The following is a 115,343-nucleotide window of genomic DNA, read 5'->3' on the forward strand; positions in this document are numbered from 1 at the left end:
TTTCCCGTTCTGTTTCCCGTTCTCCTCCTCGTCCCCCTCTCCTTGGGGAATATGAATCCCCTCTATTTGCAACCGATCTTTGGAGACGGATCACAGAGATTTTTTGAGGGAGGGATTACGGTTGCAGGTTTTTTCCAGGAATTTTTCATTCTCAGCATCCTGACCAGATCGGTGCAAAAGATCGAAAGGATTCCCATCACCGCCTTCTGGGGGATGCTGGTGGTAGGCGGGGCATACTTCATGGTTGGAACCGTTTCCCTTGCCGTCTTTGGCCCGGAAGCGTTGAAGGAACTCCTCTGGCCCACCCTGGAATTGGCCAAGCTTACCCTCCTTCCCGGACAAATCCTGGAACGCTTTGATGCGGCATTCCTCGCCGTTTGGGTGGTGGCCACTTTTACCTCCCTTCTCTCTTCATATTATCTTGCCGTCCATGGGACGACAGAGATCTTCCGATTGCGGGACCATAAAGCGGTTGGGCTTTTTTATCTCCCTTATGTCTATCTCTTTGCGATCATTCCTAAGAATGTTTTTTCTTTATACGATTTTATGAACATCGTCTTCAGGTTAGGTTTTATCTTAACAATCCTTTATCCCTTGGGCCTATTAGGGATCGTGCTTCTTCGTAAGAAAGGGGGGAGGAAGGGTGGAAAAGGGAAGGAGAAAGAGGAAGCTCCTAAACCTGCCCCTTTTTCTTAAAGGGGGAATCCTCCTCCTTTTTTCCCCCCTTCTCGGCGGTTGCTGGGATGCCGTCGATCTGGAGGAGCGGGCTACCATTTTGGCGCTCGCGGTTGATGAGGCCTCTCGGGATGACACAGATTTGGAAGAACGGGCCACTTATTTTTCGCCTGCGGAGATTCCTACGACGAAGAATCGGCTTCTTAAGGTTACCGTTCAGATCTCCATTCCTGGCCGTATCCCTTTGGGCCCCCCGGGGGGGGAAGGCGGAGGAGGGGGAGGGACATCCCAAAAGCCCGTCTGGGTCCTTCACATTGTCGCCCACAGCCTTGCCGACGCCATGAACAGCCTGCAACAGCAACTTTCCCAACGAATTTTCCTGGGGCATCTGCGTGTGATCGTCATCTCCGAGAAGTTCGCTCGAACAGGGGTGGAGGATATTCGAGATTTCCTGATGCGAACGCCTCAAATCCGGAAAAACGCCTGGCTTGTGGTTGCGAAAGGGCCAGCCTCTCTTTTTCTGGAAACTACGCCTGAGCTGGCGCGGGTGCCGGCCCTCTACATTTTGGATACCCTTGATAAAGCGGTGGAGATTGGGAAACTCCCTCCGATCTATAACGGATTTTTTTTCAGCACGGTGCTTAGCAAAGGAAAAGAAGGAGTTCTCCCTTATTTAGAAATCAATAAGAAAAAAGGGAATGTAATCATCGAGGGATTGGCCCTCTTCCGCAAGGAGAAGATGGTTGGGAAGACGAAACCCTTGGAGATCGGAGCCTTTATGGAAGTAGAAAGCATCAATCCGGCAGGTTATGATGTCCTTATCCCTTTAGAAGAGGGAGAGGCGGTCTCCGTCGTAGTCCTATCCAGGCAATCAAAGATCGAGGTCCGCCGGCAGGGAGGGAAGCCAAAATTTAGGGTTAAAATCTATGTGGAGGCGGACCTGAATGAAAAACTAAATCCCCATTTCATCATAAAAGACGCCTCGATTTTGGAGAAAATCGAGAAAGCAGCTGAGAAGGAGTTTGAGAAGGTGCACAAACAGATGATCAAGAAGACACAGCGGTTGAAGAGCGATATTTTCGGGTTTGGGGAGTATGTGAGGGCTAAACTCCCCGATTACTGGAGGAAAGAGGTTAAGACCAAGGAACGGTGGGAGGAAATCTATCCTGAGGTTCCCATCGAAGTATCGGTCAACTTAACCCTTCGACGCATCGGCATGCAGGCCCGCTAGGAGGGAAAAGGAATGGAGTTGGTCTTTCACTTTGGGTATGTTCTTCCCCTATTTCTCCTCTCCAGTCTATATATTCTTCGCATCGATAAGAAGGGGTACGAGATGGCCGGCATGAAGCGGGAGAGAAGCGTCGCTGCCTTCTTGGGCTGGACCAACCTTCTCCTCTTCTTCCTTAGTTTGCTTCTGCTCTTCATCTACCATCGTTTCCTTTGGTAGAGGGAGTTTAAATCATTGACTTTTCCTTTCTCGGATGATATTATACTCTAGTAAATCATAGGTAAGGCGATGTGACTAAGCAGAAGCGGCCCCGCTTCTCACCTTCCGACGGAAGTTGTAAGGTAGATTGGAAACAATTATGTTCATTCGGCGTGGGCGCAAAAGCTGCACGCCTTTTCTTATGGACGTAAGGCTCATCTTATTGGAGGTGGTATGCTATTAGCAAGACAACAAAGCAGGAAGTTCAGGTGAATGAGGAGATTCGGGCAAGGGAAGTCCGCCTGATCGGACCGGATGGGGAACAGATCGGGATCGTCCCTCTGCGGGAAGCGCTGCAGAAAGCTCAGGATTTAAACCTGGATTTGGTGAACATCGCCCCCCAGGCAACCCCCCCTGTATGCCGCATCATGGATTTCGGCAAGTACAGATTCGAACAGAGCAAAAAGGAAAAAGAGGCGCGGAAGAAGCAAAAAGTGATTAACATGAAAGAGGTCCGATTCAGCGCCACGATCGAAGAGCATGATTTTAGTACGAAGCTGCGCCACGTCATCAATTTTTTGGAAAAAGGGGACAAGGTAAAGTGCACCCTGCGTTTCAAGGGGAGGCAGATTACCCACTCCCAGATCGGAGTAAACGTGATGAACCGGATCATGGAAGAGACGAAGGAGATCGCCTCTGTTGAGAAGAAGCCTGGCATCGAAGGACGCAGCATGATCATGATCCTGGCCCCGAAATGATCCATAAATTCTCCACATGCCGCAAGAAGCGGCGCCGATAGATCGAACCGGACGGAGGGGATGGGACCTGTAATGGGACAATCCTCGGAACGACGGGATTTGTAGAGTTGCGCAAAAGAAACGATGGAGGGATTCCCAAATGCCGAAGATGAAGACTCATAAAGGCGCGGCCAAGCGTTTCAAAAAAACCGGTAATGGCAAATTGTCCCGGGGTCATGCGTACACCAGCCACATCCTGACCAAAAAATCGCCGAAACGGAAACGGAATCTCCGCAAGGCAACACTGGTTAGCCGTGGCGACCAGAAGCGCATCGCAAGCCTTTTAGCTTATGTGAAATAACAGCAAGAGGATGAAGGAGGGATTAAGATGGCACGTGTAAAGGGAGGTTTTGTTGCCCGCCGCCGCCGCAAAAAAGTATTGAAGCTGGCGAAGGGATATTTTGGGTCAAAGCATCGACTTTTTAAAACTGCACAAGCGCAAGTAATGAAATCCTTGCTTTATGCATATCGGGATCGTCGGAGACGGAAACGGGATTTCCGCAAACTATGGATTGCCCGTATTAATGCCGCTGCACGCTTAAATGGCCTTTCCTACAGCAAACTGATGCATGGACTGAAGCTGGCCGGAGTACAGGTGAACCGGAAGATGCTGGCTGATCTTGCCGTCCGGGATGAGAAAGGTTTCACCCAATTGGTCAATCTGGCCAAAGAGAAAATGAATGCATAGAGACTCTTCCATCTCCCCGTCACCTTGACGGGGTTTTTCATACCTACTCTAAAAGGGCGTCAACCTTATGATACACATAAAATTATACACATAAAAAAGTTATGAACGCGAACCGAAGGGGGAATCCCAAACGGATAGGGAAAGAAATGATGACGTATTGCCGAAGAGGTGGGTGCTCGCCCTCCTGTATAATTTTTTTCTACTCACTTCTCTGGGCTTGGCCGGGCTTCTTTTATGGAAGGGAAAGGAATTTTTCTCCGTTCTGTTCGCCCTTTTTTCACTCCAACATTTTCCTATGGATTTCCTTTTGGGCGTCGGCAGTGCTCTCCTCTTTCTCAGTCTCCTCTATTTTCTTCATAAACTTCATGCGGTAGACCTTCCGGAGAATCGTTACACCCGCCTTCTCCGCTACCTCGTCTCGAAACCGTTTGGCCCATTCCTCCTTTCCTTTACTTCCTCCATTTCCGAAGAGCTTCTTTTTCGGGGCTTTTTTCTCCCTTTCCTCGCGACGTTTATAGGATCATGGCTCTCTCTCCTCATCATCGCCCTTCTCTTTATGGCCCTTCATGTTCCTCAATATGGGAAGAAGGCAATCATTCATCTCTTCATCTTTTTTGTCGGGATCATGCTGGGGCTCCTTTTTTTCCGGCGGGAGACGCTGTGGGCTCCTATTTTCGCTCACTTTTTTTATAATCTCGCCAGTTCCTTCTGGATGAGGAAGCTTTTTATGAAAAATAATTGACATCGTTTGCACAAAGAACAAAACTCAAGAAAAACGCCTTGCATGAATTCACAAAGAGTTTTATAATAGATGTGCAGAGATGAAACCCCTTACACTCTTTTCCTTTTTATAAATAAATGCAAACGTTTGCTTCACACTACGCGACGGTGTTTGCTTCACGGTAAAGACTAAGGTTTGGTGCAAACGATTTCCTTTCAGGTGTAGGGGAAATGCTTCTTCTTTTACGCGGATGATGGAAAAGGAAGTGATAGAAGAGAGAAGAGAACTTGAAAAATCGAGAAACCGGGAAAAAGATTGCCCCCTTTCGGAGAAAAAGAAGGCAAGGCACAAAGGAGAGGTTTTTATATGTTTCTTGAAGCAATCTTGCATCAACCTTACGGCAGCTTCGCTTTTCCCGTCGACGGACATACCCTGAGGGTTCGGATCCGGACCAAACGGGATGATGTGGAAAAGGTTACTCTTCTTCATGGAGACCGTTATCAACTTCCGGAGTTTGATACTCCACTAGAGCTAAAAAAGGTGGCTAGCGATCTGCTCTATGACTATTATTCCGGTGACCTTTATTCCCCCACCCGCCGGATACGCTACACGTTTTTTATTGAAAAGGGAAATCTTGCGTTTTGGTATGGGGACCTTGGGTTCTCAACGGATCGGAAGATGGCCGGTGATTTTCAATACCCCTTCATCAACGAGCAAGATCTCTTTACGACCCCTGAGTGGGCAAAAAAGGGAATCGTCTATCAAATCTTCCCCGAACGTTTCTTTAATGGAAATCCTGCCAATGATCCAAAAGAGGTGGAAGAATGGGGGGAAAAGCCCACTCCGGACAATTTCTTCGGCGGTGATTTGGAGGGGATTACCCAAAAGCTTCCTTATCTAAAGGATCTAGGGGTTAATGTGCTCTACCTAACTCCCATCTTCCAATCTCCTTCGAACCATAAATATAATACGACAGATTATTACACGGTGGATCCCCACTTCGGCGATTTAGAAACGGTGAAGGAGTTGGTTCGCGAAGCCCACGAGCAGGGAATCCGGGTCATCTTTGATGCCGTCTTTAATCACTGTGGCGCTGATTTCTTCGCCTTTCGAGACGTGTTGGAAAAAGGGGAGAAATCTCCTTATAAGGATTGGTTCTATATTCACGATTTTCCCATCGTCACGAATCCGCACCCGAACTATGAAACCTTCGCCGTGGATGTGTGGACCATGCCAAAGCTTAAAACGAGCAATCCGGAGGTGCGGGATTACCTCTTGAAAGTGGCCCGTTACTGGATCGAAGAGGCGGGCATTGACGGTTGGAGGCTTGATGTGGCCAACGAGGTAGATCACGATTTTTGGAGGGAGTTCCGCAAAGCGGTGAAAGAGGCGAATCCGGAGGCGCTGATCATCGGGGAAATTTGGCATGATGCATCCCCATGGCTGGAAGGGGATCAGTATGACTCGGTGATGAATTATCTCTTCCGGGAAGCCCTATGCGATTTCTTTGCGAAGGGAACCATCGGTGTGAGAACCTTTGATGCCCGTTTAGCGAAGGCACGAATGAAATACCGGGATCAGGCGAACTTTTGCATGTTTAATCTCATCGACAGCCATGATACGGAACGCTTTCTCACGGCATCCAACGAGAAGGAAGAACGCCTTCGCCTAGCCGCCTTTTTCCAGATGACCTATCTCGGCATGCCGATGATCTATTATGGTACGGAGATCGGCATGACGGGGGAAAACGATCCCGATTGCCGAAGAACCTTTGAGTGGGATGAGGAGAAGCAAAACCTGGATCTTAGGGAGTATTATAAACGTTTGATTGCGATTCGTTTGCAGCATGCTCCTCTCACCCATGGCGATTTTCGAACGCTCCTCGCAGACGACTTGAGGAACCTCTATCTCTATTCTCGTTCTTATCAAGGGGAGACGATGATCATGGCCCTTCATGTCGGGGGAAAAGAGGAGAGAGTCGATGTGGCCGTTCCCCAAACTTGGAAGAGCGCAAACGATCTCTTATCCGGGGAAAGGATTCCCGTTGCGGATGGAAAAGTGAGGCTTACCTTGAAGGGATATCAAGGGGTCATTCTCCGGGGCCAATAAATCCACTCCAAAAACCTGGGCACCATTCACCGTGAAGTCCTCCAGGAGAAAGATTTCACCGGTTGAAAATCGATTCCCATTCCATGAGGTATTCACTTTGAAGAACCTTCCTTGCGCAAGCAGGAGTTCTTATAAAAATCTTTCAGAATAGGTGGGGGTATAGGATGAAGAAAGTAAGTATGTTGTTATTGGCATTTCTCCTGGTCTTCGCGTTATCCGCATGCGGATCAGGAAACCAAGGGGCGACGCCTCCTGCAGATCAAGGAACTGACGGGCAAGGGCAAGGTCAGGGTCAAGGACAGGATCCGTCTGCCACCGATGAGGTGAAGCCGGAGGAAGGGGCCCAGCTTACCATGTGGGAATCCGGCGGGGCTGTTGGGGAATGGGCGAAATATGTAGGGCAAGAATTTCAAAAAAAATATGGGATTCCGGTAAAATTTGAAGAAGTAGGACATACGGACGCTCCAGGGAAACTAAAGACGGATGGACCTGCAGGACTTGGTGCCGACGTATTTGCCGCTCCCCATGACCATTTGGGAGAAATGGTAACCGGCGGACTTGTCCTCGAGAATTACTGGCCGGACCAATATGCAAATGAATATATGGACGCTGCCATTAAAGGGACCACCTATGAAAATGTTCTCTACGGGTATCCCACCGGAATTGAGACCTACGCACTCTTCTATAATAAAGATTTGGTAAAAGAAGTTCCGAAGACTTGGGATGAACTGATCGCCCAATCGAAAGCCTTTACGGACACGAAGGCCAACAAATACGGTTTTATGATGGAAGTGAATAACTTCTACTTCGTCTATTCCCTCATGGGTGGATATGGGGGCTATGTTTTCGGAAAGGATAACACCGATCCGACAGACATCGGGTTAAACAATGAAGGATCCGTTAAGGCGGCCCAACTGTTGCAAAGGATTCACAATGAGATTCTTCCGCTAAAGAACGAAGATATCACCTATGACGTGAAACAATCCCTCTTTAATGAAGGAAAGCTCATGTTTAACATGGACGGTCCCTGGGCAGTGGATGGCCATCGCAAAGCCGGCGTAAACTTCGGCATTGCCCCGCTTCCCACTTTGGATAACGGACAACATCCCACCAGCTTCTCCGGTATTCGGGCCCTTTATGTAAACGCCTATACCAAATATCCTAATGCCGCGTCGCTCCTCGCCAAATTTGCCACCAGCGACGAAATGCTGTTGAAACTGTATGAAATGACGGGAATGCTTCCTCCGAAAAAAGCGTTGTTGGATAATGATGAGATTAAGAACAACGAGATTTCAAAGGGATTCCTGGAACAGGCCCAATATGCCGTCCCGATGCCCAATATTCCGCAGATGCCTTCCGTTTGGGATCCGATGAAAGCCGCCCTCTCTACGATTTGGAACGATAACACCGATGCGAAGAAGGCGCTCGACTCTGCGGTTCAACAGATTAAAGATGCCATTAAAACCCAAAACGCCGGAAAATAAGCTGCCATAGGAACGGATGGAACGAGTCAATGTCCCCCCATGGGCATTGACTCGTCCCTTAAAGATGATGAACGTAAAAAAGAAGGTGAGTAAAATGGAGAAGCGGGATCGCGGGCTTCACAGCCGACACAGAGTGGTCGCAAGCGTTTTGTCCACCATCGGAATGGGACTTGGACAGGTCTATAACGGGCAAATCGTCAAAGGGATTCTTTATCTCCTCCTCGAAATCTATGTCCTTATTTTTTGGACCCATCCTTTTCTCCAGGCCATGTGGGGGCTTATCACCCTAGGGGATACTCCTCAAAAAAGAGCCCGGGGGCGAATTGTTGTCGAAGGAGATCACTCCATCTTCCTGATGATTGGAGGACTCATTTTCCTTCTTCTCTTCCTCCTGTTCCTCTTTGTCTATTACCAGAATATCCGGGACGCCTATCTGAACGGAAAACTGAGGGATCAAGGTTTTGCCGTCCCCTCTTTTAAACAGACCCTCAAAAATGTTTGGGAAAAAGGGTATCCGTACATCTTATTAACACCTACGCTTCTTTTTACCCTCTTTTTAACGGTCTTACCCTTGCTTTTCGGCATTCTGATCGCGTTTACCAATTATTCGGCGCCTTACCACTTACCTCCGAAAACTCTCGTCGATTGGGTGGGTTTTAAATCCTTCATCGATCTTTTCCAATTAAAGACATGGAGCACCACCTTTTACGGCGTTATCACTTGGAATATCATTTGGGCGGTGGTTTCCACCTTCACCACCTATTTTGCAGGTCTGTTTTATGCCACGATCATTAACCATAAGCGGATCCGCCTGAAGAAGCTTTGGCGCTCAATCTTTATCCTTCCCTGGGCCATTCCCCAATTTATCGCCATTCTTATCTTCCGCAATATCTTTAACGGGCAATTTGGCCCCATCAACAAGATGTTAATGGATATGGGCTTTCAAGGAATTCCTTGGCTGTCCGATCCTTTTTGGGCCAAGGTAACCATCATTGTCGTAAATATCTGGTTCGGATTTCCCTACTGGATGGCCCTCATGTCGGGTGTTCTTACGGGGATCGATCGGGAGATGTATGAAGCGGCCGATGTGGATGGTGCCACGGGGATGCAGAAGTTCTGGAAGCTTACCGTACCCATGGTTCTCTATGCAACCATGCCCCTCCTCATCATGTCCTTTGCCTTTAACTTTAATAACTTCAACATGATCTACCTGCTCACTTCCGGAGGACCGGCCAACCCCAATTACAGTTTTGCCGGCTCTACCGATATTTTGATCAGTTGGATTTATAAGCTTACACTGGATCAGAGCCAATTTAATATGGCCTCCGTCGTTTCCATACTGATCTTTATTGTGGTGGCCACCTTCTCCATTTGGAACTTTAGCCGGACCAGGGCGTTCAAAGAGGAGGATATGATGTAACATGAGGAAAAATGTGAAAATCAGAGAAAATCTAACCGTGGCGCTCATCTACCTGATCCTGTTTGTAACGGCCATATTTGTCCTCTATCCCATCGTATGGATCATCGTGGGATCGATGAATCCGGGGGATACCCTCTTTAGCTCCACCTTTTTTCCGCAACGGTTAAGCTTGGATCATTATATTCAACTTTTTACCAATACCCAATATCCGCTTTGGTACGCCAATACCTTAAAGATTGCCACGGCGAACATGATTCTCTCCACCCTCCTGATCGTAACCGCTGCTTATGCATTCTCGCGATTCCGTTTTCCGGGAAGGCGCCAAACCCTGATGGCCATGTTAATTTTACAGATGTTTCCTGGTTTTATGGGAATGGTGGCCATCTATATCTTGCTTCTGCAAATGGGACTTTTAGATAATCACTGGGGGCTCATCCTCGTCTATGCGGGGGGTTCCATCCCCTATGGGACTTGGCTGGTAAAAGGATATTTTGATGGGCTGCCTCGGAGTTTAGAAGAGGCGGCCAAGATGGACGGTGCCACCCATACCCAGATCTTCTTCAAGGTGATGTTTCCCCTCTCCTATCCCATCTTAACCTTTATTGCCTTAAATAATTTTATCGGCCCATGGATGGACTTCATCTTTGCCCGCCTCGTCCTTCGCAGCAATGAAAACAAAACCTTGGCGGTGGGACTGTATGAGATGGTTACGGGCCGCGGTAATACGGAATTTACCAATTTCGCCGCAGGGGCGGTATTGGTTGCGGTCCCCATTACCCTCCTATTCCTCTTCCTGCAGAAATACTTGATTGAAGGGGTTACCGCAGGAGCCAATAAAGGATAAGGGAGATGGGGATCGAGATGAACTTGAGAAATAAGGCGGTTTGGGGCATATCCATTTTCTTTACCGTTCTTGTTATTGCATTTTCGGTTCGTATGCTTTGGCTGGGGACTGCAGGACCGATTAAACCCTTGGAAGAATTAAACCGGGATTGGCCCCAGGGGGTCAATTACGAAATCTTCGTCCGCTCTTTCTATGATTCAAATGGAGATGGGATCGGAGACCTGAATGGGGTTACGGAAAAGTTGGATTACTTGAAGGATTTAGGCGTCGAAGGGATATGGCTCATGCCGATTCAGCCTTCTCCCAGCTACCATGGATATGATGTGACCGATTATTACGGAATCAATCCGGATTATGGGACGGTGGAAGATTTTAAGCGGCTGATCACCGAAGCCCATAAGAGGAACATCCGAGTGATCATTGATTTAGTGTTAAACCACACGAGCAAGGAGCATCCTTGGTTTCAAAAAGCCTTGGCCGGCGATCCGAAATACCGAAATTGGTATATTTGGGCAAAGGAGGGGGATGAACCGATCGGATGGGATTCATTAGGTTCCTCCCCCTGGCATGGGAGCGGCAATAACCGCTATTATGGCCTCTTCTGGGAGGGAATGCCCGATCTCAATTACGACAACCCGGAGGTCCGGCAGGAAGCGATAAAGATCGGCCAATACTGGTTAAAGGAGATGGGAGTAGACGGGTTTCGCCTTGACGCGGCCAAATATATTTATCCCACAAAGGAAAAGGAGAAAAATTACACCTGGTGGCAGGAGTTTCGCCAAGCGATGGATCAGGTGAACCCCAATTTCTTCATGGTGGGAGAGGTATGGGATTCTCCTTCGGTCATAGGCCCATATCTGAAAGGAGGACTTCACTCCGCCTTCAATTTCGACCTCTCTGCGAAAATTCTCGCTTCCGCCAAGGGTGAAGAGGATGCAGGAATTGGAGCGTATTTAACAAGGGTTCGCGATTTTTACAAGAAAATGGATCAAAACGCGATCGACTCCATTTTCATCACCAATCATGATATGAATCGAACCATGAGCGAATTAAATGGGAACCTGAATCAAGCCAAGATGGCGGCCTCTTTGCTCCTCACGCTTCCCGGGGCTCCGTTTCTCTACTATGGGGAAGAGATCGGCATGGAGGGAAAAAAACCGGATGAGAGCATCCGGGAACCGATGCGCTGGTTTAAGGAGGCGGGGAAACCTGGAGAAACCACTTGGGAACGCCCCATCTATAATGGGCCCAATTCTCCATCGGTGGAGGAGGAGATGGAGGATCAAGCCTCCCTCTACCGGCATTATAAGACGTTTATTTATCTGCGCCGCTCCCTTGAACCTCTCGCCAAAGGGGAGATTGAGGAAAGCATGATCCGTCAGAAAGGAATCGTCGCCTTCAAGAGGGTGCTGGAGAATGAGTCGATCCTTGTTATTCACAATATGACAAGAAATCCGATCCAAGTTTCCATTCCGGAAAAAGAGGCGGATTTCGGGAAGGTTCTTTACGCCAACCATCCGGATAATCGTATAAAAAGAGAGAAGGGGGGGCTCACTCTTACGACAGCGCCCTACACTACGACCCTCCTGGCCAAATAATGGATATCTGCCGCTTGGTATGCTATACTATCGTAAGTATTCATAGGAAGTTCGAGGGATGAGCAATGACGGTTACGATCAAAGATGTGGCACGGGAAGCAGGAGTTTCTCCCTCCACCGTTTCCCGGGTGATCTCGGGAAATTCCCGAATCAGCGAGGAGACAAAGAGACGGGTTCGAAAAGTGATGGAGGAGATGGGATATCACCCCAATATGAACGCCAGGAGCCTGGTGGTAAAAAGCACGGAGACCATCGGGCTGATCATGCCCAGGTCGGCGGAGAATACTTTTCTAAACCCGTTTTTTCCGGAGGTGCTCAGGGGAATTGGGGCGGCCGCCCAGGAGAGGGGGTATTCCCTTCTTCTCTCTACCGGACGAGATGATGGGGAGAAGAAAGAGACGGTTGTCAAGATGGTGCAGGGAAAACAGGTGGATGGGGTGATTCTTCTAAATTCCAGAATTCGTGATCCCATCCTGGCTTATCTGAAGAAACAACGCTTTCCCTTTGTCATGGTGGGCCGTCCCCTTGAGAAGAACATCACTTATGTGGATAACGACAATGTCACCTCTGCCAAAGAAGCAACCCGTTATCTGATTGAAATGGGGCACCGTTCCATTGCTTTTGTGGGAGGAAATCCGGAGTATACCGTCACCCATGACCGATTAGAAGGGTATAAGGAAGCCTTGAAAGAGGCAGGTCTTCCTTACCACCCCTCCCAAGTTTTAAGCGGCGACTTTTTGGAGGAAGGGGCGTATGAGGCGGTGCGGGCCCTCCTCTCTCTGGGGCAGAGGCCAACCGCCTTCCTCGTTACCGATGATCTGATGGCACTCGGGGTGATCAGTGCATTGAAAGAGATGGGACTTAATGTGCCGGAGGATGTCTCCATTGTCTCCTTTAATAACGTCTTTCTTGCCCGTCTCTCTTCTCCTCCCCTGACGACGGTCGATATTGAGATCTTTCAACTAGGGTACCAGGCTGTACAAAAGTTATTCGAGCGGATCCATTATCCTGAGATTGCTTCCAGCCATACCCTGATCAAGACCTGCCTCGTGGAAAGGCAATCGGTCCGCAGGCTGGAGAAATAGCCATTTCACTTGCAAATGAATCACAAAGGTGAGGGAGAGTTCGTTCCGCTTTGACCCAATACTAGGGTAAGGCGGTTTATTTTTTCATCCCGGTCGATTTTACGCATCATGACTCGGAGAGCGGATGCATAAGGTTTGGTGTATGAGAATGAGAGATTTAGTCTCTATTTCCGGTAATGGCCGCAACGAAGCGGAGAATGTAGAGAAAGAGGTTGACGATATCCAGATAAAGATTTAGGACCACGAAGGGAACTTCCCTTTCATCGACGCCGTAGCGATATTGGGAGACATCATAAAGGATCCATCCGCTGAAGATGAGGATCCCGCCGACAGCCCAGACCAGGTTTAAGGTCCCTCCGATATCGATAAAAAGGGCAACGAGCCCCATAATGATGAGTCCGATGGTCCCAGCGAATAAGAAGCCGAGCAGATAGCTGAAATCTCTGGCCGAGCGGTAAGCATAGAAGGAGAGGGCGGCAAAGATCCCGGCGGTGGCTAAAAAGGAAGCAGAGACCAGGTTAGCACCGATTTGTGCTCCATAATACATGATGATGGGGTACAGGGTAATCCCTGAGATACCGGTAAACGCATAAAGGAAACCATATCCGATAAATTTCCCTCGGATTCGGATCACAACCGCGGCGATAATCATTATGAGTTCTACGATGCTTAACAGAGAGGCAAAGGCAGGGGGGATGAAGAAAGCGCCGATCAGGGTTCCTGCGAAGGAGACGAGTAAAGATAGGGCCAACACCTGAAGGATATTTCCAAAACTGCCTGTGTTTCTATTCACCAGTACATGTTCCATTGATCCAAACCTCCTTATTCCATATTTCCTTATTTGACATTTATTCTATCATAAGGAAGCATTCCATTTCCATCTTAATCGCCTATCCGTTAAAATATACATGTCGTTATTTTAAATCCGTTTTTTCACTTCTTTTACCCCATTTCATAGAGGCCCATTTTCCCTGGAGGGATGGATGATGAAGGTGGTTTTAGCTACATTAAATGCAAAATATATCCATATGTCGTTGGCGCTTAGGTACTTGAAAGCCTATAGCGGACGGGAATTCTCCATTGATTTGGTGGAATATACCATAAAAGATCCCCCATTGCAGGTGGTAGCCGATCTCTATGAACGGAATCCCGATGTCCTCGGGCTTTCTTGCTATATTTGGAATATCGAAGAGACGATTACGATCTTGCGCCTGTTGAAGAAGGTAAGGCCTGATCTCCCGATGATCTTGGGAGGGCCGGAAGTTTCGTATGATGTGAAGGAGTGGTTAACACGTCTTCCGGAAGTCGATTTTATCGTCATGGGGGAAGGGGAGGAAACATTCCATCATCTGCTTACGGTTCTTCGGGATGGAGGGGAGATCGGTGAGGTGACGGGAATTGCTTATCGGGACGGGGAGGGGAGGATTGTGATTCATTCCCCCCGGGGGAAGGTAAATCTCAAGGAGATTCCCTCTCCCTATCGCTTCCCCGAAGACATTCCTCACCTATCCAACCGCATCGTTTATATGGAAACGAGCCGGGGATGCCCTTTTACCTGCCAGTTTTGTCTTTCCTCCGTTGAAACGGGAGTCCGTTATTTCGATCTGAAAAAAATAAAAGAGGATATTCTTTATCTGATCGATCACGGGGCGAGGACGATTAAATTCGTCGATCGTACCTTTAATCTCAAGAAGGATATTGCGATCGATATGTTCCGTTTTCTCGCGGAAAACCATCGGGGTACCGTTTTTCAATTTGAGATTACGGCCGATATCCTTCATCCCGACGTGATCCGTTTTCTGCAGGAGAAGGCCCCTCCAGAAATCTTTCGCTTTGAGATTGGGGTTCAGTCTACCAATGAATGGACCAATCGGTTGGTGAAGCGTAGACAAAATTTCGAAAAACTCTCAAGAACCGTTCGGATGATCAAAGAGAGCGGAAAGATTACGCAACATCTGGATCTCATCGCCGGCCTTCCCGAAGAGGATTATGATTCTTTTCGAAAAACATTTAACGATGTTTTTACCTTGGAACCGGAGGAGTTGCAACTGGGTTTTCTCAAGATGCTCCGGGGGACGGGAATGCGGGCCATGGCTGAAGATTTTGGCTACATATACATGGATCAAGCCCCCTATGAGATTCTAGGAAACCGGGTCCTTCCTTTTGCCGATGTGATCCGCATAAAACGGGTAGAGGATATTTTGGAGAAGTATTGGAATCATCACCGCATGGACCACACGATTCGGTATCTTGTACGGGAGGTTTTCCCTACTCCCTTTGATTTTTTCCAGGATTTTGGAGATTATTGGGCGGATAAGGGTTGGAGCCGAATTGGCCATCAACTGGAAGATCTCTTTCTTCGCTTATCCCAATTTTTGCAAGATAAAGGGGTGAAGGATTGGACGGTGGTGGAAGGGTTGATGAAGATCGACTATTTCCTCGCCCATCGCCATAAACCGAGAAAGGTATGGTGGCAGGTCTCCCTTTCAAAGGGAGAACAGGCAGATTGGATCAAGAAGTTGGCGGAGAAGGGGAAGACGGAACAGGAACTTCATAAGCATGTGATGCTGGAAACGGTCCCTTTCGACGCAGAGATGTTTCTTAGCCAGGGAATGATCCGTAATTCACCCTCTCTTCTCGTTGCTTATTATCGTCCGGAGGAGGGAGAGGGACCGCTCCTTTTTTCCATTCCTTTGGCAGGATCGTGTTAAGATAAATTCTCCACCATGATATCCAACATCTCTTGCTGCTTTTGGTCTGAACTGTTTTGCCATAAGATTTCAAACAGGACACCAAGGCCGGGAAGCGTTTTTTCCTCTTTTGATTGGATGGCATCGGTGATGGTTTCCCGTAAGCTCTCCTGGTTGACTCCGTTCAGCTTGGCTATAATGGCTTGCCGCAGGTCCAAATCTTTGATCGAGATCGCCATCCTGACACACTCCTTTTGCGATGTGAAAATGATCCGTACTATGAAGTAGTTTGCTCAACCTCGGACGGTTCATCCAAAAAAAAGTAATAAGGATGAAATAGGGTGGGGCAAAAGAGAGAGAGGACAATGCTTGGAGAATCTTAAGCCAGGTATGGTATAATAATCGGAGCAAAAGAAGAGGATGAAATGGTGGAGAACCATGGGGAAATTCGATCGGTTTTCCGAAAAGATCGGCTCCATTTTTAATTCCGGGAGGATGCCTATGCAGAAGAAAAGTTTTGCCATTATCGGATTGGGTCGCTTCGGGTTAAGCGTAGCGAAAACCTTATACGATTCGGGCTATGAAGTGGTAGGAATCGATTCCGATCCCGAATTAATACAGGATTATGCAGAGCAGCTTACCCATACGGTCCAGGCGGATGCAACGGATGAATTGGCCTTAAAGGATTTGGGAATTCGCAATTTCGACGTGGTGGTCGTGGCCATCGGCCAGGATATCCAGGCTTCCATCTTGACGACGCTCATGCTAAAGGAACTGGGGGTACGCTACATCGTCGTAAAAGCGCAAAATGAACGGCATGGAAAGGTTCTTTACAAGATTGGGGCGGACAAGGTGGTGTTTCCTGAGCGGGATATGGGGGTTCGGGTGGCCCACAATCTCATCTCTCCGAATATCCTCGATTTCATTGAGCTTGCCCAGGATTACAGCATTATGGAGATTATGGCTCCTTCCTTTACGGAAGGGAAGACACTGATCGAACTTAATTTCCGGGCTCGTTTCGGGGTAAACGTAATGGCCATCAAATCGGGAAATAGGGTAAACGTGGCCCCAGGAGGAGAAGATCGCATTCAGAAGGGAGATATCTTGGTCGTGATCGGCCATAACGACGACATCAAGAAATTGGAGCAAGCCTCATGATCACTTCCGACCGAAATCCCAGGGTGAAAGAATGGGCAAAGCTTCTGCGTAAGAAAGGGAGAGAGGAGGAGAAACGCTTTCTCATCGAAGGTGTCCGTCTGGTTGAGGAAGCTCTCCGGAGCGGCGCACCGGTGGAGGTGCTTCTTTTTCAGTCAGGCCGAGATTATTTCCTACTCCGTGATCTTCCCCCCGGGATAGAGACTTGGGAGGTCAGCGAAGCGGTCATCCGGAAACTAGCCGCAACGGAGGAGACACAGGGCATCATGGCGGTGGTGAGGATGGAGGTGGAGGGTCCTTTTTCTTCTTTCCTCGCCGGCGAAAGGGAAAAGCACTCCTCCCTTCTCCTCTTCGTGGACGGGGTACAGGACCCTGGAAATCTGGGCACGATCATCCGCACGGCGGATGCGGCGGGAGCCGATGGGGTTCTTTTGGGAGAGGGGACGGTTGACCTTTATAATCCGAAGACGGTACGAAGCACGATGGGGTCGCTCTTCCATCTCCCGATCCGAAGGGTCAATGGGGCCTGGACCCTTACGAAGCTAAAAGAGGCAGGGTATCAAACGGTGGCGGCCAGCTTGAAGGGAAGTGCCGATTATCGGGAGGTGGATTATGGCGAGCGTGTCGTGGTGCTGGTGGGGAATGAAGCACACGGCCTTTCCCCTCAATTGGAGAAGATGGCCCAGATCAGGGTGCGGATCCCCATTTACGGGAAGGCGGAATCCCTCAATGTGGCTATTGCGACAGCGCTCATGTTATATGAAGTTCAAAGGGGGAGGTAAGAATGGAGAGAAGAGAGCATCGCAAGCATTCTTCGCTGAAAGCGGCATGGAGATTCTTGATGTTGACGATCGGCTCCTTCTTGGTGGCGATCGGATTGGAACAGTTTCTGATCCCCAATACGGTGATCGACGGGGGAGTGGTAGGCGTATCGATTATCGTAAGCCATCTGACCGGTTTTCCCCTGGGTCTATTTATCTCGTTATTGAATCTACCCTTTCTTATGATCGGGTATAAGCACATCGGAAAGACCTTTGTCCTCTCTACCCTTTTTTCCGTGCTGTTGCTTTCGCTCTTTACCACGCTGCTACAACCGGTCGGCGCCGTTACCTCCTCCCATTTTTTAGCGACGGTCTTCGGCGGGGTGATCTTGGGAATCGGCGTTGGGTTGATCATTCGAAACGGGGGTTCCTTGGATGGAACGGAGATCGTGGCGATTCTCCTTAACCGCCGCCTTGATTTTTCGGTGGGGGAGATCGTCATGTTCTTTAATCTCTTTATCCTGGGAAGCGCCGCTTTTTTCTTCAGTCCTGAGAGCGCGATGTACTCGTTGATTGCCTATTTTATCGCTTATAAGACGATCGATATCGTCATGCAGGGACTCGATGAATCGAAATCGGTCACCATCATTGCCAAAGATCCGGGTCCTTTGGCGGAAGCGATCATGGCCCGCTTAGGGAGAGGGGTGACGCATGTCTATGGGAAAGGCGGTTATACGGGGGAGGAGAAGGAGATCTTGTACTGCGTCATCAACCGGTTAGAGGTGGCGAAGTTAAAGAACATTATCGAGGAGTTTGATCCCGATGCCTTCGTCACCATTGAAAACGTGCACGATGTGATGGGCGGGAGATTTAATAAACGGTCGATTCATTAGTTTTGCAGTTTTCTCCTGTCCCATAGTGACATATTCTCTGAAGCGTTACGATATGACAATATCACGGACGTACAACACAATGGGGAAGGCGAGGGTTGTAAAAAGCGCCGGCGTTCGTTATAATGTATGATATCGTTTCGAATTGTAATCGTGAAAACGATGAGGGAGAAGAGTAGATCTTCCGCTCCCTGACAGGGATAAGGGGTCGGCGATTGAGAGCCCCTTACAGGTGATGAAGATGGAATTCACTCCTGAGTGAGCCCTTGAACGATTTAGAGTAGAGGGCTACGGTGAGAGCCGTTATCTGTTTGAGGTGGAGCAGAATATTCTGCTCAATAAGGGTGGTACCGCGAACCTTTCGTCCCTGACGGATGAAAGGTTTTTTTATTTTATACATTAAAGGAGGAGTGAGTTATGAGAGAGAAACTTTTAATACTGGAAGAGGAAGCCATAAAAAGAATTGAAAATACGAAGGATCTCAAGGAGCTTCAGGAAGTTCGGGTCCATTATTTGGGGAAAAAGGGCTCCTTGACGGAGGTATTAAGGGGAATGGGCCGTTTAAGCCCCGAAGAGCGGCCCGTCATTGGGCAGTTGGCCAACCAGATCCGGGATCGGTTGGAGGAAAAACTCGCTTTGAAGGAGAAAGAGTTGGAGGAGAAGGAATTAAATCAAAGGCTCGCTTTGGAGTCCATCGACATCTCTCTGCCCGGGAGACGACCTCCTCGAGGGGCTCTTCATCCTTTAACCCGCATCATACAAGAGATCGAAGAGATCTTCGTCGGCATGGGGTTTACCATCGCCGAAGGGCCGGAAGTGGAACTCGATTATTACAATTTCGAAGCCTTAAATCTTCCGAAGGATCATCCTGCCCGAGATATGCAGGATAGCTTCTACATTACCGAAGAGATGCTTCTGCGTACCCACACCTCCCCTGTGCAGGTGAGGACAATGCAGGCCATGGAAGGGAGGGTGCCTGTGAAGGTGATCTGCCCTGGTGTCGTCTATCGGCGGGACACGGATGATGCGACTCATTCCCATATGTTCACCCAGGTGGAAGGACTCGTGGTGGATGAGGGGATCCGTATGAGCGATTTAAAAGGCATCCTTCTGAACTTTGCGCGGCGTATGTTTGGAGAAGAGACTTCCATTCGTCTCCGCCCAAGCTTCTTCCCCTTTACTGAACCAAGCGCCGAGGTTGATGTGACTTGTTCCTCTTGTCACGGGACGGGGTGCAGGGTGTGTAAACAAACCGGCTGGTTGGAAATATTAGGATCCGGCATGGTGCATCCCAACGTGTTGGAGATGTCGGGATATGACCCGACCCGATATACCGGTTTTGCCTTTGGTATGGGAGTAGAACGGATTGCCATGTTGAAGTATGGTGTAGACGACATACGCCATTTCTACACCAATGATCTCCGGTTCATTGGACAATTTGCAAGGCTGTAAAGGAAGAATTTCTTTAAAGGGAAAAGAAGAGTGGGGAAAATTTACCCAATGAAATGTTTCAATAGAACAAAGATCACAAAGGTTTTATCAGAAAGGAGCAGGCTTGATGAGGGTCTCTTTTGCATGGTTATCTCAGTATGTGGACTTAACAGGGATTACTCCCCGGGAGCTGGCGGAGAAACTTACCCGTAGCGGGATAGAGGTAGATGCGGTAGAAGAACGAAATAAAGGGGTAGAGGGCGTCGTGATCGGCTATGTGGAGGAAGTTCTTCCCCATCCGAATGCAGATCGTCTTAAGGTATGTAAGGTGAAAGTTGGCGAGGGAAAGGTGAATACCATCGTAACCGGTGCCCCCAATATTGCAGCAGGACAATACGTGCCGGTAGCGGTCGTGGGGGCGAAGCTTCCCGGGGGAGTGAAGATTGGTATGAGCAGCTTTCGGGGGATTGAATCGGAAGGGATGATCTGTTCCGCCCAGGAATTAGGGATAGAAGGGAAATATTTTCCCAAGGAGATTCAAGAGGGAATTCTTACTCTTCCTTACCACGCAGAAGTAGGGGAAGATGCCGTGAAGGTGTTCGGATTAGATGATGTTGTTTTAGACCTTGACCTGACCCCGAACCGGAGCGACTGCCTGAGCATCTATGGTGTTGCCTATGAGGTGGGCGCGATACTCGGCAGAGAGGTAAAAGAATTCGGAGGGAAAACATTTTCCCATGCACCCCTTCCGGAATGGAAGATTGAGATTGAGGCGACAGAGGATTGTCTGGAGTATCAAGCCGCTCTCATTGAGGGAGTAAAAATCGCCCCTTCACCCCAATGGATGCAAAACCGTCTCATTGCCGCAGGAATCCGCCCGATCAATAACGTTGTAGATATCACCAACTACGTCATGTTGGAGGTAGGGCAACCTCTCCATGCGTTCGATGCCGATAAGGTGGGTACAGGAAAGATCCTGGTCCGCCGGGCAAAACGGGGAGAGCATCTGATCACCTTGGACGGGGTAGATCGGGAATTGGATGAAGAGATGCTTCTGATTACCGATGGAGAGCGAGCCATTGGTCTTGCAGGGGTAATGGGTGGAGAGGAGACGGAAGTGACGCAGGGGACGACCACCATCCTTTTGGAATCGGCTTATTTCGCCGGTCCTTCCATCCGTAAGACGGTAAGGAAATTAGGCCTTCGCTCCGAAGCAAGCCTTCGCTTCGAGAAGGGAGTCGACCCTGCCCGCATCCGGCTTGCCCTAAGGCGGGCGGTCGAGTTGATGGAGGCAATAGCCCAGGGAAAAGGGAGGAAGGAACTTGCCGCGGAGAAGGTAAAAGAACAGCCGTTGGAATGGACCGTGGAAACCTCGCTGCCTAGAATTCAACAAGTGTTGGGAATGGAGTTATCCCTGGAAGAGGTTATGGGCGTATTCCAACGTCTAAAACTTCCTGTGGGTTTAGAGGGAGAGCGGATCAGGGTGACCACCCCATCCCGGCGCCCTGATCTCACCATCGAAGCAGATCTCTTTGAAGAGGTGGCACGCCTTATCGGTTACGACAAGATTCCCATAACCTGGCCCGCAGGGGAACAGACCCAAGGCGGTTGGACGAAGGCGCAGACCCTTCGAAGAAAGATCAGGGAGTATCTCGTTTCTGTAGGCTTCTTTCAGGTTTCTACTTATTCCCTCATTGACCCGAGAATGGAAGGTCTCTTTGCCCCCATCGCCGAGGAGAAAAAGGCGATTCCGGTGGTTTGGCCCATGAGCGAAGAGCACAGCCATCTTAGGACGACCCTCCTTCCCTCCCTGTTGGAGGTTGCCCGTTATAATCTGAATCGAAATGTGGATCATCTCTTCTTCTTTGAATTAAGCAAGGTTTTTCATTCTACTGCATTCGGGGAAAAGGTTCTTCTCCCTGAAGAACCTTATTACCTAGCCGGATTGGCTGCCGGGGAATATCTCTCCCATCCTCTAACAGGAGAAAGGGTGATGGCTGATTTTTATTTCGTGAAGGGAATCCTGGAGGAACTTTTCCAGCTTCTTTCCTTGAAGATTCATTTTAAAGGGGAGAGCATCAAAGGATTTCATCCTGGGAGAGGCGCCTTGATTTTCCTAGGGGGTGAGAAGATCGGATACGTAGGGCAAATCCATCCTTCCGTAGCGAAAGAGGCAGGGGTTCGGGATGATACGATCCTCTTCCAACTTAATGTAACTTCCATCTTAGAACAGGAGGAGGAGGAACTCTTTTATCAACCGATCCCGAGATTCCCGGGCAGCCGGAGGGATATCAGCTTTCTGGTCGGAGAGAAAGTACCTGCTGAAGCGCTTATGGAGAGCATGAAGGAGGGGACAACTCTCCCCTTGGAGGAGGTAAAGCTTTTTGACGTATATCAAGGAGAACATGTCCCGGCAGGGATGAAAAGTATGGCTTTTACGCTCTTCTTCCGCCATCCTGAGCGTACCTTAAGCGATGACGAGGTTCAAAAGGAAGTGGAACGGATTATTGATTTACTCACGGAAAGGTTCGAAATCAAGCTGCGGGGGTAACCGATCAAAGGGATTCGATAATAAGCAGTCCCAAAAAAAGGCTCCTCCCTTGAAAAGCTCAAGGTGAGGAGCCCACGATTTCAAGAAAATCGATATTTGCGTCGGTTTCTTCGTTCATCCTTTTGATTTCGTATCCGAAGGTTTTTGTACGATTTTAATCTCCTGGTTTTCATCAGGGATTACGACCCAAGCATTGGGTAAAAAGCGGGAAATATTGCCCTGGGACGAGGGTGTGGTGATGGTTTCACCATTCAGGTACATGATGGAGGAGGATCCGCCATCCATGCAGATGGCATTTACGACTCCCCTTTCGTAGAGAAGATCTTGCACATCCTTTAGGGTAGCGCCTAAGCTCTGAACCTGTCTTCCTTCGATCACAATCATGACGATGGTTCCATCTTCCTTTTGGCCGATGGCGGTTCGGGGGGCAATTCCCCAGCCCCCGTTTCCTTTTTTAATCATCTTTTCTCCATTGACGATCAGTTGGGGCTTAAAGCCGCCTGCATCTGTCACCCCCATCCTAATCAGTTCATGAGCACTGTAAAATCCGGTGATAAGCACTCCGTCTTTTGTCAGGCCTGCCACATAATCTTTCTCATCGGGGTTATTGTCGGGCGCATTCATAATGACGCCGTTTTCGATGATGATGCCGAGAGGAATCCCTCCGTTTCCCTGACCATTAGGGTCATGAAAGCCGTTCGCGTTGATGGCCGCTATAGCACCGCTCTTTTTGGCTAGGACCTGGATCTGCTCTCCTTGGTTTGGGGTGGTGGAGGTTACCATTTTTACCATTTTTGGATCAGGAATATAAAGAATTTTTCCCTTAAAATAATGATCAGGCCCATAATTTCTCTCTATCGATTCTACTTCAATGGAAAGAGTACTTTGCTTTTGCTTTGGAGTTGAAATCAGGTCGGCCGGTAGGTTCTTAAAAGCAGGACGATCGATGTTCTCCTGAATCGCCTTTAATTCCTCAGGGCTTAAGAAGGTTAGCCATGCGAGTTGACGATGTTGGGAGGACAGAATCATTTCAGCTGCAAGTTTGCGATATTGATAGCCTGGTCCGAAGGAGAAGAACCAAACGGAGAAGACAACCAAAATCAGAAGAAGGACTCTCCATCTCTTTTTCACAGTTTTTCTCTCCTATCTTCTAAAGTCTGCGAGAATTAAATTCCTTCTATCCTCTCTTTCTGTCATACGTTGTATTATAGTATAAAAAGAGTGAAAAAGCACATTAATTTTTGGTAATGAAATCTAAAAAATTGATTAAAGTTCGCGGAAAGGAAGTAGGATGGATCCGCCAAACTTGAGAAGGAAGAAGAGGGAGAAAGGTTGCACAGATTGACTCCGTAATAGGAATCGAATACCCTAATAGAGAAATGGGGAGGGAAAAACGTGAAAGAGCGAACCAACTCAGCACGCGTGGTTATCTATGGTGAACCCTATCTCCTGAAAGGAGAGGCATCCAACAGCCATCTCCATCAGGTGGCGGAGTGGGTAGACCAGAAGATGAAGGAGATCGCGAAGAGAAATCCTAAATTGGATCACACGAGAATTGCAGTTCTTGCTGCGGTGAATATTGCCGACGAGCTTTTGCGAGTGCGAAGGGAGTTGGAGGAATTGTATCAGATGATTGATGAGGAGAAGGGAGAGGTGTGATGAAGGGCCATCGCTTACGAAATCACTCCTCGTGTCCTCCAGATCGTGTCCTTCAGACGGTGAAGGATCACTTTTCGTTTCGTATAACGCCTTTCCATTTCTTCTGTAACCTAATCCTGTTTTGGCTAACCATAACATATGCTCCTGTATCCCATGAAATCCTAATCGAATAGAAAAAGAGGAGGAGTTACGGTGCGTACTTATCATCGCAACAGAGAGGCCATTTATCCTTATGATCCTTGGGCGGTTCGAGAAACTCATTTCGACATAGAAAGCAATTACCGGGATGAAACCATCTTTGCCCAAGCAAACGGGTACGTTGGGATCCGGGGCAATCTGGAAGAGGGGTATAACGGGCCTAAAGGTACCTCTTTTTCGGCTACATATATCAATGGGTTTTATGAAAGCTATCCGATTCTTTATCCGGAAGGAGGGTATGGGTTCGCTCACACAGGACAGACCATGATTAATGTAACCGATAGTAAGGGAATGAAGGTTTTCCTTGAAGGAGAAGAGTTTTCCCTGATGTCGGGAACGGTTCATCATTATGAACGAAAGCTGGATCTGAAGAAAGGGGTTGTAACCCGGCAGGTGATATGGGAATCGCCGAAAGGGAAAAAGGCGGAGATCACTTTCCTTCGCCTTGTCTCCTTTAAACGACCGCACCTGATCCTCTATTCGACTTTTATTAAGCCTCTCAATTTCTCCGGGGAAATAAGGCTCATTTCCCGCATCGACGGAAATGTAACCAATGGAAATGAGACCGATGATGTCCGGGTTTCTTCCCATGTAAGCGGGAAAGTGTTACGTACCCTTGATCTGCACGTAGGGGAAAGCGGGGGTTGGATCAAGCAACAAACGAAGCGGAGCCGTCTTACCTTGCTTTGTGCCGTCTTGCATGAATTTATCCCGGAGAATAGTGGCGAACTCTCGATGCGAAAAGAGGAGGAGGCCCTGGTGGGGGAGATCTCCTTTTTTGGGAGGGAAGGAGAGCCTCTCCAGGTAAATAAGTATGTGGCTTATCTGGATTCCCGCTCCTATCCGGAGGAACGGCTGCCTTCCACAGCGGAGAATCTTCTCATGCAGGCGAGGGCCGATGGCAGGCAGGTTTTGATGAGAGAGCAGGAGGAATATCTCGCTTCCTTTTGGGCCGAAGCGGATATTGAGATCGATGGGGATGAAGCTTTGCAACAAGGGGTTCGGTTTAATGCCTTTCACCTTCTCCAATCTGTGGGTCGAAACGGATTTACCAGCATCGGGGCAAAGGGTCTCACCGGAGAAGGGTATGAGGGGCACTATTTCTGGGATACGGAAATCTACATCCTTCCCTTTTTCCTCTATACCCAACCGGAATTGGCGAAATCCCTTCTCCTCTTCCGGTATCATCTCTTGGATGCGGCAAGGAAGAGAGCGAGGGAATTAAAACATAAAGGGGCCCTTTTTCCATGGAGAACGATTGATGGTCCTGAATGCTCCGCGTTTTTTCCCGCGGGGACTGCCCAATATCATATCAATGCGGATGTGATTTATGCGTTAAAGCGATATGTGGAAGGAACGGGGGATGAGGAGTTCCTCTTCTCTTATGGATCGGAGATGCTGGTGGAGACCGCCCGCTTCTGGGTAGATCGGGGGACTTTTAGTCCGGCTAAAGGAGGAAAATTTTGCATCCATACGGTAACAGGCCCCGATGAATATACGGCACTGGTCGATAATAATGCATTTACCAATTACATGGCCAGGATGAACCTGGAGTATGCGGTGAGGACTTTGGCACGGATGAAGGAAGTGGTCCCTGATCGGTATAGAGAGCTGGTGGATAAACTGAATCTGGCGGATGGAGAGATGGAATGGTGGAGGAAGGCGTCCGAGGAGATGTACCTTCCCTATTCCGAAGAACTAGGGATTATTCCCCAAGATGATACTTTTTTACAGAAGGAACGGCTTATGGTAGATGAGCTCCCGGCCGATGAGATTCCCCTTCTCCTCCATCGCCACTATCTGGATATTTATCGCTATCAAGTCTGCAAGCAGCCTGATGCTCTACTGGCCATGTTTTTACTGAGGGAACTTTTTACCGTCGAGGAGATTCGGAGAAATTACGATTATTACGAACCGATCACGACCCATGACTCTTCTCTCTCTCCCGCCATTTTTAGCATCCTGGCCAATGAAATCGGGTATGGGCAGAAAGCGTATGAGTACTTCATGCAGACCGCCCGTATGGATCTGGATGATTATAATCAAAATGTAAAGGATGGTATCCATACGGCCAGCATGGCCGGTACATGGCTGGCGATCGTTCAGGGATTTGGCGGTGTAAAATTCCTTCCGGACGGCATTCATGTCACACCCCATCTTCCGGCCCGGTGGAAGGCCCTTCGCTTTACGCTACGGTATCGGGGAAGAAAACTGATGATTGCTCTTGCGAAAGAGGAATGCCGGTTTCAACTCATCGAAGGAGATCCTATCGAGATCACCTATAGAGAGGAGAAATTTACCTTAACAGGGGAGGAAGTCTTTCCGGTCTAGGGATTCATTTCTCTCGCTGCTGCATACCTCTCCCCTTTAAGTAAGAAAAAGGGAGAAAACATGTGGAAGTCAAAGGCTTGAGTCTTTTGAATTCAAGCCTTTTCTTTTTTTATCGGATGGCGTCCAAGGTTAATTCGTTTTCTTCTCCTGCTCAATCACCAAGTACTGTAATACTTGATATAATTTTTGTTGTTCACTCACTTTCATGTCGGTAAATTCAATACCATAATGGAACTCATTGATTAAATCTTCCTTTCGCACAATTTTCCCCAGTACGGTAAATTCCTCATCTTTAATCGCAAATTCGATTTGCAGGATGATTCCTTTTCGAATGGGTAAATCATATTGACAAGCCATTTTTATGCCGGTCCAGCTTATGTCCCTAACCCAACCTTTTCCTTTTTTATTCTTCAACGGCTCAAGATTTTTATCATTGGAATCAATCAGTGTAAAGGAACATTCCGTATCGGTCAGCTTTACCCGAAACCCCCTCCTTTTTTCCATCTCTTTCACTTTCGTTTGCAGTTCATCTAAGGATTCTTCCATCGAAATGATTTGTTCGTCCTTCTCACTTAATTTTTTCTTATAGTTCTTATGAATTAGAAGGAAAAGGAATAACGAAATTACGGCAAAAATACCTCCCACAATGACGATCTCCATCGCTTTCAACTCCTTGTTCCATGAATTTCGCTTATAGGTTTGGGCATCCCCAATAAATAACCTTGTCCAATATCCACCCCTAAAGCCTTGGCGATGGCTAAATCAACGGGCTTTTCAATTCCTTCCAATATTATCTTTATCTTCTTTTTCTGAAAGATATCGATGAGAATGCGAATAATCTTTTTTTTATTCTCTGAACTCGCTAAATCGGTGGCAAAGTATCGGTCCAATTTCACAAAGGAAGGTTCTAAATAGAGGGCGGTACTTAGCGACGTTTCCCCCTTTCCAAAGTCGTCGATGGCGATGGTGTACCCTTTTTCTTTCATTCGGTTTACGGCCGATCGAAGCAGCTTTGGGTCTTGAATCAATTCTCCTTCGTTAATTTCAAACACAATGTTATGATGAGGATAAGGAAGATGATCCAGTAAGAGATGAAAAGAGGGGTGAATTGCCGTGGATGGATAGATGTTCAAAAAAAGTTTATTCGTCGGTTCCAGTGTAAAAGAGGAGACCGCTTTGATCACCGAACCGGTTTCAAGCTCATACAATCGATTTTTCTCCATGGACAAATGGAAAAGTGATTCGGGATCTTGAAAAAAAGAAGAGCGAAGGAGCGCCTCGTATCCTAGTAATTTCCAGCTGCTTAAGACATATAATGGCTGATATAAATGATGAAATCCTCTATTTGCCATGATCTCTTCAAAATGGAGATCGTTTTGGTTGGACATAGGCAATTCTCCCCGATTGGTTGAATGGGCTTCTCTTAAAGGAGCACCTAAACGTTTTCTTTTTTAATTCGACAAAAACCCACAGGAAAAGAGGTAATTAACCATTCTTCACTATGATATTTATAGTATACATTTTTTTAATTTAAATATCTATCGTCTCTTGGGTATTCTGAAGAAGTTCATTTAGTCTTACCTAAGAGGTGGTAAAAATGGGGAATTTGCCAAAAATAATCGGAGAGAGAATCAGAAAATATCGTAAAGAGAGGGGGTTAAGTCAAGAGGAACTGGCCTATATGGCCAATCTTCACACGTCTTATATTGGGCAACTGGAACGGGGAGAGAAAAACGCGACTTTGGAGAGTATTGAAAAAGTGGCGAATGCCCTTGGGATTACCCTGGAACAATTATTCCGTTCGATTAAGACCGATTCGAATTCAAAAGACGATACGTTAACTCAAATTGTTACTCAGCTGCAAGCAAGGAGCATAGAAGATCAGACGATCTTCCTTCAAATGCTTAACCTATTGCTCGTATGGAAGGACCGTTAAATCCCAAAAGCGATGAGAGGAAGTTGACTAGCCGAAATCTTTGCGCTTCTGAGATTTGAAAAAGGATTGGTAAAGAAGAACGAGGTAAGATAGAAGTATAGGAATCGATTCAAGGGAAGCTGATTTGAATACGATGGAATCGTAGGGAGGGAGTACCGTGGTGAAAGATCACTTAGAAAAAGCAACCTTTGCGGGAGGATGCTTCTGGTGCATGGTAAAGCCTTTTGATGAGATGCCGGGCATTGTGAAAGTGGTTTCAGGTTATACGGGAGGAGATGTGGAGCATCCAACCTACGAGCAGGTGTTGGCGGGGAAGACGGGGCATGTGGAAGCCGTGGAGATTACATATAATCCGCAGGTTATTTCCTATGAAAAAATACTCCACATCTACTGGCGCCAAATCGACCCCACCGATCCGGAGGGACAGTTTGCCGACAGGGGCTCCTCTTACCGTACGGCCATTTTTTATCATCATGAGAAGCAACGGGAATTGGCAGAACGATCCAAGAAGGAACTGGAACAAAGCGGAAAATTTACGGGGCCGATCGCAACCGAAATCTTGCCGGCAAAGCCCTTTTACCCAGCCGAAGAGTATCATCAGTACTATTACAAGAAAAATCCGTTTCATTATGAACGGTATTACATCGGATCGGGAAGGAAAGATTTTTTGGCCAGAACTTGGAGGGTGGAGAAGAATGAAGAGGAGTTAAGAAAACGGCTTACTCCCATTCAATTTGAAGTGACGCAGCGAAACGGTACGGAGAAGCCATTTGCCAATGCGTATTATCAAAACAAGAGAGAGGGGATCTATGTAGACATCGTCTCAGGGGAACCTCTTTTTAGCACCCTGGACCAATATGATGCGGGTTGTGGTTGGCCTAGTTTTACAAAGCCTATACATACCGCGCACATTGTGGAAAAAATCGATCTCAGCCATGGAATGATTCGGACGGAGGTGCGAAGCTTTTACGGAGATTCCCATTTGGGGCATCTCTTTGAGGATGGACCGATAGAGAAAGGGGGGCTTCGTTACTGCATTAATTCCGCGGCTCTCCGCTTTATCCCGAAGGAAGATTTGGAGAGGGAGGGGTATGGGGAGTACCGATCCCTGTTTGATAAGCACCCTCTTTCTTAAAAATCTCTATCGTTGGGCCAAGATCAAGTAATAATCTCCGAGGTCCTTTCTTTTTATGATGTGCATCTGTTGACCGGTCAACAAGATTTCCATTTCTTCGGAGGAGATCCGGTGCTCCAGAGGAGGTCCGCCATTCGTCTGTTTTTTCTCCCAGTCGAGAATGGCGATGAGACCTCCTTTTTTTGTGATTCGCTTTAGTTCCGCCAAGCCTTCATTTAGGTCCTCCACCTCATGGAGCACATGGGAGCAGAAGAGAAGATCCATCGATTCATCCGGAAATGGAGTTTTCTCTAAAGGAGAGAGGATCTTTTCAATATGATCAACTCCTTCTTCCCTTATCCGTTCATCAAGATATTGGAGCATCTTCTCCTCCACATCGACGGCGTAAACTTTTTTAACCCGCCTGGCCAATGGAATCGTAAAATATCCGCTGCCGGCCCCCATGTCGGCTACGGTCTCATCGCCGGTAAGGGGGATCTCGTTGATGATCTTGTCGGGTGGCAATTTTCTCCTCCGCTGTTCGTTCTCTAAGTTCTTGACGTTTCTAGGATCGAAACGATGGCTCATCTTAGGGGATCTCCTTTCCGTAGGGTTTTTATATTTTATCATAACTTAGGGAAAAAGAAAGGATTGAAGAAGGAGAAAAGATCATTGTATAAAAATTACCCCATTTGAATCAGTAGGTGGTTCCTTATTTATTTTCCCGTAGTTTTGGAGGGGATGAGGGGAGGCTATCAGCTGGTACGATAAAAAGGTATAATAGAATATGTTTAATGTTGGTTCGCACCAAAGAGGGGGAGAAGAGTTGGTGAAGGCATCTTTATTTATTACCTGCTTGGCGGATCTTTTTTATCCGCAGGTAGGAAAGAGTGTCGTGGAGGTTCTGGAACATTATGGCGTCGAAGTGGATTTCCCCATGGGACAAACTTGTTGTGGGCAGCCTGCCTATAACAGCGGTTACCACGAGGAAGCGAAGAAGGCAGCTGAACAGATGATCCGTGTTTTTGAAGGGAGTACCTATGTCGTCTCTCCTTCCGGTTCCTGTGCTGCCATGTTCCGCGAAATTTATCCTCAATTGTTCCGAGAAGATGAGGAGTGGCGGGAAAGGGCGGAGAAATTGGCCCAAAAAACATATGAGTTCTCCGAATTTCTCGTCAAGGTATTGGGAGTGAAGGTGGAGGCTGCCTTTCCCGCCACAGCCACCTACCATCACTCTTGCCATATGAACCGATTCCTCGGGGTGAAGGAGGAGCCGATTACCCTTTTAAACCAGGTCGAAGGTTTAACCTTGAAGGATTTGCCCTATTCCCACGACTGCTGCGGTTTTGGGGGGACTTTCTCCGTAAAGATGAAGGAGATCTCCACCGCGATGGCGGATACGAAACTCTCTCATGTCGAAGAGACGGATACGGAGATTCTCATCGGTTCCGACCTCGGCTGTCTCATGCATCTTGGCGGAAGGCTTCACCGGCAAGGGAAAGAGATTAAAACCATGCACGTGGCGGAAGTGCTGGCGAAGGGGTTGAAAAAATGACGGCAAGGAGGAAGGAATTTCATCAAAGAGTGGAAGAGGCCTTTGCCAATCCCCAGATGAGGAAATCGGTCCCCATCACCCAGGATAACCTCCGCTTTGGTCGGATCCGGGCGATGGAGGAATTGAAAAACGGGGAAGCCTGGCGGGAAATTGCCTCCCAGATACGAAATCACACCCTGGATCATCTCCAAGAATATGTAAATGAACTGATCACAAACTTTGAGAAGAACGGGGGAAAAGCCCACTTTGCCAAAAATGGGGAAGAAGCGGTCCAAACGGTCCTGAGCATTGCCAGGAAACATCAGGCGAAGCGGGTTGTGAAGTCGAAGTCGATGGTGACCGAAGAGATCCATTTAAACCATGCCTTGGAAGAAGACGGGATCAACGTGGTTGAAACCGACCTGGGTGAGTTTATCATCCAGTTGGCGGGGGAGACGCCATCCCATATTCTGGCTCCTGCCATCCATAAGAGCCGGCAAGAGGTGGCGGAGCTCTTCTCCAAGGAGGCGGGGCGCCCTCTCACCGATCGAACGGAGGATTTAACCCGGTATGCCCGGGAGAGATTGCGGCAGGAATTTCTCGACGCGGATCTCGGCATCACCGGCTGCAATTTTGCCGTCGCTGAATCGGGCTCCATCATTCTGATCAGCAATGAAGGAAATGCGAGGATGACCTCTTCCCTTCCCAAGGTTCATATTGTGGTGATGGGGATGGAGCGGGTGGTTCCCACCTGGGCAGAGCTGGATGTACTGGTAACGATGCTGACGAGAAATGCGACGGGGCAAAAGCTCTCCGTCTATATGACGGCGATTAGCGGCCCTAGGCGGGCAGGAGATCTGGATGGGCCGGAGGAGGTTCACCTCATCATCTTGGATAACGGCCGTTCCGACATATTAGAGAGCAAATATAGAGAGGTGTTAAAGTGTATCCGCTGCAGCGCTTGCGTCAATGTCTGCCCGGTTTATCGGGAGATCGGCGGACACGCTTACGGTGGTGTCTACAGCGGGCCCATCGGAGCGGTCCTTACCCCCCTCCTCGATGGAATGGAGAAAAATAAAGAATTACCTTTTGCCTCCTCCCTGTGTGGGGCATGCACGGAGGTTTGCCCTGTGAAAATTCCTCTCCATCACTACCTGATCGAAGAGCGGAAAGACCTGGTGGAGAAGGGCTTTCTGCCGAAACAGGAACGTGTAACGTTTCAAGCCTTCGCCTTTCTCACCTCCCATCCCCTCTTTTACCGGAGTGCCGTGAGGGGAGCGGGGCGCTTATCCCCCATGTTCGGCAGAGACGGGGTCTTAAAGAAAGGCCCTGGGATGCTTGCAGGATGGACTGATGGCAGGGACCTTCCCCTTCCGGCCAAAGAGAGCTTTCATGACTGGTGGCGGCGGCAAAGGGGGGAGAAACGATGAGGATTTCCCAATCTTTCATCCTTCCCCCTACCCGTTTTTACGATGGGATGGATAGGGAAGAGATGATCAATGGCTTTTTGGAGAGCCTTAAAGCCTTACAGGTGAGGTATGATCGCCTCACTGCGGAGGAACTCCCTGCTCGCTTGGGAAAGAGAGTGGAGGAGAAGAAGATACGTTCCCTTATCTATTGGGATGATGCCAGGTTGGAGGCGCTTAGGATTCCCCAAGCGTTGGAAGGTATCGCTTTCCAAGGGAAAATCGATCGCTCCATACAGTGGGGAGAAGAAAGCGGGGAGGAGCTTCGCCGCTTGGCGGCGGAGGTGGAACTGGGCATCACCATGGCCGATTTGGGCATCGCGGAGACGGGAAGCCTCATGCTTCTCAATGGAAATGGGAGAGGTCGGCTGGTAAGCTTAACTCCGCCTGTCTACTTCGCCATCCTCCACGAGCAGAATATCGTCCCCCGCCTCACCCAAGCCTTTAGCTATATTCAGGATCTCATCCCATCAGGGCTCCCCTCCTGCATCAACTGGATCACCGGTCCCAGCCGAACCGCCGATATTGAGGGGGATCTCTCCATCGGCGTCCATGGACCGGGTGAGGTGGAAGTATTCCTCATTCGCTCTTAAACGCTCTTCTCGCTTTTGAATCGCCTCTTTTTTCGAATCGCCCCGGGAGGGGCTTTTTTGTTTTTCCGCTCTTATCTCATCCTATCGGTGTGCCCTCATCGGGTTGGTGGCGAAAAAATGATTCATACCGTGGAAAATTGTGAAACATCGTTGATTCCCAAGACGTATAGACTAGAAGAATGAAACGATGAGGTGAGAACGAAGGAGGAGATGGAAAAAGGCAGAGTGACCGTGTTGAGAAGAGGTGGTGTTCCGGAAGAATGGATTTTGGAGAGAGAAAGAGAAGGAAAAGAGATTGTTCGGTCTTTACAAAAGAAGGGAGAGGGAATTCATGGCGTTGGTTCTGGAAGATGTGACCAAGAAGTTCGGAGATTTTACCGCCGTAGACCACTTAAGCCTTACCATTCCGGAAAAGAAGATCTTCGGACTCCTCGGGGCGAATGGGGCGGGAAAGACGACTACCATTCGCATGATCCTAGGGATTCTGCAGCCCACCGAGGGAAAGATCCGCTGGAACGGGGAGAAGATCGATTACTCCAACAGTCATCGGGTTGGTTATCTCCCGGAGGAGAGGGGTCTTTATCCCAAACTTACCGTGAAGGAGCAACTTCTCTATCTGGCCAGGCTGCGCAACATGGGGAAGGAAGAAGCCCTGCGACAAATTGATCTGTGGCTGGAGCGATTTCAGGTTCCGGAGTATAAAGAGAAGAAAGTGGAAGAGCTCTCGAAGGGGAACCAACAGAAGATCCAATTTATTGCAGCCATTCTACATAAACCCGAGCTCCTCTTTATGGACGAACCTTTTAGTGGACTTGACCCGGTGAACAGCGACTTGTTAAAAAAAGTGGTCCTTGATTTGGCCGACTCCGGCACCACCATCATCTTCTCCAGCCATCGTATGGAGCAAGTGGAAGAGTTATGCCAGGATCTTGTGATCCTCCGTCGGGGGAAACCTGTGGTTCAGGGGAACTTAAAGGAGATCAAACGGGCATACGGAAAGAAGAACATCATTTTGCATGCGGATGGAGATCTCTCCTTCCTCTCCCGGGTAGAAGGAGTTACCCGGGTGGAGAGGACGGCGGTAGGGGCGATTGTGAAGGTGGTTTCCGAGGAAGTATCACAACGGGTTCTCCAGGAAGCGATGAAAGCGGGCTTTATCACGAAATTTGCGTTGGAGGAACCTTCCCTCCACGAAATCTTTGTCGAGAAAGTGGGGACTTCCTATGAATCGTAAATTTTGGCTTATTCTCTCCCATTCGTTCCTTACCAACGTGAAGTCGAGGGCATTTATCCTATCGACGGTTATCATGGGCCTGATCATCGTTGTCATCTTTAACCTGCCTGCCTTAATTCAGTTGTTTAAAAATAACGGGGAAGATCGGGTGGGAATCGTCGATTCCACAGGGGAGGTCTATCCCCTCCTGGAGCAACAGGTAAAGGATATGAACCCTGGATTTACCCTCCTTTCCTACGATGAAGAAGGAAAGGCAAAAGAGGAGGTGATGAATCAGAAACTAAAAGCGTATCTTCTCATTGAGCGCGTCGAGAACGGAACCATTGTAGGAACATTTAACGCCAAGAAGGTGAACGATCAGGAGTTTTACGGGAAGGTATCGCAAGCCCTGAAACAGGCGCAGTTTCGCCTCACCGCTTCCCATTTGGGGCTTACGCCGGATCAAGCCGCTCTCCTCTTCCAAGATGTCTCCCTAAAACAGGTTGCTTTAGATCCGGAAGCGAAGACCGTGGAAGAGATGATTCAATCCGGCGTACTTATCTATATACTTCTCTTCGCCCTGTATTTTGCCGTCCTTTCCTATGGCAGCATGGTGGCCATGGAAGTGGCCAAGGAGAAAAGCTCCCGCATCATGGAGATTTTGATCTCCAGCGTTCCACCGGTGATTCAAATGTTTGGGAAGATCTTGGGAATCTCATTGGTCGGTCTGTTTCAATTTGCGATTTTTATCCTGATCGGAGGCCTCTCCATGCTTTTTGGGGATAAAAAGGTGGATTTGGGCGGGCTGGTCGTAGACTTCTCCACGCTTCCCGTAGATATCGTGATCTATGCGGTGATCTATTTCGTGTTAGGCTATCTTCTCTATGCGACGCTGGCGGCTATGTTGGGCTCCTTGGTGAGCAGCATGGAGGAGATTCAAACGATGATCATGCCGCTTACCATGGTGGTTGTGGTCGCCTTCATGATCTCCATGTTCGGCCTAACCACCCCCGATGCCCCCTACGTGGTGGTGAGCTCCTATATACCTCTTTTTACGCCCCTCGTCATGTTTCTCAGGGTGGGCTTATCCAATCCTGCCTGGTGGGAGGTTCTCATCACCACCGTTCTCCTGATTGGGTCCATCCTCTTATCTGCATATGTGGCGGCGAAGGTTTATAGGGGCGGTGTCCTCATGTACGGGAAAGCTTCCTTTGCCGGAATTATGAAAGCCATGAAATTTTATAAGGAGAAATAGGTCCCGGTAGGGAAATGGTCATCGCATCGAGCTGTAAAGAGGTATTCTTAGTATTACATGTCGGGTTTGTTGCCCGACATTTTCATTTAATCTGCTATTGTTCCCAAAATTTAACCATACTTCGATAACCGATGAAAGATAATATGGGAACCGCCAATAACCCCAAAACCAATCATGCGATTTTTACCAACCGAAAAAGCGCTTCGCAAAAGAATTAAAAAGTTCTACGAAATTACGCTTATTTTTTGACATTCCTCCGTGCACCCTCTTTTTTTCTCTGATTATACCTTGTTGCATCTTTTTTTCCAATCCGTCTCTTTTTCAAGAAAGGAGATGATGGGAAGGAAAGAGTGTAGTACAATAAATACAAATTTCATTTCATTGACCCGGGAGAGTATGGATGGGACAAATCCTTCTTTTATGCACCGATCCATATGAAAGTTTTTCATAAAGGAGGGTGTAAGAAATCGTTCAAAATGAAAAAAGGGTAAAATTAGAATACGACAAATTTCCGAATCGGAAACGGGAACCAGAGAGATTGAAGTGAAAATGGCACTGAAGATTGAGAAAACCGGCTGGTGATTACAAGTTGCTGTCCTACGGATGGTTTTTTTTAATTGTGCTGGTAAGCATTTTAAGTCCGGTGATTGGGATCCTCTTGATCATCTTTTATCATCTGTATGAACAAAAAGTTTATTTGCTCCAGATGGAAAACAGGAGGATCAACTTGGAGCGGGAGCTGCAAAGGATCGAATATATTCAGCTTTCGCAGCAAATCCAGCCCCATTTTCTGTTTAATGCGTTAAACTCTTTGTTAAGTTTGGCCCGCCTGAAAAGGCTGAACGATTTGATCACCTCATTTGAACATCTTGCTCTGTTTATCCGTTATAAATACCAACCCAAGAAACAGCTGGTTCCCCTTTTTCAGGAGATTGACCATATACGGCATTACATCGCTATTCAAAAAATGCGCTTTGGTGACCGCCTCGAAGTTCGTTGGGACGTTGAACCATCGTTAACGAAGGCGGGGATTCCTCCCTATTTGCTGCAAACGTTAGTGGAAAATGCCTTCAAGCATGGATTGGAGCAGGTGGAAGGTAAAGCAATTTTGTTGATCCGACTTTCCCTTTCCGCCGAAAACGATAATAAGATGGTCCATTTGATGGTCAAAGACAATGGACCGGGGTTTTCTCCGGTGGTTTTGGACAGTTTGAAGAAGAATCGAGAAGGAGACCCAAGCTCTGCCGGTGTTGGATTAAAAAATATTGAACGACGCTTGGATTTGCTGTTTCCTGGCAGGGGAAAGCTGATGATCTCATCGGACAAAAATAAGGAATCCGGAGGGATAATCACGGTTTCGTGGCCATTGGTATTGATTGAGGAAGATTTACTTGAGCGGGGTGAGAACCGATGAACGTCCTTTTGTTGGATGATGAACCTCTGGAGGTGGACCAGTTGGAATATCTCATCCATTCCCATTATCCCATGTGGCAAGTCATCAAAGCGACCAATGCATCAGAAGCCATGGAGAAATCGAAATGGATGGTAAAACAGGGAAACTCGCTTCATCTGGGATTGATCGATATTAAACTGCCCGGTAAAACGGGTCTGGAAGTAGCTGCCGAATTGAAGTCTTTATTTCATGAGATGGATATCATTATTATTTCCGCTTTTCAGGATTTTCACTATGCTCGGTCCTCGATTCAATTGGGAGTTCTGGACTATTTGGTAAAGCCCGTCCTGGAAGAAGAGCTCTTCAAAATCTTAAAGCGCTATGTGAATCAGCATCCGGAATTTGAGGCCAAATCCCACATGATTCAGAAAGTGCTGCAGATTGTCCACGATCATTATAAAGAAAAATTAAATCTTTCCGAGATCGCTTCGGAACTTCACATCAACACCTCTTATCTGAGCCGCCGGTTCCGGGAGGATATTGGGTTATCCTTTTCAGATTACTTGCTCAAGTATCGCATTGAGGTGGCCAAGACCCTCTTACACAAAAACCGGGACTGGAGTATGCAAAGAATCGCTGAAGAGGCGGGCTTTAACAGCCAAAATTATTTCAGCAGCGCCTTCAAAAAACTTACCGGATTATCTCCGAAGGAGTATCAGAATCAATTATGAATCGTGGAAAACCGGTCTCCGTCGTACATGTGATCTCTGTCTGGCTATATGGGAGTTTAATTCTCATTTCTGGGGAAACCACCCTGCGATTGGGAGCATTTGGAGGAGCAGTTTTGTCTGGCAGCTTCTGGTTATCTTATTTTCTTATGTTCTTATGGTTTTGGAAAAAAGGGGAATTTCCCATCGTCAATCCGCGCAAGCGAGATCGAATGGGGGAAAAGCTGCTTGCTCTGAGTTACCGCGTGGAGATCGTCACGTTCGAGCTTGTATTGGCGGGGATGCTTCTCCATCTGGTTTTAAACCTCTCGGTGTTTCAAGCGTACGTCCTTACACTTTTAGCGAGCCTTGCCCTCTTGCTGTTGGCATTCCGGATTCAGCCCGATTTTCGCTGGAACAATTTGGTTCGCTTGGTGCTTTCGTTGATCTTGGCTTTTTTTCTTCCCATCTACACCTATTTGCAAATAGGTCTAGAAACCGTATATCACAACCTTTTGCATTACCATCCGAAAGTTTTGCATTTGGAACAATCCGGCCTGCTTCCTTTTCTCATTGCCGGCACCTGCATCCTTTTCGCCAACATGGTTGCCTATTTCATGAATCAGCCGGCTAGGAGTGTCGATCCGCCCTCTTTTTTGCGAGATCTATGTCTAACCGCCGTCATCTGGTCGGCAGCTGTGATGGCTTTTTCCAGCATCGCTATCGTTGCGATCACGGAAAAGATCGAACCTTCTTTCCTGAATGAATTATCCATTTTATTGATGAAAGAGATATCTTCGTCACCGGTCTTTTTCATTTTTTCTGTCATGTTGCTATTGATTTCCTTTTCCTCTTTAAGTGCTCCCGCCTTTTTGGTGGGAGGATGGAGAGGCCACTCGAAGGAAGTGCAAAAATTAAATCTTTTTGAAGTTCTGCTCCCTTTCCTGGGAGGAGCGGCGGGGTTGATGACCATTTTTTATTTTCATTGGTCTCTTTTAGATTTTTTTATTCTGTTTGGGATTTTTCAGGGGCCGTTGGGGGTTTGGAACATGGGGAATCTGTTTCTTCTTGGGGAGAAAGGGGGGGGCATGTGGATTCCTGCTACTGGAGTTTTTGTGGCGATCTTGGCCCATATATTTGCCTCTGCCTCGAGGGATGAAATGGTCATTTGGTCCACAGGGACTGCCTTGGTCTTCTTGCTTGTTACCAGGGTGTTGGGCTCATTCAAACGAGTAATAAAAGTGTAAAAAATAGAAATAAAATTGAAATACAGGATGAGACCAATCTTTTATAATACCCCTTAAAGATATTCATCTTTAAAGTTTTTCTTCTTTTTTGAAAAAGGGGGTATACAGATGAGATGGTTTTTTCGTGTAATGATAACCGTTTTTGTACTAGGTGCAATCGTTGCAGGATGTTCTTTCAATTCGCCGCCACAATCAGCCGGTGAAAACGCTGCTCGGGAAAAGTCGATTGTGATCGGGTTACAGGCTGAGCCGACCTCTTTGGATGCCCATCAGATTTCGGATTACAATTCCAGCCGGGCAGCGATGGAAATGTATGACCAGCTGGTACAGTTTAAAGATGAGAGTACGGAGATTGAGCCCGATCTAGCGGAAAAGTGGGATGTGTCCAAGGACGGCTTGGAATACACGTTCTATTTGCGGAAAGATGTCAAGTTTCATGATGGAACTCCTTTTAATGCAGAAGCGGTAAAATTCAGCATTGACCGTCAAATTGATCCAAAACATCCCTACCATGATTCCGGCCAGTTCGCTTACGCCGAGTTTACGTTTGGCATGGTGGATCATGTGGAGGTGGTGGACGAGTATACCGTAAAAATCGTGCTGAAGGAGCCGTATGCTCCGTTTTTAAGCAATTTGGCCATGCACGCAGCCAGCATTGTCAGTCCGACAGCCGTCAAGCAATACGGAAAGGATTTCTCAAGACATCCGGTCGGAACCGGTCCATTCAAGTTTGTGAGCTGGAATCCCGGGGTAGAAGTGATTCTCGAAAAAAATCCGGAGTATTTTAAAGGGGCTCCCAAGATCGACAAGCTTATCTTCAAGCCCATTACGGAAGACCAAACCCGTTTGACCGAATTGGAAGCGGGGAATCTGGACTTGATTGTCAATGTCCCGCCCGATGACTTGGAAAGGTTGAAGGCAGACCCTAATCTACAGGTGATTGAGCAATCGGGGATGCACGTCTGGTGGACAGCCTTTAATACCCAAAAGAAACCTTTTAATGATGTACGGGTAAGGCAAGCGGTCAATTATGCCATCAACAAAGAAGCGATCGTAAACGAAATTTTGAAAGGGACGGGGGAACTTGCCAATTCTCCTTTGCCGCCAAGCATCTGGGGGCATAATCCCAATGTGAAAAACTACGAGTACAATCCGGAAAAAGCAAAACAGCTTTTGGCGGAAGCGGGTTACCCGAACGGGTTTGAAGTAACGTATGGGGTGCCTGAATCTGGATCGGGCATGCAACAGCCAACCACGATGGCCGCTGCCATCCAAGCGGATCTGGAAAAAGTAGGCATACGTGTTAAGATACAAACGTTCGAATGGGGATCTTACCTGGATAAGGTTTTTGTACCATACGATCAACAAAAGGATATGGACATGCATCAGATGTCCTGGATCGGAGATAACGGGGACCCGGATAATTTCCTCTATATCTTGTTTAGCAGCAAGCAATGGCCGACCGCCGGTTTTAATGATGCTTATTACAAGAATGAAGAAGTGGATAAATTGCTGGATGAGGCCCGGGTGACGAATGATAAGAAGAAACGAACCGAACTGTATGAAAAAGCCCAGGAATTGATCTTAAAAGATGCTCCATGGATTATCGTTGATCATGAAAAACAGATTGTGGTTGCCCAAAAGAACGTGAAAAACTTCAAGCTGCATCCAACGGGAGTTTTCCGATTTGCCAATGTCGATGTTGATTAACAGCGGGAGGAGGGGGGATTTCCCTCGTTAACCATCTATGAGTGCCGGGCATGGGTGTGATCTCTAGGATGGATGTCCCAAACGGTGCTGGCGAGCGCCTACCTTATACAGAGCGTAAGGGTGTCCGTACGGAACAGCCCCGGGAGACGTACCGTCTAGTTCGGGGACCGCATGCTAGATGATGAGGACGGGGGAATGGCCCCCTCCTATTCGAATGAAAACGGGGAGGAGTCATCGTTGGGGATCTATGTTGTGAAACGTCTACTCGCATTGATACCCGTTCTGCTCGGCGTAACGATTTTAACCTTCTCCATCATGCATCTTTCTCCGGGGGACCCTGCCAAGATCATTTTGGGTTCCAAGGCGACGGAAGAGTCTATCCGTCAGCTCCGGGCAGAACTTGGACTGGATCTCCCCATATACCAGCAATATTTGCGCTGGTTGGGAAACATCTTGAGAGGAGATTGGGGGCGTTCGATTCAGATGAAGATGGAGGTGCTTCCTTTAATCTTGAATAGGTTTGGAGCCACTTTGATTCTCACTTTGGCAAGCGCCGGTTTGGCAACGGTTTTTGGAGTGCTGTCGGGAATCATAGCTGCCCAAAAGAAGTATACCTGGATTGATCGATTGCTCATGTTGATTGTTCTTGTGGGCTTTGGTATGCCGGTGTTCTGGTTGGGAATTTTGTTGCAAATCACCTTTGGCTTAAAATTGAATATATTGCCAATTTCGGGTATGTATTCTCCCGGCCAAAACGGTTTTTTGGATCTCTTCAAACATCTGATTCTTCCTTCCATCAGCTTGGCTGTCGGTTCGGGGGCAATCATCGCCCGCATGACCCGTTCAAGCATGCTCGAAGTCTTTGGGCAAGACTATATTCGCACCGCACGGGCTAAAGGATTACGGGAGAAAAAAGTCATATACAAGCACGCATTGAAGAATGCATTTATTCCGATTATGACCGTGATCGGGATGCAGATTGGCTTTTTGTTGGCAGGTGCGGTGTTGGTGGAGATGGTTTTTTCTTGGCCCGGTATCGGCACCTTGATGGTGAACGGAATTTTGGCCCGGGATTTTCCCTTGGTTCAGGGAATTATTCTCTTTGTTGCAACTTCCTACGTCCTGATCAACTTAGTTGTGGACATTTTGTATGCATATTTGGATCCTAGAATTTCTTATTAAGTAGGGGTTGAAAAAGATGGAAATGCCTGAAGTGGAGAAAAAAGGGATGGCAGCCGCGGATGGGAAGAAGAAGCACCCCGGGCCATGGGCTTTGGCTTGGAAGAAGTTAAAAAAGGACAAAGCAGCGGTTTTTGGAGGCATCATTTTATTGGTGATCATCGCACTCTCCCTTCTTGCCCCGATTTTACCTTTACAAGATCCGGAAGCGACCAATCTGGGCAAGCGTTTGTTGCCTCCGGGGACGGAGGGGCATCTCCTGGGCACGGACCAGCTGGGTCGGGACCTGTTCAGTCGCTTAATTTGGGGAGGTCGCGTTTCCGTTACCGTGGGTTTTTTCGCCGTGTTCATCGCAATGGCGATCGGAACGTTATTGGGTTTGGTGGCAGGATATTTCCAGAAGTTTTTCGACAGCTTGATCATGCGGACGATGGATATTTTGATGGCCTTCCCATACGTTCTGTTGGCGATCGCCATCATCGCAGCTTTAGGACCGGGGCTAATGAATACCATGATTGCGGTAAGCATGGTTGGGATACCATACTATGCGCGCATCGTGAGGGGTAGCACCCTCTCTTTCCGGGAAATGGAGTTTGTCCTAGCGGAACGTGCAATGGGCGCAGGCCATGGACACATTATCCTCTATCATATTCTTCCAAACTGTTTGCCTCCATTAATCGTAGCTGCCAGCCTGGATGTGGGATGGATGATTCTGGCCGCTTCCGGGATGAGTTTTCTGGGGTTGGGTGCTCAGCCGCCCATGGCAGAGTGGGGTGTTATGTTGAGTGAAGGCCGGAAATTTATCCGGGTTGCCCCGCATGTCAGCGTATTGCCGGGAATGGCCATCTTCTTGGTGGTTTTGGCACTTAATCTCGTAGGAGATGGACTTCGCGACGCTTTGGATCCCAAAGCGAAAGCATAAAAGCAAAGGGAAGGATGATCCACATGACTTTTTCCATTGTCGGTTTTGATCCGAAAACAGGAGAATTGGGCGTTGCCGTCGCTTCCAAATTCCTTGCGGTCGGTTCTTTGGTGCCCTGGGCTAAGGCGGGCGTCGGAGCGGTGGCAACCCAATCGTGGGCTAATGTAGATTATGGATACAAAGGCTTGGAACTCCTCGCAAAAGGAAAATCGGCCCAAGAGGTATTAAATCAGCTTGTTGCGGAAGATGAGCACAAGGAAGTTCGACAGGTGGGGATGGTCGATGCCATGGGTAATGCGGCAACCTATACCGGGGAAATGTGTTATCCGTGGGCGGGTGGAATTACAGGACCTAATTTTTCTTGCCAGGGGAATATCCTGGTGAGTGAAGAAACGGTGAAAGCTATGGCCAATACGTTTCAGCATGCCGAAGGGACGTTGGCCGAACGCTTGCTGAAAGCTTTGTTGGCGGGAGAGAAAGCAGGAGGGGACAGCCGGGGGAAACAGTCGGCTAGCCTGTTGGTGGTGAAGAAAGGAGGAGGTTATGGCGGAAATCACGACCGCTACATCGACCTGCGTGTGGATGACCATGCCGAACCTGTAAGTGAATTGCTCCGGATCTATGGATTGCATCAACTTTATTTTAACCGCACTCGTCCGGAAGACCTCTTACCAGTCGAAGGAGAGTTGAAAACGAGGCTGATGGAATATTTGCTGAAACTCGGTTACGTAAAATCGGTCGAAGTCAATGATCATGAACTGTACGAAGCCGTAAAATCATTCCATTTGATCGAGAATTTTGACGAGCGCGTTCAGGAACCGGGTTGGATCGACCGGAAAGTGGTTGAATTTATGGAACAGCTTGTGACGACAAAAGGGTGAAAAAAATGGCCAAGTTGTTGGAGGTCAAGAATCTCAAGGTCTCCTTTCGGCAAGAAGAAAAACAGGTGAATACCATCAATGGAGTCGGCTTTACTCTAAATCATGGCGAAACGTTGGGAATCGTAGGGGAGTCGGGATGCGGGAAGAGCGTCACCTCCTTATCCGTCATGGGGCTTCTTCCTAAAGAAAATTTCACAATCGAGGAAGGGGAAATCTGGTTCGACGGCAAGAACCTTCTTGAGATGACGGATGAGGAATATTGCAAGATTCGCGGGAAGGAGATCGCCATGATCTTTCAGGAGCCGATGACTTCGTTGAATCCGGTGTTCACGATTGGCAACCAGCTGATTGAAACCATCATGGAACACAGTTCTCTGAGCAAAAAGGATGCGTTTCGCAGGGGAGTCGAAATGTTGAAAAAAGTGGGCATCCCCCGGGCCGAGGAGATCATGTCGGAATATCCCCATCGGCTGTCAGGAGGCATGCGCCAGAGAGTCATGATTGCGATGGCGATGGTGTTAAATCCCAAACTGCTCATTGCGGATGAGCCGACAACCGCTCTTGATGTGACGATCCAGGCACAAATACTCGATCTGATGAGAAGCCTGAAAAATGAGTTGAATACTGCCATCATCATGATTACGCATGATCTGGGGGTGGTTGCGGAAATCTGTGACCGGGTGGCGGTGATGTATGCAGGAGAGATCGTCGAGGAAGGCGGAATCAGGGAGATTTTCAAAAACCCGAAGCACCCGTATACCCTCGGTCTCTTCCAGGCAATGCCGAGCATGCGAGAAGAACAGGAACGCCTCTATTCGATTCCAGGGTCGGTGCCGACACCCGATGAGATGCCGATTGGATGCCGTTTTGCCCCCAGATGTGAGCACGCCAAACCGGAATGCCATGTCCAATCTCCCAAAAGGGTACAGGTTGGACCGGATCACTCTACCTGTTGTTGGCTCTATTCTTCATAAGGAGAGAAAATGTATGGAAAGAAAACCGCCTTCGGACTATCTGCTCAATGTAAAAGGATTAAAGGTATATTTTCCCGTCCGCAAGGGGTTCATGCGCCGGATCGACGGCTATGTGAAAGCTGTGGATGACGTCAGCTTCGCTTTACATGAAGGGGAAACACTGGGATTGGTCGGGGAAAGCGGCTGCGGAAAATCGACGACGGGCCGTGCAATCCTTCAATTAATCCGTCCGACGGCCGGAGAGGTCATCTATCAAGGGAAAGATTTGACAAAGTTAAGCTTCAAGGGGATGCGCCCAATCCGCAGGGACATTCAGATGATCTTTCAAGATCCGTATTCTTCCCTGAACTCGAGGATGACTATTCGGAACATCCTATTGGAACCTATGAAAATTCACGGGATTTTTACCAGGAAAGAGCGGGAAGAGCGAGTGGAGTATTTGTTGGAAGTGGTGGGATTGAGCGGCGCGTATGCCAACCGCTACCCGCACGAGTTTAGCGGAGGTCAAAGACAGCGGATCGGAATTGCGCGGGCGTTGGCGTTAAACCCTAAACTGATCATTGCCGATGAGCCGGTTTCTGCGTTGGATGTGTCGGTGCAAGCGCAAGTGTTAAACTTGATGCAAGAGCTACAAGAAAAGTTCCGGCTTACGTATATTTTTATAGCTCATGACCTGAGCGTTGTGAAACATTTCAGCACCCGGGTGGGAGTCATGTATTTGGGTAGGCTGGTGGAATTGGCCGATAAAAAGCGTTTATATCAGTCCCCAAAACACCCGTACACCCAGGCGCTGCTATCGGCGGTTCCGGTTCCGGACCCAGATGCCAAGAGGGAAAGAATGATCCTTTCCGGGGAAGTTCCCAACCCAAAAAATCCGCCTGCCGGTTGTGCCTTTCAAACTCGGTGTGCCGCCTGCATGGAGATTTGCAAAATAGAGAGGCCGCCTCTTAAAGAGATCGGGCCCGGACATTTTGTTGCTTGCCATCTCTATTGAAATCTCTATTGAACTTTTTAAAAGAAAAGTCTTTTGAATAAGATGTCTTTCTTAGATGTTGTTCCTTGACGAGCTTCTCCTTGTTTACATCTCCCGCAAAAGGTGATAAAATTCGAGGTGAACGTTCCATCACAGCAGGGGAGCTGAGTCCGCTCGGCTGAGAGGGCACCAAATGGGGTGCCGACCCTTCAACCTGATCTGGGTAATGCCAGCGTAGGGAACATCGACGCCGCTCTTCATTCTCTTAGTGTTCTACAATTGAGCAGTCTATCCCTATTTCGGGTCTCCGACTCGCACAGATTCGGCGAGTTCGGGAAAGGCCGTAACGACTCTTTTCGGGGATGCGCATGACGGGGAACAGGAGAGAATATGTGTGCCATGTACTTACGAAGGCTATCCAGCAGGATAGCCTTTTTTGGTGTGATCAGGTTTTCATGGAAAGACTATGATGAGAAGAAAGGAGGTATCGGGGTGCCGATCGTCAATGTGGGGTTTCAAGTGATCCCAAAGACAAAAGAGGGAAACTCCTATGAGTTGGTGGACAAGGCCATTGAGGTGGTCTCCAAATCGGGGGTGAAGTATGAGGTAGATCCCATGGAGACTGTGATGGAGGGAGAATACGATAAACTGATGGAGATTGTGAAGGAAGCCCAGGAGGCGGTCATCGCAGCCGGAGCGCAAGAGACAATGACGTTTATCAAGGTGCATTACCGGCCTGAAGGGGTTACGATTGATGAAAAAGTGGCCAAGTATCGCTAAGGCAGGGGGAAGTCTCCTCCTCTTTCTCCTCCTCTGGGAGGGGAGTGTGCAGATGTTTCGCATTGAAAAATGGATCTTGCCCGCTCCTTCCGATGTGCTGGCAGCCCTTATTCAGTACTTTCCCCTCATCATGATGCACAGCGGGCAAACGGTGATCGAGACCCTGATCGGTCTTTCCGTCGCCACTCTTTTGGGGATCGGTCTGGCCACTTTGATGGATCGCTTTCTCCTCCTGCGGGATGCCGTCTATCCCCTGTTGGTGATCACCCAAACGATTCCCACCGTAGCTTTGGCCCCCTTATTCATGGTATGGTTTGGATTTGGGATGCTGCCAAAAATCTTGGTGGTGGTGATCGCCACCTTTTTTCCCATTGTGGTCAGCCTTTTCGAAGGGTACCGGCAAGTAGATGAAGAAAAGGTTCGTCTCCTCGCTTCTATGGGAGCTAACCGGGGCCAAATCTTTCGCTACCTGAAGATTCCCGCCTCTCTCCCCTCTTTTTTCGCAGGACTTCGGATCGCGGGGACCTATGGGGTGATGGCCGCCGTCGTCGGAGAGTGGTTAGGCGCCAATCGCGGCTTGGGGATTCTTCTGATCCGTTCCTCCAAGTCATTCTTAACGGACCAACTCTTTGCCACCATTCTGGTCATTATCCTGCTAAGCCTATTTCTCTATTGGATCATTGAATGGCTCGCCGCCCTTATCATGCCTTGGCGGCGCTTCTCGGAAGAACGTCATTAAATCTGCGATCAATATAAGGAGGGTTTTTGCTGTGGAGAGTAATCAGATCACATCACGTGCCGGTCGTTCTCTCATTCTTTTGATCCTAAGTCTTTTTCTCTTGGGAAGCTTGCTCACAGCCTGCGGGAGCGGAAATGCAGTTCAACCCAACGCTTCTCAAGGCGGAGCGACCCAAGGGGTAGATGCGAATCAACCTCCGGAAAAAGTGGTGGTTACATTAGACTGGTATCCCAATACGAATCATACGGGTCTCTATGTGGCGAAGGAGAAGGGATATTATAAAGAGGAGGGACTTGATGTGGAGATTATCCAGCCGGGGGAAAACAGTGCCGACCAACTGGTCGCTTCCGGTAAGGCCGATTTTGGTGTCAGTTCGGCGGAAGGGATCACCCAGGCGAGAGCTACCGACCTTCCCCTCGTCTCCATCGCCGCCGTCATTCAGCATAACACCTCCGCCTTCGCCTCCCTTCCTGAAGCGGGCATTAAGAGCCCGAAAGATTTTGAGGGAAAGCGGTATGGCGGTTGGGGAAGCCCCACCGAAGAGGCGACGATTAAAGCGTTAATGGAAAAGTATGGCGCCGACAGCACGAAATGGACCAATATTACCTTGGGACAGACCGACTTCTTCTCCTCCATCGGCAAGCAGGCTGATTTTGAATGGATCTATTATGGTTGGGATGGCGTAGAAGCGGAGCGAAGGGGGATCAAGATCAATACGATCTTTTTAAGGGATCTAGACCCGGATCTGGATAATTACACGCCAATCCTCGTCACCAATGAAGACCATATCAAAAATAAGCCTGATCTGGTGAAGCGTTTCTTGGCGGCAACCGCCAAGGGGTATGAGTTCGCAATCTCCAATCCTGATGAAGCGGCCCAGTCTCTCCTCAAGAATGCACCGGAATTAAATCAGGATCTGGTGAAGAGATCCCAAGCGTATCTGGCGAAGGAATATCAAAGCGATGCGCCCCAATGGGGGATACAAAAGAAAGAGGTTTGGGAAAGGTACGCCAACTGGCTGATGGATAAGAATCTCCTTCCCAAGCGGATCGACGTGGATCAACTCTTTACCAATGATTTTCTTCCCAAGAAGTAAGGCCGATGGATATGTTGAAAATAGAAGGGATTAACAAAGAGTATCTGCAAAGGGATGAAAGCCGCCTTCCCGTCTTAGAGGGGATCACCATGGAGGTGAAGGAAGGAGAGATCGTCTCCTTGGTGGGCCCCTCCGGATGCGGGAAGAGCACGCTACTAGATATCATCGCCGGGCTTACCATCCCCGATCGGGGAAAGGTGTGGATCGGAGAGGAAGAGGTGACGGGGAAAAAGGGAAAGGTAAGCTATATGCCGCAAAATGATCTCCTCTTTCCCTGGCGCACCATCCTGGACAATGTGATCCTTCCACTTCAATTGGCGGGCCTCTCGACGAATAAGGCAAGGGAGGAGGGGAGGAGACTCCTCCCTCTTTTTGGCCTGGAAGGGTTTGCGGAAAGTTACCCTTCCATGCTGTCGGGAGGAATGAGGCAAAGGGCGGCGCTCCTGCGTACCTATTTGATCCAAAAGGATCCCATCCTCCTCGACGAACCTTTTGGGAGATTGGATGCCTTGACGCGTGCGGAGATGCAGAAGTGGCTCCTTACCATCTGGGAGAAGATGAGGCGGACGATCCTCCTCGTCACCCATGATGTGGAGGAGGCGATCTTCCTCTCGGACCGGATCTATCTTCTCTCACCCCGGCCAGGGCGGGTGCTCAAGGAAGTAATTGTTCCTTTACCTCGTCCGCGCACGGAGAGGATGAAGACGGAAGAGGATTTGATAGAGATCAAACGGATATTGCTCGAGGCATTGGAGAATAAAGGCTAACGTAGGCGTTGAGTTTATAGGATAAGGCCCCGTCCCTTTAGAGCAGATATTTTCTCTTCGTCTCTTGAATCTTTTCGATTAGATCATTTCCCTCTATTAATTTGCTTGCTTCTATTTCCACCTTCTGTAACGTACGGTACGGATTCCTTCTGTTCGTTTTCCGGTTTTTAACTGCACATCAGCAAGAGCTCGCAATGCTTTAGCGTAGAGATATTCTCGATTTTGGGCACGGAAAAAATGCTTCCTCGCTGTTATTAATGAGAGCACCTGTCAATATTAGGAATAAAAAACCAGTAGACGAGAGGTGCTCTTATTTGTTTTCAATCAGTATGAAACAAGGAACTGTCGAAGAACTTCTGCATATTGCGGAGCCTTGGTACATTGATCGGGTTGAATTTGACCCAGAGAAAAAGCAACTGAACGTATATGTTAAGGTTCTAAAAGGAGAACTTTTCCCATGTTCGAATTGCGGTGCTACAGATCAACCTGTCAAAGAGATTGCAGATAAGGACCGCCTTTGGCGTCATTTAAATTTTTTTTGAGTATCCTAGTTACATCCATTGTGAATTACCAAGAACAAACTGCGGAAATTGCAAAAAATTAATGCGGGTGAATGTTCCGTGGGCATTGGAAAAATCGAAGCACTACTTCACTTTACACTTTGATGCTTTAATTAGTTTCCGCTGAAAAAATTGAAGAAATTGAACAAAAAAAGGAATTCGCAGCCTTCATGTGGAAATTGTGATTGAGCAGATAACAATCCCGAGGGGCGAATTATTTGTCTAAGAAGTTCAACATCGCCCTTCGGAAATTCTTCCACGATGTGAAGAAAATATTGAAACTTCTGCAGTCGTGCTTGAATCGGTGTTCGAAGGATTGGCATTGTATGATTACAGCATCTTAAAAACAATAATTGCAAAAGTCGATCTAATATGTCATAATCGAATTTACTAAGATTTACATATTCACTAAATCTTCAAAGGGGGATGCAAGATGAGAAGGAAAGGAATGCTGCTCTTTTTCGCACTCGTGCTCCTATGGGTTTTAGCGGCTTGCGGGCAACAGACTGGATCGAAAGGGGAGCCGGGTCAAGGAGGAACGGCTGCTCCGACGGGAGGAACGCTCATTTTTGGCAGGGGCGCCGACTCTACCGCCCTGGATCCCATCAATGTGACCGACGGAGAATCCCTCATCGTTACGGACAATATTTTTAATACGCTGGTCGATTATAAGCCGGATAGCACCGAGGTGGTTCCTTCCTTGGCGAAGGAATGGAAGTCTTCCGAGGATGGCCTCACCTGGACCTTTAGCCTCCAGGAAGGAGTAAAGTTTCATGATGGGACCGACTTTGATGCGGAAGCGGTGGTTTACAACTTCAACCGTTGGATGGACCCTAATCATCCTCAGCATAAAGGAGACTTTGGTTATTATGCCTATATGTTCGGCGGATTTAAAGGGGATCCAGGGCATGTGATCAAAGAGGTGGTGGCCAAGGATAAATACACGGTTGAGTTCCATCTCAATTTCCCGCAAGCTCCTTTCCTGAACAATCTGGCCATGTCCCCGTTCGGGATTGCGTCACCGGCGGCGATCGAAAAGTATGGGGAGAAATTTGGGGATCATCCTGTAGGAACCGGGCCGTTTAAATTCGTGGAGTGGAAAAAAGGAGATAGCATCACCCTGGAGAAAAACCCCGATTATTGGAAAAAAGGACTTCCCAAGCTGGATAAGGTGGTCTTCCGCTCCATTCCCGACAACAGCAATCGCTTCACCGCCTTGAAAAATGGAGAAATCGATTTGATGGATGGTTTAAACCCGGAAGATGTGCCCTCGGTGAAGTCGAACGATAAGCTTCAGCTTTTCTTGCGTCCCAGTATGAATGTGGCGTATCTTGCTTTTAATACGAAGGTGAAACCTCTGGATGATAAACGGGTACGGCAAGCCTTAAACATGACGGTAAACAAGAAGGAGATCATCGACTCGTTTTTCGCCGGGCTGGCGGAGCCGGCCAAGAATCCCATGCCGCCATCGCTATGGGGGTATAATGACCAAGTGGAAGATTATCCTGTTGATCTGGAGAAGGCTAAATCCCTGTTAGCCGAAGCAGGTTACCCGAACGGCTTTGAGACCGACCTCTGGTACATGACCGAACCCCGCCCCTATATGCCCAATGGGCAGAAGGTGGCGGAGGTACTGCAGGCTGACTTCGCAAAGATTGGAGTAAAGGTAAATCTGGTTACGTATGATTGGTCCACCTATCTGGATAAGACGGGAAATGGGGAACATCCGATGGCTCTCATGGGGTGGACCGGGGATAACGGAGATCCCGACAACTTCCTCTATGTCCTGTTGGACAAAGATAATACCCGGACCCCCGATGCCGGGAATATCGCATTCTACGTCAACGATGCCCTTCACGATCTCCTGATCCGGGCACAACGCTCCACAAACCAAGAGGAGAGAATCCAGCTGTACATGGAGGCGCAAAAGATCATCCATGAGGATGCACCTTGGATTCCCCTCGTTCATACGACCCCTCCCATCGCGGGGATCAAAGAAATAAAAGGATATATTCCCCATCCGACCGGCACGGAAAGCTTTGAGAATGTAAGCATCGAAAAATAGGGAAAACAGCCAGTTCGTTGATTCGGAGATGATGCTTTTGTTTCGGTATATCTTGCGGAGGCTCGTTCTCCTCGTTCCCGTTCTCATCGGCATGTCGATCATCGTCTTCGGCATTATTCACTTCATCCCGGGGGACCCTGCCAGGGCCATCTTGGGGGAGAGGGCGAGCGAGACGGCTTTGGAGAAATTACGGGAGGATTTGGGACTGAATGAGCCTCTTTTTCTCCAATATGTTCATTTTATGGGCAATATCTTGCAGGGGAATCTGGGAGAGAGCATGCGCACGAAAGCGCCAATCGCCCAGGAGATCCTCCCCTATTTGGCGGCGACTTTCGAACTAACCCTGGCCGCCATGGCGTTTGCCGTTTTTTTCGGCATACATCTGGGAATTTGGGCGGCCTGGAAACAGAATTCCTGGTTTGATTTGGCTTTGATGATGGCGGCTTTGATCGGCGTATCCATTCCCATCTTCTGGCTGGGGATCATGGAGCAATATCTTTTTGCGGAGAAACTGGGATGGTTTCCTTCCGGAGCGAGGTTTAACCACCGGGAACCCATTACCGCCATTACAAACTTTTATATCCTGGATACCATCTTGGCAGGGAATTGGAGAGGGCTGGGAGACGTTCTTCGCCACCTGGTTCTTCCCGCTTTCGCCCTCGGAACGATTCCCTTATCCATCATCGCCCGCATGACCCGCTCCACCGTTTTGGAGGCGCTGAAGTCCGATTACATTCGCACAGCCCGAGCGAAGGGGCTTAACGATTTTGTGATCCTCTATCGCCACGCTTTGAAAAATGCGTTCATTCCGATCCTTACGGTGATCGGACTGCAAACCGGGAGCCTTTTAGGCGGAGCGGTCTTGACGGAGACGATTTTCGGCTGGCCGGGAGTGGGTCGTTATTTATTTGATGCGATTAACAACCGGGACTACACGGTGATTCAGTCGGGTATCCTGGTGATCGCCGCCTTCTTCGTCCTGATCAATCTTTTGGTGGACCTGCTTTACGCATTCTATGATCCTCGAATTCGGTACAGTTAGGGGGGAGAGGGATGGAGATACAGTCTACGAGTGAGATTGGGGGAAGCCTTCCGGAGAAACCGGAACGAAAGCGGAGCCCCTTCCTTAAATCTTTTTCCAGGTTTCTCCGCCATCCCTTTATCTTATCCGGGGGAGGGATTCTCCTGTTTCTTTTCCTCCTTGCCCTGTTGGCGCCGGTGATCGCGCCGGAAGGGTATAACGAGCAGAAGCTCTCCCTCCGCCTTTTGCCACCCAATGGGGAGCATTGGTTTGGCACCGATGATTTCGGGAGGGACATCCTCTCCCGGGTCATCTATGGAGCCCGCATCTCCCTTCTGATCGGCATCTCCTCCGTAACCGGCTCGATTCTCGTCGGCGCTTTTCTCGGACTCCTCGCCGGATATTACGGGAGATGGGTGGATACCCTCATCAGCCGTATGTTTGATATGCTCTTAGCCTTTCCTGCCATTCTCCTCGCCATCGCCATCGTCGCCATCCTCGGGCCAAGCCTTTTTAATGCGCTATTAGCCATCTCCATCGTCAACATTCCCACCTATGGAAGATTGATGCGGGCGAGGGTTCTCTCTTTGCGGGAGGAGGAGTATGTTCAAGCGGCAAAGGCGGTCGGTTTGAAGGAAAGGCGTATTCTCTTTCGCCATATCCTGCCCAACAGTCTTACGCCCATTCTGGTACAAGGGACGATGGGCATCGGTTCCGCCGTGCTGGAGGCGGCAGCCTTAGGTTTCCTCGGACTGGGCGCCCAACCTCCGGAGCCGGAGTGGGGCAAGATGCTGGCCGATGCCCGAAACTACATCACACAGGCCCCTTGGCTTTCCATCTTTCCCGGGCTTGCCGTCATGGTGACGGTTTTAAGCTTTAATCTCTTGGGAGATGGGCTCCGGGATCTCCTCGATCCCCGGATGCGGTAAAATGAAACTCCTTTGTAACTCCTTTATCGTATGATGGTGGAGAAGATGAAGGAGGTAGGTGACATGCCCCACCCCCCCATAGGGATTGTGAGTATCGGCCTCTATTTGCCGGAAAGAAGAATGACGAGCAAGGAGCTGTCGGAGAAGAGCGGAATTCCCCGGGAGATCTTGGAAGAGAAGATGGGGATCGTGGAAAAGCGCATCCCAGGACCTTCTGACCATACCGCCCAGATGGCCGTTTGGGCGGCCCGGACGGCGATAGAGAGGGCCGGTGTTGATGCGCGGGATATTGATCTGATCATTTATTTTGGGGAGGAGCATAAGGAATACCCCCTCTGGACCGCCGGGATTTGGGTACAGCATAAGATCGGTGCCGTCAACGCCTATGCCTTTGACATCCAGCAGCGCTGCGGGACCGGGGTATTGGCCCTGAAAATGGCGAAAGAGATGATGCTTGCCGATGATGCCCTCCATACGGTCCTCCTCGCCGGAGGCTACCGGAATGTGGATTTTATCGATTATGCCAATCCACGCACCCGCTTCATGTATAACCTGGGAGCCGGAGGGGGGGCGATCCTCCTGAAGAAGGGGTGCGAGGCGAATCAGGTGTTGGCAGGGAGGATCATCACGGACGGCTCCTTCTCCGAAGATGTGGCCGTCCCCGTTGGCGGGACGAAGGTGCCCCTCACCCCGGAACTGTTGCAGCAAGGGAAGTACACCCTCGACGTGATGGATCCGGATGGAATGAAGGCGCGCCTGGAAGAGAAATCGATGCGAAACTTCCTCCGGGTGATACGGGAGGCGGTGGAGAGAAGCGGCTATCGGACCGAAGAGATCGATTATCTGGCGATTCTTCACATGAAACGCTCCGCCCATCAGTATGTTCTGAAAGAATTGGGCCTCAGCACGGAACAATCGATTTATCTGGAGCGTTACGGGCATATCGGCCAGATCGACCAGATCCTTTCGTTGGAACTGGCGCTCCAGGAAGGAAGGGTGAAAGAAGGGGATCTCGTCGTCTTTGTCAGTGCAGGCATCGGTTATGCCTGGGATGCCATCGCCATTCGTTGGGGAAGCCCGGAGGGATCCTCTCCTATTGCCGCCGTCTAAGCGATTGAACCGATCGCGGCCATGGGTTGGAAAGGGAGTGGAGCATCGGCTCTTATCTTTGGGCAGTGGTTGGTCTGTCGTGAAGAAAAAACAGGGAATGGGCAAATCACTAAATCCATACGACGGTACATCGTTTTGAGGAGGGGAAAGGAATGGGAGTACGAGGAAGGGTTGCCGTCATTACAGGGGGAGCGAGCGGGATTGGACTTGCGGCGGTGAAGCGATTTGCCCATGAAGGGGCGAAGGTTGTCATCGCAGATTATAACGAAGAGGCAGGGCGGGAGGCGGAGAAAACCGTCCGGGAAACAGGAGGGGAGGCTGTTTTCTTTCCTGTCGATGTCTCTAACCGGGAAAGCGTAGACCGCATGGTTGGTTCAGTTCTGGAGAAGTATGGACAGATCGATATTCTTATTAATAATGCGGGCATTACCCAAGATGCCATGCTCCACAAGATGACGACGGAGCAATGGGAGCGGGTGCTGGCGATTAACCTGTCCGGCGTCTTCCATTGTACCCAGGCGGTCGTTCGGCATATGCGGGAGCGGGGGTATGGACGGATCATCAATACCTCTTCCGTCGTGGGGAAATTTGGCAATGTGGGGCAGACCAATTACGCAGCCACCAAAGCCGGGGTCATCGGCATGACCCAGACGTGGGCGAAGGAATTGGGGAGGACAGGAATTACGGTAAATGCCGTAGCCCCCGGCTTCATTCGGACGCCCATGACGGCGAAGATGCCGGAGAAGATCCTCAGCATGATGGCGGAGAAGGTAAATGTAGGGCGTCTCGGAGAGCCGGAGGATGTGGCCTATGCCTATCTCTTTCTCGCTTCCGACGAGGCATCCTATGTGAACGGCATTGTTCTTTCGGTGGATGGAGGGCTTTCTTTATAATCCGTATCATTCGTTGGGACTCACCGGGGGGATTCGTTTTCCTATGTAACCGAGGGTGAAATTCTCCGGTTTCCGGCATGGATTTGAAATCGGGGGAACCTCGGGGAAGCCAACATGCGAAATCGGAATCATTGGTTTTCGGGGCTTTCAACATCATTTGGGGTTTAAAGTGTATATCCAAGGGGGAGAGAGGATGAAGGAAGCATATATTGTAAGCGCTGTCCGTACGCCGATCGGTTCTTTTCAAGGGAGTCTCTCCGACATTCCGGTGGTGGAACTGGGAGCCAGGGTGATTCGTGGAGCGATCGAGCGGGCGGGGATAGATGCGGATCGCGTGGAAGAGGTCCTGATGGGAAATGTCTTACAGGCAGGGGTGGGTCAAGGACCTGCACGGCAAGCGGCTCTACGGGCTGGGCTTTCCGTGGAAGTGCCGGCGACAACGGTGAACAAGGTGTGCGGATCTGGCCTTAAGACGGTCATGATGGCTGCGCAGGCCATACGGGCAGGGGATCAGGACCTCATCATCGCAGGGGGAATGGAGAACATGAGTCAAACTCCCTATTTGTTTTCTTCGGCACGAAAAGGGATGCGTATGGGAAATGCGGAACTTCTGGACTCAATGCTCCATGAAGGCTTAACTTGTGCCATTCACGGGGTTCACATGGGGATCACGGCGGAGAACATTGCGGAGAAATATGGAATCACCCGGGAGGAACAGGATCAATTTGCGGTTACGAGTCAAAAGCGGGTGGAAAGGGCGAAACAGGAAGGACGCTTTGACGATGAGATGATTGGGATCGAGGTGCCCCAGAAAAAAGGGGGATTCTTCCTTTTTCAGGAAGATGAATTTCCCCGCAATGGCGTTACCCTGGAGAGCTTAAGCAGACTGAAACCTGCATTTAAGGAAGGAGGGAGCGTTACGGCCGGGAATTCCTCCGGAATCAATGACGGGGCGGCAGCCGTGGCGGTAGCTTCCGAGGACACGGTGGAAAAATACGGATTGAAACCGATGGCCCGCATCCTGTCCTATGCCTCAGCGGGGGTGGATCCGGCTTATATGGGCCTCGGACCGATTCCGGCCACTCATCTTGCGTTAAAGAAGGCGGGGCTTACCCTGGATCAAATCGATCTGATAGAGGCGAATGAAGCGTTTGCCGCCCAATCCATAGCTGTGATGAAGGAGCTCTCTCTGGATCCCGAGAAGGTCAATGTAAATGGTGGTGCCCTCTCCCTGGGACACCCCATCGGAGCGAGCGGAGCCCGTATCCTTGTAACCCTTCTCTACGAGATGAAGAGGAGAAAATCTCGTTATGGCCTTGCTACCCTCTGCATCGGCGGAGGACAGGGTGTGGCGATGATCGTGGAAAATACGGAAACATAAATATATAATAACTTAAAAAATGATAGAATATAAATCAAATAAGCTTTAGGTAACCATTTTGTATGTTCTCAATTAATACCCCCCTGAGAGGGGTTTTCTTTTTATAGAAAATAAGCAGAATTTGAGAAAGATGAATAATCCTACAAAAATAATCTTTGAAAATATCTTTTTTTTTCTTGACGTGAAGAAATCATTGACATATAGTAATACTAAACGAAAGAGAATTGAAGAATTCGCTTTCTAAATGAAATGAAAAGGGGGATATTTGTTGATGAAAAATATGACAAAAAGTATTTTTACCGTCGTATTGTCATTTTTGTTGTTATTGACGGGTTGTAGCAGCGGAGAGAAGACTGCAACGAATGAAGGAGTGTCTCAAGAAAAAACGGGAGGAACCTTAAACATCTCCCTCGATTCAGATCCACCAAAGCTTGATCCCAGTTTGTCTACCGCCTTAGTAGATCGGATGGTATTTCAAAGTATCTTTGACAAGATGGTGGATATTGATGAAAATGGGGAGATTATACCTATGCTTGCAAAGGAGTGGAAAATTTCAGAGGATCTAAGGACTTATACTTTTGTCTTACAGCAAGGTGTTAAATTTCATGACGGAACGGATTTTAACGCCGAAGCGGTAAAATTTAATTTTGAGCGGAACATGGATCAAGGTTCACCGAGAAAGAATGAACTTAAGGAAGTAAGCAAGGTATCGGTTGTAGATCCATATACCGTTCAAGTGGAACTTAAGCGGCCCTTTGCTCCTTTTCTTTCCATTCTTGCTGATCGTGCTGGGATGATGGTTTCCCCTGCGGCTGTGAAAAAATATGGGGATGATTTCTCAAATCATCCGGTGGGAACCGGCCCCTTTGTCTTTAAAGAAAGGGTGAAGGGATCGTTTATAACTTTGGAAAAAAATACAAATTATTGGAAGAAGGGGATGCCAAAACTAAATCAAATCGTTTATAAGATTATTACAGATGCAAATGTAGCATTGATGAACCTTAAGAGTGGACAGGTCGACATGACGAACCGTTTTCCGTTTAAAGAAATTGAAAAATCAAAGAACGATCCGAATTTTACAGTTATAAGTGAACCTGGGCAAGGATACCAGGGGATACATTTAAATGTATCGAAACCTCCCTTTGATCGAAAAGAACTTCGGCAAGCCGTGGACTTATTGATTGATCGAGATGCGATTGTAAACGTACTTTTGAGCGGAGCCGGTACCCCGGCGCATTCCCCCTTTTCACCCACCAGCTTTGCCTATGGTGAGAGCGATCGGTATGAAAAACCGGATTTGCAGAAAGCAAGGGATTTGTTAAAGAAAGCCGGCAAGCCGAATGGTTTCAGTTTTACTTTAAAAATCGGAACATCACCATTAAATCAACAGGTAGGACAAATGATCCAGACGATGCTTAAACCTGCTGGAATTCAAGTCAATCTTGAAAAAGTAGAGTTTGGGACTCTTCTTGACCAGACCCAAAAAGGAAATTATGAAGCGGCTGCCATAGGTTGGAGCGGGCGCCCTGACCCGGACCAAAATATTTATGACTTCTATGTAACGGGTGGTCCGCAAAATTATTCCTTTTACAGTAACGCGGAAGTGGATCGTTTACTTGATGAAGCCCGGGCGGAATTAGATGAAGCGAAACGGAAAACGATTTATGACCAGGCGATGAAGATAATCAATGAAGAGGTCCCGTATATTTATCTTTACCATGATCATAACGTTTTCGGAATTTCAAAATCAGTGGATGGTTTTCAATATGTTCCGGATGGTTTGATACGAACTGTGGGAATAAGTAAGAGATAATTCTTGTGGGTTTTGGTTGAACCGAAGGAAAGGGAGTGGAGAGAAAGAGATATGTTAGTATTCTTATTCAGACGGTTATTACTGGCAATTCCAGTTGTTCTCTTGGTTACCGTGATGGTCTTTTCATTACTCCATATGCTCCCAGGAGATCCGGCAACTGTAATTCTCGGGCAGGAAGCCACGCCAGAAGCGGTAGAAGCTTTACGTGAGGAGTTGGGTCTAAACAAACCGATCATCCTGCAGTATTTATATTGGTTGGGTGGAGTATTACAAGGGAATCTAGGCCGTTCACTTGTGGATCATACCCCTGTGTCCGACCTTATTCTTCAACGACTTCCGGCTACACTAGAATTAACCATTGGGACTTTCATCGTAGCCATCCTGATCGCGGTACCGACAGGCATTCTTTCTGCCACTCGGCCGGGGAGTTGGGCCGATTATTTAAGCACCACATTTGCCCTGGGTGGTATGTCCATTCCCCATTTTTGGTTAGGAATGATGTTTATTGTTCTGTTCGCTGTTCGGCTAGGATGGTTACCGGCCTCAGGATATGTTCCTTTTTTCGAGAATCCTGTTGCCAATCTGGCGGCGATGATCATGCCCATGGTGGCCACTGGATTAAGAGAATCGGCGATCTTGATGCGAATGATCCGAAGTAGCTTATTAGAAGTGATGCAAGCAGATTATATTCGTACAGCTTATTCGAAAGGTTTAAAAGATCGAGCGGTGATCCTTCACCATGCTTTTAAAAATGCCTTGGTTCCTGTGGTTACCACAAGTGGTTTAATTGTCGCTGGGCTTTTAGGAGGATTAGTAATCACTGAATCGATTTTCTCGATCCCGGGATTTGGAAGACTGATCGTAGAATCCATCTATAATCGGGATTTTGTAACGGTGCAAGGGGCGATTCTGGTATCTGCTTTATTGGTCGTTGTCGTTAATTTGGTGGTTGACTTGTTATATGCCGTCATCGATCCCCGTATCAAAGTGGGTAAGGGGGCAGATGTATGAATCAACCGATGAATAGGGTCCAAGAGCCTGATTTCCATTCATTTCCACAACCAATGGCGCGGATGAGGAAGGGAATTACCTTCCTGCGTCGCTTTGGCCGAAACAAGCTGGCTGTTATTGGAGCGGTCATCATCGGGGTTTTTGTCCTAACCGCTTTATTTGCTCCGATGATTGCCACCCATGATCCCATCTATGATCAAGATTATAATTCCGTTTTGCAACCCCCTGGAAATGGGCATCTTCTAGGAACCGATGATCTTGGAAGAGATACTTTTTCCCGCCTGGTTTATGGAGCCAGGATTTCGCTCCAAGCAGCCGTAATCCCTGTGGGGATTGCCATTATCGTGGGTGTCCCCATTGGCTTATTCACCGGGTACTTTCGTGGATTTTGGGATGAATGGGTTGTGATGAGAATCGTTGATGCAATGCAAGCTTTTCCTTCCTTAATCTTGGCCTTGGCGATGGCGGCTGCTCTGGGAGGTGGTTTTATGAATGCCATGATTGCCATTGGAATCGGATTTCTCCCTTCCTTTATTCGAATCACCAGGGCACAGGTTCTGACCGTCCGAAATCTTGAATATATACAAGCGGCGAAGGCCATTGGAGCAAGTGATTGGCGGATCATGTTCCTGCATGTGCTTCCTAATTCCATGTCACCTATCTTGGTTCAAATGACGTTGGCTATGGCTTCTGCCATCATCGCGGAAGCCGGTCTTTCTTATCTGGGACTGGGTGCCCGTCCGGAAGAACCGAGTTGGGGTTCAATGTTAAACATTGCACAAGGATATTTAAATATTGATCCCATGCTTGCATTCTGGCCTGGAATAGCGATCTTTTTAGTCGTTCTAGGTTTTAATCTGCTCGGGGATGGAATTCGTGAAATGCTTGATCCGAAATTAAAACGGTAATCGAAAGGGGGATATTGTTTGGTTTATAACTATTCTGAGGCAAATGAAATTCCTCCATTAGAATTGGATGAAATCGATCATCAAATACTGGAAGCATTGCATGAAAATAGTCGTATATCGTATACGGAACTAGGAAAGAAAATCGGGCTTTCCCGAGTGGCGGTTCAAGCCCGAATTAGTGCAATGATTGAAGCGGGAGTGATCGAACGGTTTACGGTGGTCATTAACCCGGCGAAGATCGGCATGCAAGTATCAGCCTTTTTTAGTGTAGACATTGAACCGTCTCATTTACATGAAGTGGCGGAGAAACTAGCCAAAGAACCTGCGGTTACCAGTTTATATCACATGACGGGACCCAGCACGCTCCATATGCATGGCATCTTCTTAAACAACCAAGATATGGAAAAATTCCTTTTAGAGCGGCTATATACCATGCCTGGAATCATCCGTGTGGAGACGCAAATGCTGTTAAAACGGTATAAGAGTCGGATGGGATTAAAATTGTAAAGAAGGTGATCCATTTGTTGGGGGGGCTAAAAACGTATAGAGAGATTATTTTGGCAATGGTTCGAACCGGAATATTCGGGTATGGGGGGGGACCCTCCGTGATCCCCCTTATTCGATATGAAGCGGTTATTCGATATCATTGGATGGAGGAAGAAGAATTTGGAGAGGTTCTAGCTCTTGGAAATGCCCTTCCCGGACCAATCGCCACGAAAATGGCCGCTTATATCGGATATCGACAAAAAAGGATCATGGGGGCTATCGTAGCCGTTTTGGCACATATTTTGCCCACCTCCATCGCCATGGTTGCCCTTTTGGGAGCTCTTTATGCCCTTCGCCACTCCCCCATTGTTTCCGGTATGATAGCAGCGGTTCGGCCTGTGATCGCAGTCATGCTTGGCCAGATGACGTATGAATTTGCTGAAAAATCATGGAAAGGGTTGGGAAAATGGGTGGCTGTAGGTTTTGGATTCGTTGCCTTTTTGATGCTTTCAGTTTGGAACATCCATCCCGCTCTTGTTGTCGCCCTTTTCCTCATCTACGGCTCTTTCCATCTCATGATTTTATCAAAGATCAAAGAGGCTAAGGAAAGCAGGAAAGGAACGACCCGATGACATTATGGAATTTGTTTTGGGGTTTTTTTGTGGCAAATGTTTTAGGATATGGTGGGGGACCTGCCTCCATTCCTCTTATGCAAGAAGAGATTGTAAATCATTATAAGTGGATGACCAATGAACAGTTTACTGATATGCTTGCCGTTGCAAATGCATTACCGGGGCCTATTGCAACAAAGATCGCCGCTTTCGTCGGTTACCAGGTAGGGGGATGGCCAGGGTTGTTGGTGACCTTGGTCGCCACCGTTGTGCCTTCTGCCGTTGCCCTAATTGTTTTATTAGGGCTAATTAACCATTATCGTCAATCGAATGTTGTACGAGGGATGACTCTTTTAGTACAACCTGTAATCGCTATTATGATGCTGCTTTTAACGTGGGAAATGGGAAAGGTGTCGGTGGATACCATTGGAATCTGGCAATCACTGGGGATTGCGATTCTTTCTTACTTGGCGTTAACAAAATGGAGAATGCATCCAGCCTTAGTCATAGTCTTTGCCTTTCTTTATGGTGGACTCGTTTTGCCTTATATAACGATGTGATGGAAAGGAGAACGGAGGATGAACTTTGATCCCTTATACTACCCGGAACCGTCCCGGCGCATGTGCCTCTACGCCAAAAAGGGGATGGTGGCTACCTCCCAACCGTTGGCGGCTGAAGCAGGGATTGAGATTTTAAAAAAAGGCGGAAATGCCATCGATGCGGCCATTGCCACAGCGGCCTGTCTAACGGTTGTAGAACCGACCTCCAACGGAATTGGAGGAGATGCCTTCGCTTTAGTATGGATGAAAGGCAAATTATATGGGTTAAATGCCAGTGGTCCTGCACCGAGAAGCATTTCTTTGGAAAAACTGAAGGAAGCAGGAATAGAGGAAATTCCGAAATATGGATGGATACCGGTAACCGTGCCGGGAACCCCTTCTGCTTGGGCTGCATTGTCAGAACGCTTCGGCAGACTTCCGTTGACGGAGGTCTTACGGCCTGCCATTACGTATGCCGAGGAAGGATTTCCCATTTCACCTATTGTAGGGAAGTATTGGAATCGCGCCTATGAAATTTATACAACTCAGTTGAAGGGAAAAGAGTTTCAAGGTTGGTTCCAAACTTTTGCTCCAGAGGGAAGAGCCCCGAAAATTGGGGAGATGTGGCGTTCCGCTGACCATGCTGAAACCCTTCGTTCTATTGCTGAAACGAAGGCCGAATCCTTTTATCGCGGTCATTTGGCTGAAGCCATCGATCGATTCTCCAAAGAATATGGAGGCTATTTACGAAAGGAAGATCTGGCTGAGTATCAACCGGTCTGGGTAGAACCGATACATGTCCAATATCGGGGATATGAGGTTTGGGAGATTCCTCCCAATGGCCATGGAATCATCGCTTTGATTGCTTTACAGATTTTAAAAGGATTTGAGTTTACCGATCGCAGCACAGTGGAGACTTACCATAAACAGATTGAAGCGATAAAACTGGCATTTGCCGACGGAAAAAAATACATCACTGATCCTTCTAAAATGAGCGTACGGGTGGAGGATCTTCTTTCCGAGGACTATGCTGCGGAAAGGAGAAGACAAATCGGTTCATCTGCCCTTCAACCAGAGGCGGGAACTCCTCCTCAAGGAGGTACCGTCTATCTGGCAACGGCAGATCAGGAAGGAAACATGGTATCGTATATTCAAAGCAATTACATGGGCTTCGGATCAGGATTAGTCGTTCCAGGAACCGGGATTGCCCTTCATAATCGGGGTCATAATTTTTCCCTTGATCCAAACCATGATAACCGATTGGAACCAGGGAAAAAACCTTATCATACCATCATCCCCGGCTTTCTCACCAAGGGAGGAAAAGCGGTAGGACCTTTTGGGGTGATGGGAGGTTTTATGCAGCCGCAGGGTCATGTGCAAGTTATTATGAACACCATTGATTTTCATCTTAATCCCCAGGCTGCTCTCGATGCGCCTCGGTGGCAATGGATCCAAGGGAAAACGGTGGAATTGGAACAAGGGATTCCGGCTCATATCGTGGAACTTCTCATCCGAAAGGGACACGACATTCGATACGCCGTCGGATCAGGGGGGTTTGGCCGGGGGCAAATTATATGGCGGCAGGAGAATGGTGTGTTGGTGGGAGGCAGCGAACCACGGGCTGATGGGTATGTGGCGACCTGGTGATTCATGGGAGGCAATCAATCATGTTGAACGCAAATGATCCAACAGGAGGAATATAATGGAAAATATACTTCTTCAGGTGGATGGATTGAAGACCCAGTTTATCAGTGACGGGCGTGTCATTCCCGCAGTAGACGGGGTGGATCTCACCGTTCAAAAAGGAGAAACCGTAGGATTGGTAGGAGAATCAGGTTCTGGGAAAAGCGTAACCTCCCTGTCAATCATGCGATTACTTCCGAAGAAGGGAGCGCAAATTACAGCAGGTCATATTTTCTTTAAGGGGAATAATCTGCTCGAATTACCCGAGGAAAAAATGCGACAAATACGTGGCAATGAAATCGCCATGATCTTTCAAGAGCCGATGACCTCTCTAAATCCTGTTTATACAATCGGACAACAAATAGCCGAAACGGTAATCCTTCATCGTGGTTATTCCAAAAAGGAAGCTAGAGCACATGCCATAGAAATGTTAAAAAAGGTGAATATTCCCCGAGCAGAGAAAATCGTCGATGAATATCCGCATCAGTTATCCGGTGGAATGCGACAAAGAGTAATGATTGCCATGGCGATATCCTGTGATCCGGAACTTTTAATCGCCGATGAACCAACCACTGCCCTTGATGTTACCATTCAGGCACAAATCTTGGATCAAATGAAGGAACTTCGGGAAAAGCTAGGGACCTCTATCCTATTGATCACCCATGATTTGGGCGTAATAGCCGAGATGTGTAATCGGGTTGTGGTGATGTATGCCGGGCAGGTGGTGGAACATGCCGATGTTTTCACCCTTTTTGAACAACCGGCTCACCCCTATACAAAGGGATTGATGAAAGCTATGCCTCAAATGGATCAAGATGTGGAAAGACTAGATTCCATTCCTGGTAACGTTCCCCTTCCGGGAACCATAAAAAAGGGTTGTCGTTTTGCTTCCCGCTGTCTTTATGCTAAGGCCAAATGTCTAGAAGCGGAGCCGCCCCTTTTCACATTGAGAGAAGGACATCAAAGTAGATGTTGGCTCAACGAAGGTGCCGCCATTAAGGAGGCTATCGGGATATGAAGAGATTGATGGAAGTTAAGGGGCTAAAGAAATATTTTCCCATCCGTTCAGGAATATTTGGGAAAAAAGAAGGCTATGTAAAAGCCGTAGATGATGTCTCATTTGCTGTGAATGAAGGAGAAACCCTTGGCATTGTTGGGGAATCTGGCTGCGGGAAATCAACAACAGGTCGAACGATCATCCGTTTATTGGAACCTACATCTGGGGAAGTCATTTTTCAGGGAGAAAATCTTTTCGATTTAAAAGGGGAAAACCTTCGTAAAATGCGGCGTAACTTACAAATTGTCTTTCAAGATCCGTATGCTTCCCTTAACCCGCGCATGACGGTAGGAGCGATTTTGGAAGAACCTCTAATTATTCATGGAATTGCCTCAAAAGCGGAACGGAAGGAGAGAGTGAAAGGATTATTGGAGATTGTAGGATTAACTCCCTACCATTATAACCGATTTCCACATGAATTCTCAGGTGGGCAGCGACAACGGATTGGCATTGCCAGGGCATTAATTACAAATCCAAAATTAATTGTGGCGGATGAGCCGGTCTCTGCCTTGGATGTATCCATACAATCTCAAATTCTTAACCTCATGAAAGATCTCCAAGATCAATTTAAGCTCACCTACCTTTTTATTTCTCATGATCTATCCGTTGTCCGCTACATTAGTGAGCGGGTAGCCGTCATGTATTTAGGTAGAATGGTAGAAATTGCTCCGAGAAAAGAATTATATAACCAACCTCTTCATCCCTATACCCAAGCCCTTATGTCGGCTGTCCCTAATAACAATCCTAAGAGAATTAAGGAGCGAATCATTCTTTCGGGGGAAGTTCCTAACCCAGCCAATCCACCTACCGGCTGTGCTTTTCATACCCGATGCCGTTTCGCAATGGATCGATGCAAATCGGATCGACCCGTATTAAAGGAAACGGCTTCTGAACATTGGGTCGCCTGTCATTTATATGAATAAAGAGATAGACCCTGGGCTCATGATACATCCAGGGTCTATCTCTTTGCTTTTTCGAATCATAGTAGCCCAAAAGGCACATGGGTAAATCCTTTCACTTCTACATAGAAACGAAGTGATTAGCTACACGGTAAAGATGGATATAGGGAATTATATCGATGATCTCCTTTGCCTTATCGATCAAAAACGGATGTATTTATGAAGGCTGGGAAGCGAAAAACCCGGCAAAAAAAGAATACCGGCTTAAGAATCCAAAGGTGATCGCCACCACCAACTCCTCCAAAGAATATTGGGAGAAAGTAGACAACTTTCTTCAAAAGACATATGAAATAGAAAAAGTAGGGCTATTCGTTTTTGGCAGTGACGAAATGAGATATTGAAAATAACGACAGATGAATCTGATGTTGACAAACATTAGTGCGTATGCATATAATTACTTAGCATAAATGCTGTCCGAAAAAAGTAAGTGATGTGAAAAGGAGGGGTTGCCTTGAGGAACAAAACCCAATTGCGTCTTCATTTGACAGGAGGGCGCTTTGAAACACAAGGCATCCCTCTTGCATTTTTTAATGATCTATCTGTTTTAGGGGAAATGATTATTGAGGTCGCCAAATACGAATTTTTAAAGGATCACCCTAACCGCCAACGAATTCCGAAAGGATTTACCGATGAGGTGATGGTAAATCTTAGCAATCTGGAAAAAGGCAGCGTAATTTCCGCCATTTCCATTGAGGCTAGAGACAACTTGCTTGTTCCACCCTTAGCTATGGATTACTATAAAAAAGCGATTGATTCGATCGTTGATGCCATCTATGCTGCCAATGAAGACGAAAGAATTACAAATTATCTTCCCCCTGAACTTTTGATTTACTTTGATCGTTTTGGTAGAACATTACGCGAAGATGAAGCGATCGAATTTCCAATGCAAAAGGAGCAGAATAAAGTCGCTAAGCTGACAATGGAAATCCGCAAGAAATTAATTTTGAATTCTAGGGCTAAGGAAATTACGGATGAAATACAATTACGGGGAACTGTCCCAGAGGTGGATCAAGAAGCCAACACATTCCATATTCAGCTTTTAGACGGAAGCAAAATAAAAGCGCCGATTGAGGATCAATACTTTGATACTATAAAAAGTGCATTTAATTCCTATCGCGAACCGACACCGGACCGAATTCTTATTCAAGGAATAGGACGTTTCAATCGTCAAGGAAAACTTCTTGGTATCGATTCTGTGGAACATGTCATTTTATTGGATTCTTTGGATGTTCCGACCCGCTTAGAAGAACTTAGCTTGTTGAAAGATGGCTGGTTTGACGGTGAGGGAAAAGCGTTAGATAAAAACGGCATCAAGTGGTTTACTGACCTTTTCACAAGATTTTATCCGGATGAACTTCCTCTGCCGTATGTTTTCCCAACCATCGAGGGGGACATTCGACTTGAGTGGTCAATAGGTCCATATGAAGCCTCTTTAGAGCTAAATCTAAACTCCCATGAGGGATATTGGCATGTTTTAAATATCGAAAACGATCAAGTGGAAGAACGTGAACTTTTTCTTGACAAGGAAAAGGATTGGAAATTTATTTCTGAACGCATTGAATCTATGTCAAAAGAGGGAACCCACTCATGACGCCCCAAACCTTTCTTCATCGACAAGTCCATCCATCTTGGATACAACAAGGAAAAATAACTTCACAAACTTTTAAGCCCACACCAAAAGACCAAAGACGATTGTCTGTTTATAATGGTGATATGATCACTCCTTCAAAAGCATGGGATCATTATACGGGACAGTTAAAATTACAATCGCGTGGTGTTGTATCGGTTACGGTTGAAGAATGCAATAAACTGGAGTTAAACACATTTGAAGATCCAGAACCATTCCCTGAGCATGCGTTCGTAGATTTTCAAGTCCATTCAAATTCCGCCATTGAAAGAAAAGCAAAGTTACTCACACGATACGCTGAGCAAAGAGGGTGGAGTTATTTACCGCTTTCGTTGTAGTTGAATTATTTTGAATTGGTGTCCTTCTCAGGGCTCTTTTTTTTTGTAACAACTCGAACACAAGTGCTATAATAAAAGAAAACTCGTCGATAGGCGATGAATGGGTTCGCGTCTCCACCATGAGCAGTACATGAATGCCGCATGGAACATATTGAAAGAAGGATTGCCTCGGTTAGCAGGTTAGCCAACTGAACTGCAGGAACCGCAGGGGTCGCTTGGTCAACTTCGAACCGGAGGGTTCGAATACCCAAGAATCCCCCACCTCTTTAGATGGTGGGGGTGTTCAAGTTAAAATTAAAATATAGGAAATTTTTTGGATTGAATTCGGAAGGCACCTAAGGAAGGGATCAAGTGTGGATCGGGTAAAGATAGGCATCCTGTTCGTGATCGTTATACTTCTTCTATCTTACATCCTCCTTATCCCTTTATCCACCCCGGTTGTTATCCCCACATCCGCGGGCGATCCGCGGGAAAATGGATATTACAGGAAATTATTGGAGTGGAGTGATGAAAGCGTCATTCCTCCAAAGGATCGGCAATTATTTCTTCCCCGGGTGATCGATTCGCCGCTCTTAAAGATGATGCGCAAGAAGGTCGATCATGGGCCGGGCATCAATCTATCCTTGAAGAAACCATACACGGTAACCATCGAATGGGAGGATTCCTATTTTCACAAATTGGAGAATGATTATCCCGATTCCGGCATGGAATTAACGGATGGGATATACGGAACCTTAGATTGGAAAAATGGAAGTAACCCTTGGGTTGGGTTTCTTCGTCAAGGAGGGCGTTGGATCACGATCGATCTGGGGGAGGTACGGACGATTCATAGTCTCTCTCTCGATTTTCTCCAGAGGTTGGAGGCGGGCATTACGGTGCCTGAGTATGTTCGCTATGAGGTCTCCCTCGACGGGGAGAACTGGTTTGAGGTGGGCAAGGTGGATACCACGGTGGGATCCTGGGAGGCAAGACCCGATTCCGATCCTTTTCTTCTGAAAGATCTTCGTGTGAATGCCCGTTATGTACGAGCCTATTTTCCCACGTCGGTACTGCACTTTATTGACGAATTTGCGGTCTACGGGGAAACGAAAATGGATCCAAAGGGAAAGGTGAGCATGGTAAAACGGAAGCCTGAACCGATGGCCCGTGGTTATTTAAGACCCTATCGGACGCCGGAAAGAGTTCACAATCTTCTGCTCCATTATGTGCGCCAAGAAGACTTTCGTGAAGTGAACTTCCAGCCTCTCGTCACCTATATCAACCAGAAGGGGGAGATTTCGGATTGGATGTTTGATGCCATCCTCTTTGTTCCCCTTTCCTTGCATACGACGCAAAAAGCATGGAGGGATTGGTTAGATGGAATTTTTTATTCGAATCGGCAATTGGAGAAGTTAAATGAGGCGGCGGCGAACGGAAGTGCCGCGTTGGAGGGGAAAAAGTTTGATGCCAAAGATCATAAAATAAAGGTGATTTTCTCGATCCCTTATCCCAGGCTTACTGCTGAAGATTGGGGAGGGGATGAAGAGAGCCCTATCAGCTTTGATCCTTTTGAAATCGGACAAAAGGAATCTTACCTGAATCGGCTGAAAGCGGTGAAATGGTTTATAGAGCAGGCTTTGGCCCGGTGGAATAACGCCCGCTTCGATCACTTGGAGTTGGCGGGCTTTTATTGGGATGGAGAGACATTAAACTTAGCGGCCCAGTATGAGAAAAATCTTATTCGGGATACCGCTGATTTTCTCCACGCGAGACAGGAGAAATTTTATTGGATCCCCTATTATGGAGCGTATGGCGCCGAACAGTGGCGGGAGTTGGGGTTCGATATGGTGATGGTTCAGCCGAATTTTTCCTTCACCCGTGTGGATGTCTCGCGATTGGAAAAGACGGCCGAGTGGGCATACCGTTACGGTACCGGGATTGAGATTGAGGCCCATTGGTTTACCACCGCATTGGATAAAAAGGTGGCCACCTATTATAAAAACCGGTACTACGACTATTTCACGGCAGGTCACCTGCAAAAGTATGAATATTCCACCCTCAATGGATGGTACTTGAATGTTTCCACATTGGAGGATGCTTATGCCAGTCCCGATCCTTTTTACCGGGAGATCTATAATAATACCTATCTCTATCTAAAAGAGATGTGGTCGGAGACGGAGTATCGATCCCATGAGTAAGATCCGGTATCTTCCCCATGGGGTGATCGAAAGCGACCATGCGGCTATTCGCCCGGAGGATCAAAAGCGGAGGATATAGCTTGAGCATCCCCGGCGTAAACGCCATGATTAAAGTTCTCATCTCCCTTAAGACTATAGGGATGACTCAAGGGGCAATCCTGTATCTGGGGAAGACATCTCGTACAGCGGACTAAAATCTCATAAGAATCGAAGGACTTCAGCCATGGATCTTGAGTGTGCTCAAATTATTTTAGGGGTTGTTCGGATAATCTGTTGAGTTATCTACTTATCTTTGATGGCTTACCGTATGAGTAACTCGATCATACATGCATCATCTAATCGTCAATGCGACGTATGAACTGCCAATGACGTTTCGATCGGCAAGTGATATAATGGGCAGAGGGAAAGAAAAGGGGTGAAAGCATGTTATGGTCTGAAGTGAGGCAGTTATTTCCCAATCAATTTGTCTTGGTGGAAGAATTAAAATCCCATTACGAGAACAATAAGCTTCATGTGGAAGAAGTGGCTGTGGTCAGACCGATTCAGGATGCTAAAGAAGCGTGGAAAGAGTTATTTGCCGCCTCAAACGGACGTTTTGTATACCATACATCAAACGAGAAAATTATCATCGAAGTCAGAAATAAACCGATGATCAGGAGATTTTACAATCATGAATCTTGAGTTGACTGATGGTTTGTTATTTTCTTCTGTAGTCATAACTTATCGCGGAAAATCGGTGACAATTCGGAATGTGGTGATTGATACAGGTGCGGCTGAGTCCATCATTTCAATCGATGCGGTAGATGATCTGTTCCACTCTTATGAACCCGATGATCAAATCCGTTTTATGAGAGGAATTGGAGGCAGAGAAGCGGCGATCCGAAGAAAAGTCGATCACGTTCGGATGGATACCTTTGTGATCAAAGACTTTCGTATGGATTTTGGACCAATCGGAGAATATGACGGGATTAACGGTCTTATTGGTTTGGACGTGTTGATTCCTGGAAAATTTATCGTTGATTTATCTCGAATGCAACTGTATACTGCGGACTCGCAAGTCGATGATAAATAAATGTGGTTTGAGGGAACCCTTGACGAAAAAATATCCATTTTTCTGCAGAGAGCTGAACTTCGAATTTTGCGTAGACGGTTTCTTTTGCAAACACTCTGAAACTTGTATTGGACTTGCTTTTTCTGTTTATTAAGTTCCGCGAAAACGACTGGTCCAAACCCGCCTCAGGGGAGTGAAACTTTTAATTGCAGGAAACGGTATAGATTATAATATAGGAAAAAATAGTGCTTTTTAATACAAAGAACGGGGGATTCACAAATGGAAGGTACTCTCGTGAGAGGTCGAGAGTGCTTTTTGTTTTGGCAGTTAACGAGTTGATCAAATGAATTTCTCCATCTACCCCTCTAGTGGTTGAGAAGAATAGTAAAAGCTGAAAGTAAGCCGAATAATAAGTTATATTTTTTTGAGTTTAACGGATATATTTTACAGATAAACGCTCCAAAATGGCCATTGAGCAAATATCAACAAATGCTACCATTTATTATGTATTTAGGTAGCGCTTACATCATATTGGAGGGGATATAAATGAAGAAGCGACCGGCACTATTTTTAGTACTGGCACTATTTTTAGTAAGTATGCCGCTTTTGGCTGCGTGTTCTACCGGATCAACAGAAAAAAGTTCCGGGGGAGCAAATGAAACGAACGAAATAACAGTTTGGGCTTGGGATCCCAACTTTAATATCAAAGCGATGAACCTGGCAAAAGAAGCTTATAAGACGGTAGATCCAAATCTAAATGTTAAAGTGATTGAAAACGCACAAGCCGATATTGTTCAAAAGTTAAATACATCTTTAAGTTCCGGCACTACTAAAGGGTTGCCAAATATTGTTCTAATAGAAGATTATCGTGCCCAAAGTTTCCTCAAAGCATATCCTGATGCATTCTATGATTTAAGTGGAACATTTAATGCGAGCGATTTTACTCAATACAAATTAGCTCCAACCAGTTTTAACGGCAAACAGTACGGTCTTCCATTCGATACCGGTGTTGCTGGACTCTATGTAAGAACCGACTATTTGGAAGCAGCAGGGTATACAGTAGATGACTTAAAAAATATTGATTGGAACAAATATATTGAAATAGGTAAGAAAGTTACAGAGGCGACCGGTAAAAAAATGCTAACACAAGATCCCAAGGACCTCGGACTGATTCGCATGATGATACAGTCGAGTGGTTCATGGTATTTAAAGAATGATGGGACTACACCGAACATTGCAAACAACGCTGCGCTAAAGGAAGCATTTAAAACTTATAAATCGATTTTAGATGCAGGCCTTGTAAAGCCTGTATCTGATTGGAGTCAGTTTGTTGCAGGCTTTAATAGTGGTGATGTTGCGTCTGTTCCAACAGGTAACTGGATTACTCCTTCGATCAAAGCGGAAGCATCGCAAGCCGGCAAGTGGGCAGTGGTTCCCTTTCCGAAACTTCCTGGTGTTGCAAATTCCGTCAATGCCACGAACTTAGGTGGCAGCTCATGGTATGTCCTAAATATACCGGGTAAAGAAAAGGCTGCAGATTTCCTTGCAAAAACGTTTGGATCAAATGTTGATTTTTACCAGACTTTAAACAAAGAAATTGGTGCAATTGGTACTTATAAGCCGGCTTATGATGGAGACCAGTACAAAGCTAGCGACGATTTCTTTGGAGGTCAGCATGTAACTGCAGATTTTGCTAATTGGGCTGAACAAATCCCACAAGTAAACTACGGTCTACACACTTACGCAATTGAGGACATTCTGGTAGTTGCTATGCAAGATTACTTGAAAGGTAAAGATCTTGATAAGGTGTTGGAAGACGCTCAAAAGCAAGCTGAAGAGCAAATTAAATAAAAATTAAGCAAAAAAGCCACACCATTATTGAAACTTTTAGTAATAAGCCTCGGAAGTTCGCCGATTTTACTAAACGAATTTGCGGAGCCACTCTTTCGTCAGGCGGGATGTTCCGAGGCTTATTATAAAAAATAGGGAGGTGAAATAAATGCAATTTATAAAAGCCGACCCGAGTATCCGTCTAGCAAAGCAGAAGCGAAATCCTCGACTAAAAAGCGCTTTAATTGGATGGGCCTTTATCACCCTTGCAACAGTGATGATTGGCTTATTTTACTTCTACCCTATGGTTCAAGCTTTGATCCTTTCATTTAAATCAGGCACTGGGGTTAGACTTCAATTTGTTGGCTTTGATAATTATATACGATTATTCAAGGATCCGGTTTTTCTGACCACCGTGAAAAATACGGTGATTTATCTTATTATTCAAGTTCCCATTATGATTCTTCTCGCGCTGTTTCTATCTGTTTTATTGAATACGAAATCTTTAAAGCTTAAAGGTTTTTTTCGCACGGCGATCTTTTTGCCGTCGGTTACATCGCTTGTTGCCTATTCGGTGATTTTCAAATATTTGTTTAGCTTGGATGGTTTTATTAACAATATGCTGATAAAGCTGGCGATTATATCCGAACCGATTCAGTGGCTGACGGATCCTTTTTGGGCCAAAATTGTGATTATTATCGCGATTACTTGGCGCTGGACAGGATATAATATGATTTTCTTTCTATCAGGTTTACAAAATATCGATGAATCAATTTACGAAGCTGCAAAAATAGATGGTGCATCATCCTTTCGCCAATTTTGTAAAATAACAATTCCGATGATGAAACCAATCATTTTGTTTACGACGATCACATCAACAATCGGTACTCTTCAATTGTTCGACGAAGTGATGAATATCACCGCAGGCGGACCGGCAAATGCGACCATGACCATATCCCAATATATTTACAATCTCTCTTTCAAATATACGCCTGATTTTGGTTATGCAGCAACGGTCTCTTATGCCATTGTGGTCTTAATTATCTTTTTCTCCATTATTCAGTTCAAAGTAGCGGGTGATAAAAATGACTAATTTAAAACATTTGTTCAGTTATATAGTTCTTATTATTGCTTCGGCCATTTCGATTTTTCCATTCTTATGGATGGTTGTTAGTTCAACAAATAAGTCGGTGGAGGTAACGAAGGGAACGTTACTGCCAGGAAGCTCTTTTATGGAAAATTTAAATAAACTAATAGAGACAACGAACCTTGGAACAGCTTTAATCAATTCAGCCATAATTTCCATTTCCACAACTATATTAGCGATACTCATTTCTTCCTTGGCCGGCTATGGATTTGAGATTTATAAAAGCAAAGCGAAGGATACGGTTTTTAATATCCTATTGCTTTCCATGATGATTCCGTTCGCAGCCTTAATGGTGCCTCTATTTCAGATGTTTGGAACGATCTCACAGATATTCCCGGCGATTGGGATCGATACTCCTGCAGCGGTTATTTTACCAACCGTAACAACTGCTTTTCTGATTTTCTTTTTTAGACAAAGTACAAAGATGTTTCCGAAGGATATTCTTGAAGCTGGAAGAATTGATGGTTTAACAGAATTGGGGTTATTTTTTAGAATTTATGTTCCAACGATGAAAACGTCTTATGCTGCGGCGGCAATCATTACATTTATGGGGAGTTGGAATAGTTATTTATGGCCACTCGTTATCCTCCAGTCTCCTGAAAATCAAACGATTCCGTTACTGATCTCCAATCTCGGATCCAGTTACTCACCAGATTATGGAATGATCATGACAGCGATCGTTATTGCAACCTTGCCATCAGCACTCATTTTCTTTATCATGCAAAAGCATTTCGTTGCCGGTATGATAGGTTCAGTAAAATAGATCGTAGGAAGAGGGATCCATATGGTAACGAATCCAACAATCCAGTGGCTTTCAGATGTAAATGTATTTGCAGTGAATCGCCTTCCTGCTCATTCAGACCATTATTATTACGAAACAATGGAAGAAGCAAGAAGTGGATTGCCAATGCGTATGCGCCATTCACTGAATGGAAATTGGAAGTTTAACTACGCAGTGAATCCATCCAGCCGTCCAGAACAATTTTTTAAACAAGACTTTGATTGTTCAAATTGGAACAATATAACTGTCCCCGGACATATTCAGCTTCAGGGCTACGGGACGCCTCAGTATGTAAATACGATGTATCCCTGGGATGGGCATAATGAGATTCGTCCCCCAGAAATACCAATGGATTATAATCCTGTAGGAAGTTATGTAAAGATCTTCACTCTGCCTGATCAGATGAAAAATAAGCTGGTATATATCTCATTTCAAGGTGTTGAATCGGCTTTTTATGTTTGGTTAAACGGCGAATTTGTTGGATATAGTGAAGACTCGTTTACTCCAGCAGAGTTTGACCTGACGCCTTTCATTAAAGATGGAGAGAACAAGTTGGCAGTTGAAGTTTATCAATTTAGTACTGGTAGCTGGTTAGAGGATCAAGACTTTTGGCGTTTTTCCGGTATTTTTAGGGATGTATACCTTTATACAGTTCCAGAGATTCATGTTCAAGATCTTTTTGTTAGAGCCGATCTGGACAATACGTTTACAAAAGGGACGCTTTCTGTAGACTTAAAATTTCTATCGACTCTCCCGACAAAAGTTGTAGGTGTTTTGTATGATGCTAAAAATAATTTAATAGCTTCATCGGATGGTTCGATTGATGAACGGAACGGGCATATTTTTCTTTCTTTGGATCAACCAAAGCTATGGAGCGCAGAAAATCCTTACTTGTACAAACTATATATTCAGGTTTACAACGACTTAGGTCAATTGGTAGAAGTGGTCCCACAAAAAGTGGGCTTTAGAAGATTTGAACTTGTAGATAAGATTATGCGCCTTAATGGCCAACGCATTGTGTTCAAAGGTGTGAATCGCCATGAGTTTAATTGTCGCCGTGGTCGGGCTATTACTAAGGAAGATATGCTGTGGGATATTAAAACACTGAAGCGACATAACATTAACGCTGTTCGCACATCCCATTATCCTAATCAAAGCTATTGGTATGAGCTATGTGACGAATACGGAATTTATGTAATCGATGAAATGAATTTGGAAACTCATGGAACATGGCAAAAGATGGGTGTAGTGGATCCTGCATGGAACATACCTGGAAATAAACGGGAGTGGCAAAATATTGTCATGGATCGGGCAATTTCAATGTTTGAACGAGATAAAAATCATCCATCAATATTGATTTGGTCCTGTGGAAATGAATCGTATGCGGGAGAAGTTATTCTGAATGTATCCCGTTACTTTAAATCGGTTGATCCAAGTCGGCTTGTTCATTATGAGGGAGTTTTTCACAACCGTGATTACAATGAAATCAGTGATATGGAAAGCAGAATGTATGCAAAACCTGCAGAAATAGAAGAATATTTAACAGAGAATCCCGAAAAGCCTTATATTAGCTGCGAATATATGCACGCAATGGGGAATTCGCTTGGGGGGATGTATAAATACACGGATCTAGAAAAAAAATATCCGATGTATCAAGGCGGTTTTATCTGGGATTATATCGATCAGGCGTTGATCAAAAAGGACCGTTATGGTAAAGAATTTTTAGCATATGGCGGTGACTTCGGCGATCGTCCTACCGATTATGGTTTCTGCACAAATGGAATTGTCTATGCAAATCGTGAGCTTTCGCCAAAGATGCAGGAAGTAAAATATTTATACCAAAACCTTAAATTAATACCAGATAAAAACGGAGTTACGATTATAAACGATAACCTTTTCACAGATACTTCGGATTATGAGTTGGAATACATCCTTTACCTTGAAGGGAAAGAGCTTTATCGTAATCAACTTGATGTGGTGGTAGCACCTTTGAGCGAAGGCCGGGTAGAATTTGAGTGGCCAATTGATTTTGCAAGTGCTGTGGGCGAATATTGTATCCATGTCTCCTTCAAGTTAAAAGAAAACACACTTTGGGCGGAGGCGGGTTATGAAATTGCATTTGGACAATATGTGTTTAAAGTGGAAGGTTTAGTGGAGGAAGTTCTTCCGGAAGGTGATTTGAGGATTGTCCATGGTGATGTGAATATAGGTGTACATGGGCGGGATTTTTCGATCCTGTTCTCGAAGCAGGTGGGTAGCCTGATTTCTCTAAATTATGCCGGAAAAGAAATGATTTCATATCCTCCTGCACCGTTGTTCTGGAGAGCTACAACCGATAATGACAGAGGATTTTCACAAGGCTTCCGTTCCGGAGTGTGGCTTGTGGCAAGTTTAGCGCGCAAATGTGTCGGAGTAGAAGTTCAAGAAGATAAGGGATTTGTTACAATCATCTTTACGTATAAATTTTCTATACATGAAGGGATCGAGGTGAAGGTTTCGTATTCGGTATATCCAGATGGCAGCCTTCGAGTGAAATCGATGTATCACGGAGCGGAGAATCTCCCTCAAATGCCTATTTTTGCTTTAACTTTTAAAGTCCCGGCGGATTATGACCAACTAGAATGGTATGCATTGGGACCTGATGAAAATTATTCAGATCGAAACAAAGGTGCAAGACTAGGAATCTTTAAAAATCAAGTCTCTGATCAATTATCAGGTTATATTAAGCCACAGGAATCGGGTAATCGAACAGGAGTACGTCGTCTTAGTCTAACAAATAAAGAGGGTCAGGGAATTAGAATTACTTCGATCAGAGAACCGTTAGAGTGCAATGTTTCACCATATACAGCATTTGAGCTTGAAAATGCGAATCACCATTTTGAGCTTCCGAATATTCATTATACAGTTGTGACAGTGGCGGGTAAGCAAATGGGCGTCGGCGGAGATGACAGCTGGGGTGCGCCAGTACACGACGAGTACCTAATTAAAGCAGATCAAAATATGGAATTTGAGTTCATGATTCAACGAACTTAGAAAAAGGGGTGAATCAATTCTTTATGATCTACTTTGATCCTTTAACAAAAAGCTTCCACTTACAAACGAATAAGACGAGTTATATCTTTCAACTGTTGAATCAGGGTTATTTAGCACACCTCTATTGGGGTAGGCGTATTTCTCCTCCCGATCCATCGTATTTGCTGCGTTATGTTGGACGTGCGTTTTCTCCCAGCACGGATCCCTCCGACCTAAACTTATCTTTAGATACCTTGCCGCAGGAGTATCCTGGATATGGTACTTCCGATTTCCGACAACCGGCTTACCAGGTTCAACTGCATAACGGTTCAACTGCGATCGAATTTCTCTATAAAAGCCATCGTATTTTTCAAGGGAAACCAAAACTTGAAGGACTTCCTGCGACGTATGTGGAGAACCAAGACGAAGCAACAACTCTGGAAGTTCATCTACAGGATTCAATATCTGGATTGTCCGTTCTTCTAAGTTATACGGTTTTTGAAGAACTTAATGCAATCACCCGCTCTGTTCGTTTTATTAATGAGGGAAAAGATCCGTTACGCTTGTTACGGGTACAAAGCATGAATATAGATTTCCACCATGCGCTTTTTGATATCTTGCATTTGTCTGGTGCATGGGCGAAGGAAAGGTGGGTCTATCGCCAGCCGTTACGTCCTGGAATTCAATCGGTAGAAAGCCGGAGAGGCGCAAGCAGCCACCAGCATAATCCTTTTATTGCACTATTAGATCCAAACGCTACAGAAGATACCGGTGACGTATATGGATTTAGCTTGGTTTATAGCGGAAATTTTTTAGCTTCCGTTGAAGTTGATCAATATTCTACTGCCAGAGTATCGCTTGGGATTAATCCTTTCGATTTTTCCTGGTTGTTAGAACCTGGTGAGGAATTTCAAACCCCCGAGGTGGTAATGGTCTATTCTCCCGAAGGGTTAGGAGGAATGTCAAGAATATACCACAGGCTGTATCGGACCCGTTTATGTCGGGGGGTGTACAGGGACCAGGTTAGACCCATATTGGTAAATAATTGGGAAGCAACTTATTTTCATTTTAATGAAGATAAATTATGTCAAATTGCCGAACAAGCAAAGGAATTGGGGATAGAACTATTTGTGCTGGATGATGGATGGTTTGGTCAGAGGGATAACGACCGAACTTCCTTGGGAGACTGGATTGTGGACCGCAAGAAATTGCCTAATGGCCTTGAATCACTGGTTCAGAGGATTAATGACATGGGATTACAATTTGGTTTGTGGTTTGAACCCGAAATGGTTTCTCCTGAGAGTGAATTATATAAAAACCATCCGGACTGGTGTCTCCATGTTCCAGACCGCAGACGAACAGAATCCAGATGGCAATTGATTCTTGATTTTTCAAGGGAAGAAGTTTGTGATGCGGTGATTAAAATGGTCTCTGATGTTTTAACTTCGGCTCCGATTCGTTATGTGAAATGGGATATGAACCGACATATGACGGAAATTGGTTCTGCCGCTTTACCCTCGGAGAGACAAAGAGAAACCGCTCATCGATATATGTTAGGTCTTTACAGGGTAATGGAGGAAATCACCTCGAAGTTCCCGCACATTTTGTTTGAAGGATGTTCTGGCGGAGGGGGAAGGTTTGATCCGGGGATCCTTTATTATATGTCACAAATATGGACCAGCGATAATTCTGATGCCATTGAACGGTTGAAAATTCAATACGGAACCAGTATTGTTTATCCGATCAGTACCATTGGAGCCCATGTTACCGCCGTACCGAATCACCAAGTTCATCGAGTAACTTCCCTGAAAACACGCGGTGATGTAGCTATGTCTGGCAATTTTGGTTATGAACTCGATTTAACCTTGCTAACAGCTGAAGAAAAAGATTTGGTAAGGCAGCAAGTGAACCAATATAAAGAGATTCGGAATCTTGTCCAGAAAGGAGAGTTTTATCGGTTACTTAATCCTTTTACTGGGAATGAATGCGCATGGATGTTTGTTTCCGATGATCAGTGTGAAGCGCTCGTATTTTATTTTAAAGTGCTGGCGCAACCAAATGAACCCTTGAAACGCTTATACTTAAAAGGACTTGATCCAAACGCCCTATACGAATGGATAGAAAGTGGCGAGATCTACGGAGGGGACAGCTTAATGTACGCCGGTATAAATATACCGTTTCTTCATGGTGATTTTACGAGCTTCGTATGGAGATTAAAAAAACGAAACTAATTTGTGGGATCTACATTACTGTTATAATTGTTATAATAAGGGTAATCTAATGCCTTTTTATGATCGGCAGATTATAATGGGTATTGCGGTTTTCCAAATCAAATGATGGGAAATGGGAGTTCATTATGGCGACGATAAAAGACATTGCAGATCGCGTAGGAGTTTCGATTGCGACGGTATCAAGAGTTCTAAACTACGACCCAACGCTTTCCGTTAGTGATGAAACAAGGAGAAAAATATTCCAGGCGGCAGAGGATTTAGCTTATCGCAAGAAGACAGAGCGGCGGCCCGTGTCATATCGGATCGGGATTGTTTATTGGTATACGGATGAGGAGGAACTGGATGACCTTTATTACATGTCTTTAAGGATGGGTGTTGAAAAAAGGTGTGAGGCCAATAATCTCCAAATAGCCAAACTTTCACTTGAAAACCTCTTAGCTGGTCGAGGAGAAGAGATTCATGGAGTGATCGCCATTGGAAAATTTAATCTTCAGCAGGCGGAGGAGATTCGTAAAATCACCGATCATATTGTGTTCGTGGATTGTTCTCCGGACGATGACCAATTTGATTCGGTTATAAGCAATTTTGAGAAGGCGACAATCAATGTCTTAGATTACTTTTTGACACATGGTCATCAAAAGATCGGATATATTGGTGGTAGAGAAACGTACAAGGACAAAACATCGGTCATTACCGACCCAAGGGAGACAACGTTTAAAAATTATCTCGCACAAAAGGGTCATTATGATGACACTTATGTTTATATCGGTTCTTTTTCCGTTAATGATGGTTACAGGCTGATGAAACAAGCGATCGAGGAACACGGTGAAAATCTCCCTACGGCTTTTTTTGTAGGCAATGATTCTCTAGCCATTGGTTGTTTACGGGCTCTTCATGAGGCCAATATTCCGGTTCCAGATAGGGTAAGTATTATCGGTGTAAACGATATCAGCATTTCGAAATATGTCTACCCTCCCTTAAGTACGGTTAAGGTTTACACGGAACTGATGGGTGAAACGGCCGTTGATTTGTTATTAGAAAGAATTATGGAACGCCAAGTACCCAAAAAGGTAATTATTTCCACTCGGTTAGAAATTCGAGAAAGCAGCAAATAAAACCGGAAAGAGTGCTTGTATATGCTCTTTTTTTTCAAGGTTAGTAAAAAATTTAACTAAAAATATTGATCGTTTTTTACTTATTTGATAAAATAAAGATAAAGCACTATAGAACTCTTAGGGATTCTGCTGGATTATGATTGACTAAAACGTTTGGAGTGAAAAATTGATGGAAACCAAAAAGTTAATTGATAAATTCCTAGAAGTTTTTCATGGGGAAGATAGAAGAAATCTGCGTATATTCTTTGCGCCTGGACGAATTAACTTAATCGGTGAACATACGGACTACAACGGCGGGTTTGTATTTCCGTGTGCGATTACGTATGGGACTTATGGAATTGCTAGAATAAGAGAGGACCGTTTGCTAAGATTCTTTTCGATGAATTTTGAAGAAAAAGGAATCATCGAATTCCATCTTGATGACCTAAATTATAAAGCGGAGCATTACTGGGCCAATTATCCGAAAGGAATGATTCGCTATATTCAAGAATCGGGATTTAGACTTCCTCATGGAATCGAGGTTCTGATTTATGGCGATCTTCCGAATGGTGCAGGATTATCCTCTTCCGCTTCGCTTGAAATGCTGACGGGGATTATGGTGAACGAACTTTTTGCTTTGCAAATTGAGCGGTTGGATTTGGTAAAGATGGGCAATCGAGTAGAGAATCAGTTTATCGGTGTCAATAGCGGCATTATGGATCAGTTTGCGGTCGGAATGGGTAAGAAGAATTGCGGGATACTGCTTGATTGCAATCGATGGATATATGAGTATATACCATTAAATTTAACAGGATATAAAATTATTATTATGAATACGAACAAAAGAAGAGAGCTTGCAGATTCAAAATATAATGAGAGAAGGAGTGAGTGTGAAGCGGCTCTTCAATATCTACAGCAAGGAATAGAAATTCATTCCTTAGGAGATTTGAACGAAGAAGCCTTTGAAGCGCATAAACATTTGATTCCTGATGATGTGCTGGTGAAAAGAGCACGCCATGCGGTTTATGAGAACCGGAGGACAATCAAAGCGGCGGCGGCTTTGAGAAATGACGATTTGCATGAATTCGGAAAGTTGATGAATGCTTCCCATATTTCGTTAAGGGATGATTATGAAGTGACAGGCTTCGAACTGGATACCCTTGTAGAGGCTGCTTGGAAACAGGAAGGTACCATCGGAGCTCGCATGACGGGAGCGGGCTTTGGTGGCTGTGCTATCGCTATTGTAAAGGAGGAATTGGTCGATCCATTTATCTCAAAAGTGGGAAAAGAATACGTGGAAAAAATCGGTTATGAAGCTGACTTTTATGTTGCAAGTATCGGTGACGGAGCGAAGGAAATTTAGAAGATTTTCGTTAAACCCAATGGCGGAGGCAAATATAAAAAAATGGCCGTTTTTAAATGGGAGGTTTAAAGTAATGAGGATATTGGTTCTAGGCGGGGCGGGTTACATTGGTTCACATGCCGTTTACCGATTGATCGATCTAAATTATGATGTAGTGGTCGTTGACAACTTGCTAACCGGACACGAATTGGCGATTCATCCGGAAGCAAAATTTTATAAGGGGGATATAAGGGATAAATACTTTCTAAGGCAGGTTTTTGAGAAGGAGCCGATTGACGGGGTGCTTCATTTTGCTGCTAGTACACAGGTTGGTGAATCGATGACCAATCCAATCAAGTATTTCGATAATAATGTATACGGAACACACGTTCTATTGGATGCGATGAAGGATTATGGAGTGAATCACATTGTGTTCTCCTCTTCTGCCGCGGTTTATGGTGAGCAAACAACCATGCCAATTACGGAAGAGGCTGCAACCATTCCGACCAGTCCTTATGGAGAATCAAAATTAATCATGGAAAAGATGATGAAATGGTGTGATATGGCTTACGGAATCAAATATGTGTCATTACGCTATTTCAACGTCGCCGGCGCCAGAGCGATCGGAGAAATCGGAGAGGATCACGAACCTGAGACTCATCTTATTCCGGTTACCATTCAAGTTGCATTAGGAAAGCGCGATTTTATTTCAATTTATGGCGATGATTATGATACTCAGGACGGAACATGCATTCGTGACTATATCCATGTCGAGGATTTAATCGATGCGCATATTCTGGCCCTTCGTTATTTACAAAATGGCGGTGATAGCAGTGTATACAATCTTGGCAGCAGTAACGGATTTTCTGTGAAGGAAATTGTGGAAGCAGTAAGAGAAGTAACCGGTCACCCGATTCCGGCCAAAATAGAGGCAAAGAGAGCAGGAGATCCAAGTAGGTTAATTGCTTCCTCAGAAAAAGCGAAACAAGTTCTCGGTTGGCAGCCAAAACGTACTTCGATTCATCGCATAATCCAGGACGCTTGGAATTGGCATCGGAGTCATCCAAATGGATATGGAAAGTTAGGAGAGGCCCGATGAATGTTTATCAGGCAATAGAGAAGTTGGTTCGAAAAGCGATCTCTTTGGAAATGATTCAACCGGAGGATGAAATTTACGCGAGGAACCAAGTCATGTCATTTCTTGGCTTAATAGACTTTCCGGAACAGTCTGCAGGAGATTCTTCAGAAGGCCAAGAAATTCCTGACCTCCTTGAGGTATTAGAACAATATGCCGTGGAAGCGGGGATCATTGAAAATCTGGCTGATGAAAAAGATATTTTAAGCAGTAAAATCATGAATGTTTTCATGCCTAAGCCATCCGAAGTTAATGATACTTTTTATCAAAAGTACCTAGAGAGCCCGGAAAAGGCAACTCAATACTTCTATGGGTTGAGCCGAAACAGCAATTATATTCACACGAAAGGAATTGCGAAAAATATCAATTTTAAAACCGAAACTGCTTATGGCGAATTAGATATTACGATTAATCTTTCCAAGCCGGAAAAAGATCCTGAGGAAATAGCAAGAGCAAAGGAACGTGGGGTTTTATCCAACTATCCGAAGTGTCTGCTTTGTATCGAAAATGAAGGCTATGCCGGCAGAATCGGCCATCCTGCCCGCTCAAATCACCGGATGGTCAGGTTGACATTAACCAATGAAACATGGTATTTCCAATACTCACCTTACGTTTATTACAATGAACATTGCATTGTTTTATCTGCTGAACATCGAGATATGGCGATTAACAGGAAGACGTTCCAGAGATTACTGGAATTCGTTGAGAAATTCCCGCATTATTTTATTGGTTCTAATGCGGACTTACCCATCGTCGGCGGTTCGATATTAACGCATGATCATTATCAAGGGGGTAACTATGAATTCCCCATGCATAGGGCTCCGGAGGAAATCTTTTTTACCATGAGCGCTTTTCCAACGGTTAAAGCAGCAACAGTGAAGTGGCCGATGTCTGTAATACGTTTAAGCGGTAAGAACAAGGATGAGCTGGTAGCGGCATGTGAGTATATCCTAGAAAAATGGATCTATTATTCGGACTTGGATGCCCAAATCATTGCATTTACAAATGAAGCAAGACATAACACGATTACTCCCATCGTCAGAATGAAAAATGGGAAATTTGAAGTTGACCTGGTACTTAGAAATAACCGTACAGACAATGAACATCCCCTGGGGATTTTTCATCCGCATCGCGATGTCCATCATATTAAAAAGGAAAACATCGGCCTTATTGAAGTTATGGGTCTGGCGGTGCTACCGTCTCGACTGAAGACGGAATTGGCCGAAGTGGAGAACTATTTATTGGGAGAACCCAATCAAATCGCGGGTTACCATCTTCCATGGGCCGATGAAATGAAGGATCGCTATAAAGAGAAAATAACACCTCTAACCGTGGAAAAAATCGTTCAAAAAGAAGTCGGGTTTAAATTCTTAAGAGTTCTTGAAGATGCCGGGGTTTTTAAACGGAACGAGCAGGGGCAAAGGGCATTCAGAAAATTTATTTCCACTTTACGTGCTTAAAACATCATTTGATAATAGATTTTTTCCACTCTTCCATTTGTGAACACTGCAAGAAGGCATTTATAGAATAAGAGGGGCACATGCGATGAGAATCTTACAGAATCATTTCGGAGATTTAAAAGATCAACCGATCACCGCCTTTACATTGCAAAATGATCAAGGCATGGAAGTCACGAGTCTAAATTATGGCTGTATTATTACGAAGATCCTGGTACCCGATCAAAACGGCATGATGGAAAATGTAGTGCTTGGCTTTGATTCCATGGAGGAATATGAGCGGTATTCCCCCTATTTCGGCGCCGTGATCGGCCGTTTTGCCGGTAGGATTAAAAATGCCGAATTTGAATTGGATGGCCGCATCTATCGGTTGGCCAAGAATGATCACGGCAACCATCTTCACGGCGGTCTTCATGGTTTTGACAAAGTGGTGTGGAAGACAGAGATCATTGAACGTAGTGATCAAGTTGGATTGGAATTTACTTACTTAAGCGAGGATGGGGAAGAAGGTTATCCTGGGAATCTATACATGAAGGTTGCCTATACTTTAACGAACGAGAATGAGTTGATCATTTCCTATTCCGGAAGATCGGACTACCGCACGCTCCTCAATGTGACGAATCATTCCTATTTTAATTTGAGCGGCAACCTGAAAAGAGATATCTTGCATCATCGATTAACGTTAAAGAGCGACCAATTTCTTGAATTGGATGAAAAACTGGTTCCTACGGGGAAGATTTTAGCGGTGGATGATACGCCGTTTGATTTTCGTGAGGGAAGAGAAATCATCGATGGTGTCCATTCTACCCATCCGCAAAATATTCTTGCCGGATATGGGTATGATCATCCGTTCCTGCTGGCAGAACATCATAATGAGGAAATTCTACTATTTGATGAAGAGAGCGGCCGATTATTAACCGTTGAAACGGATCAACCGGTTGTCGTACTTTATACGGGGAATCAGTTGCTGAATACCTTCGCCATTCGTGGCGTCCCATCGCGAAAATATCTTGGCTTATGTCTTGAAACACAAGGATACCCTGATTCGGTCCATCACCCACATTTTCCGTCGAATATGCTCGAGAAGGATGAAGAATTCCATTCGGTTACAAAATATAAGTTTGATGTAAAAGGATAACATGGGTATACATGATTTGGGGGGAAGCAGAAACCAAACCGAAGGCATAGGTGCCGTTTATCGGAAGTCGAAAGAACATCATCGACCGCTTTCATCTCGCTAGTTGAGGGCGGATTGACCGTCGCGAAGCGATTGAAAACCCTGACAAAATATTTCCACTTTCAGTGATACAAGAAGGGATCAGAAAATGCACTATATACTACAACGAATATAGTGCAAAAAGGGTTACTCACATTCACTTGACGGACACGATCTTCATCTTCAATTCGCATTTTCCTAAAAAATGTGATACATATAATAAAGTAACTTTTGAATGAAAGGGATGGCGGCATGAGAAATGTAATTCTCTTGCGCTTTCTCATTTTTGTTTCGGTTCTTGCCTTTTCCACCTTCCTCATCGGTTTCGGACTGGCAGTGAAAGATCTCCTGATGCCGACTGCCTCGCCTCTTCCCTCCCTGGGAGTTGGGGGGGAGAAACCCTCCTTAGAGAAAGATTCGCTTACCATTGTATCTTTGGGTGATTCCCTGACCCGAGGCGTGGGGGATGGGGAAGGAAAAGGGTATGTGGGGAGAGTGGTGGAGCGGTTAAAAAGCATCGAAAAGAGGAAAGTGAACGTGACGAATCTGGCCGTGAGCGGTGCGACCTCACAGGATTTAATAAAGCAGTTGTCCGTGCCGGGCGTCCGGTATGCCATCTCGGAAGCGGATATTCTCTTCCTGACCATCGGGGGAAATGATTTAAACCCGGGATTTGAGAAGTTGGACAAGATTGATCCAACCCATTTTACCGGTGACCTCTCCGCATTTGTCACCCGCGGCAAGAAAATTTTGGAAGAGATTCGGGACGTAAATCCCGATGCTCCCCTGTTTTGGCTGGGTCTTTATAACCCTTTCGAAGATGTTCTTCCCGGTACGAACCGAACCGTTCTCGCTTGGAATCGGCAGATGGAAGATCTTTCACTCTCCGTCAGGTCTGTCTATTTCGTTCCTTTATTTGACCTTTTTCATCAGCAGACCGGAATGCTTTATTCAGACCATTTCCACCCAAACAGCAAGGGGTATGAGGCAATCTCCATCCGTCTTTCATCCGTTCTCATCAATGTTTTGGGAACAGGAGGGGGAGAAAAGCATTGAACGACGAGGTGATTTTAGAAGTTGAGGGAATAAGTAAAAGAGTGGGGAAAAGAATATTGGTGGAGAATCTTTCATTCAGAATATCGGCAGGGGAGGTGTTCGGTTTTCTTGGCCCCAATGGGGCAGGAAAGACGACGACGATCCGCATGTTGGTCGGCCTCATTCGTCCGACGAATGGACGCATTCGGATTGGAGGATATGACCTTCAAACCCATTTTACCGAAGCGATCCGCCAAGTGGGCAGCCTTGTGGAAAATCCGGAGGCTTATTCTTTCCTCACCGGGTGGGAGAATCTGAAGCAATCGGCTCGCATCCTGGGAAATGTGGAGGATTCATGGATTCATGAGGTGGTGAGTTGGGTGGGCCTGACGGAGAGGATTCACGATCGGGTGAAGACCTATTCGCTGGGGATGAAGCAGCGTCTCGGCATCGCCCAGACTCTCTTGGGGAAACCGCGCCTGCTCATCCTGGATGAACCGACCAACGGGCTCGATCCTGCAGGAATTCGGGAACTCAGGGGATTTATCCGACGCCTGGTAGATGAAATGGAGATGGCGGTTCTCATCTCCAGCCACCTCCTGAGCGAAGTGGAAATGATGTGTGATCGGGTAGGGATTATGCAGCGCGGCCGATTCATCCGGGAGGCGACCATTGAAGAGCTGATGAAAGAGACACGGGATCGTTTTCTCTTTCGCTTTACGCCCATGGAGAAAGGGGAAGAGCTGCTTAAAAAGATTCCCTTCGTGAAAGAAATAAAGGGGGATGGAGAGAGAATCATCTGCCATATGCCTGCCGATCGGGTACCCCAGGTGATCTCCGCTTTGGTCCAAGCAGATATACATATACGGGAAGTATCGCCTATTCATGTTACCTTGGAAGATCTTTTCCTCTCCCTGACGGGGGGTGAGCAGGGTGCGTGAAATACGGATTCTCATTTGGAATGAAATGGAGAAGATCTATCGGAAAAGGCGTTTCCTCGTCATCTTCCTCATTCTCCTCCTCTTAATTCCCCTCTTCGTTTATGCGCAGTATAAACAGAACGAGACGGTGTTGGAGCGGATGGGGACAAAGGATTGGCATCTTATCCTTCAACAACAGATCATAGACAACCAGAATCGCTTAAATAGTTCCCGCCTCCCCGACGAGTGGCGGAGTTGGCTCGTGATACGGAACGAGCAACTCCAGTACTATTTGGATCACGATATAAACCCAAATGTGCAAGGGGGGCCTGCCTTCGTCCGGAGTTTTATGGAAAACGGCATCACCCTCTTTATCCCTCTACTCGTCATGATCGTCTCCATTGATCTGGTTTCCGGAGAACGAAGCGAGGGCACGATAAAACTCCTTCTCACCCGGCCAATCCGCCGATGGAAGGTTCTGTTAAGCAAATACATCGCCATGCTTCTCTCCCTCTCCCTGGTGATCTTGATGGTTGCTGTTCTTTCCTATTTCATTTCCGGCTTTATCTTCGGATATTCGGGGTGGAACACACCTTTACTTACAGGCTTTATTGTGGAGAAGGAGAGTCTCAATACGACGTCTGTCCACCTCGTTTCCCAATGGAAATATATCTTGATGGCCTATGGACTAGGTTGGTTCGTCAGCTGGGCGGTGGCCACCATTTCTTTTATGGTTTCCGTCTTGCTTCGGAATACGGCGGCAGCCATGGGGATCATGATCGCCTCCCTCATCGCCGGGAATCTTCTCACCAATTATGCAGCTTCCTGGAAGGAGGCGAGATATATCTTTAGCGTTAACCTCGATCTCACCTCTTATCTTTCGGGATTGATGCCACCCATTGAAGGAATGACCCCCGCCTTTTCGATGATCACCCTAACGGTTTGGGCAGTTGTTTCTCTCTTTATTTCCTTCGCCGTTTTTACACGGCAGGATATGTTTCATTGAGAATCCTATGCAAAGGTTTAGAGGGCGCGGTAACAGAATGAGTAAGTGTAAATAAGTGTATAAAAAAGGGAGCAGAAGGAGGCGTGTAACGATGATGGATATCGATTGGCTGGGAGAGGTGGAAAAAAGAAAAGAGGAATTGGTTAGGGACCTGCAGGAATTTTTGCAAATCCCCAGTGTTCTGAAGGAAGAGGCGAAGGAAGGGGCTCCCTTCGGCCCGGATGTGGCCAAAGCCTTAGGGTATATTTTAGACCTGAGCAGCAGGATGGGCATGAGGACCCAAAACCTGGACGGATACATCGGCTATGGTGAGTTTGGGGATGGAAAGGAAATGGTGGGGATTCTCTGCCACGTGGATGTGGTGCCTCCCGGCAAGGGATGGTCGGTCCCCCCATTTAGCGGTAGGATCATAGGGGACCGCATCGTCTCCAGGGGAGCCAGCGATGATAAAGGACCCACCATCGCAGCCCTCTATGGCGCCAAAATCGTAAAGGAATTAGGTCTTCCCCTCAAGAGAAGGGTTCGTTTAATCTTTGGTACCGATGAGGAGAGCGAATGGCGCTGTATCGATCGCTATAATGAGAGTGAGGAGAAGCCCGTCGTGGGCTTTGCTCCCGACGCCGACTTTCCCTTAATCTTTGCGGAAAAAGGTTTGTACAATGTGGCCCTTCGCTTTCACCTGGGGTCCGGCGGAAAGACGGGGATTCACCTTCTCTCCTTTACTTCCGGGGAACGAAGCAACATGGTTCCCGATTACGCCGAGGCGCGTCTTAAAATGGAGGATCCTCGGCTTATGGAGAGGATCAAGGAGACCTATCTGCATTATTTGAAGGAGAAGGGATATCCCGGAGAATGGGGGGTGGAGGAGGGAGAATTAAAACTTGCCGTAAAAGGGGTATCCGCCCATGGAAGCCTGCCGGAACTGGGAGAGCACGCAGGATGGCGTTTGGCCGCCTTCCTGAATGATCTCACCCTGGATCAAGAGGGATCCCGCTTTATCGAACTGCTAAACCATCTCTTTCTCGATGATCCCAAAGGGAAAAAATTAGAGATTGAAGCAAGCGATCCGGTGATGGGGGATCTCACCGTCAATGTGGGCGTCATTTCTTATCCTGGTCAGGGTGGGGAAGGGGAAATGGTAAAGATCAACATCCGGTATCCTTCCTCCACCCATGTGGAGGAGATTCGAGGAAAGATCTTATCTAAAATTGGACCTTACGGCGGGGAGATCGTCAAAGAAGATAAGAAGCTCACCCCTCACCTGGTACCCAAAGACCACCCGCTGGTGAAGACCCTTCTTCGGGTTTACCGCTCCCAGACCGGTGATACCCGGGAGCCCCTTGCCATCGGTGGAGCCACCTATGCCCGTTCTCTGCCGCTTGGTGTCGCTTTTGGCGCCGCATTTCCGGGGCGGGAAGATGTGGCTCATCAGAAAGATGAATATATTCTTTTGGATGATCTTGTAAAGGCGACCGCGATCTACGCCCAAGCCATTTACGAGTTGGCCAATATGGAGTTGGTGGAGTAAACGGACCATCGTTTATAGAGGTAATGTCTACTCAAAAGGGCACTTTTTCAAGAAGGATTGCGAGGAAGCAGTTGCGGAAAGTAGAGAGGAATGAAAGCAGTGGGGAAACCGAGAAAGAGAAAGGGGAGCGTGGCAAGATGAAAGAGGGAGACCTTTTTTACAGGCAGTGGAAGGTATCCAACCCCATCGGGGCACTCTACTTGATCCACGGTTTGGGGGAGCACTGCGGCCGTTATGAACATGTGGCCCGGTTTCTAAATGGACAGGGAATCTCCGTTTACTCCGGAGATCTTCCCGGCTTCGGCCGGACGAAGGGGAGAAGGGGAGATGCTTCCTCCTTTCATGAATTGACGGAGGCCGTGTTAAACGGGTGGAATGAGATGAACAAAGAAACTGTGGGGATTCCCCAATTCCTCCTTGGCCACAGTATGGGTGGGCTTGTTTCTCTCCATCTCCTCATCACGCATGGGAAGGAGGTAAAGCCGGACGGAGTGATCCTTTCCTCTCCCGCCCTGAAGTCAAAAGTGGAGGTTTCCCGTTGGAAAGAAGGGTTGGCTAAACTTTTGACTCCCCTCTTTCCCAAGCTTACTCTTCCTTCCGGGATTTCCCCTTCATCCGTTACCAAAGATCCCGAAGTGGTCAAAAAGTATGGCAAGGATCCCTACGTTCATTCTTTCCTCTCTCTGAGATTTTATCAGGAGTTTAATCGAACGATGGCCTTTGTCTTGGAGAAGGCGGGGGATTTCCCTGCGGGGATTCCCCTCATGATCATGCAGGCAGGTGAGGATCTTTTAGTAGATGCGGAGGCAGCCAAAGAATTCATGAAAAAAATCCCCCATCACTCCTTGCATGAGTATAAGGAATGGCCGGGACTTTATCACGAGATCTTGAACGAACAGGAAAAAGAGAAAGTGATGGAGGAGATGTGGAAGTTCATAGAGAGGGTCATGTCCCGGAAAAATCGGGCCACCATTCAGAAGAATGATGTAGGGATAAACGGATCTTTTGAATCAATTCAACCTTGAACCCGCAGTTGCTGCATGGAAAACTCCCGGTAAAGGGGATGGCTTAGGAACAATTCCTGATGACTTCCGATTCCGGTAATTCTTCCTTTTTCGAGAAAAACGATTTGGTCGGCGTCAATCACCGTGGACAGGCGGTGGGCAATAACCAGTGTGGTCCTTCCCTGCATCAAGTTGTTCAAAGCTTGTTGGACAGCGATTTCCGATTGGCTATCTAGGCTAGAGGTGGCCTCATCCAATAGCAGGATGGCCGGGTCCCGCAGCAATGCCCTCGCGATCGCTATTCTTTGGCGCTGTCCCCCTGACAATTTTATGCCTCGTTCCCCCACGTCTGTTTCATACTTTTCCGGAAGCTCGTTAATAAACTCATCGGCGTAGGCCATTTTCGCTGCGTTAACCAGTTCTTCCGGGCGAACTTCCCTCTCAATGCCATAGCAGATGTTCTCTCGGATCGTTCCGGAGATGATCGGGCTTTCCTGAGAGACGTATCCGATATGGCCTCTCCAAGATGAAAGCGAAAACCGGTCGATCGGGTCGCTTCCCAGTTTAATGGTCCCGCAAAGCGGGAGATAATACCTCTCCAGAAGGGAAAACAGTGTGGTTTTACCGCTTCCGCTCGGGCCCACGATGGCGGTTACCTGCCCGGGATGGGCTTTAAAGCTGATCCGATCCAGAACCGGTTCCCCCGGTTTGTAGGAAAACGACACTTCCTCGAAAATGATCGGCTGATTCAGATTTTGTACCGGTTTACCTGAAGCTAAATCTTCTTCTTCCATTCCCAACAGGAGCAGGATTCTTTCCGTAGCGCCCATCGCCTTCTGAAAATAGGTAAAGAAACCGGCGATCTGTGAAATCGGCGACACGATCTGAATCAGGTATATAATGAACGCCACCAGTTCACCGGCGGTTAAAGTCCCCGAGGCAACGCGGAGCCCTCCGAAACCGAAGATGATGACCAGGAGCAGAAGAATCATCGACGAAACCAGAGGAGCCATCACCGCATGAAGTTTTCCTTCCTTCAAACCGAACCTGTAAAGCTTTTTGATCCTTGCACTTCCGTTTATATACTCGCTTCGTTCGGCATTGGAAGCCTTTACGAGGCGGATATCCGACAAAACCTGGTTCAAGATCGCCGAGAAATGAGCCGTTTCATCCTGCAGCCCCTTCGATACGTGATACATCTGTCTTCCTACCGGAAAGAGAATGACCAACGTGAGGGGAATGACCGTAAACATGACCAATGTCAGCTGCCGATCCAGATAAAACAGAACCATAACGGCACCAATCATGGAGATGATCCCGTTGAAAAACCCGGTGAAATGATCCGAGATCAATTCTTTCACGATGCCGGTATCGTTGGTTACCCGGCTGATCGTCTCTCCGGTCTGATGCCGGTCGTAGTATGAGATCGGTAAAGAGAGAAGTTTTTTCCATAAACGTTCCCTCAAGCCTGCGACAATCTGCTGGCCGATGCGCGCCAACAGATACGCGGATATCCCACCGGTCACGGCTTGAATGATGAAAGCGCCGATGATGGATGCGACGAGTTCAGGATGGATGGCATCCAATGTAAAACCGTCAATCAGATCTTTGGTAATAAATGGGATTGCGAGGGAGGTCATGGTAGCCAGAAGGCTTAGAAGCATGGAGGTTCCCAGAAGTACCCAGGAAATCTTCATTTGCAAGAGAATCTGGATTAACTTTTTCCAGGTGGGAATTTTCATATCTTTCTCCATTCAGGGATTCCTCTCCATCTCAGCTTGATCGAAATTTGTCTCCAATCGATTTTCCGCGCGCAGGGATAGGGACGTTGTTCCCCTTCTCCGTCATGTCCTGTTTATTCCTTTTCCTTAGCGACATGTGGTTCGTACATGCCGTTTTTCGCCATATAGAACTCCATCGCCTGATTTAACCATTCCTCCTCCTCCGTTGTGAACGGGGAGGGAAGCATTTTCGCGAAATCTTCGGCTTTCCCATGATCGATGAAGGTAAAGGAGTCGAATATCTCTTTGTCGATAAATTGAAGTGTTGCTTTCATGTACCGATCGACCATCTCCTGTACTTCCGGGTCGTGTGGCGGCTTTCCGGCCAATTCTTTCACTTTCTTGGAGAGGTGGATAAACACTTTGTCCAACTCCGCCATCTCCTCTTCGGACATGTTGTCTAACCATTCCACCACTTCCTTGGAAGCGTGCTCTGTCAGCCAGGCCCTTTGCTCCTTCTCGGTCTGCATGCTGTTAATCAGACTTGCCAGGATGGCGCCGTCCACTTCCCCTTCATCTTCCAACAGGGAAATGGTGCGATGAATGGCTTTAAGCGCCGTTTCAATCTGTTCTTTTTTCTTCTCTAACTCCGCTTTCTGAACCTGTAAGGAATCTTTTAGGTTGAGACCGAAACTGGGTTCGACCATCATCTCTTTGATTTGTTCCAGACTATAGCCCAAAAATTTCAGGCTTACGATTTTTTGCAGTTTCAACAGATCTTCGTCATCATACAGACGATGCCCTGAGTTAGGATTCTTGGTGGGTTTCAGCAAACCAATCTCATCGTAAAAATGGAGAGTCCGGATTGAGGTATTGGTTTTTTTGGAAAACTCCCCAATTGAATACTTGTTTTGTCCCGGCATGCTTTATCACCTCTATGTTCCAATTTTTTATTCAAGCGGGTTTATGACCATGATATCACCTTACGTAACGGGAGATGCAAGGGCTTTTTCGCACCATGTCTCGGCCATCGTCGAGTCGTATAAAATGTGACAAAAGTGTTAAAAATGGAGGAATAGTGGAAAAGATACGGATCGAAAGGATTGATGAACGGCATAGAGGCAGGTATGATATAAGAAAGTGAAAGCGTTATCAAACGGTAATTGCTCAACTCGTGAACATTTTCACATATCGACGGAAAGATCAGGATAGCGGAGGGAGATCGATGATCGAAGAGCAAAACGTTCTACAATCATTGGATGAAATAAAGAATGCGCTGATGGAACATCAGAAGAGCTTTCAGGAACAGGAAGAACGCCTGGATGCTCTACAGCATCAGTTAAATATGATTGATCTGCAGACGGGGACGACGGAACAACGCATGGTCTCGATGGAAAGAAGGCTCCATCAATTGGAGATTCAAATGGAAGAATTAAGGAAAGAGATCCAAGAGCGCGCCTCCCAAATGGAAGAGCGCCTTGCCCGACAGGAAAGGATGCTGGAACAACTCCTCGATCATATGGATTACTTTAAAGAGAAATACCAGGAACATGACGAAGAACTTTTTCAGCTAAACCGGCGGGTCAAGAGGGCGGGATTCATCTAAAGCCTCTGTTATTCGTAATCGTACCGCATAATTCGCCGATCCATGCGCCGCTTTAATCCTTCCGCCAGGATGGTAAAACTGAAAATGGCGAAGAAAAAGGCGAAGGCAGGACTCAGGAGAATCCAAGGAGCGGATAGAACATATTTTCGATTGAAGCCGATCAGTCCTGCCCAATCATCGGTCATGGACCGATAGGTATTTCCCCCTGAGAAGAAATCAAAGGAAACGAAGGTACCTCCCAAAAAAACGTGGAAAATACCCAACTGACCCAAAAGCCAAAGAACCTGGGCCATCTCCATGGAGAGGATGATGGGAAGGTGGGGGAGGAGATGGGGGAAGAAGTGGCGGCGCAAAAGATAGAAACCGCTTCCCCCTAAAATTTTGGCTCCTTCGATAAAAGGTTCGTTGCGAATTCTCTCCACATGTCCTCTCATGGTCTCCACCAAGGGCGGAAGTCCGGCCAGAGTGAGGATGAGCCACATCCAGAACAGCTGCTGCCCTATGGAGAATGAAGGAGTAACGGACATCGGCTCCAGTAAAAAATAGGCGATGAGGAAAAGGGGAAGAGAAACCCAAATCCGGTTCATATGCTGTACGGGCGGTTTCAAAAAACGGTGCCACCATCCTGCCGTCATGCCGATGGGGACGGCGAGAAGCAACCTGGAAAGGCCGATGAGGAGAGCGAACGAAAGCGTATATTTAGCCCCCCTCAACAACCTGCTCAGGAGATCATATCCATTCTCATCCGTCCCCGCCGGATGGGCGAAAGAGGGCGGATGGGGGGGTGGGGAAAACGCTTTGTAGTCGGTGCCGGGTTTAAATGTTTCCGCCGCATCTTTCCCATATGGCGCAAGTTGATCCCCAAAGAGGGAAATGAGCAGGAGAATCGAGGCGAAGATGAGGCCAAAGAGAAGATAACCGTTCTTTTCCTTTTTTCTCATATTCTCACCTCCTGATTTCCTTTCTGCAACCTGGATAAGATCCATTGATTGATCGTAAGAATGATCTCTACCATAAACCAGAAAGAAAGGACGGAAAGGAGGATCACATCGGTCGATGTATAACCATACTTCATGATAAATCCGGTTAAGCCGAAGGAACTGTATAAGTATTCCACGATCACCAGATTAGAAAGAGTTAACATTAAGATGGTGGGCATGTTCTGCAACACGGTGATCAACCCGTTCGGTAGAAGATGATGGAGGAGGACGAGCCATTTGCTGAGTCCCTTGCTATAGGCGGTTTGTACATACGGCTCCTCTAGGATTCTTTCGAAGCTATGTTTTGCTGTTCGGAAAATATAGACCAGGGGGAAAATGCTTAACGTGAGAATCGGCAGAAAATAAGCGGTCCCGCTCCCTGCGGTAGCGATCTTAAAGAGTTTCAATCCGGTATGTTTATAGAGTTGTACGACGGCGATCTGGAGCAAAAGGGCGAGCAAAAAGTCAGGAATGGAGATCAGGAGGAAAGAGAAGATTTCAAAGACCCCCCGCTTTTTCCTTCGTAAAACCATCACCAGGAGGGCTAAAGCCAATCCCAGGATTAAACTGAGCACGATCGCCGATACGTAATAGGTGGAAGATATGGAGATATAGCGGGAGAGATCCTGCCAAGATATTTCCCTCATATCCCCATTGCTTAATTGATAGGTTCCTAGTTTTCCCTCCATAAGGTGGGAGAACGAGTAACGAACCGCTTCGAAATATCGATTCACGGATGTGGTAAATTCCTGAAATATTTGATCTCTGCTGATGAACATCCTGTTGATTTGAAAAAGAGAGGGAAGAAGTGCGATCAATACAACGATGAAAAAAGTGACCACTAGCCGGACCGCTCCGGCGCCGGTTCTCAGCAAAATGGCTAAAAGTATCGGTTTCCTATTCATGGGCCGGTCCTCGTACGTAAAAGGATTCATTCATACAAATCGTGTATATGTATAAAGGAGAGTGCATCCCACACTTGATGTGATGCTGAATAGGTTATTCTCTTCGTCTATTGCCGAAAATCATGTAAACCCCCAGGACGATAAGAAGGAAGCCCACCAAATAGGGAATAAAGGTGGAAAATAAGGTGAAGAAAAGGAAAAATCCCCCTACGGAAAAGAGAATAACAACAGGGATCAGGAGGCCTTTTTCTCGTGTTCCGAAAAGATAAAGTTCCAACAACCCGATTCCCGGCGCGATGATGAAGATCGGCCAAAGGTGTTCCATCCAACCATAGCCGAAAAACTCCGTAAAAAGAAAGAGAATGCCGATCGTCGTAAGAATCCCGCCAGGGACATGAAGCCCTGGGATGCGGTTCAAAAATCCGAAGAAGTGAAAGGCGAGGCCGGGAATAACCAGAAAAAAAGGCCATAAATCGAATAAGGAGAACGGAATGAGTTCCATTTTGGCCAATAAGAAAAAAAGACCCAGCAGGATAAAGAAGATGCCCACCATTTGTTGGTTCCGATTCAAGTTTCATCCCTCCTATGGTAAAAAATATTTCTCTCTAGGAATTTTATATCATTTTTTTTCCAAGGCAGCAATCCACATGTTCAAAAATCATTCTATATTTTGCTCACTTTCATCCGCCGTGTTCATATCCATTGTACTGGAACTTCCCGGCGTTTTGCCGTGTTAGGGTAAAAGAAGATAAAAAACGAAGAAAGATAAGTAGAGCGAGGGAACTTTTTCTTGCTCCCCCTATCACGGTGTGGTATAACAAGAATATCATTATTATAGAAGAGGCGGACCGCCTCTTCATTCATATATCGGCGGGGGATTCGAATGGATATTATGGGATCAAGACGAATGGACCGTTTTGCGACCAGTGTTTTTTCCGAATTGGCTCACTATAAACGGGCAAAAAAAAGGGAGGGTTTAGATCTCATTGACTTGAGTGTGGGGAGCCCGGATCTTCCTCCTCCAACCTTGATGATGGAAGAATTAAAGAATTCCGTCCTGAACCCTTCCCAATACGGGTACACCTTAGGTGGCATCGATCTCTTCCACGAGGCGGTGGCAGCGTATTATGAATCTCGCTTTGGGGTGCATCTCGATCCCGAGCAAGAGGTGATCTCCCTCATGGGTTCCCAGGACGGATTGGTTCATCTCCCGATGGCTTTCGTAAACCCGGAGGATCTGGTCATCGTCCCGGATCCCGGGTATCCTGCCTATGAGACAGGGGCTTATATGGCAGGGGCTGAGGTTTACCGATTGCCTCTCAAACGGGAGAACCGTTTCCTCCCTGACCTTGGGGAAATACCGACAGAAGTCGTCCATCGGGCAAAGATGATCTACCTTAATTTTCCCGGTAATCCCGTTCCCGCATTGGCCACCCGGGAGTTCTTCGCCGAATTGATCCGTTTTGCGAAGAAATATGAGATCATCGTGGTCCACGACTTTGCATATTCCGAGTTGATTTTTGATGGGAAAAAGGGAGTGAGCTTCCTCTCCGTCGAGGGAGCCAAAGAGGTGGGGGTGGAATTTAATTCTCTATCGAAGAGTTTCAATTTTGCCGGCGCCCGTGTTGCTTATCTGGTGGGGAATGAAAAGATCATCCAAACCTTCAAGCGATTAAAGTCAAATATCGATTACGGGATTTTCATGCCGATCCAGCGGGCGGCTGCCAGGGCATTAAAGGAAGGATCTTCTTTTTTGGAGAATAATGCCCGCATCTACGAAAAACGGCGGGACCTATTGATCGATGGCTTGGCTCGTGTGGGGTGGAAAATCGACAAGCCTCCGGCCACCATGTTCGTCTGGGCGAAGATTCCCGAAGGCTGGAGTTCCCGGGAGTTTACCTATGCTCTGATCGATCAGGCAGGGGTGATTGTAACCCCTGGGGATGGATTTGGACCGAATGGGGAGGGGTATGTCCGCATCGGTTTGGTACAGCCTGAAGAAGAGCTCTTGCGGGCAGTGGAGAGGATCGAAAGAAGCGGCGTTTTGGGGAAGAAAACGATCAGCATCTGAAGAAATGAAATAAGCACCGCATTTTATTTATGTTCCTAAAGAAAAGAGGGCCGATACGGCTCTTTTTCTTTGTTGCGCCGTAAGACATCAAAATTCCAGTTTCATTTACTGTTGTCATCATGCAAAGAAAAATTTGTCGGAAAGTTCATAAAAACCGACAGATTTACCCCGTTGTTTGAGAAGCCATTCAATTGTACGATTACGAGGGTACGATTTCGGCGATTGATCACGCCGCACTTCACCGTCACAGATCAGAAGAGGTTGGGGATAGACATCAATGGCTCGATTTATTGGTTTTTTTCGAGTTTACCTTATTGTCATCCGGATTCTCTACTTTTTACTTCTATTCCTGTTTCTTATCATGAGTGGTGTGGAAAAACCGGTATTTCTCTCTGTATTTTTGCCTTCGATGGCTTTGAATCTTCTTTTTGTTTCTCATTTCTTTGCCCGGTTACCCATGAAGTGGAAAACGGCAGCTCTATGGGCCGACTTACTGTTACTTTCTGTCCTCATTCCTGGAATCGGACAATATTCAAGCCCTTTGTTTTTATATAGTTTCACCACGCTTCTTCTATTCTCTACATACCTTAGAGTGAAAACGGTGATCTTGGTTGGGATCTTCTTTTATCTCACCCTCTATTTTTTATTGCGGATGGTAGAGGATCGATTTCCGGTATCCCATGAGTTCTTTGTTACATTTACCTTCTACGGACAATTTTTTCTGATCATCTCTCTGATCTTTTTTTTCGATATGCTTCTTGATCATCTTCGGGTCCTTTTTCTACAACTGGTAAGAATCCGCCTTTTTTTTAAAAGGTTGCATGAGAGCGATACGACAACGGATATGATTCGTCAGGTTGAAAAGACGATGAGGATGATCATGAAACTCCCGGAAATTGATTATGTATGGCTTTACGATTCATCTTGGGAGGCGGATTGGAAACAGCAATGGTATGCGAGGCAGTTTCGCGATGAGCGCCTCACTCGAATTCGACGGCCAAGCAAGGAGATCCTGCATGATTATGACGGAACGGATAAGAAATTTTTGGTCATTCCTTTTCGCCATGGAGGGATTCTGTATGCGGCACTTCTCATCCCAAATGAAGAGGAGGTGGAGCTTGATTGGTTCATTCTGCAGCTCTTTCGCCTTGTATCGGATGCTCTTTTGGCGCATATTCAAAAGTTAAAGCGAGATGAGCATAAGGCGCTCCGTATGAGGGATGAGGTAATGCAGGATTTTGCGCAAAGGCTTCATGATGGTCTGGCCCAAAAGATTTTTTTTCTCTCAGCACAGGCTTATCATTTGAGGAATCAATCCGTGAAAGTTCTCCCCAAGGAGGAACAGATTTTATTGCAACGAATGGAGGAGGAGATTAAAGAAATTCACAGAGAGATAAGAAAATGGCTTGGGGATCTGCAGGGCGAAGGGGAATCCCCATCTTTTTTCGGTGCAGTTAAACAATTGGTGGATCGCTTAACCCGGGGATCAACGATGGAAGTAAAAATCATAACCAAAGGGGAGATTTGGGAGGAGGAAGTCGATTATAAAGAGGCCATTTATCTCATGGTGGAAGAACTGATCTCCAATGTTTTGAAACACGCCAAAGCGACTCGTCTTGCCGTCACCATCGAAGTGACTCCGCTTCAATGGTTTCTCCATGTGAGGGATGATGGGATTGGGTTTAATGAACAGGAAAGTTTATCCCGCGGCAAGTATGGCATTGAGGGAATGCGTCGGCGTGTGAAGGGAATGGGAGGGACAATGGTTTTAAAAACGGAAGAGGGGGAGGGAACGGATATCACTGTCATATTACCAAGAAAGGGGATGAAGGGTTTTGCCATATAATGTTATGTTGGTTGATGATCATTCGGTCGTACGGGAAGGATTAAAATTGATCCTGGAAATGACGGGAAAATACAGGGTGGTGGGCGAATGCGGCACGTCCGATGAGCTGTTGCGCAGTTCTCCAAAGGAAAGTCCGGATTTAATGATTTCCGATCTAAAAATGCCGGGCACCCCCATTTTAGAGAAGCTTCCGCTTTATAAAGAGATGAATCCCAAGACGAAGGTGATTATTTTTACCGCATATGAGGAGGAGGAGGAAATCCAACAAGCGTTGGCATTGGGTGTAGATGGCTTTCTTAAAAAAGATACACCGCCGGAAGAGATTTTGCATACGGTGGGAACGGTGATGATGGGATATGCTTGTTTCAAGCCTCGACTCTTTTCAACCAAGAAACGGGAAGATGACCTTTCAAGAATCCTAACGGAAAGGGAGATGGAAATCTTCCAGTGCATCGTGATGAATGAGAGCAATGTAGCCATTGCAGAGAAACTTTACATCTCGGAAGCTACGGTAAAGACACATATCAGCAGCATCCTGCGCAAACTGGGGCAACCGAATCGCTCACAAGCCGTCCTTTATGCCGTTAAAGAGGGTCTCATTAAAGTAAATTCGAAATGAGGGGATCTAGTGAAAAAGGAATTTAGCCCCACCGAAATCATGGGTGTTCGACTCATTCGATGGATGATTGGGTTGACGATGTTGGGACTGATCCTCCATCTTATCGCCGGTCCATGGGTTACCCCCTCGCAATATTGGTTGGGAACCGTTAGTTACTTCATGATGCTTATGACCGGTTTAGGGCTTATCTTCATTTGGAAACTGGGGATGAACAAGCGGCTGATAAAGTTTCAAAATCATCTGCTCTCTTCTTTTCTCCTCCTTCATCTTCTTTTTTCCGTTCTTTATGATCCCCTATCGGATTCGGCGGTTTGGGTCGTGTTTCTTTTTTACCCGCTCATCATAAGCCTTTTTATGGAAAATCGGGAGTATCTCCTCTGGACCCTGTTGACGGTTCCCCTGTACCTCTATTTTACTTTGCAAGATCCGGCCCTCTACTCCCCGACGCTGCGCATAGATTTTTTCATCCATCGGGCTCTTTTCTACCTCGGAAGTGGAGCGATCGGATGGAATATGATTTATCTCCGGGAACTAAGTTCCCGTTTTTCACGTAGGCGGGAGATCATGCTGGAACGGGAAGCCGTCTTTCGGTTTCTTGAAGGGATGGTACCGGTGGTAGCCGAGCATAGCCGCAGTTCCCCAAAGGAGATCGAAGGGGTTTCTTTTTGGATGTCGCGTCTTTTACGTCATTTTCCCGAACAGGATATCCCTGAATGGGAGATCCGGCTTCTCTCCCTCTTGCATTATGTGAGCAAGATCAAACTCCCCGATTATCTTTTTATGAAGGGGGGGAAATTAACCGAGATTGAATATGGTAAGGTGAAGGAACAGACGGAATTTTCCCGGGAGATTTTAAAGGATCGCCCCATGTTTCAACGCATCAATGAAGCATTATCCTTGCATCACGAGCACTTGGACGGAAGTGGATATCCGAACGGGGTAAAAGGGGATCAGGTTCCTTTTTTGGCCCGTCTCCTTTTAGTGGCGGAAAGTTTTGTTGCCCTTACTTCAACCCGCTCCTATCATCCCGCTTTTTCCATCCACGAGGCCATTTGTGAGATGGAAAAGGAGAGCGGAACCCGGTATGACGGGGGGATTTTGGAAGCTCTCAAAGAGGAGCTTTTAAACGAACGTGCCCAGGGAGTCTCCCCTTCGGTTCGAAAAATTGTCTCATGATGATCCGCTCATGAGAGGGAATGCCCCTATTCAGCCCTTTGCAGGACGCAAAGGGGTTTTTTTATTGAAAATAAACCCTGGGAACGAGGCCAAATCATTCCGGCAGCCGATAGGAAATCTTTAGGAGGTTTGATATGCTCTCCCTAGCAGAAATGGGGTTGAGAAGATGTTTAAAAAGAGATGCATTCGCTGTGGAAAAATTTCCTATAGCAGTACACACCATGGAAGTTGGATCTGTCCCTATTGTCGACGGGATCTTACGGGACTGAAATCCCGTCTCCCTCATATGAATCGGTTTGCCGTAAATCATGAAAGAAAAATGGATGAGATGCCAAAACAAGAGGAGTGATCGATGACCGCAGGAGGAGGGGATCTCATACTCCAGGATGAGGAATAAATCAACTGATTTGCTCCCCCGAAATCCACCCTATCCCCGATAGGCTCAAAAAAGGCGAGGGGGTAAGATAGTATCGTAACTCAAAGGGAGGAAGGCCGGAGGGATGTGTGGTGAGAATGACGAGATCCAGGCGGGAAAAACGGAAAAGAAGACGGAAACAGATGCTCATCGCGGGCATGACCGGTGCTCTCTCCTTCGTCTCGATCGGTCTTGCGGATCTTCCGCAATCGACCTATGCCATCTATACCGATCAAAAGGCGGTGGAAAACTCGACGTTTCGTTCCGTTTTTGTTTTTGAAAGCACCGTAAACCGGTTGGTAGAGGAAGCGAAAAATAAAGAATCCAGCATTCAAAGGAAATATGAACAGATGAAACTCATCCTGGAAACTCGATCACAGGAAGAAGAAAAAGTGAGCGAGGATGATAAAAACGTTACCCGCGACGTTTACGAAACCGATCAAAACAAAACGGTGGTCGGTGACGTATATGGAGGAGTTCAGAAGGAAGCGGGGCCAATGGATCAGCGGCTACCGGATGAAGTTCAATCCTTGTACGATGAGATCCTGCGGGATCTATCCGCAATCCGAACCCTCGTAAATCAGCTTCAGGGCTATTCGCTTCAAGCCAATGGGGAAAAAACCCGTGTCCTTCTCTATGTGGTACCCGCCCTTCAGGATGCTGAAGCGATGTTGGAATCGGGCGCGCTGATCGCGGAACAGGCGAAACAAGCGATGGAGTACTCTTTCGTCCTCCGCTGACGATGATGGAATGATTTCGTAGATATGGATCGTGTGGCCTGGGAAATGAACTCGTAAGCGGAGCCGGCGGATGTGAATCGATGATGGAACGGAAATGGGATCATTCATCAAGGATCGAGGGAGGAATTTCGTATGGCTGTGGCAGGAAAATGGTTAGGCCGTGCAGTGACGGCTTTGATGATCTTACTTATCGTCGTGATGGCCTTCTTCATCATCACCTCGAGATTGAACGGGGGGAAAACCGCTTTTTTCGGGTATGAACTGATGACCGTACTCTCCGGCTCCATGGAACCCGGCATTCAGACCGGTTCCCTCATCGCCGTCAAGCCTTTGACGACGAATGGGGAGAAAGCGGCTTTAAAAGTAGGTGATGTGGTCACCTATCAGGCCCTTGATAACCCGAATGTCCTCATTACCCATCGGATTGTGGAGATGAAGGAGATCGACTCCACGACCCAATTGATCACCAAAGGCGACAACAATGATGCAAACGATATAAGCCCTGTCCCCGTGAAGAATGTGATCGCAAAATACTCCGGTATCACCTTGCCGTATCTCGGGTATTTCCTCAGCTTTGCCCAATCAAAAATGGGAACCATCATTCTCATCATCGTCCCCGGGGCCATGTTGATTCTTTCCCAATTTGTCGGTGTATGGAAGATCATGATGCGCAAAGAGGAAGAAAAGGAAAAAAAACCTCTGCAAGAAAACTGATTCAATTGTTGAACCGTCCTCACTGGGGGAAGTGAAATGGGATTCGGGCCCGCCATGAAGCGTCCCCTCACTGAGGAGTTCAAAATATACCCCGCCAGGGAAAATGTAGGAGGAATACTTAGATGTTGAAGAAGAAATTAGGGTATGCTTTGGCAACGACCGCACTCGGTGCGATGATCGTTGCAGGAGGAACTTTTGCCCTCTTTACCAGTGAAGCGAGCAATGAAGGAAACACCTTTACCGCAGGAACGGTGGTGATTCAAGATCACACCGACGGTGCGATCTTTGATGTAACTCAGTTCTATGATAACTTGGCCCCCGGAGACCATGAAAGTGCAACCATTACGGTGAGTAACTCGGGAACTCTCGATGCTTGGGTGAAGCTGGACAATGCCGATGTCTCCGGCGCTCTCTTTGAAGGGAATCATCCGCTCGTGTTAACTCTGGACAACAGCGTTAAAAGGATACCTGCAGGGGGGTCCGCCACCTTTACCGTCGGCTACTCCTTCCCGCTTGAAGCTGGAAACGAGTATCAAGGGGCAACCGGAGAAGCAACCATTCACGTTAAGGCGGTTCAGGCACGCAATAACACAAATGAAGGGAACACCGGACCGATTAGCTGGGGCAATTAATCCGCTTCATAGAGGGAGATTGATCTAAGGATGAAGGGTGGCTTAGCCACCCTTTTTAAAAAGATGGAGGTAAACAAAATGTCGAAGAGAAAGCTGGCCACGTTTGCACTATCTTTGATGTTGGTTCTAACGCTCGCCGTTGGGGCAGGGACTTTTGCCCTCTTTACATCATCTGTATCCAGCGAAGGAAATCATTTTACCGCTGGAACGATTGACCTAGACGAAAAGCGTGATCATGGCGATTATGTGCCGGGTCCGATGTTTTATCCCGACTTTTTGGACCCGGATGGGAATCACCCGTATGATGTTCAAGATATCGCTCCAAGCGGTGAGTCAATCGGAGGGTGGGCTCCCGGAGATACGGTGCAGCGGACCATGATCTTAATGAATAAAGGTACGCTGGATGCCAAGGTGACCGGCATTAAAGCGACTCCGAGGGAAGAGTATACCCAACATCTCCGTTCCGGGGGGAGCCGGACGGTGAACGGGTTAACCTCCGGGCCTGCGTATGAAGAGTTTATTGAAAAAGCTCACGTTCTCGTCTCCGTCCCCGACCAGAATTTGCAACTGTACGATGGGTCTCTGGCGGATCTTATAAGGAGCGAGGGGTACCACCCTGTCCAGAATGAGTTGATTCTTCAAGGGGCAACCCCACCCTTGGAACCGGGCCCTCTCAATATTACCTTCAAGGTTGCCTTGGATTCCTCCGCGAGCAATCAATTGCAAGGACAAAATTTCATCTTCGATTTTAGCTTCTTTGCGGAGCAAGCACGAAATAACGGAGGGAATGATGGAGAAAACGGCGGTGGAGATGATGAGGGTCCCGTCATCGAGAAGAATGAAGAAGTAACCATCTTTGTAACTTGGAAAAACTATGGGAATTTTGATTCGCATCTCACCGGGCCCACAGGGAATGGCGGAAGATTCCACGTATATTACGAGGATAAACGATATGCCGACAATAACGTAAAGGCACAGCTGGTTGAGAATGATGGGGGCCGTGCTAATGACCGTGAAAAAACAAAGTTTACCATTAAGAATAGCTTGGATGGAACGTACCGTTTTTCGGTGCATGACTATGGCAACAGGAGATTTACGTATGCCACCAAACTTGCAACATCCGAAACGAAAGTGGAGGTGTATCAAAAAGGGCGGCTTTTAGCTTCTTATGATGTTCCAAACGGCGACGGCACCCTCTGGACGGTCTTCGAAATGAATCATGGCAGGATCACACCGGTAAACACCATGTCGTATGAGAGGGAACCCGGTAAGATTCAATAGACCCCTCTGCCGCGGATGCAGCACCATCCGATTACATCTCAGGCCCGGATCTCTTCCCTATGTTCAAGATAGAATGAAAAAATAGAAGCCCCTCAGGTGGTTTGCCATCTTGGGGGCTTTTCTGCCGGTCGAAGAATGGCTCATGCTCTCGTGGGTAAGCGTACGCATGCAGGAGGATCTCCTCGCTTCATAACGCCTACGTTGAATGAAAATCGCCGATGACGGGCGAGATCATTCAGAACTTGAGCGTGAGATCGATCATCTTCACCAAGTGGGTGGAGAACGGCCTATTCCATTGAGAACGCTGAGATGTTGTGAGGCATCTCAACGATTATCTACCTTTTCCGGGAAGAGGTCATGCCGGGATAAACGTTCCCAGGCGATCTTTTCCCATTTTGTTCCCTTTTTCCCGTAGTTAACATAGGGATCGATGGAGATCCCTCCGCGGGGAAGGAACTTTCCCCAAACCTCCAGATAGCGGGGATCAAGGAGCTTGACCAAATCATCGCAGATGATATTGACCACCTCTTCATGGAAAGAACCATGGTTGCGAAAACTGAAAAGATAAAGCTTTAACGATTTGCTCTCCACCATCTTCTGATCCGGCACATAACTAATATAAAGGGTGGCGAAATCAGGCTGGCCGGTGATGGGGCAAAGGGCCGTAAATTCCGGGGCATTAAACTTAACGAAGAAGTCCCGCTCCGGATACTTATTCGGGAACGTCTCCAAAATCTCGGGATTGTATTGATACGTGTACTCGGTTTTATTCCCAAGCAGGGTTAAGGGTTTGTGGTTTTCCATGATTCCCGCTTCCCCTCCTCGCCCAGGCAACCAGCCCGTAGGTGAGCGGGGTGCCGAAGATGGATAACAAAATTTTAATCGTATATTCGGTCATGATAATTTGCATGATATGGAAAACCGACATCTGCCCCAAGAAGGCGACGAAGCTGAAGATGGTGGTGTCGATCAGTTGACTGGCCATGGTGGACGCGTTATTCCTCAACCAAAGGTGCTTCCCCTTCGTTTTTTTCCGCAAGGTGAGAAACATCCATACATCGAGGTTTTGGGAAATGGTGTAGGCGATGAGGGAGGCGATCACGATGCGGGGAACGCCGCCCAGGATCAATTCAAATTCGGTCTGATGTTCATAGAACGGTGCGGGTGGGAAATAGACGGCCATGGTGAGAAGCAGGGAGATGACGAAATTGACGGAGAGTCCTGTCCAGACCGTGCGCCTGGCGATCTCCTTCCCCCATACTTCGGCGATGGTATCGGCGAGGATGAAGGTGAGGGGATAAATGAGGATGGCTACGGTGGCATAAGTAAATCCCAGATTGGCGATCTTGCCCGCCACGATGTTGGAGAGCAGGGAGATCGCCACGAAGAAGCCGACCAAGGTCATCAATTTCTTCGTCGGCTCTTCCGTTTTCAAAAATTCCTTCATCTGTGATTCCTCCTTAGTTTTGATAACGCGGGATGGTTTCGAACCGCGCCCGATGGAAACTCGATCGGGAAAAATTCTTGCGACAAGAACCATTCTATCCGATTCGCCATCGTTTGAAAAGGGGAGCAGAGCATAACGTTATGGGAATGGAGCAAACTAAGAGGGAGTATAATCGGAAAGGGGAAAGGAAATGATACCCGGCAGATGGAGTAAAATGATCCTGCTTTTGCTCATTCTCCTCGTTACGCTCTCTCTTCTTCTGATTCCGGTCGTCAGCATATCCCAGGGGAAGGGGATCGAGAGCCTTCATAGGCTTGCAATAAAAGAGGACGGCAAAGAGATGGATTGTACCAAGATGATGAACCTCCCTGTTTCGGTGAAGAAACGGTTGCAGGGAATCTATTGGCGCATCTACAAGGATTACACCGACATGATCGACACCTACTACCGGGCGGGAGCCCTCACGTGGAAACAGCGGGAGACGCGCCTTAAAATGCTGAAAAACTATATCAACACCTTTTATCAGCGAAATTATCGTTGGTGCAGTGAACACGAACCGGATGAGTGGGAAGAAGAGTGGTACAACATTGATAAAGATTGATGACGCAATGGATTTGTTGTAATGGATTGAGGCTCTTCTCAATTTGCCGATAGGGGAAGCAGCCTTTTTTCATATCTCCCCGATCCCCGGTCCAATCCTTTCCTGGACCTAAGTCCAGGAGAAAAAACGGTCCGAGGACGGTTATAGGGAGAAACAAGATCTTCTACAATAGAAACACAGGCAAAAGAAACACAGGCAATGGTTACGCCTAGTAAGAAAGGATGTGAGGAATAGTGAGAGGGAGAACGGGACTTGCTCTCCTTTTGATCGGCGCCGGAGTCCTGATCATCTTAAATAAAATGGGATTCCTTGTCGGATCCCTCTTTGGAATCCTCTTTCCGATCCTCTTGATCGTACTGGGAGTCGTGGGGATCTATAACAAGAAGATGATCCTAGGAGGAATCATGATCGGCTTCGGGCTCATCATGCTGATGGGGAAGCTGGCTTGGCTTCTCGGGTGGTTGGTAGCGATCGGGTTCATCCTCTATGGAATCTCCTTGCTTAGGGGAAAGGGGTACGTCCCATAGTGGTCGACAAGAAAAGGGCTGAATCATTGAGGGAGAAAAAGGCAAAAAGAGATATGCCGAAGAAAATGGTGAATCGGAACGGAAAGATTCTAGAAATCTTTTGAAATCGATGAGGCGGGAATGAAAGAAGAGGATGAAGAGGAAAGAAGGTGGATCGATTGGGCGTTATGCGTAGGATGAGGGATATTACCCTTGCCACTCTAAATGAAATGTTGGAGAAAGCGGAAGATCCGATTCAGCTCATTGACCAATATCTGTCTGAAAAAATGGAACAGCTGAGAGAATTGGAGAAGCTCTCCAGGCAGATGAATCAACATACCCGCATGCTTCGGGACCAATTCCTAAATGCGGAAAAGTGGAGACAGAAGCGGGAAGAGCAAGCGCTCCTTGCCTTAAAGGCAGGGGAGGAGGAAGTTGCGCGCCTGGTGGTCGAAGAGAAATTGCAATATGAAGAGCAGAGCCGCAAATATCGCGATCTCTACAATGAGAGCCGAGCATCTGTGGAAGAGGTGGATCAGCTCCTGGAGCAGGTGCGACGGGAGATCCAAGAGGTGGCGGGGAAACGGCAGATATACATGGCCAGGCTGGAAACCCTCCGCCTGAAGCAAAGAATGAATCAGCATCTGCGCCAATTCGGAGGGACCCGTGGCCCGGAGCGGGGTTTTGAACGATTGGAAGAGAAACTGCAGGAAATGGAGAGCGAAGCGGCAGCCCTTTGGGAATTGAGAAGATCGCGGGGCAAAGAAGAGTTTAGCTTCCGGGGATTCGGCGCGATCGATGAAGTAAGCAATCGATGGGAGAGGAGCATTGAAAGCCTGGGGAGCCGGGTGGATGAAGAATTGGAGAACCTGAAAAAGAAGTTGGGGGAAGGGGGCAGGGAAGGGTGAAACTTTATCGTTCCCGGCGGGACCGAAGGCTAACGGGTCTTTGCGGCGGCTTAGCGGAACTATTGAACGTTGATTCCACCATCATTCGCCTCCTCGTGGTGATTACCGCCTTCTTTTCCGGGGGGACCGTAATTCTTCTCTATTTCCTGGCAAGTCTCGTCATTCCCAATGAACCCATGTATGAAACCGGATATGGCCCGAGATACAGATATGGATATGGTCCGGATCCCGAAGATGAACGGCGATACGGAACCGGATGGAACGACGGATGCGGATATCGGGATGACCGAAGGAGGGAAAGGGAAGAAAGAAGGGAGGCCAGAAGGGAAAGAAGGGAGGAAAGAAGAAGAGAACGAGAAGCAGATCGTGAATGGGGAAAAAGCGATGATCTCCCTCCTGTGGATAACAAAATCGATGAGATGATGGAAGAGATTGAAAAGAAGGCGTTGGAGAGGGAGATTGCCGAACTAAAAGCTAAATTGGCCAAGTATGAGCGGTTGGAATCTGAAAAAAATGAGAAGGGAGAATGAAAAAATGGGAGTAATTAAAAGAATTCGTGATTTGACGCTGGCTTCTGTAAACGAGTTGTTGGATAAGGTGGAAGATCCGGTCATCATGCTGAACCAGTATCTGCGGGATATGGAGCAGGAGATCGCCGAAGCGGAAGTAACGGTGGCCCGCCAGATGGCGAACGAACGGAAATTGGCGGAGCGGATTCGGGAATCGGAGCGCCTGGCCGAAGAACGGGAAGCCCAGGCGGAACAGTTTTTGAAAAATGGGCAGGAATTAGCTGCACGTAAAGCCCTGGAAGAGAAGATTTACTATGGGCAGAAGCTGGAAGAGTACAAAGAGCTTCATCGTCAGGCCAAAACACAGGCGGATGAGATGCTCCGTGATCTCCATGAAATGAAAGAAGAATTCTACAAGATGAGGAATAAAAGGAATGAGCTGGTCGCCCGTGCACAAATCGCAAAAGCAAAGAAACAAATGAGCGAAGTAAGCTATTCCGGACGGTTGGAGACAGGCAATGCCTCTAAGGGATTCCGGCGCATGGAGGAAAAAATTATGGAGATGGAGGCGGAAGCGGATCTTCACAAACCTTACCTTTCCGGAAAGTTCTCCTCCCCGGTAGATCCCTTAAAAGAGGCGCAAGTGGAAGAAGAACTCCGCCGGTTAAAGGAGAAGAGCGGCTTAACTCCGCAAGAAGGGGTGGAAAGGGAAGAATAAAGCTTTCCCATCGGGCGATGACATGATAAGATGGAAGTCGTGAAAAGGAAGATTTTGAAGCCACGGGATGCCAGGATATCGTCCGTGGCTTTTTGACCGCTTTTTCCCGGCGGTGAGAAAGGAGCGTATACCATGGAGGGATACAACAAGCGTAACACGGTTCTCATCATTGCCGCCGCACTTCTTTATCTTCTGATTCAGAAAACCGTGGGAGACGTTACCCTTGTGGCCCTCCTCTTTTTTCTCCTGGGATTTTACCGATTTCGAACGGAAAAGGATATTCTAGGTTACCTCCTGCTGGGGATCGGAGCCTTTATCTTCCTGACCCGACATTTAGCCCTGCTCTTTTTTCTTCTCGTGCTTTTATTTGGAATCTATTATCACTGGTCCAGGAGAAAATTCGAGAAGAACACCTTCGTCACGAGAGGAAGTTTGTTGGAGAGCTTGCGGTGGGATAAAGAAGCTTGGACGTTGGAGAGCACCCATTTTAAGAATCTGGTTGGCGAATATCATATTGATCTTTCTCTCGCTTTCACGGATGAGGATGAGACGGAGATCATCATGGAAGGATTGGTTGGAAATGTGGAGATCTGGGTGCCGGAGGATTATGAAGTAACGATCGAAGCGGCAATTCTCATCGGCCAGGTAGACATGGCGGGGCGGAAAGAGGGGGGCGTTTTGAACCGCATCGTTTGGCACTCTCCCCAAGGTGACGCCGGAGGGAAAAAGGTAAGGTTCATGATGTTTTTTCTCTTCGGAAATGTGGAGGTTAAGGGAATATAGGAAGAGAGGAGGGGTAAGATGCGGAGAAAACTGACCGATATGATATGGCGGAACATCGGGGAGGCATTGGTCTTTAGTCTCTTATTGTTCCTTGGCCTTCTCTACTTCCTCTATTCCAATCATTACCTTCATTTTCCATCCAATGGGTGGGAAGGGTTCTTCACCTTCTTTTTTCTCCTTCTGGCGGTCCTCTTCCTAGGCGGTGCGTTTGGGTATTGGACCGGTTTTCGCATCAAAAGGCGCCTGGATCTACTTCGGGATGCGATGATTCACATGGAAAAGGGAAGTCCTCCTCAGGGGATACCGGACCTAGGGGATGATGAGATCGGACGTCTGGCCCGGCAGCTCTCCCAGCTTAATGCCCGCTGGGAGGAGCAGGTGAATTCACTCCAACGCTTATCTTCCCACAACGCCGAATTGGCGGCACAGGCGGGGGTCGCCGCAGCCATTGAGGAAAGGCAGCGTTTGGCTCGTGAGCTCCACGATGCGGTGAGTCAACAACTTTTTGCCATCTCCATGACGGCGACGGCGGTTTCCCGTACCTTTGAGAAGGATTTGGAAAAAGCGAAGCGACAGATTCAACTGATTGAAGAGATGGCTTCCGTAGCCCAGTCGGAGATGCGGGCCCTCCTCCTTCATCTCCGACCGGTTCATTTGGAGGGGAAAAGCCTCCCCCAGGCGCTCATCGAATTGTTGCAAGAATTTGCGGCAAAGCTCCCCATGGAGTTGAAGTGGCAGATTGATGAAGGGATTCGCCTTTCCCGGGGAATCGAGGAACAGCTCTTTCGCATTACCCAGGAAGCCTTATCCAATACCCTGCGCCACTCCCGGGCCACGAGGTTGGAGGTGAAGCTGCTGTACCGCCCCGGAAGTATTCGCCTTCTCATAGAGGATAATGGAATCGGGTTTGAACCGAACGAAAAAAAGCAAACTTCTTATGGACTTCTTACCATGCGGGAACGGGCCAATGAGATCGGAGGCGCCTTCCATCTGATTACCGCACCGGGAAAGGGGACGCGCATCGAAATCAGGGTTCCCCTGATCGATCACCCCTCATAGTCCTTTTTTCCTTCCATAAGAGATTTGGAGAAATGGCTAACAATATCCAGGGAAATCCTAGGCTCTTTTTATGGTAAGATAAGAGAGAAAGATTCGCGGTGGAGAGGTCTTCAAGGGGCTGCTATGGCAAACTGGATGAGAATGGGGGGAGTAAGGTGGCGGGGGAATATCCAATCAAAGTGCTTCTCGTCGATGACCATGAGATGGTGCGAATCGGCCTATCGGCCATGTTAAGCACGGAAGAGGGAATCGAGGTGGTGGGGGAAGCCTCCACAGGGGAGGAAGGTGTCCGCTTGGCTAAGGAATATAAACCCGATGTGGTATTGATGGATCTGGTCATGGATGGGCTGGACGGCATCGAGGCGACGAGGAGAATTCTGGCCGATCTGCCGGAGTGTAAAGTGATCGTACTGACCAGCTATGTGGATGAGGAGAAGATCTATCCTGCCATCGAAGCAGGGGCATTTAGCTATCTTCTGAAGACGTCCCGGGCGAACGAGATCGCCAAGGCGATCCACGAGGCGATGCAGGGAAAACCGGTTCTCGAACCCCAGGTGGCTGCAAAATTGGTAAATCGCTTCCGGGGGATCCGGCATGAACAAGAGTTACATAAGCAGCTTACCGACAGGGAGATGGAGGTACTTCGCCTGATCGCCAAAGGAAGATCAAATCAGGAAGTGGCCGATGAGCTCTCCATCGGCATCAAGACGGTAAAGTACCATGTCACCAATATCCTGTCCAAACTGCAGGTAGAGGACCGGACGCAAGCGGCCATCTATGCGTATAAGCATGGCTTGGTGGAGTAAGGCGGCAGTTTTTCTTAACCGTTTGGAGAAGAGGAATTGCACGGGGGCATTTCGTCGATCATCATTTTGCCATGAGGGATCTCTTTTGGCGGAAGGGAGTAAAAAGGAGGATGGAACCGGTCCTACAGTTCAAAAATGTAACGAAGCGCATCGGAGGGAAGGTGATCATCGATCATCTCTCCTTTGAAGTTTATCCCGGGGAGATTTTCGGGTTTCTCGGGCCGAACGGCGCCGGGAAGACGACCACGATCCGCATGCTGGTCGGGCTTATGTCGTTGACGGAAGGGGAGATTCTCATCCACGGGAAAAGCATTACGACGCAGTTTGAGAAAGCCATCGCCCATGTGGGTGGGATCGTCGAGAATCCGGAGATGTACAAATTTTTAACCGGGCATCAGAACCTGGTCCATTACGCCAGAATGGGGAAAGGGATTTCCAGGGAGCGCATCGACGAGGTGGTCCGTCTCGTGGGGCTTACGCACCGCATTCATGAGAAGGTAAAGACCTATTCCCTCGGGATGCGCCAGCGTCTGGGACTCGCCCAGGCTCTGCTTCATAAGCCGTCCCTCCTCGTCTTGGATGAACCGACCAATGGCCTTGATCCGGCAGGGATTCGGGAAGTGAGGGATTATCTGAAAAAATTAGCCCATGAGGAAGGGGTTGCCGTGTTCGTCTCCAGTCATATTTTATCCGAGATGGAGCTCATGTGTGACCGGATCGGCATCATTCAGCAGGGGAGACTGATCGACGTCCGGAAGGTTCATGATATGGTCCAAGGGGATAAGGAGCTTGAAGTGATCTTTCAGGTGGAGCCGGAAAAGAAAGCAGAAGAGCTCCTTCGGCACTATGATCCCTCCCTTTCGTTTGCCCTGGGGGAAGAGGGGCTTCGCATCCGGCTTGCGAGGGAGAGAATTCCCGATCTGGTTGCCTTCCTTGTCAGCCGGGGGATCCGGATCTATGGGATTCGGACGGCCGTTCAGAGCCTGGAAGAGAAATTCTTGGAACTTACGGGAGGGAACCAAATTGTTTAACCTCATTCTGAACGAGAATATGAAGATTTATCGCCGTGTCAGCACATGGATGATGATCGTTCTCCTCTTGGCAGCCGTCTTGGGATTTTCCTTCTTGATAAAGAACCAAATGGAAAGAGAGAACGAAGCCGATTGGAAGAGCCGGATCGCGGCAAGTACGGAGGGATTGAAGAAAGCTCTGGCCGCCGAGCCGAATCTTCCAAAGCAAAGCCGGGACCGGATGGAAAAAATGATCGCGATAAACGAATATCGTCTGGAGAACGACATCCCTCCCGCAACGCCTAAATCGGTATGGGGATTTATGGATTTCAGCTCCAATC

The 115,343-nt window shown here is 47.2% G+C and carries 109 protein-coding genes, 1 riboswitch and 1 other annotated feature (2 of these 111 running past the window's edge); of the genes, 96 read left to right on the plus strand and 13 right to left on the minus strand.

Translation table 11 applies throughout. The annotated features are described in order from the left end of the window. The 13 genes from THEAE_RS0102585 to THEAE_RS0102650 all read left to right on the plus strand — a co-directional run. Positions 1–696, plus strand: partial view of a GerAB/ArcD/ProY family transporter gene (locus tag THEAE_RS0102585; RefSeq protein WP_028986416.1) — the 3' portion only. 459 nt of this gene lie to the left of the window's left edge; 696 of the gene's 1,155 nt are visible here — the last part of the coding sequence; the start codon falls outside the window, past its left edge; the stop codon is at positions 694–696. Continuing rightward, positions 644–1,906, plus strand: a complete 1,263-nt coding sequence (locus THEAE_RS0102590) for a Ger(x)C family spore germination protein (RefSeq protein ID WP_052329711.1) — start codon at positions 644–646, stop codon at positions 1,904–1,906. Before THEAE_RS0102585 ends, THEAE_RS0102590 begins: the two co-directional genes overlap by 53 nt. 12 nt (positions 1,907–1,918) lie before the next feature. Next, positions 1,919–2,122: a CLC_0170 family protein gene (locus THEAE_RS0102595; protein ID WP_028986418.1), complete on the plus strand. Its 204-nt coding sequence runs from the start codon at positions 1,919–1,921 to the stop codon at positions 2,120–2,122. Positions 2,123–2,340: 218 nt separating this feature from the next. Further along, entirely contained in the window at positions 2,341–2,859 is a 519-nt protein-coding gene (gene infC / locus THEAE_RS0102600; protein WP_028986419.1) for a translation initiation factor IF-3, read from the plus strand. Between the two features lie 139 nt (positions 2,860–2,998). Then, positions 2,999–3,199, plus strand: a complete 201-nt coding sequence (gene rpmI / locus THEAE_RS0102605; RefSeq protein WP_028986420.1) for a 50S ribosomal protein L35 — start codon at positions 2,999–3,001, stop codon at positions 3,197–3,199. A 27-nt stretch (positions 3,200–3,226) separates the two neighbouring features. Next, positions 3,227–3,586 (plus strand): 50S ribosomal protein L20, encoded by a 360-nt coding sequence (gene rplT / locus THEAE_RS0102610; protein WP_005588729.1) that lies wholly within the window; start codon positions 3,227–3,229, stop codon positions 3,584–3,586. Between the two features lie 157 nt (positions 3,587–3,743). After that, complete coding sequence (locus THEAE_RS0102615; RefSeq protein WP_156920529.1) at positions 3,744–4,328, plus strand: CPBP family intramembrane glutamic endopeptidase; 585 nt, start codon at positions 3,744–3,746, stop codon at positions 4,326–4,328. A gap of 345 nt (positions 4,329–4,673) precedes the next feature. Beyond that, positions 4,674–6,416, plus strand: a complete 1,743-nt coding sequence (locus tag THEAE_RS0102625) for a glycoside hydrolase family 13 protein (protein ID WP_028986423.1) — start codon at positions 4,674–4,676, stop codon at positions 6,414–6,416. 164 nt (positions 6,417–6,580) lie between these two features. Then, positions 6,581–7,900 carry a sugar ABC transporter substrate-binding protein gene (locus tag THEAE_RS0102630; protein ID WP_028986424.1) on the plus strand — a complete coding sequence of 440 codons (1,320 nt, stop codon included), beginning with the start codon at positions 6,581–6,583 and terminating at the stop codon, positions 7,898–7,900. A gap of 94 nt (positions 7,901–7,994) precedes the next feature. Further along, a complete protein-coding gene (locus tag THEAE_RS0102635; RefSeq protein WP_005588725.1) occupies positions 7,995–9,320 on the plus strand; it encodes a carbohydrate ABC transporter permease in 1,326 nt (441 codons plus the stop codon). Between the two features lies 1 nt (position 9,321). Continuing rightward, complete coding sequence (locus tag THEAE_RS0102640) at positions 9,322–10,164, plus strand: sugar ABC transporter permease (RefSeq protein WP_005588723.1); 843 nt, start codon at positions 9,322–9,324, stop codon at positions 10,162–10,164. A 17-nt stretch (positions 10,165–10,181) separates the two neighbouring features. Further along, the gene (locus THEAE_RS0102645; protein ID WP_039944701.1) at positions 10,182–11,762 is read left to right on the plus strand and encodes an alpha-amylase family glycosyl hydrolase; all 1,581 of its coding nucleotides are present in this window, start codon (positions 10,182–10,184) and stop codon (positions 11,760–11,762) included. Between the two features lie 65 nt (positions 11,763–11,827). Next, positions 11,828–12,847: a LacI family DNA-binding transcriptional regulator gene (locus tag THEAE_RS0102650; protein WP_028986426.1), complete on the plus strand. Its 1,020-nt coding sequence runs from the start codon at positions 11,828–11,830 to the stop codon at positions 12,845–12,847. Positions 12,848–13,004: 157 nt separating this feature from the next. On the opposite strand, the gene THEAE_RS0102655 is transcribed toward THEAE_RS0102650, so the two are convergent. Beyond that, positions 13,005–13,655: a Bax inhibitor-1/YccA family protein gene (locus THEAE_RS0102655; protein WP_005588718.1), complete on the minus strand. Its 651-nt coding sequence runs from the start codon at positions 13,653–13,655 to the stop codon at positions 13,005–13,007. 178 nt (positions 13,656–13,833) lie between these two features. Between THEAE_RS0102655 and THEAE_RS0102660 the strand changes: the two genes are divergently transcribed. Next, complete coding sequence (locus THEAE_RS0102660) at positions 13,834–15,558, plus strand: B12-binding domain-containing radical SAM protein (protein ID WP_028986427.1); 1,725 nt, start codon at positions 13,834–13,836, stop codon at positions 15,556–15,558. Here THEAE_RS0102660 and sspI read toward each other — a convergent pair. Then, on the minus strand, positions 15,555–15,776 hold the full coding sequence (gene sspI / locus THEAE_RS0102665; protein ID WP_005588714.1) for a small acid-soluble spore protein SspI: 222 nt from the start codon (positions 15,774–15,776) through the stop codon (positions 15,555–15,557). The genes THEAE_RS0102660 and sspI overlap by 4 nt on opposite strands. 262 nt (positions 15,777–16,038) lie before the next feature. Here sspI and THEAE_RS0102670 point away from each other — a divergent pair, with 262 nt between their 5' ends. The 5 genes from THEAE_RS0102670 to pheT all read left to right on the plus strand — a co-directional run bounded on the left by THEAE_RS0102670 (position 16,039) and on the right by pheT (position 22,325). Then, positions 16,039–16,695: a potassium channel family protein gene (locus tag THEAE_RS0102670; protein WP_028986429.1), complete on the plus strand. Its 657-nt coding sequence runs from the start codon at positions 16,039–16,041 to the stop codon at positions 16,693–16,695. Continuing rightward, the gene (locus THEAE_RS0102675; protein WP_039944219.1) at positions 16,692–17,474 is read left to right on the plus strand and encodes a TrmH family RNA methyltransferase; all 783 of its coding nucleotides are present in this window, start codon (positions 16,692–16,694) and stop codon (positions 17,472–17,474) included. The genes THEAE_RS0102670 and THEAE_RS0102675 overlap by 4 nt, the downstream gene beginning before the upstream one ends. A 2-nt stretch (positions 17,475–17,476) precedes the next feature. Beyond that, complete coding sequence (locus THEAE_RS0102680; protein ID WP_028986431.1) at positions 17,477–18,346, plus strand: YitT family protein; 870 nt, start codon at positions 17,477–17,479, stop codon at positions 18,344–18,346. Between the two features lie 150 nt (positions 18,347–18,496). Then, positions 18,497–18,715 (plus strand) — a binding site (T-box leader). Between the two features lie 45 nt (positions 18,716–18,760). Beyond that, positions 18,761–19,795 (plus strand): phenylalanine--tRNA ligase subunit alpha, encoded by a 1,035-nt coding sequence (gene pheS / locus THEAE_RS0102685; RefSeq protein WP_005588710.1) that lies wholly within the window; start codon positions 18,761–18,763, stop codon positions 19,793–19,795. A 106-nt stretch (positions 19,796–19,901) separates the two neighbouring features. Further along, positions 19,902–22,325, plus strand: a complete 2,424-nt coding sequence (gene pheT, locus THEAE_RS0102690; RefSeq protein ID WP_028986432.1) for a phenylalanine--tRNA ligase subunit beta — start codon at positions 19,902–19,904, stop codon at positions 22,323–22,325. Positions 22,326–22,439: 114 nt separating this feature from the next. Here the strand turns inward: pheT and THEAE_RS0102695 are convergent, their stop codons facing one another. Next, positions 22,440–23,456 carry a phosphodiester glycosidase family protein gene (locus THEAE_RS0102695; protein WP_005588709.1) on the minus strand — a complete coding sequence of 339 codons (1,017 nt, stop codon included), beginning with the start codon at positions 23,454–23,456 and terminating at the stop codon, positions 22,440–22,442. A gap of 264 nt (positions 23,457–23,720) precedes the next feature. Between THEAE_RS0102695 and THEAE_RS0102700 the strand changes: the two genes are divergently transcribed. Both THEAE_RS0102700 and THEAE_RS0102705 read left to right on the plus strand, forming a co-directional pair. Further along, on the plus strand, positions 23,721–23,984 hold the full coding sequence (locus THEAE_RS0102700; RefSeq protein WP_005588708.1) for a cell division protein ZapA: 264 nt from the start codon (positions 23,721–23,723) through the stop codon (positions 23,982–23,984). A 192-nt stretch (positions 23,985–24,176) separates the two neighbouring features. After that, on the plus strand, positions 24,177–26,513 hold the full coding sequence (locus THEAE_RS0102705) for a glycoside hydrolase family 65 protein (protein ID WP_028986433.1): 2,337 nt from the start codon (positions 24,177–24,179) through the stop codon (positions 26,511–26,513). Positions 26,514–26,642: 129 nt separating this feature from the next. Here the strand turns inward: THEAE_RS0102705 and THEAE_RS0102710 are convergent, their stop codons facing one another. Next, on the minus strand, positions 26,643–27,173 hold the full coding sequence (locus THEAE_RS0102710; protein ID WP_211233466.1) for a PilZ domain-containing protein: 531 nt from the start codon (positions 27,171–27,173) through the stop codon (positions 26,643–26,645). A gap of 5 nt (positions 27,174–27,178) precedes the next feature. After that, positions 27,179–27,901, minus strand: a complete 723-nt coding sequence (locus tag THEAE_RS0102715) for an EAL domain-containing protein (RefSeq protein ID WP_052329712.1) — start codon at positions 27,899–27,901, stop codon at positions 27,179–27,181. A gap of 209 nt (positions 27,902–28,110) precedes the next feature. Here THEAE_RS0102715 and THEAE_RS0102720 point away from each other — a divergent pair, with 209 nt between their 5' ends. Further along, positions 28,111–28,449: a helix-turn-helix domain-containing protein gene (locus tag THEAE_RS0102720; RefSeq protein WP_005589059.1), complete on the plus strand. Its 339-nt coding sequence runs from the start codon at positions 28,111–28,113 to the stop codon at positions 28,447–28,449. A gap of 160 nt (positions 28,450–28,609) precedes the next feature. After that, positions 28,610–29,584: a peptide-methionine (S)-S-oxide reductase MsrA gene (msrA, locus tag THEAE_RS0102725; RefSeq protein WP_425426416.1), complete on the plus strand. Its 975-nt coding sequence runs from the start codon at positions 28,610–28,612 to the stop codon at positions 29,582–29,584. A gap of 6 nt (positions 29,585–29,590) precedes the next feature. On the opposite strand, the gene THEAE_RS0102730 is transcribed toward msrA, so the two are convergent. After that, on the minus strand, positions 29,591–30,151 hold the full coding sequence (locus THEAE_RS0102730; RefSeq protein ID WP_028986437.1) for a class I SAM-dependent methyltransferase: 561 nt from the start codon (positions 30,149–30,151) through the stop codon (positions 29,591–29,593). 241 nt (positions 30,152–30,392) lie between these two features. On the opposite strand from THEAE_RS0102730, the gene THEAE_RS0102735 reads away from it, so the two are divergent. The 54 genes from THEAE_RS0102735 (at position 30,393) to THEAE_RS19800 (ending at position 91,970) form a co-directional block, all read left to right on the plus strand. Beyond that, on the plus strand, positions 30,393–31,118 hold the full coding sequence (locus tag THEAE_RS0102735) for a (Fe-S)-binding protein (protein WP_028986438.1): 726 nt from the start codon (positions 30,393–30,395) through the stop codon (positions 31,116–31,118). Then, positions 31,115–32,527 carry a LutB/LldF family L-lactate oxidation iron-sulfur protein gene (locus tag THEAE_RS0102740; RefSeq protein WP_028986439.1) on the plus strand — a complete coding sequence of 471 codons (1,413 nt, stop codon included), beginning with the start codon at positions 31,115–31,117 and terminating at the stop codon, positions 32,525–32,527. Before THEAE_RS0102735 ends, THEAE_RS0102740 begins: the two co-directional genes overlap by 4 nt. Beyond that, positions 32,524–33,156 (plus strand): LutC/YkgG family protein, encoded by a 633-nt coding sequence (locus tag THEAE_RS19785; protein ID WP_052329714.1) that lies wholly within the window; start codon positions 32,524–32,526, stop codon positions 33,154–33,156. The genes THEAE_RS0102740 and THEAE_RS19785 overlap by 4 nt, the downstream gene beginning before the upstream one ends. 331 nt (positions 33,157–33,487) lie before the next feature. After that, positions 33,488–34,390 carry an ABC transporter ATP-binding protein gene (locus tag THEAE_RS0102750; RefSeq protein WP_005589067.1) on the plus strand — a complete coding sequence of 301 codons (903 nt, stop codon included), beginning with the start codon at positions 33,488–33,490 and terminating at the stop codon, positions 34,388–34,390. After that, a complete protein-coding gene (locus THEAE_RS0102755) occupies positions 34,380–35,624 on the plus strand; it encodes an ABC transporter permease (protein WP_028986440.1) in 1,245 nt (414 codons plus the stop codon). Before THEAE_RS0102750 ends, THEAE_RS0102755 begins: the two co-directional genes overlap by 11 nt. 589 nt (positions 35,625–36,213) lie before the next feature. Beyond that, entirely contained in the window at positions 36,214–37,038 is an 825-nt protein-coding gene (locus THEAE_RS0102765) for a sensor histidine kinase (protein ID WP_028986441.1), read from the plus strand. Next, the gene (locus THEAE_RS0102770) at positions 37,035–37,748 is read left to right on the plus strand and encodes a response regulator transcription factor (RefSeq protein WP_028986442.1); all 714 of its coding nucleotides are present in this window, start codon (positions 37,035–37,037) and stop codon (positions 37,746–37,748) included. Before THEAE_RS0102765 ends, THEAE_RS0102770 begins: the two co-directional genes overlap by 4 nt. After that, positions 37,745–38,971, plus strand: coding sequence for a hypothetical protein (locus THEAE_RS0102775; RefSeq protein ID WP_028986443.1), 1,227 nt, complete (start codon positions 37,745–37,747; stop codon positions 38,969–38,971). Before THEAE_RS0102770 ends, THEAE_RS0102775 begins: the two co-directional genes overlap by 4 nt. Positions 38,972–39,079: 108 nt before the next feature. Continuing rightward, positions 39,080–40,681, plus strand: coding sequence for an ABC transporter substrate-binding protein (locus THEAE_RS0102780; protein ID WP_028986444.1), 1,602 nt, complete (start codon positions 39,080–39,082; stop codon positions 40,679–40,681). A 237-nt stretch (positions 40,682–40,918) separates the two neighbouring features. Then, positions 40,919–41,863 carry an ABC transporter permease gene (locus THEAE_RS0102785; RefSeq protein ID WP_028986445.1) on the plus strand — a complete coding sequence of 315 codons (945 nt, stop codon included), beginning with the start codon at positions 40,919–40,921 and terminating at the stop codon, positions 41,861–41,863. A 16-nt stretch (positions 41,864–41,879) separates the two neighbouring features. Continuing rightward, complete coding sequence (locus THEAE_RS0102790) at positions 41,880–42,782, plus strand: ABC transporter permease (RefSeq protein WP_028986446.1); 903 nt, start codon at positions 41,880–41,882, stop codon at positions 42,780–42,782. A 23-nt stretch (positions 42,783–42,805) separates the two neighbouring features. Further along, positions 42,806–43,663 (plus strand): DUF1028 domain-containing protein, encoded by an 858-nt coding sequence (locus tag THEAE_RS0102795; RefSeq protein ID WP_211233467.1) that lies wholly within the window; start codon positions 42,806–42,808, stop codon positions 43,661–43,663. 5 nt (positions 43,664–43,668) lie between these two features. Beyond that, complete coding sequence (locus THEAE_RS0102800; protein WP_028986448.1) at positions 43,669–44,637, plus strand: ABC transporter ATP-binding protein; 969 nt, start codon at positions 43,669–43,671, stop codon at positions 44,635–44,637. 13 nt (positions 44,638–44,650) lie between these two features. Then, a complete protein-coding gene (locus THEAE_RS0102805) occupies positions 44,651–45,631 on the plus strand; it encodes an ABC transporter ATP-binding protein (RefSeq protein ID WP_028986449.1) in 981 nt (326 codons plus the stop codon). Between the two features lie 126 nt (positions 45,632–45,757). Further along, positions 45,758–45,868, plus strand: a riboswitch (TPP riboswitch). Between the two features lie 234 nt (positions 45,869–46,102). Further along, the gene (locus THEAE_RS0102810) at positions 46,103–46,390 is read left to right on the plus strand and encodes an MTH1187 family thiamine-binding protein (protein WP_028986450.1); all 288 of its coding nucleotides are present in this window, start codon (positions 46,103–46,105) and stop codon (positions 46,388–46,390) included. Then, entirely contained in the window at positions 46,365–47,129 is a 765-nt protein-coding gene (locus THEAE_RS0102815; protein WP_052329715.1) for an ABC transporter permease, read from the plus strand. The genes THEAE_RS0102810 and THEAE_RS0102815 overlap by 26 nt, the downstream gene beginning before the upstream one ends. A 109-nt stretch (positions 47,130–47,238) precedes the next feature. Continuing rightward, complete coding sequence (locus tag THEAE_RS0102820; RefSeq protein ID WP_052330185.1) at positions 47,239–48,225, plus strand: ABC transporter substrate-binding protein; 987 nt, start codon at positions 47,239–47,241, stop codon at positions 48,223–48,225. Between the two features lie 5 nt (positions 48,226–48,230). Continuing rightward, on the plus strand, positions 48,231–48,992 hold the full coding sequence (locus THEAE_RS0102825; protein ID WP_028986453.1) for an ABC transporter ATP-binding protein: 762 nt from the start codon (positions 48,231–48,233) through the stop codon (positions 48,990–48,992). A gap of 993 nt (positions 48,993–49,985) precedes the next feature. Beyond that, complete coding sequence (locus THEAE_RS0102835) at positions 49,986–51,617, plus strand: ABC transporter substrate-binding protein (protein WP_028986454.1); 1,632 nt, start codon at positions 49,986–49,988, stop codon at positions 51,615–51,617. A 31-nt stretch (positions 51,618–51,648) separates the two neighbouring features. Continuing rightward, positions 51,649–52,659, plus strand: coding sequence for an ABC transporter permease (locus THEAE_RS0102840; protein ID WP_028986455.1), 1,011 nt, complete (start codon positions 51,649–51,651; stop codon positions 52,657–52,659). Positions 52,660–52,670: 11 nt separating this feature from the next. After that, on the plus strand, positions 52,671–53,567 hold the full coding sequence (gene nikC / locus THEAE_RS0102845) for a nickel transporter permease (RefSeq protein ID WP_039944221.1): 897 nt from the start codon (positions 52,671–52,673) through the stop codon (positions 53,565–53,567). Positions 53,568–53,630: 63 nt separating this feature from the next. Next, a complete protein-coding gene (locus THEAE_RS19795) occupies positions 53,631–54,677 on the plus strand; it encodes a 3-oxoacyl-ACP synthase (protein ID WP_039944224.1) in 1,047 nt (348 codons plus the stop codon). A 152-nt stretch (positions 54,678–54,829) separates the two neighbouring features. Continuing rightward, positions 54,830–55,570, plus strand: a complete 741-nt coding sequence (gene fabG / locus THEAE_RS0102855) for a 3-oxoacyl-ACP reductase FabG (RefSeq protein ID WP_028986457.1) — start codon at positions 54,830–54,832, stop codon at positions 55,568–55,570. A 193-nt stretch (positions 55,571–55,763) separates the two neighbouring features. Then, entirely contained in the window at positions 55,764–56,951 is a 1,188-nt protein-coding gene (locus tag THEAE_RS0102860; protein ID WP_028986458.1) for an acetyl-CoA C-acetyltransferase, read from the plus strand. 271 nt (positions 56,952–57,222) lie between these two features. After that, entirely contained in the window at positions 57,223–58,764 is a 1,542-nt protein-coding gene (locus THEAE_RS0102865; RefSeq protein WP_039944227.1) for an ABC transporter substrate-binding protein, read from the plus strand. Positions 58,765–58,815: 51 nt separating this feature from the next. After that, positions 58,816–59,775, plus strand: coding sequence for an ABC transporter permease (locus tag THEAE_RS0102870; RefSeq protein ID WP_028986460.1), 960 nt, complete (start codon positions 58,816–58,818; stop codon positions 59,773–59,775). 62 nt (positions 59,776–59,837) lie between these two features. Beyond that, on the plus strand, positions 59,838–60,683 hold the full coding sequence (locus THEAE_RS0102875) for an ABC transporter permease (RefSeq protein ID WP_039944710.1): 846 nt from the start codon (positions 59,838–59,840) through the stop codon (positions 60,681–60,683). A gap of 18 nt (positions 60,684–60,701) precedes the next feature. Then, the gene (gene chrS / locus THEAE_RS0102880; RefSeq protein ID WP_028986462.1) at positions 60,702–61,190 is read left to right on the plus strand and encodes a chromate efflux transcriptional regulator ChrS; all 489 of its coding nucleotides are present in this window, start codon (positions 60,702–60,704) and stop codon (positions 61,188–61,190) included. Between the two features lie 17 nt (positions 61,191–61,207). Then, entirely contained in the window at positions 61,208–61,801 is a 594-nt protein-coding gene (gene chrB, locus THEAE_RS0102885; RefSeq protein WP_342665767.1) for a chromate efflux transporter ChrB, read from the plus strand. Further along, positions 61,798–62,340 (plus strand): chromate efflux transporter ChrA, encoded by a 543-nt coding sequence (chrA, locus tag THEAE_RS0102890; protein ID WP_028986464.1) that lies wholly within the window; start codon positions 61,798–61,800, stop codon positions 62,338–62,340. Before chrB ends, chrA begins: the two co-directional genes overlap by 4 nt. A gap of 18 nt (positions 62,341–62,358) precedes the next feature. After that, positions 62,359–63,966, plus strand: a complete 1,608-nt coding sequence (locus tag THEAE_RS0102895) for a gamma-glutamyltransferase family protein (protein ID WP_028986465.1) — start codon at positions 62,359–62,361, stop codon at positions 63,964–63,966. 55 nt (positions 63,967–64,021) lie between these two features. Continuing rightward, a complete protein-coding gene (locus THEAE_RS0102900) occupies positions 64,022–65,020 on the plus strand; it encodes an ABC transporter ATP-binding protein (protein WP_028986466.1) in 999 nt (332 codons plus the stop codon). Continuing rightward, complete coding sequence (locus tag THEAE_RS0102905; RefSeq protein WP_005586892.1) at positions 65,017–65,982, plus strand: ABC transporter ATP-binding protein; 966 nt, start codon at positions 65,017–65,019, stop codon at positions 65,980–65,982. The genes THEAE_RS0102900 and THEAE_RS0102905 overlap by 4 nt, the downstream gene beginning before the upstream one ends. A 155-nt stretch (positions 65,983–66,137) precedes the next feature. Next, a complete protein-coding gene (locus THEAE_RS0102910) occupies positions 66,138–66,359 on the plus strand; it encodes a hypothetical protein (RefSeq protein WP_028986467.1) in 222 nt (73 codons plus the stop codon). Positions 66,360–66,469: 110 nt separating this feature from the next. Beyond that, positions 66,470–67,609, plus strand: a complete 1,140-nt coding sequence (locus tag THEAE_RS0102915) for a hypothetical protein (RefSeq protein ID WP_028986468.1) — start codon at positions 66,470–66,472, stop codon at positions 67,607–67,609. Continuing rightward, positions 67,606–67,983 carry a hypothetical protein gene (locus THEAE_RS0102920; RefSeq protein WP_028986469.1) on the plus strand — a complete coding sequence of 126 codons (378 nt, stop codon included), beginning with the start codon at positions 67,606–67,608 and terminating at the stop codon, positions 67,981–67,983. The genes THEAE_RS0102915 and THEAE_RS0102920 overlap by 4 nt, the downstream gene beginning before the upstream one ends. A 353-nt stretch (positions 67,984–68,336) precedes the next feature. Further along, positions 68,337–70,160 (plus strand): DUF4855 domain-containing protein, encoded by a 1,824-nt coding sequence (locus THEAE_RS0102925; protein WP_028986470.1) that lies wholly within the window; start codon positions 68,337–68,339, stop codon positions 70,158–70,160. 423 nt (positions 70,161–70,583) lie between these two features. Next, the gene (locus tag THEAE_RS0102940) at positions 70,584–70,841 is read left to right on the plus strand and encodes a hypothetical protein (RefSeq protein WP_028986471.1); all 258 of its coding nucleotides are present in this window, start codon (positions 70,584–70,586) and stop codon (positions 70,839–70,841) included. Next, complete coding sequence (locus THEAE_RS0102945; RefSeq protein WP_028986472.1) at positions 70,831–71,232, plus strand: retropepsin-like aspartic protease; 402 nt, start codon at positions 70,831–70,833, stop codon at positions 71,230–71,232. The genes THEAE_RS0102940 and THEAE_RS0102945 overlap by 11 nt, the downstream gene beginning before the upstream one ends. Before the next feature lie 525 nt (positions 71,233–71,757). Beyond that, positions 71,758–73,062 carry an ABC transporter substrate-binding protein gene (locus THEAE_RS0102950; RefSeq protein ID WP_028986473.1) on the plus strand — a complete coding sequence of 435 codons (1,305 nt, stop codon included), beginning with the start codon at positions 71,758–71,760 and terminating at the stop codon, positions 73,060–73,062. A gap of 148 nt (positions 73,063–73,210) precedes the next feature. After that, positions 73,211–74,134: a carbohydrate ABC transporter permease gene (locus THEAE_RS0102955; RefSeq protein ID WP_052329719.1), complete on the plus strand. Its 924-nt coding sequence runs from the start codon at positions 73,211–73,213 to the stop codon at positions 74,132–74,134. Then, positions 74,127–74,951, plus strand: a complete 825-nt coding sequence (locus THEAE_RS0102960) for a carbohydrate ABC transporter permease (RefSeq protein WP_028986475.1) — start codon at positions 74,127–74,129, stop codon at positions 74,949–74,951. The genes THEAE_RS0102955 and THEAE_RS0102960 overlap by 8 nt, the downstream gene beginning before the upstream one ends. 21 nt (positions 74,952–74,972) lie before the next feature. After that, a complete protein-coding gene (gene lacZ, locus THEAE_RS0102965; RefSeq protein WP_028986476.1) occupies positions 74,973–78,002 on the plus strand; it encodes a beta-galactosidase, LacZ type in 3,030 nt (1,009 codons plus the stop codon). Positions 78,003–78,025: 23 nt separating this feature from the next. Further along, complete coding sequence (locus tag THEAE_RS0102970) at positions 78,026–80,212, plus strand: alpha-galactosidase (protein WP_028986477.1); 2,187 nt, start codon at positions 78,026–78,028, stop codon at positions 80,210–80,212. A gap of 125 nt (positions 80,213–80,337) precedes the next feature. Then, positions 80,338–81,327: a LacI family DNA-binding transcriptional regulator gene (locus THEAE_RS0102975; RefSeq protein WP_028986478.1), complete on the plus strand. Its 990-nt coding sequence runs from the start codon at positions 80,338–80,340 to the stop codon at positions 81,325–81,327. Between the two features lie 169 nt (positions 81,328–81,496). Continuing rightward, entirely contained in the window at positions 81,497–82,669 is a 1,173-nt protein-coding gene (locus THEAE_RS0102980; RefSeq protein WP_028986479.1) for a galactokinase, read from the plus strand. A gap of 73 nt (positions 82,670–82,742) precedes the next feature. Then, a complete protein-coding gene (gene galE, locus THEAE_RS0102985) occupies positions 82,743–83,747 on the plus strand; it encodes a UDP-glucose 4-epimerase GalE (RefSeq protein WP_028986480.1) in 1,005 nt (334 codons plus the stop codon). Further along, on the plus strand, positions 83,744–85,243 hold the full coding sequence (gene galT, locus THEAE_RS0102990) for a UDP-glucose--hexose-1-phosphate uridylyltransferase (RefSeq protein WP_028986481.1): 1,500 nt from the start codon (positions 83,744–83,746) through the stop codon (positions 85,241–85,243). Before galE ends, galT begins: the two co-directional genes overlap by 4 nt. 85 nt (positions 85,244–85,328) lie before the next feature. Beyond that, positions 85,329–86,378, plus strand: a complete 1,050-nt coding sequence (locus THEAE_RS0102995) for an aldose epimerase family protein (protein WP_028986482.1) — start codon at positions 85,329–85,331, stop codon at positions 86,376–86,378. A gap of 330 nt (positions 86,379–86,708) precedes the next feature. After that, positions 86,709–87,512 carry a GDSL-type esterase/lipase family protein gene (locus THEAE_RS0103000; RefSeq protein ID WP_028986483.1) on the plus strand — a complete coding sequence of 268 codons (804 nt, stop codon included), beginning with the start codon at positions 86,709–86,711 and terminating at the stop codon, positions 87,510–87,512. 29 nt (positions 87,513–87,541) lie between these two features. Beyond that, positions 87,542–88,432 carry an ABC transporter ATP-binding protein gene (locus THEAE_RS0103005; RefSeq protein ID WP_028986484.1) on the plus strand — a complete coding sequence of 297 codons (891 nt, stop codon included), beginning with the start codon at positions 87,542–87,544 and terminating at the stop codon, positions 88,430–88,432. Beyond that, entirely contained in the window at positions 88,425–89,417 is a 993-nt protein-coding gene (locus THEAE_RS0103010; RefSeq protein ID WP_028986485.1) for an ABC transporter permease, read from the plus strand. Before THEAE_RS0103005 ends, THEAE_RS0103010 begins: the two co-directional genes overlap by 8 nt. Before the next feature lie 91 nt (positions 89,418–89,508). Then, entirely contained in the window at positions 89,509–90,945 is a 1,437-nt protein-coding gene (gene pepV, locus THEAE_RS0103015; RefSeq protein WP_028986486.1) for a dipeptidase PepV, read from the plus strand. A gap of 71 nt (positions 90,946–91,016) precedes the next feature. Continuing rightward, positions 91,017–91,970 (plus strand): alpha/beta hydrolase, encoded by a 954-nt coding sequence (locus THEAE_RS19800; RefSeq protein WP_052329721.1) that lies wholly within the window; start codon positions 91,017–91,019, stop codon positions 91,968–91,970. Here THEAE_RS19800 and THEAE_RS0103025 read toward each other — a convergent pair. After that, entirely contained in the window at positions 91,961–93,703 is a 1,743-nt protein-coding gene (locus tag THEAE_RS0103025) for an ABC transporter ATP-binding protein (RefSeq protein WP_028986487.1), read from the minus strand. The genes THEAE_RS19800 and THEAE_RS0103025 overlap by 10 nt on opposite strands. Positions 93,704–93,804: 101 nt before the next feature. Next, positions 93,805–94,593 carry a MerR family transcriptional regulator gene (locus THEAE_RS0103030; RefSeq protein ID WP_028986488.1) on the minus strand — a complete coding sequence of 263 codons (789 nt, stop codon included), beginning with the start codon at positions 94,591–94,593 and terminating at the stop codon, positions 93,805–93,807. Between the two features lie 302 nt (positions 94,594–94,895). Here THEAE_RS0103030 and THEAE_RS0103035 point away from each other — a divergent pair, with 302 nt between their 5' ends. Then, on the plus strand, positions 94,896–95,276 hold the full coding sequence (locus THEAE_RS0103035; protein WP_028986489.1) for a hypothetical protein: 381 nt from the start codon (positions 94,896–94,898) through the stop codon (positions 95,274–95,276). Positions 95,277–95,284: 8 nt separating this feature from the next. Here the strand turns inward: THEAE_RS0103035 and THEAE_RS0103040 are convergent, their stop codons facing one another. From THEAE_RS0103040 to THEAE_RS0103050, 3 genes are all read right to left on the minus strand, one after another. Then, entirely contained in the window at positions 95,285–96,217 is a 933-nt protein-coding gene (locus THEAE_RS0103040; protein ID WP_005586917.1) for an ABC transporter permease subunit, read from the minus strand. After that, a complete protein-coding gene (locus THEAE_RS0103045) occupies positions 96,214–97,161 on the minus strand; it encodes an ABC transporter permease subunit (RefSeq protein WP_028986490.1) in 948 nt (315 codons plus the stop codon). Before THEAE_RS0103045 ends, THEAE_RS0103040 begins: the two co-directional genes overlap by 4 nt. 94 nt (positions 97,162–97,255) lie before the next feature. Beyond that, complete coding sequence (locus tag THEAE_RS0103050; protein WP_028986491.1) at positions 97,256–97,732, minus strand: LiaI-LiaF-like domain-containing protein; 477 nt, start codon at positions 97,730–97,732, stop codon at positions 97,256–97,258. Between the two features lie 312 nt (positions 97,733–98,044). Here THEAE_RS0103050 and THEAE_RS0103055 point away from each other — a divergent pair, with 312 nt between their 5' ends. The 8 genes from THEAE_RS0103055 (at position 98,045) to THEAE_RS0103105 (ending at position 106,655) form a co-directional block, all read left to right on the plus strand. After that, positions 98,045–99,232, plus strand: a complete 1,188-nt coding sequence (locus tag THEAE_RS0103055) for an LL-diaminopimelate aminotransferase (RefSeq protein ID WP_028986492.1) — start codon at positions 98,045–98,047, stop codon at positions 99,230–99,232. 601 nt (positions 99,233–99,833) lie between these two features. Then, on the plus strand, positions 99,834–101,078 hold the full coding sequence (locus THEAE_RS0103060; RefSeq protein WP_169729953.1) for a sensor histidine kinase: 1,245 nt from the start codon (positions 99,834–99,836) through the stop codon (positions 101,076–101,078). Next, positions 101,068–101,697 (plus strand): response regulator transcription factor, encoded by a 630-nt coding sequence (locus tag THEAE_RS0103065; protein WP_005586268.1) that lies wholly within the window; start codon positions 101,068–101,070, stop codon positions 101,695–101,697. Before THEAE_RS0103060 ends, THEAE_RS0103065 begins: the two co-directional genes overlap by 11 nt. Before the next feature lie 9 nt (positions 101,698–101,706). After that, positions 101,707–102,873 carry an HD-GYP domain-containing protein gene (locus THEAE_RS0103070; RefSeq protein ID WP_028986494.1) on the plus strand — a complete coding sequence of 389 codons (1,167 nt, stop codon included), beginning with the start codon at positions 101,707–101,709 and terminating at the stop codon, positions 102,871–102,873. A gap of 507 nt (positions 102,874–103,380) precedes the next feature. Beyond that, the gene (locus THEAE_RS0103085; RefSeq protein WP_156920531.1) at positions 103,381–104,028 is read left to right on the plus strand and encodes a hypothetical protein; all 648 of its coding nucleotides are present in this window, start codon (positions 103,381–103,383) and stop codon (positions 104,026–104,028) included. A gap of 132 nt (positions 104,029–104,160) precedes the next feature. Then, a complete protein-coding gene (gene sipW, locus THEAE_RS0103090; protein ID WP_028986496.1) occupies positions 104,161–104,742 on the plus strand; it encodes a signal peptidase I SipW in 582 nt (193 codons plus the stop codon). Positions 104,743–104,864: 122 nt separating this feature from the next. Then, positions 104,865–105,374 carry a TasA family protein gene (locus THEAE_RS21855; RefSeq protein ID WP_005586273.1) on the plus strand — a complete coding sequence of 170 codons (510 nt, stop codon included), beginning with the start codon at positions 104,865–104,867 and terminating at the stop codon, positions 105,372–105,374. A 78-nt stretch (positions 105,375–105,452) separates the two neighbouring features. Continuing rightward, complete coding sequence (locus THEAE_RS0103105) at positions 105,453–106,655, plus strand: SipW-dependent-type signal peptide-containing protein (protein WP_005586275.1); 1,203 nt, start codon at positions 105,453–105,455, stop codon at positions 106,653–106,655. Positions 106,656–106,979: 324 nt separating this feature from the next. On the opposite strand, the gene queF is transcribed toward THEAE_RS0103105, so the two are convergent. Both queF and THEAE_RS0103120 read right to left on the minus strand, forming a co-directional pair. Then, positions 106,980–107,459 carry a preQ(1) synthase gene (gene queF, locus THEAE_RS0103115; RefSeq protein ID WP_005586276.1) on the minus strand — a complete coding sequence of 160 codons (480 nt, stop codon included), beginning with the start codon at positions 107,457–107,459 and terminating at the stop codon, positions 106,980–106,982. Then, positions 107,422–108,102, minus strand: a complete 681-nt coding sequence (locus tag THEAE_RS0103120; protein ID WP_028986498.1) for a queuosine precursor transporter — start codon at positions 108,100–108,102, stop codon at positions 107,422–107,424. Before THEAE_RS0103120 ends, queF begins: the two co-directional genes overlap by 38 nt. A gap of 190 nt (positions 108,103–108,292) precedes the next feature. Between THEAE_RS0103120 and THEAE_RS0103130 the strand changes: the two genes are divergently transcribed. The 10 genes from THEAE_RS0103130 to THEAE_RS0103180 form a co-directional block, all read left to right on the plus strand. Continuing rightward, positions 108,293–108,703: a hypothetical protein gene (locus THEAE_RS0103130; RefSeq protein WP_005586279.1), complete on the plus strand. Its 411-nt coding sequence runs from the start codon at positions 108,293–108,295 to the stop codon at positions 108,701–108,703. 233 nt (positions 108,704–108,936) lie between these two features. Further along, the gene (locus THEAE_RS0103135) at positions 108,937–109,230 is read left to right on the plus strand and encodes a LiaF transmembrane domain-containing protein (protein ID WP_005586280.1); all 294 of its coding nucleotides are present in this window, start codon (positions 108,937–108,939) and stop codon (positions 109,228–109,230) included. Positions 109,231–109,379: 149 nt separating this feature from the next. Further along, complete coding sequence (locus tag THEAE_RS0103145) at positions 109,380–110,117, plus strand: PspA/IM30 family protein (protein ID WP_084213425.1); 738 nt, start codon at positions 109,380–109,382, stop codon at positions 110,115–110,117. Further along, positions 110,114–110,647, plus strand: coding sequence for a PspC domain-containing protein (locus THEAE_RS0103150; RefSeq protein WP_005586283.1), 534 nt, complete (start codon positions 110,114–110,116; stop codon positions 110,645–110,647). The genes THEAE_RS0103145 and THEAE_RS0103150 overlap by 4 nt, the downstream gene beginning before the upstream one ends. 4 nt (positions 110,648–110,651) lie before the next feature. Beyond that, a complete protein-coding gene (locus THEAE_RS0103155; protein WP_028986501.1) occupies positions 110,652–111,344 on the plus strand; it encodes a PspA/IM30 family protein in 693 nt (230 codons plus the stop codon). Positions 111,345–111,476: 132 nt separating this feature from the next. Next, on the plus strand, positions 111,477–112,127 hold the full coding sequence (gene liaF / locus THEAE_RS0103160) for a cell wall-active antibiotics response protein LiaF (protein WP_005586288.1): 651 nt from the start codon (positions 111,477–111,479) through the stop codon (positions 112,125–112,127). 18 nt (positions 112,128–112,145) lie between these two features. Continuing rightward, complete coding sequence (locus tag THEAE_RS0103165) at positions 112,146–113,186, plus strand: HAMP domain-containing sensor histidine kinase (RefSeq protein ID WP_005586289.1); 1,041 nt, start codon at positions 112,146–112,148, stop codon at positions 113,184–113,186. A gap of 155 nt (positions 113,187–113,341) precedes the next feature. After that, complete coding sequence (locus tag THEAE_RS0103170) at positions 113,342–113,992, plus strand: response regulator (protein WP_005586291.1); 651 nt, start codon at positions 113,342–113,344, stop codon at positions 113,990–113,992. Between the two features lie 110 nt (positions 113,993–114,102). Then, positions 114,103–115,023: an ABC transporter ATP-binding protein gene (locus tag THEAE_RS0103175; protein ID WP_028986502.1), complete on the plus strand. Its 921-nt coding sequence runs from the start codon at positions 114,103–114,105 to the stop codon at positions 115,021–115,023. Next, a protein-coding gene (locus THEAE_RS0103180) for an ABC transporter permease (protein ID WP_028986503.1) crosses the window boundary here: on the plus strand, positions 115,016–115,343 show its start. 617 nt of this gene lie beyond the right edge of the window; only the first 328 of its 945 coding nucleotides appear in the window; its start codon is at positions 115,016–115,018; the stop codon falls past the right edge of the window. Before THEAE_RS0103175 ends, THEAE_RS0103180 begins: the two co-directional genes overlap by 8 nt.

The sequence above is a fragment of the Thermicanus aegyptius DSM 12793 genome (genome assembly GCF_000510645.1).
GTDB classification, from domain to species: Bacteria; Bacillota; Bacilli; order Thermicanales; family Thermicanaceae; genus Thermicanus; species Thermicanus aegyptius.

What these genes read in the sequence shown, in the direction of transcription:
- THEAE_RS0102595 (WP_028986418.1), top strand. Translation starts at nt 1,919, where the DNA reads ATGGAGTTGGTCTTTCACTTTGGGTATGTTCTTCCCCTATTTCTCCTC.
- rpmI (WP_028986420.1), top strand. Translation starts at nt 2,999, where the DNA reads ATGCCGAAGATGAAGACTCATAAAGGCGCGGCCAAGCGTTTCAAAAAA.
- rplT (WP_005588729.1), top strand. Translation starts at nt 3,227, where the DNA reads ATGGCACGTGTAAAGGGAGGTTTTGTTGCCCGCCGCCGCCGCAAAAAA.
- THEAE_RS0102625 (WP_028986423.1), top strand. Translation starts at nt 4,674, where the DNA reads ATGTTTCTTGAAGCAATCTTGCATCAACCTTACGGCAGCTTCGCTTTT.
- THEAE_RS0102630 (WP_028986424.1), top strand. Translation starts at nt 6,581, where the DNA reads ATGAAGAAAGTAAGTATGTTGTTATTGGCATTTCTCCTGGTCTTCGCG.
- THEAE_RS0102635 (WP_005588725.1), top strand. Translation starts at nt 7,995, where the DNA reads ATGGAGAAGCGGGATCGCGGGCTTCACAGCCGACACAGAGTGGTCGCA.
- THEAE_RS0102640 (WP_005588723.1), top strand. Translation starts at nt 9,322, where the DNA reads ATGAGGAAAAATGTGAAAATCAGAGAAAATCTAACCGTGGCGCTCATC.
- THEAE_RS0102645 (WP_039944701.1), top strand. Translation starts at nt 10,182, where the DNA reads ATGAACTTGAGAAATAAGGCGGTTTGGGGCATATCCATTTTCTTTACC.
- THEAE_RS0102650 (WP_028986426.1), top strand. Translation starts at nt 11,828, where the DNA reads ATGACGGTTACGATCAAAGATGTGGCACGGGAAGCAGGAGTTTCTCCC.
- THEAE_RS0102655 (WP_005588718.1), bottom strand. Translation starts at nt 13,655, where the DNA reads ATGGAACATGTACTGGTGAATAGAAACACAGGCAGTTTTGGAAATATC.
- THEAE_RS0102660 (WP_028986427.1), top strand. Translation starts at nt 13,834, where the DNA reads ATGAAGGTGGTTTTAGCTACATTAAATGCAAAATATATCCATATGTCG.
- sspI (WP_005588714.1), bottom strand. Translation starts at nt 15,776, where the DNA reads ATGGCGATCTCGATCAAAGATTTGGACCTGCGGCAAGCCATTATAGCC.
- THEAE_RS0102670 (WP_028986429.1), top strand. Translation starts at nt 16,039, where the DNA reads ATGCAGAAGAAAAGTTTTGCCATTATCGGATTGGGTCGCTTCGGGTTA.
- THEAE_RS0102675 (WP_039944219.1), top strand. Translation starts at nt 16,692, where the DNA reads ATGATCACTTCCGACCGAAATCCCAGGGTGAAAGAATGGGCAAAGCTT.
- THEAE_RS0102680 (WP_028986431.1), top strand. Translation starts at nt 17,477, where the DNA reads ATGGAGAGAAGAGAGCATCGCAAGCATTCTTCGCTGAAAGCGGCATGG.
- pheS (WP_005588710.1), top strand. Translation starts at nt 18,761, where the DNA reads ATGAGAGAGAAACTTTTAATACTGGAAGAGGAAGCCATAAAAAGAATT.
- pheT (WP_028986432.1), top strand. Translation starts at nt 19,902, where the DNA reads ATGAGGGTCTCTTTTGCATGGTTATCTCAGTATGTGGACTTAACAGGG.
- THEAE_RS0102710 (WP_211233466.1), bottom strand. Translation starts at nt 27,173, where the DNA reads ATGGAGATCGTCATTGTGGGAGGTATTTTTGCCGTAATTTCGTTATTC.
- THEAE_RS0102715 (WP_052329712.1), bottom strand. Translation starts at nt 27,901, where the DNA reads ATGTCCAACCAAAACGATCTCCATTTTGAAGAGATCATGGCAAATAGA.
- THEAE_RS0102720 (WP_005589059.1), top strand. Translation starts at nt 28,111, where the DNA reads ATGGGGAATTTGCCAAAAATAATCGGAGAGAGAATCAGAAAATATCGT.
- THEAE_RS0102730 (WP_028986437.1), bottom strand. Translation starts at nt 30,151, where the DNA reads ATGAGCCATCGTTTCGATCCTAGAAACGTCAAGAACTTAGAGAACGAA.
- THEAE_RS0102740 (WP_028986439.1), top strand. Translation starts at nt 31,115, where the DNA reads ATGACGGCAAGGAGGAAGGAATTTCATCAAAGAGTGGAAGAGGCCTTT.
- THEAE_RS19785 (WP_052329714.1), top strand. Translation starts at nt 32,524, where the DNA reads ATGAGGATTTCCCAATCTTTCATCCTTCCCCCTACCCGTTTTTACGAT.
- THEAE_RS0102750 (WP_005589067.1), top strand. Translation starts at nt 33,488, where the DNA reads ATGGCGTTGGTTCTGGAAGATGTGACCAAGAAGTTCGGAGATTTTACC.
- THEAE_RS0102755 (WP_028986440.1), top strand. Translation starts at nt 34,380, where the DNA reads ATGAATCGTAAATTTTGGCTTATTCTCTCCCATTCGTTCCTTACCAAC.
- THEAE_RS0102770 (WP_028986442.1), top strand. Translation starts at nt 37,035, where the DNA reads ATGAACGTCCTTTTGTTGGATGATGAACCTCTGGAGGTGGACCAGTTG.
- THEAE_RS0102775 (WP_028986443.1), top strand. Translation starts at nt 37,745, where the DNA reads ATGAATCGTGGAAAACCGGTCTCCGTCGTACATGTGATCTCTGTCTGG.
- THEAE_RS0102780 (WP_028986444.1), top strand. Translation starts at nt 39,080, where the DNA reads ATGAGATGGTTTTTTCGTGTAATGATAACCGTTTTTGTACTAGGTGCA.
- THEAE_RS0102790 (WP_028986446.1), top strand. Translation starts at nt 41,880, where the DNA reads ATGGAAATGCCTGAAGTGGAGAAAAAAGGGATGGCAGCCGCGGATGGG.
- THEAE_RS0102795 (WP_211233467.1), top strand. Translation starts at nt 42,806, where the DNA reads ATGACTTTTTCCATTGTCGGTTTTGATCCGAAAACAGGAGAATTGGGC.
- THEAE_RS0102800 (WP_028986448.1), top strand. Translation starts at nt 43,669, where the DNA reads ATGGCCAAGTTGTTGGAGGTCAAGAATCTCAAGGTCTCCTTTCGGCAA.
- THEAE_RS0102805 (WP_028986449.1), top strand. Translation starts at nt 44,651, where the DNA reads ATGGAAAGAAAACCGCCTTCGGACTATCTGCTCAATGTAAAAGGATTA.
- THEAE_RS0102815 (WP_052329715.1), top strand. Translation starts at nt 46,365, where the DNA reads ATGAAAAAGTGGCCAAGTATCGCTAAGGCAGGGGGAAGTCTCCTCCTC.
- THEAE_RS0102825 (WP_028986453.1), top strand. Translation starts at nt 48,231, where the DNA reads ATGGATATGTTGAAAATAGAAGGGATTAACAAAGAGTATCTGCAAAGG.
- THEAE_RS0102835 (WP_028986454.1), top strand. Translation starts at nt 49,986, where the DNA reads ATGAGAAGGAAAGGAATGCTGCTCTTTTTCGCACTCGTGCTCCTATGG.
- THEAE_RS0102840 (WP_028986455.1), top strand. Translation starts at nt 51,649, where the DNA reads ATGCTTTTGTTTCGGTATATCTTGCGGAGGCTCGTTCTCCTCGTTCCC.
- nikC (WP_039944221.1), top strand. Translation starts at nt 52,671, where the DNA reads ATGGAGATACAGTCTACGAGTGAGATTGGGGGAAGCCTTCCGGAGAAA.
- THEAE_RS19795 (WP_039944224.1), top strand. Translation starts at nt 53,631, where the DNA reads ATGCCCCACCCCCCCATAGGGATTGTGAGTATCGGCCTCTATTTGCCG.
- fabG (WP_028986457.1), top strand. Translation starts at nt 54,830, where the DNA reads ATGGGAGTACGAGGAAGGGTTGCCGTCATTACAGGGGGAGCGAGCGGG.
- THEAE_RS0102860 (WP_028986458.1), top strand. Translation starts at nt 55,764, where the DNA reads ATGAAGGAAGCATATATTGTAAGCGCTGTCCGTACGCCGATCGGTTCT.
- THEAE_RS0102865 (WP_039944227.1), top strand. Translation starts at nt 57,223, where the DNA reads ATGAAAAATATGACAAAAAGTATTTTTACCGTCGTATTGTCATTTTTG.
- THEAE_RS0102870 (WP_028986460.1), top strand. Translation starts at nt 58,816, where the DNA reads ATGTTAGTATTCTTATTCAGACGGTTATTACTGGCAATTCCAGTTGTT.
- THEAE_RS0102875 (WP_039944710.1), top strand. Translation starts at nt 59,838, where the DNA reads ATGAGGAAGGGAATTACCTTCCTGCGTCGCTTTGGCCGAAACAAGCTG.
- chrA (WP_028986464.1), top strand. Translation starts at nt 61,798, where the DNA reads ATGACATTATGGAATTTGTTTTGGGGTTTTTTTGTGGCAAATGTTTTA.
- THEAE_RS0102895 (WP_028986465.1), top strand. Translation starts at nt 62,359, where the DNA reads ATGAACTTTGATCCCTTATACTACCCGGAACCGTCCCGGCGCATGTGC.
- THEAE_RS0102900 (WP_028986466.1), top strand. Translation starts at nt 64,022, where the DNA reads ATGGAAAATATACTTCTTCAGGTGGATGGATTGAAGACCCAGTTTATC.
- THEAE_RS0102905 (WP_005586892.1), top strand. Translation starts at nt 65,017, where the DNA reads ATGAAGAGATTGATGGAAGTTAAGGGGCTAAAGAAATATTTTCCCATC.
- THEAE_RS0102910 (WP_028986467.1), top strand. Translation starts at nt 66,138, where the DNA reads ATGATCTCCTTTGCCTTATCGATCAAAAACGGATGTATTTATGAAGGC.
- THEAE_RS0102920 (WP_028986469.1), top strand. Translation starts at nt 67,606, where the DNA reads ATGACGCCCCAAACCTTTCTTCATCGACAAGTCCATCCATCTTGGATA.
- THEAE_RS0102940 (WP_028986471.1), top strand. Translation starts at nt 70,584, where the DNA reads ATGTTATGGTCTGAAGTGAGGCAGTTATTTCCCAATCAATTTGTCTTG.
- THEAE_RS0102945 (WP_028986472.1), top strand. Translation starts at nt 70,831, where the DNA reads ATGAATCTTGAGTTGACTGATGGTTTGTTATTTTCTTCTGTAGTCATA.
- THEAE_RS0102950 (WP_028986473.1), top strand. Translation starts at nt 71,758, where the DNA reads ATGAAGAAGCGACCGGCACTATTTTTAGTACTGGCACTATTTTTAGTA.
- THEAE_RS0102955 (WP_052329719.1), top strand. Translation starts at nt 73,211, where the DNA reads ATGCAATTTATAAAAGCCGACCCGAGTATCCGTCTAGCAAAGCAGAAG.
- THEAE_RS0102960 (WP_028986475.1), top strand. Translation starts at nt 74,127, where the DNA reads ATGACTAATTTAAAACATTTGTTCAGTTATATAGTTCTTATTATTGCT.
- lacZ (WP_028986476.1), top strand. Translation starts at nt 74,973, where the DNA reads ATGGTAACGAATCCAACAATCCAGTGGCTTTCAGATGTAAATGTATTT.
- THEAE_RS0102970 (WP_028986477.1), top strand. Translation starts at nt 78,026, where the DNA reads ATGATCTACTTTGATCCTTTAACAAAAAGCTTCCACTTACAAACGAAT.
- THEAE_RS0102975 (WP_028986478.1), top strand. Translation starts at nt 80,338, where the DNA reads ATGGCGACGATAAAAGACATTGCAGATCGCGTAGGAGTTTCGATTGCG.
- THEAE_RS0102980 (WP_028986479.1), top strand. Translation starts at nt 81,497, where the DNA reads ATGGAAACCAAAAAGTTAATTGATAAATTCCTAGAAGTTTTTCATGGG.
- galE (WP_028986480.1), top strand. Translation starts at nt 82,743, where the DNA reads ATGAGGATATTGGTTCTAGGCGGGGCGGGTTACATTGGTTCACATGCC.
- galT (WP_028986481.1), top strand. Translation starts at nt 83,744, where the DNA reads ATGAATGTTTATCAGGCAATAGAGAAGTTGGTTCGAAAAGCGATCTCT.
- THEAE_RS0102995 (WP_028986482.1), top strand. Translation starts at nt 85,329, where the DNA reads ATGAGAATCTTACAGAATCATTTCGGAGATTTAAAAGATCAACCGATC.
- THEAE_RS0103000 (WP_028986483.1), top strand. Translation starts at nt 86,709, where the DNA reads ATGAGAAATGTAATTCTCTTGCGCTTTCTCATTTTTGTTTCGGTTCTT.
- pepV (WP_028986486.1), top strand. Translation starts at nt 89,509, where the DNA reads ATGATGGATATCGATTGGCTGGGAGAGGTGGAAAAAAGAAAAGAGGAA.
- THEAE_RS0103025 (WP_028986487.1), bottom strand. Translation starts at nt 93,703, where the DNA reads ATGGAGAAAGATATGAAAATTCCCACCTGGAAAAAGTTAATCCAGATT.
- THEAE_RS0103030 (WP_028986488.1), bottom strand. Translation starts at nt 94,593, where the DNA reads ATGCCGGGACAAAACAAGTATTCAATTGGGGAGTTTTCCAAAAAAACC.
- THEAE_RS0103035 (WP_028986489.1), top strand. Translation starts at nt 94,896, where the DNA reads ATGATCGAAGAGCAAAACGTTCTACAATCATTGGATGAAATAAAGAAT.
- THEAE_RS0103040 (WP_005586917.1), bottom strand. Translation starts at nt 96,217, where the DNA reads ATGAGAAAAAAGGAAAAGAACGGTTATCTTCTCTTTGGCCTCATCTTC.
- THEAE_RS0103045 (WP_028986490.1), bottom strand. Translation starts at nt 97,161, where the DNA reads ATGAATAGGAAACCGATACTTTTAGCCATTTTGCTGAGAACCGGCGCC.
- THEAE_RS0103055 (WP_028986492.1), top strand. Translation starts at nt 98,045, where the DNA reads ATGGATATTATGGGATCAAGACGAATGGACCGTTTTGCGACCAGTGTT.
- sipW (WP_028986496.1), top strand. Translation starts at nt 104,161, where the DNA reads ATGGCTGTGGCAGGAAAATGGTTAGGCCGTGCAGTGACGGCTTTGATG.
- THEAE_RS21855 (WP_005586273.1), top strand. Translation starts at nt 104,865, where the DNA reads ATGTTGAAGAAGAAATTAGGGTATGCTTTGGCAACGACCGCACTCGGT.
- THEAE_RS0103105 (WP_005586275.1), top strand. Translation starts at nt 105,453, where the DNA reads ATGTCGAAGAGAAAGCTGGCCACGTTTGCACTATCTTTGATGTTGGTT.
- queF (WP_005586276.1), bottom strand. Translation starts at nt 107,459, where the DNA reads ATGGAAAACCACAAACCCTTAACCCTGCTTGGGAATAAAACCGAGTAC.
- THEAE_RS0103120 (WP_028986498.1), bottom strand. Translation starts at nt 108,102, where the DNA reads ATGAAGGAATTTTTGAAAACGGAAGAGCCGACGAAGAAATTGATGACC.
- THEAE_RS0103130 (WP_005586279.1), top strand. Translation starts at nt 108,293, where the DNA reads ATGATACCCGGCAGATGGAGTAAAATGATCCTGCTTTTGCTCATTCTC.
- THEAE_RS0103155 (WP_028986501.1), top strand. Translation starts at nt 110,652, where the DNA reads ATGGGAGTAATTAAAAGAATTCGTGATTTGACGCTGGCTTCTGTAAAC.
- liaF (WP_005586288.1), top strand. Translation starts at nt 111,477, where the DNA reads ATGGAGGGATACAACAAGCGTAACACGGTTCTCATCATTGCCGCCGCA.
- THEAE_RS0103165 (WP_005586289.1), top strand. Translation starts at nt 112,146, where the DNA reads ATGCGGAGAAAACTGACCGATATGATATGGCGGAACATCGGGGAGGCA.
- THEAE_RS0103175 (WP_028986502.1), top strand. Translation starts at nt 114,103, where the DNA reads ATGGAACCGGTCCTACAGTTCAAAAATGTAACGAAGCGCATCGGAGGG.